Source organism: Methylovorus mays (genome assembly GCF_020531915.1).
GTDB classification, from domain to species: domain Bacteria; phylum Pseudomonadota; class Gammaproteobacteria; order Burkholderiales; family Methylophilaceae; genus Methylovorus; species Methylovorus mays.
This window is the reverse complement of sequence record NZ_JAJAVG010000004.1, coordinates 689,749-802,306: the sequence shown is the minus strand read 5'-3', so window position 1 is coordinate 802,306 and position 112,558 is coordinate 689,749. Positions and strand designations below refer to the sequence as shown.

At 56.7% G+C, this 112,558-nt stretch carries 114 protein-coding genes, 2 tRNA genes and 1 pseudogene (2 of these 117 running past the window's edge); 64 read left to right on the top strand and 53 right to left on the bottom strand.

The annotated features are described in order from the left end of the window. The 6 genes in view from traD to pilL2 are tightly spaced (at most 14 nt apart) and all read right to left on the bottom strand, a layout consistent with a single transcriptional unit that may run on beyond the window. A protein-coding gene (traD, locus tag LG203_RS06035; protein WP_230344932.1) for a type IV conjugative transfer system coupling protein TraD crosses the window boundary here: on the bottom strand, positions 1-1,816 show its 5' portion. 371 nt of this gene lie to the left of the window's left edge; 1,816 of the gene's 2,187 nt are visible here — the first part of the coding sequence; it begins with the start codon at positions 1,814-1,816; the stop codon falls past the left edge of the window. Positions 1,817-1,820: 4 nt separating this feature from the next. Next, entirely contained in the window at positions 1,821-2,369 is a 549-nt protein-coding gene (locus LG203_RS06030; protein WP_230344931.1) for an integrating conjugative element protein, read from the bottom strand. Then, positions 2,366-2,956 (bottom strand): transglycosylase SLT domain-containing protein, encoded by a 591-nt coding sequence (locus LG203_RS06025; protein ID WP_230344930.1) that lies wholly within the window; start codon positions 2,954-2,956, stop codon positions 2,366-2,368. Before LG203_RS06025 ends, LG203_RS06030 begins: the two co-directional genes overlap by 4 nt. Beyond that, positions 2,938-3,663 (bottom strand): TIGR03759 family integrating conjugative element protein, encoded by a 726-nt coding sequence (locus tag LG203_RS06020; RefSeq protein ID WP_230344929.1) that lies wholly within the window; start codon positions 3,661-3,663, stop codon positions 2,938-2,940. Before LG203_RS06020 ends, LG203_RS06025 begins: the two co-directional genes overlap by 19 nt. Before the next feature lie 14 nt (positions 3,664-3,677). Then, positions 3,678-4,328 carry a hypothetical protein gene (locus LG203_RS06015; RefSeq protein ID WP_230344928.1) on the bottom strand — a complete coding sequence of 217 codons (651 nt, stop codon included), beginning with the start codon at positions 4,326-4,328 and terminating at the stop codon, positions 3,678-3,680. Further along, on the bottom strand, positions 4,325-4,903 hold the full coding sequence (pilL2, locus tag LG203_RS06010; RefSeq protein WP_230344927.1) for a PFGI-1 class ICE element type IV pilus protein PilL2: 579 nt from the start codon (positions 4,901-4,903) through the stop codon (positions 4,325-4,327). Before pilL2 ends, LG203_RS06015 begins: the two co-directional genes overlap by 4 nt. Positions 4,904-5,401: 498 nt before the next feature. Here pilL2 and LG203_RS06005 point away from each other — a divergent pair, with 498 nt between their 5' ends. Genes LG203_RS06005 through LG203_RS05995 form a run of 3 tightly spaced genes read left to right on the top strand, consistent with a single transcriptional unit; the run spans position 5,402 to position 8,036 of the window. Then, positions 5,402-6,139, top strand: coding sequence for a hypothetical protein (locus LG203_RS06005; RefSeq protein ID WP_230344926.1), 738 nt, complete (start codon positions 5,402-5,404; stop codon positions 6,137-6,139). Between the two features lie 28 nt (positions 6,140-6,167). Then, positions 6,168-7,133, top strand: coding sequence for a patatin-like phospholipase family protein (locus tag LG203_RS06000; protein ID WP_230344925.1), 966 nt, complete (start codon positions 6,168-6,170; stop codon positions 7,131-7,133). Between the two features lie 9 nt (positions 7,134-7,142). Then, entirely contained in the window at positions 7,143-8,036 is an 894-nt protein-coding gene (locus LG203_RS05995) for a nucleotidyltransferase domain-containing protein (protein WP_230344924.1), read from the top strand. A 52-nt stretch (positions 8,037-8,088) separates the two neighbouring features. On the opposite strand, the gene LG203_RS05990 is transcribed toward LG203_RS05995, so the two are convergent. From LG203_RS05990 to LG203_RS05860, 27 genes are all read right to left on the bottom strand, one after another. Further along, on the bottom strand, positions 8,089-10,368 hold the full coding sequence (locus LG203_RS05990; protein ID WP_230344923.1) for a helicase-related protein: 2,280 nt from the start codon (positions 10,366-10,368) through the stop codon (positions 8,089-8,091). Positions 10,369-10,505: 137 nt separating this feature from the next. Further along, entirely contained in the window at positions 10,506-10,811 is a 306-nt protein-coding gene (locus LG203_RS05985) for a hypothetical protein (protein ID WP_230344922.1), read from the bottom strand. Between the two features lie 89 nt (positions 10,812-10,900). Further along, positions 10,901-11,221, bottom strand: a complete 321-nt coding sequence (locus LG203_RS05980; protein ID WP_100773606.1) for a methyltransferase — start codon at positions 11,219-11,221, stop codon at positions 10,901-10,903. A gap of 50 nt (positions 11,222-11,271) precedes the next feature. After that, on the bottom strand, positions 11,272-12,420 hold the full coding sequence (locus LG203_RS05975; protein WP_456085638.1) for a DUF6094 domain-containing protein: 1,149 nt from the start codon (positions 12,418-12,420) through the stop codon (positions 11,272-11,274). Positions 12,421-12,445: 25 nt separating this feature from the next. Next, on the bottom strand, positions 12,446-13,096 hold the full coding sequence (locus LG203_RS05970; RefSeq protein WP_230344920.1) for a hypothetical protein: 651 nt from the start codon (positions 13,094-13,096) through the stop codon (positions 12,446-12,448). A gap of 76 nt (positions 13,097-13,172) precedes the next feature. Further along, a complete protein-coding gene (locus LG203_RS05965) occupies positions 13,173-13,433 on the bottom strand; it encodes a hypothetical protein (RefSeq protein ID WP_230344919.1) in 261 nt (86 codons plus the stop codon). A 16-nt stretch (positions 13,434-13,449) separates the two neighbouring features. Next, positions 13,450-13,857, bottom strand: a complete 408-nt coding sequence (locus LG203_RS05960) for a hypothetical protein (protein WP_230344918.1) — start codon at positions 13,855-13,857, stop codon at positions 13,450-13,452. A 102-nt stretch (positions 13,858-13,959) separates the two neighbouring features. Beyond that, complete coding sequence (locus tag LG203_RS05955) at positions 13,960-14,283, bottom strand: hypothetical protein (protein WP_230344917.1); 324 nt, start codon at positions 14,281-14,283, stop codon at positions 13,960-13,962. Positions 14,284-14,377: 94 nt separating this feature from the next. After that, positions 14,378-15,067: a DUF3275 family protein gene (locus LG203_RS05950; protein ID WP_230344916.1), complete on the bottom strand. Its 690-nt coding sequence runs from the start codon at positions 15,065-15,067 to the stop codon at positions 14,378-14,380. Between the two features lie 96 nt (positions 15,068-15,163). Further along, a complete protein-coding gene (locus tag LG203_RS05945; RefSeq protein ID WP_230344915.1) occupies positions 15,164-15,991 on the bottom strand; it encodes a DUF932 domain-containing protein in 828 nt (275 codons plus the stop codon). 152 nt (positions 15,992-16,143) lie between these two features. After that, on the bottom strand, positions 16,144-17,073 hold the full coding sequence (locus tag LG203_RS05940; protein WP_230344914.1) for a DUF3577 domain-containing protein: 930 nt from the start codon (positions 17,071-17,073) through the stop codon (positions 16,144-16,146). Positions 17,074-17,418: 345 nt separating this feature from the next. Continuing rightward, a complete protein-coding gene (locus tag LG203_RS05935) occupies positions 17,419-17,697 on the bottom strand; it encodes a hypothetical protein (protein ID WP_011871439.1) in 279 nt (92 codons plus the stop codon). Positions 17,698-17,793: 96 nt separating this feature from the next. Continuing rightward, complete coding sequence (locus LG203_RS05930; RefSeq protein ID WP_230344913.1) at positions 17,794-18,531, bottom strand: DUF5983 family protein; 738 nt, start codon at positions 18,529-18,531, stop codon at positions 17,794-17,796. A gap of 214 nt (positions 18,532-18,745) precedes the next feature. Further along, positions 18,746-19,138 carry a hypothetical protein gene (locus LG203_RS05925; RefSeq protein WP_009876579.1) on the bottom strand — a complete coding sequence of 131 codons (393 nt, stop codon included), beginning with the start codon at positions 19,136-19,138 and terminating at the stop codon, positions 18,746-18,748. A gap of 21 nt (positions 19,139-19,159) precedes the next feature. Next, positions 19,160-19,372: a hypothetical protein gene (locus tag LG203_RS05920; RefSeq protein ID WP_009876578.1), complete on the bottom strand. Its 213-nt coding sequence runs from the start codon at positions 19,370-19,372 to the stop codon at positions 19,160-19,162. A 922-nt stretch (positions 19,373-20,294) separates the two neighbouring features. Further along, positions 20,295-22,322: a DNA topoisomerase III gene (locus tag LG203_RS05915; protein ID WP_230344912.1), complete on the bottom strand. Its 2,028-nt coding sequence runs from the start codon at positions 22,320-22,322 to the stop codon at positions 20,295-20,297. A gap of 279 nt (positions 22,323-22,601) precedes the next feature. Next, positions 22,602-23,042, bottom strand: a complete 441-nt coding sequence (locus LG203_RS05910) for a single-stranded DNA-binding protein (protein WP_009876576.1) — start codon at positions 23,040-23,042, stop codon at positions 22,602-22,604. Between the two features lie 73 nt (positions 23,043-23,115). Further along, entirely contained in the window at positions 23,116-23,643 is a 528-nt protein-coding gene (locus LG203_RS05905) for a DUF3158 family protein (protein ID WP_230344911.1), read from the bottom strand. Then, positions 23,640-24,419: a PFL_4669 family integrating conjugative element protein gene (locus tag LG203_RS05900; RefSeq protein ID WP_230344910.1), complete on the bottom strand. Its 780-nt coding sequence runs from the start codon at positions 24,417-24,419 to the stop codon at positions 23,640-23,642. The genes LG203_RS05905 and LG203_RS05900 overlap by 4 nt, the downstream gene beginning before the upstream one ends. A gap of 331 nt (positions 24,420-24,750) precedes the next feature. Next, on the bottom strand, positions 24,751-26,001 hold the full coding sequence (locus LG203_RS05895) for an STY4528 family pathogenicity island replication protein (RefSeq protein WP_011871435.1): 1,251 nt from the start codon (positions 25,999-26,001) through the stop codon (positions 24,751-24,753). A 3-nt stretch (positions 26,002-26,004) separates the two neighbouring features. Beyond that, positions 26,005-26,565: a DUF2857 domain-containing protein gene (locus tag LG203_RS05890; protein WP_073664028.1), complete on the bottom strand. Its 561-nt coding sequence runs from the start codon at positions 26,563-26,565 to the stop codon at positions 26,005-26,007. A 15-nt stretch (positions 26,566-26,580) separates the two neighbouring features. Next, positions 26,581-28,245 (bottom strand): ParB family protein, encoded by a 1,665-nt coding sequence (locus LG203_RS05885; RefSeq protein ID WP_230344909.1) that lies wholly within the window; start codon positions 28,243-28,245, stop codon positions 26,581-26,583. Further along, complete coding sequence (locus LG203_RS05880; RefSeq protein ID WP_169884181.1) at positions 28,238-28,489, bottom strand: hypothetical protein; 252 nt, start codon at positions 28,487-28,489, stop codon at positions 28,238-28,240. Before LG203_RS05880 ends, LG203_RS05885 begins: the two co-directional genes overlap by 8 nt. After that, positions 28,473-29,348, bottom strand: coding sequence for a ParA family protein (locus LG203_RS05875; RefSeq protein ID WP_169884182.1), 876 nt, complete (start codon positions 29,346-29,348; stop codon positions 28,473-28,475). Before LG203_RS05875 ends, LG203_RS05880 begins: the two co-directional genes overlap by 17 nt. A 43-nt stretch (positions 29,349-29,391) precedes the next feature. After that, positions 29,392-29,604 (bottom strand): AlpA family transcriptional regulator, encoded by a 213-nt coding sequence (locus LG203_RS05870; protein WP_012112310.1) that lies wholly within the window; start codon positions 29,602-29,604, stop codon positions 29,392-29,394. Positions 29,605-29,722: 118 nt separating this feature from the next. Then, a complete protein-coding gene (locus tag LG203_RS05865) occupies positions 29,723-30,340 on the bottom strand; it encodes a hypothetical protein (RefSeq protein WP_456085637.1) in 618 nt (205 codons plus the stop codon). Positions 30,341-30,695: 355 nt separating this feature from the next. Then, on the bottom strand, positions 30,696-30,833 hold the full coding sequence (locus LG203_RS05860) for a hypothetical protein (protein WP_230344907.1): 138 nt from the start codon (positions 30,831-30,833) through the stop codon (positions 30,696-30,698). A 716-nt stretch (positions 30,834-31,549) separates the two neighbouring features. Between LG203_RS05860 and LG203_RS14470 the strand changes: the two genes are divergently transcribed. The 6 genes from LG203_RS14470 (at position 31,550) to LG203_RS05825 (ending at position 40,679) form a co-directional block, all read left to right on the top strand. Beyond that, the gene (locus tag LG203_RS14470; protein ID WP_407665358.1) at positions 31,550-31,948 is read left to right on the top strand and encodes a PsiF family protein; all 399 of its coding nucleotides are present in this window, start codon (positions 31,550-31,552) and stop codon (positions 31,946-31,948) included. A 170-nt stretch (positions 31,949-32,118) separates the two neighbouring features. Next, a complete protein-coding gene (locus tag LG203_RS05845; RefSeq protein WP_230344906.1) occupies positions 32,119-34,272 on the top strand; it encodes a type I secretion system permease/ATPase in 2,154 nt (717 codons plus the stop codon). Continuing rightward, on the top strand, positions 34,269-35,681 hold the full coding sequence (locus tag LG203_RS05840; RefSeq protein ID WP_230344905.1) for an HlyD family type I secretion periplasmic adaptor subunit: 1,413 nt from the start codon (positions 34,269-34,271) through the stop codon (positions 35,679-35,681). Before LG203_RS05845 ends, LG203_RS05840 begins: the two co-directional genes overlap by 4 nt. A gap of 7 nt (positions 35,682-35,688) precedes the next feature. Next, the gene (locus LG203_RS05835) at positions 35,689-36,306 is read left to right on the top strand and encodes a LuxR family transcriptional regulator (RefSeq protein ID WP_230344904.1); all 618 of its coding nucleotides are present in this window, start codon (positions 35,689-35,691) and stop codon (positions 36,304-36,306) included. A 98-nt stretch (positions 36,307-36,404) separates the two neighbouring features. Beyond that, positions 36,405-40,328: a retention module-containing protein gene (locus LG203_RS05830; protein ID WP_230344903.1), complete on the top strand. Its 3,924-nt coding sequence runs from the start codon at positions 36,405-36,407 to the stop codon at positions 40,326-40,328. A gap of 18 nt (positions 40,329-40,346) precedes the next feature. Continuing rightward, positions 40,347-40,679, top strand: coding sequence for a hypothetical protein (locus LG203_RS05825; RefSeq protein ID WP_230344902.1), 333 nt, complete (start codon positions 40,347-40,349; stop codon positions 40,677-40,679). Between the two features lie 166 nt (positions 40,680-40,845). Here LG203_RS05825 and LG203_RS05820 read toward each other — a convergent pair whose 3' ends face one another. Beyond that, positions 40,846-42,780, bottom strand: coding sequence for a bifunctional diguanylate cyclase/phosphodiesterase (locus tag LG203_RS05820; RefSeq protein ID WP_230344901.1), 1,935 nt, complete (start codon positions 42,778-42,780; stop codon positions 40,846-40,848). Between the two features lie 24 nt (positions 42,781-42,804). Continuing rightward, positions 42,805-43,437 (bottom strand): transglutaminase-like cysteine peptidase, encoded by a 633-nt coding sequence (locus LG203_RS05815; protein ID WP_328486580.1) that lies wholly within the window; start codon positions 43,435-43,437, stop codon positions 42,805-42,807. A 316-nt stretch (positions 43,438-43,753) separates the two neighbouring features. Between LG203_RS05815 and LG203_RS05810 the strand changes: the two genes are divergently transcribed. The 15 genes from LG203_RS05810 (at position 43,754) to mauJ (ending at position 53,112) form a co-directional block, all read left to right on the top strand. Beyond that, positions 43,754-45,472 (top strand): TolC family outer membrane protein, encoded by a 1,719-nt coding sequence (locus tag LG203_RS05810; protein WP_230344900.1) that lies wholly within the window; start codon positions 43,754-43,756, stop codon positions 45,470-45,472. 239 nt (positions 45,473-45,711) lie between these two features. Beyond that, positions 45,712-45,798, top strand: a tRNA-Leu gene (locus LG203_RS05805). A gap of 171 nt (positions 45,799-45,969) precedes the next feature. Continuing rightward, positions 45,970-46,464, top strand: a complete 495-nt coding sequence (locus tag LG203_RS05800) for a hypothetical protein (protein ID WP_230344899.1) — start codon at positions 45,970-45,972, stop codon at positions 46,462-46,464. A gap of 67 nt (positions 46,465-46,531) precedes the next feature. Next, the gene (locus LG203_RS05795) at positions 46,532-46,849 is read left to right on the top strand and encodes a hypothetical protein (RefSeq protein ID WP_230344898.1); all 318 of its coding nucleotides are present in this window, start codon (positions 46,532-46,534) and stop codon (positions 46,847-46,849) included. Beyond that, positions 46,846-47,700: a hypothetical protein gene (locus LG203_RS05790; protein WP_230344897.1), complete on the top strand. Its 855-nt coding sequence runs from the start codon at positions 46,846-46,848 to the stop codon at positions 47,698-47,700. Before LG203_RS05795 ends, LG203_RS05790 begins: the two co-directional genes overlap by 4 nt. After that, entirely contained in the window at positions 47,697-48,230 is a 534-nt protein-coding gene (gene mobC / locus LG203_RS05785; protein WP_230344896.1) for a plasmid mobilization relaxosome protein MobC, read from the top strand. The genes LG203_RS05790 and mobC overlap by 4 nt, the downstream gene beginning before the upstream one ends. Position 48,231: 1 nt before the next feature. Further along, the gene (locus tag LG203_RS05780; protein WP_230344895.1) at positions 48,232-49,266 is read left to right on the top strand and encodes a relaxase/mobilization nuclease domain-containing protein; all 1,035 of its coding nucleotides are present in this window, start codon (positions 48,232-48,234) and stop codon (positions 49,264-49,266) included. Then, on the top strand, positions 49,263-49,517 hold the full coding sequence (locus LG203_RS05775; protein ID WP_230344894.1) for a hypothetical protein: 255 nt from the start codon (positions 49,263-49,265) through the stop codon (positions 49,515-49,517). The genes LG203_RS05780 and LG203_RS05775 overlap by 4 nt, the downstream gene beginning before the upstream one ends. Then, on the top strand, positions 49,514-49,834 hold the full coding sequence (locus tag LG203_RS05770; RefSeq protein WP_230344893.1) for a hypothetical protein: 321 nt from the start codon (positions 49,514-49,516) through the stop codon (positions 49,832-49,834). Before LG203_RS05775 ends, LG203_RS05770 begins: the two co-directional genes overlap by 4 nt. A gap of 27 nt (positions 49,835-49,861) precedes the next feature. After that, a complete protein-coding gene (locus LG203_RS05765; RefSeq protein ID WP_230344892.1) occupies positions 49,862-50,980 on the top strand; it encodes a type IV secretion system protein in 1,119 nt (372 codons plus the stop codon). Positions 50,981-50,990: 10 nt separating this feature from the next. Further along, positions 50,991-51,383 (top strand): hypothetical protein, encoded by a 393-nt coding sequence (locus tag LG203_RS05760; RefSeq protein ID WP_230344891.1) that lies wholly within the window; start codon positions 50,991-50,993, stop codon positions 51,381-51,383. Positions 51,384-51,446: 63 nt separating this feature from the next. After that, positions 51,447-51,725 carry a helix-turn-helix domain-containing protein gene (locus LG203_RS05755; RefSeq protein WP_230344890.1) on the top strand — a complete coding sequence of 93 codons (279 nt, stop codon included), beginning with the start codon at positions 51,447-51,449 and terminating at the stop codon, positions 51,723-51,725. A gap of 6 nt (positions 51,726-51,731) precedes the next feature. Then, complete coding sequence (locus LG203_RS05750) at positions 51,732-51,911, top strand: hypothetical protein (protein WP_230344889.1); 180 nt, start codon at positions 51,732-51,734, stop codon at positions 51,909-51,911. Next, entirely contained in the window at positions 51,880-52,080 is a 201-nt protein-coding gene (locus LG203_RS05745) for a hypothetical protein (RefSeq protein ID WP_230344888.1), read from the top strand. The genes LG203_RS05750 and LG203_RS05745 overlap by 32 nt, the downstream gene beginning before the upstream one ends. A gap of 192 nt (positions 52,081-52,272) precedes the next feature. Continuing rightward, the gene (gene mauJ, locus LG203_RS05740) at positions 52,273-53,112 is read left to right on the top strand and encodes a methylamine utilization protein MauJ (protein ID WP_230344887.1); all 840 of its coding nucleotides are present in this window, start codon (positions 52,273-52,275) and stop codon (positions 53,110-53,112) included. A 71-nt stretch (positions 53,113-53,183) separates the two neighbouring features. Here the strand turns inward: mauJ and LG203_RS14520 are convergent. Beyond that, a pseudogene (locus tag LG203_RS14520) lies at positions 53,184-53,335 on the bottom strand (IS481 family transposase); the annotation flags it as partial. Between the two features lie 139 nt (positions 53,336-53,474). Here LG203_RS14520 and LG203_RS05730 point away from each other — a divergent pair. Continuing rightward, on the top strand, positions 53,475-54,968 hold the full coding sequence (locus LG203_RS05730) for a catalase (protein ID WP_328486572.1): 1,494 nt from the start codon (positions 53,475-53,477) through the stop codon (positions 54,966-54,968). A gap of 126 nt (positions 54,969-55,094) precedes the next feature. Here LG203_RS05730 and LG203_RS05725 read toward each other — a convergent pair whose 3' ends face one another. Continuing rightward, positions 55,095-55,994, bottom strand: coding sequence for a LysR family transcriptional regulator (locus LG203_RS05725; RefSeq protein WP_060784212.1), 900 nt, complete (start codon positions 55,992-55,994; stop codon positions 55,095-55,097). A 96-nt stretch (positions 55,995-56,090) separates the two neighbouring features. On the opposite strand from LG203_RS05725, the gene LG203_RS05720 reads away from it, so the two are divergent. From LG203_RS05720 to LG203_RS05685, 8 genes are all read left to right on the top strand, one after another. After that, positions 56,091-57,074: an NAD-dependent epimerase/dehydratase family protein gene (locus LG203_RS05720; RefSeq protein WP_055396456.1), complete on the top strand. Its 984-nt coding sequence runs from the start codon at positions 56,091-56,093 to the stop codon at positions 57,072-57,074. 256 nt (positions 57,075-57,330) lie between these two features. Beyond that, complete coding sequence (locus tag LG203_RS05715; protein ID WP_089140477.1) at positions 57,331-57,891, top strand: recombinase family protein; 561 nt, start codon at positions 57,331-57,333, stop codon at positions 57,889-57,891. Between the two features lie 2 nt (positions 57,892-57,893). Then, positions 57,894-60,860, top strand: coding sequence for a Tn3 family transposase (locus tag LG203_RS05710; RefSeq protein WP_060784211.1), 2,967 nt, complete (start codon positions 57,894-57,896; stop codon positions 60,858-60,860). Between the two features lie 246 nt (positions 60,861-61,106). Beyond that, positions 61,107-61,454, top strand: coding sequence for a hypothetical protein (locus LG203_RS05705; RefSeq protein WP_230344886.1), 348 nt, complete (start codon positions 61,107-61,109; stop codon positions 61,452-61,454). Between the two features lie 380 nt (positions 61,455-61,834). Continuing rightward, on the top strand, positions 61,835-63,250 hold the full coding sequence (locus LG203_RS05700) for a class I SAM-dependent methyltransferase (RefSeq protein WP_230344885.1): 1,416 nt from the start codon (positions 61,835-61,837) through the stop codon (positions 63,248-63,250). After that, on the top strand, positions 63,247-64,200 hold the full coding sequence (locus LG203_RS05695) for a phosphoribosyltransferase-like protein (protein WP_230344884.1): 954 nt from the start codon (positions 63,247-63,249) through the stop codon (positions 64,198-64,200). Before LG203_RS05700 ends, LG203_RS05695 begins: the two co-directional genes overlap by 4 nt. A 4-nt stretch (positions 64,201-64,204) precedes the next feature. Beyond that, positions 64,205-66,205: an ORC-CDC6 family AAA ATPase gene (locus LG203_RS05690; protein WP_230344883.1), complete on the top strand. Its 2,001-nt coding sequence runs from the start codon at positions 64,205-64,207 to the stop codon at positions 66,203-66,205. Next, a complete protein-coding gene (locus LG203_RS05685) occupies positions 66,202-67,149 on the top strand; it encodes a hypothetical protein (RefSeq protein WP_230344882.1) in 948 nt (315 codons plus the stop codon). Before LG203_RS05690 ends, LG203_RS05685 begins: the two co-directional genes overlap by 4 nt. Before the next feature lie 74 nt (positions 67,150-67,223). On the opposite strand, the gene LG203_RS05680 is transcribed toward LG203_RS05685, so the two are convergent. Together LG203_RS05680 and LG203_RS05675 are read right to left on the bottom strand one after the other, a co-directional pair. Next, a complete protein-coding gene (locus LG203_RS05680; RefSeq protein ID WP_230344881.1) occupies positions 67,224-68,273 on the bottom strand; it encodes a site-specific integrase in 1,050 nt (349 codons plus the stop codon). A 273-nt stretch (positions 68,274-68,546) separates the two neighbouring features. After that, entirely contained in the window at positions 68,547-69,080 is a 534-nt protein-coding gene (locus tag LG203_RS05675; protein ID WP_230344880.1) for a hypothetical protein, read from the bottom strand. A 302-nt stretch (positions 69,081-69,382) separates the two neighbouring features. Here LG203_RS05675 and LG203_RS05670 point away from each other — a divergent pair, with 302 nt between their 5' ends. The 4 genes from LG203_RS05670 (at position 69,383) to LG203_RS05655 (ending at position 73,046) form a co-directional block, all read left to right on the top strand. Next, on the top strand, positions 69,383-70,732 hold the full coding sequence (locus LG203_RS05670; RefSeq protein ID WP_230344879.1) for a DASH family cryptochrome: 1,350 nt from the start codon (positions 69,383-69,385) through the stop codon (positions 70,730-70,732). Further along, a complete protein-coding gene (locus LG203_RS05665; protein WP_230344878.1) occupies positions 70,729-72,300 on the top strand; it encodes a cryptochrome/photolyase family protein in 1,572 nt (523 codons plus the stop codon). The genes LG203_RS05670 and LG203_RS05665 overlap by 4 nt, the downstream gene beginning before the upstream one ends. A 106-nt stretch (positions 72,301-72,406) precedes the next feature. Beyond that, the gene (locus LG203_RS05660) at positions 72,407-72,670 is read left to right on the top strand and encodes a GIY-YIG nuclease family protein (protein ID WP_230344877.1); all 264 of its coding nucleotides are present in this window, start codon (positions 72,407-72,409) and stop codon (positions 72,668-72,670) included. A 154-nt stretch (positions 72,671-72,824) separates the two neighbouring features. Then, complete coding sequence (locus LG203_RS05655) at positions 72,825-73,046, top strand: hypothetical protein (RefSeq protein ID WP_230344876.1); 222 nt, start codon at positions 72,825-72,827, stop codon at positions 73,044-73,046. A gap of 178 nt (positions 73,047-73,224) precedes the next feature. Here LG203_RS05655 and LG203_RS05650 read toward each other — a convergent pair whose 3' ends face one another. The 3 genes from LG203_RS05650 to LG203_RS05640 form a co-directional block, all read right to left on the bottom strand. Continuing rightward, the gene (locus LG203_RS05650; protein WP_230344875.1) at positions 73,225-73,905 is read right to left on the bottom strand and encodes an FxDxF family PEP-CTERM protein; all 681 of its coding nucleotides are present in this window, start codon (positions 73,903-73,905) and stop codon (positions 73,225-73,227) included. Between the two features lie 69 nt (positions 73,906-73,974). Next, on the bottom strand, positions 73,975-75,969 hold the full coding sequence (locus LG203_RS05645) for an alkaline phosphatase (RefSeq protein ID WP_230344874.1): 1,995 nt from the start codon (positions 75,967-75,969) through the stop codon (positions 73,975-73,977). A 96-nt stretch (positions 75,970-76,065) separates the two neighbouring features. Next, positions 76,066-76,653: a hypothetical protein gene (locus LG203_RS05640; RefSeq protein ID WP_230344873.1), complete on the bottom strand. Its 588-nt coding sequence runs from the start codon at positions 76,651-76,653 to the stop codon at positions 76,066-76,068. Positions 76,654-76,841: 188 nt separating this feature from the next. Here LG203_RS05640 and gspG point away from each other — a divergent pair, with 188 nt between their 5' ends. The 11 genes from gspG to LG203_RS05585 all read left to right on the top strand — a co-directional run bounded on the left by gspG (position 76,842) and on the right by LG203_RS05585 (position 86,239). Beyond that, on the top strand, positions 76,842-77,327 hold the full coding sequence (gspG, locus tag LG203_RS05635; RefSeq protein ID WP_230344872.1) for a type II secretion system major pseudopilin GspG: 486 nt from the start codon (positions 76,842-76,844) through the stop codon (positions 77,325-77,327). A gap of 2 nt (positions 77,328-77,329) precedes the next feature. Then, entirely contained in the window at positions 77,330-78,517 is a 1,188-nt protein-coding gene (locus LG203_RS05630) for a type II secretion system F family protein (protein ID WP_230344871.1), read from the top strand. Continuing rightward, positions 78,514-80,211 carry a GspE/PulE family protein gene (locus tag LG203_RS05625; protein WP_230344870.1) on the top strand — a complete coding sequence of 566 codons (1,698 nt, stop codon included), beginning with the start codon at positions 78,514-78,516 and terminating at the stop codon, positions 80,209-80,211. The genes LG203_RS05630 and LG203_RS05625 overlap by 4 nt, the downstream gene beginning before the upstream one ends. Beyond that, a complete protein-coding gene (locus LG203_RS05620) occupies positions 80,189-81,106 on the top strand; it encodes a hypothetical protein (protein ID WP_230344869.1) in 918 nt (305 codons plus the stop codon). Before LG203_RS05625 ends, LG203_RS05620 begins: the two co-directional genes overlap by 23 nt. Before the next feature lie 3 nt (positions 81,107-81,109). Next, positions 81,110-81,655, top strand: a complete 546-nt coding sequence (locus tag LG203_RS05615; RefSeq protein ID WP_230344868.1) for a PilN domain-containing protein — start codon at positions 81,110-81,112, stop codon at positions 81,653-81,655. Then, positions 81,652-82,203 carry a type 4a pilus biogenesis protein PilO gene (gene pilO / locus LG203_RS05610; RefSeq protein WP_230344867.1) on the top strand — a complete coding sequence of 184 codons (552 nt, stop codon included), beginning with the start codon at positions 81,652-81,654 and terminating at the stop codon, positions 82,201-82,203. Before LG203_RS05615 ends, pilO begins: the two co-directional genes overlap by 4 nt. Continuing rightward, on the top strand, positions 82,200-82,817 hold the full coding sequence (locus LG203_RS05605; protein WP_230344866.1) for a hypothetical protein: 618 nt from the start codon (positions 82,200-82,202) through the stop codon (positions 82,815-82,817). The genes pilO and LG203_RS05605 overlap by 4 nt, the downstream gene beginning before the upstream one ends. A gap of 67 nt (positions 82,818-82,884) precedes the next feature. Beyond that, positions 82,885-84,861 (top strand): secretin N-terminal domain-containing protein, encoded by a 1,977-nt coding sequence (locus tag LG203_RS05600; protein WP_230344865.1) that lies wholly within the window; start codon positions 82,885-82,887, stop codon positions 84,859-84,861. Further along, entirely contained in the window at positions 84,858-85,331 is a 474-nt protein-coding gene (locus tag LG203_RS05595) for a type II secretion system protein (protein ID WP_230344864.1), read from the top strand. Before LG203_RS05600 ends, LG203_RS05595 begins: the two co-directional genes overlap by 4 nt. Then, positions 85,273-85,740 carry a type II secretion system protein gene (locus LG203_RS05590; protein ID WP_407665368.1) on the top strand — a complete coding sequence of 156 codons (468 nt, stop codon included), beginning with the start codon at positions 85,273-85,275 and terminating at the stop codon, positions 85,738-85,740. Before LG203_RS05595 ends, LG203_RS05590 begins: the two co-directional genes overlap by 59 nt. Next, positions 85,727-86,239 carry a type II secretion system protein gene (locus LG203_RS05585; RefSeq protein ID WP_230344863.1) on the top strand — a complete coding sequence of 171 codons (513 nt, stop codon included), beginning with the start codon at positions 85,727-85,729 and terminating at the stop codon, positions 86,237-86,239. The genes LG203_RS05590 and LG203_RS05585 overlap by 14 nt, the downstream gene beginning before the upstream one ends. A gap of 52 nt (positions 86,240-86,291) precedes the next feature. Here LG203_RS05585 and LG203_RS05580 read toward each other — a convergent pair whose 3' ends face one another. After that, entirely contained in the window at positions 86,292-86,939 is a 648-nt protein-coding gene (locus LG203_RS05580; RefSeq protein WP_230344862.1) for a transglycosylase SLT domain-containing protein, read from the bottom strand. A gap of 384 nt (positions 86,940-87,323) precedes the next feature. Between LG203_RS05580 and LG203_RS05575 the strand changes: the two genes are divergently transcribed. Then, a complete protein-coding gene (locus LG203_RS05575; protein WP_230344861.1) occupies positions 87,324-87,614 on the top strand; it encodes a hypothetical protein in 291 nt (96 codons plus the stop codon). A 66-nt stretch (positions 87,615-87,680) separates the two neighbouring features. On the opposite strand, the gene LG203_RS05570 is transcribed toward LG203_RS05575, so the two are convergent. Beyond that, a complete protein-coding gene (locus LG203_RS05570; RefSeq protein ID WP_230344860.1) occupies positions 87,681-87,908 on the bottom strand; it encodes a hypothetical protein in 228 nt (75 codons plus the stop codon). 35 nt (positions 87,909-87,943) lie between these two features. Then, the gene (locus LG203_RS05565) at positions 87,944-88,510 is read right to left on the bottom strand and encodes a peroxiredoxin (protein WP_230344859.1); all 567 of its coding nucleotides are present in this window, start codon (positions 88,508-88,510) and stop codon (positions 87,944-87,946) included. A 69-nt stretch (positions 88,511-88,579) separates the two neighbouring features. On the opposite strand from LG203_RS05565, the gene LG203_RS05560 reads away from it, so the two are divergent. From LG203_RS05560 to LG203_RS05535, 6 genes are all read left to right on the top strand, one after another. Further along, positions 88,580-88,655, top strand: a tRNA-Arg gene (locus LG203_RS05560). Between the two features lie 267 nt (positions 88,656-88,922). Continuing rightward, positions 88,923-89,495, top strand: a complete 573-nt coding sequence (locus LG203_RS05555; RefSeq protein WP_230345039.1) for a DNA-3-methyladenine glycosylase I — start codon at positions 88,923-88,925, stop codon at positions 89,493-89,495. A 24-nt stretch (positions 89,496-89,519) separates the two neighbouring features. Beyond that, positions 89,520-89,888 (top strand): VOC family protein, encoded by a 369-nt coding sequence (locus LG203_RS05550; protein WP_230344858.1) that lies wholly within the window; start codon positions 89,520-89,522, stop codon positions 89,886-89,888. Between the two features lie 92 nt (positions 89,889-89,980). Next, positions 89,981-91,342, top strand: a complete 1,362-nt coding sequence (gene chrA / locus LG203_RS05545; protein ID WP_230344857.1) for a chromate efflux transporter — start codon at positions 89,981-89,983, stop codon at positions 91,340-91,342. 127 nt (positions 91,343-91,469) lie between these two features. Continuing rightward, positions 91,470-91,997: a DUF2380 domain-containing protein gene (locus LG203_RS05540; RefSeq protein ID WP_230344856.1), complete on the top strand. Its 528-nt coding sequence runs from the start codon at positions 91,470-91,472 to the stop codon at positions 91,995-91,997. Between the two features lie 151 nt (positions 91,998-92,148). Beyond that, positions 92,149-92,931 carry a PEP-CTERM sorting domain-containing protein gene (locus LG203_RS05535; protein ID WP_230344855.1) on the top strand — a complete coding sequence of 261 codons (783 nt, stop codon included), beginning with the start codon at positions 92,149-92,151 and terminating at the stop codon, positions 92,929-92,931. A 110-nt stretch (positions 92,932-93,041) separates the two neighbouring features. Here the strand turns inward: LG203_RS05535 and LG203_RS05530 are convergent, their stop codons facing one another. Then, positions 93,042-93,320 carry a hypothetical protein gene (locus tag LG203_RS05530; RefSeq protein ID WP_230344854.1) on the bottom strand — a complete coding sequence of 93 codons (279 nt, stop codon included), beginning with the start codon at positions 93,318-93,320 and terminating at the stop codon, positions 93,042-93,044. Between the two features lie 276 nt (positions 93,321-93,596). On the opposite strand from LG203_RS05530, the gene LG203_RS05525 reads away from it, so the two are divergent. The 3 genes from LG203_RS05525 to LG203_RS05515 all read left to right on the top strand — a co-directional run bounded on the left by LG203_RS05525 (position 93,597) and on the right by LG203_RS05515 (position 96,303). Beyond that, complete coding sequence (locus tag LG203_RS05525; protein WP_230344853.1) at positions 93,597-93,998, top strand: hypothetical protein; 402 nt, start codon at positions 93,597-93,599, stop codon at positions 93,996-93,998. Positions 93,999-94,097: 99 nt separating this feature from the next. After that, positions 94,098-94,400, top strand: coding sequence for a DUF1840 domain-containing protein (locus LG203_RS05520; RefSeq protein ID WP_230344852.1), 303 nt, complete (start codon positions 94,098-94,100; stop codon positions 94,398-94,400). A 202-nt stretch (positions 94,401-94,602) separates the two neighbouring features. Continuing rightward, the gene (locus LG203_RS05515) at positions 94,603-96,303 is read left to right on the top strand and encodes a tetratricopeptide repeat protein (RefSeq protein WP_230344851.1); all 1,701 of its coding nucleotides are present in this window, start codon (positions 94,603-94,605) and stop codon (positions 96,301-96,303) included. A gap of 85 nt (positions 96,304-96,388) precedes the next feature. On the opposite strand, the gene LG203_RS05510 is transcribed toward LG203_RS05515, so the two are convergent. Then, positions 96,389-96,565, bottom strand: coding sequence for a PLD nuclease N-terminal domain-containing protein (locus LG203_RS05510; RefSeq protein ID WP_230337510.1), 177 nt, complete (start codon positions 96,563-96,565; stop codon positions 96,389-96,391). A 380-nt stretch (positions 96,566-96,945) separates the two neighbouring features. Between LG203_RS05510 and LG203_RS05505 the strand changes: the two genes are divergently transcribed. The 6 genes from LG203_RS05505 to LG203_RS05480 all read left to right on the top strand — a co-directional run bounded on the left by LG203_RS05505 (position 96,946) and on the right by LG203_RS05480 (position 103,847). After that, complete coding sequence (locus LG203_RS05505) at positions 96,946-99,201, top strand: TonB-dependent receptor (protein ID WP_407665356.1); 2,256 nt, start codon at positions 96,946-96,948, stop codon at positions 99,199-99,201. Positions 99,202-99,271: 70 nt separating this feature from the next. After that, complete coding sequence (locus LG203_RS05500) at positions 99,272-99,952, top strand: Fe2+-dependent dioxygenase (RefSeq protein ID WP_230344849.1); 681 nt, start codon at positions 99,272-99,274, stop codon at positions 99,950-99,952. 12 nt (positions 99,953-99,964) lie between these two features. Then, positions 99,965-100,237 carry a PepSY domain-containing protein gene (locus LG203_RS05495; protein WP_230344848.1) on the top strand — a complete coding sequence of 91 codons (273 nt, stop codon included), beginning with the start codon at positions 99,965-99,967 and terminating at the stop codon, positions 100,235-100,237. Positions 100,238-100,253: 16 nt separating this feature from the next. Then, positions 100,254-100,736: a cytochrome b/b6 domain-containing protein gene (locus tag LG203_RS05490; RefSeq protein WP_230344847.1), complete on the top strand. Its 483-nt coding sequence runs from the start codon at positions 100,254-100,256 to the stop codon at positions 100,734-100,736. A gap of 90 nt (positions 100,737-100,826) precedes the next feature. After that, positions 100,827-101,519 carry a PepSY-associated TM helix domain-containing protein gene (locus LG203_RS05485; protein ID WP_230344846.1) on the top strand — a complete coding sequence of 231 codons (693 nt, stop codon included), beginning with the start codon at positions 100,827-100,829 and terminating at the stop codon, positions 101,517-101,519. 225 nt (positions 101,520-101,744) lie between these two features. Then, entirely contained in the window at positions 101,745-103,847 is a 2,103-nt protein-coding gene (locus LG203_RS05480) for a TonB-dependent receptor (protein WP_230344845.1), read from the top strand. A gap of 97 nt (positions 103,848-103,944) precedes the next feature. Here the strand turns inward: LG203_RS05480 and LG203_RS05475 are convergent, their stop codons facing one another. The 6 genes from LG203_RS05475 to kdpB all read right to left on the bottom strand — a co-directional run. Then, a complete protein-coding gene (locus tag LG203_RS05475) occupies positions 103,945-105,852 on the bottom strand; it encodes an ATP-binding cassette domain-containing protein (RefSeq protein WP_230344844.1) in 1,908 nt (635 codons plus the stop codon). 33 nt (positions 105,853-105,885) lie between these two features. After that, positions 105,886-107,949: an AsmA family protein gene (locus LG203_RS05470; protein ID WP_230344843.1), complete on the bottom strand. Its 2,064-nt coding sequence runs from the start codon at positions 107,947-107,949 to the stop codon at positions 105,886-105,888. Positions 107,950-108,156: 207 nt separating this feature from the next. Continuing rightward, a complete protein-coding gene (locus tag LG203_RS05465) occupies positions 108,157-108,858 on the bottom strand; it encodes a response regulator (protein ID WP_230344842.1) in 702 nt (233 codons plus the stop codon). Then, positions 108,855-111,575 (bottom strand): sensor histidine kinase, encoded by a 2,721-nt coding sequence (locus LG203_RS05460; RefSeq protein ID WP_230344841.1) that lies wholly within the window; start codon positions 111,573-111,575, stop codon positions 108,855-108,857. Before LG203_RS05460 ends, LG203_RS05465 begins: the two co-directional genes overlap by 4 nt. A gap of 99 nt (positions 111,576-111,674) precedes the next feature. Next, positions 111,675-112,262, bottom strand: a complete 588-nt coding sequence (kdpC, locus tag LG203_RS05455) for a potassium-transporting ATPase subunit KdpC (protein ID WP_230344840.1) — start codon at positions 112,260-112,262, stop codon at positions 111,675-111,677. Positions 112,263-112,308: 46 nt separating this feature from the next. Next, positions 112,309-112,558 carry the final stretch of a potassium-transporting ATPase subunit KdpB gene (kdpB, locus tag LG203_RS05450; RefSeq protein ID WP_230344839.1) on the bottom strand. It continues 1,826 nt past the right edge of the window, so the window shows 250 of its 2,076 coding nt (coding positions 1,827-2,076); its start codon lies off the right edge, out of view; the stop codon is at positions 112,309-112,311.

Below are 112,558 nucleotides of genomic sequence, written 5' to 3'. Positions count from 1 at the left end.
GGATGTCGGAGCTGTCGGTCGCGCCGGAGACGATGGTGGTCGTATAGACCTCGACCTTCGGCAATTGCCGGGTCAGCAGTTCGGCGGTGGCCGTCTCGCGCACGCGCAGCATGAACAGGTTGTTGAAGTTGCCAATGACTTGCCCCGCCTTGGCCCTGTTGCCAATGCGGGCCTCGATGTCCGAAAGCGTCTGCGTGTACGCGGTGACCTGCAGACCGGCGCCGCCGCCTTTGTTGATCAGCGGCACGAACTCGTCACCCATCAGTTCATTGAATTCATCCGCGTGGACGTTGATCGGCACGCGCGTGCCAGCCGATGCGCCCGGCAGGCCGTCATCGATCCCGTGCTTGTAGATATGGCCTGCCACCGAAACGAGATCGCTGAACATCGAGTTGCCGACCGCTGCGGCGACCTCGGCATCGGATAGCGCGTCCAGGCCCACATAGACGACTGCGCGCTTTCGGATGACCTGCATCCAATCGAAGATCGGGCGCGGGTCGGCCAGGTCGGAATAGTTCGGGGCCAGGAGCTGCGCGATCTTGCCGCTCGTGAGCTTTTCCAGCAGAGGCAAGAGGCTGGCGACGATCTTGTCGAAATACGTCTTGTCGTACCGCACGGCAGAGCGCAAACCGTCCAGCACAGGGTCGTAGTTGCGGGCTTGTGACAGGTACTGCTCCAGCGCCACCACGCGCTTCTCGCGCCCAATCATGTTGCGCGGGATGTTCTTCTCGTTGAGCTTGGCCTCGATCTGGACGATCACCTCCCAGGCTTTGGGCTCGGTCTTGGCGAAGTAGTGCTGGGCGTACTCGATGAACAGCGCGTCGATGTTGATGACGTGCCGCTGGATCAGCATGTAGTCCGGGCGCTGCCCCAGTTCCACCAAGGCGCGGGCAATGATGTTGACGAAGCGCCACGCGAATTCCCTGAAGGCTGCGCTGTTGCCTTCGCCGGAGAGCTGCCCCGCGATGCGGGTGGCGACTTCCGAGATGCGACCGAATCGGCCTACGGCGTTGTAGCGTGCCGAAATGTCCGGCCAGCCCAAATGGAAGACATAGAACTCGCCTTCGCGGCCCGCGCGCTTGGCCTCGACATACATCCGCTTCAGGAGGTCGGCATCTCCTTTGGGGTCGATGACGATCACGACCTCGTGCTCGCCCGCGGCGTTCCTCCGGCGGATGTCTTGAGTGACGAAGAGTTCGGCCAAACGTGTTTTGCCCACCCTTGTCGTTCCCAAAACCAAGGAGTGGCCCACGCGCTCACCCAGCGGCAGGCTGACGTCCACCTCGTCGGGTTCGATGCCGTGCAGGCGCGGCAGGCCGCCCACTGGCGGCAGCGGCCGCACCGGATTGAAAGGCACGTCCCAGCCGGTGAGTTTCGACAGCCGTGACAGTGGGAACGGCGCGAACTCCAGCCGTTCCTCCAGGCGCCGCGCCAGTCGGTAGGCCGGCGTCGGCTCGACGTAGCGCCGAAACTCTGGCCGGTACGTCTGCATGAGCCTATGGGTGTGTTTCTGCTCCCACAAAAAGCCGCGCCCCACAAACAGACGCTGCTGGCTGACCGGCACGTCCTTGCTGGTCATCACATATCGCGGCAGGCGGCGGATGTTGCGTCGGTAGCGAAGGATGACGCGGGCATCGCGGTAGCGGATCGCGCCGTAGGCGCCGAACGCCAGTGCGCTGCCGACGCCCATGGCAGGGCTCAGCGCGAGCGACCACGGGGCCACCAGGGACAGAAACGCGGCGCCTGCACACGCCGCGACGGTATATAGCTCCACCGCTGGGCGAAGCAGAACCTCGACCGGCTGTTTCCCCGACATGGCGTCATTGCTCGATGCCGGTGGCCGTGATCAGCGCCGGGTAGTGCCGCAGGCCCAAGCGCTCGGCTAGGTCGTCGCCGGACACGGGCGCAAGCGGCACGCCGGACGCCAGTGCGCGCAGCCGCGCCAGGCCTTGCACGGTCTCGACGTTGACCACCAGACCGACCGCGCCGCGCTCGCGCAATGAGGCTGCATGGCGGCGCAACCAGGCCTGGGAAGCCTCGTCGTCGCCCACGACCACGAAGGGACGCAGGCCCGGGGCCTCGATCACCCGCCGCGCGACGGTGCCGGGCGTGAGCTTGGCGCTGCGCACCGGCAACATCGCGGCCTCATCCGCCGGCGTGGCCGGGATCTGAGTCGCAGGGATGGGCGATCGGGCCGGAGTGTTGGCGCGCGGCTGGAGGCTCAGGGCTTCGTAGTACGGCAGCGCCGACGTGCCGCCACGGTCTTCGACCACGATCAGCGGCTCGCCGGCACGCGAGGCCAGCGGCAGACCCGCCAGCAGCACGAGCAGGCCTTTCGCCGCGAGATGGGCCAGATGGGATTTCGTCATGGGGTGGTCTCCTGGCGCGCGGCGAGGACCGCGGCGGTTGGGCGCGTGCCCTGCACGCGGGCGAGGTGGCGGGAAACGCTCCGCCGGTAGCGGGCTGCGGGCTCGCCCCCCGCGGGGCGGTGGTAGCGGCCGATCGCCAGCAGCCAGTTCTCCCCCGGGATGTGCTGCTCCTTCAGGATCTCGGAGGCGATGGCGAGGTTGCGGTACGGATCGAGCAAGTCGCACGCGCTGGCGTAGCGCTGCTTGTGGTAGCCGAGGTTGATCTGACCCAGGCCTGCGTCGATGCGCGTGTGCGGCGTGGAGCGCATCGCCTGCTGCAAACCGGCGCAGGCGTCGGCGCGGGTCGCATAGCGGCGCGATTGGCCGGCGACGTTGAGCGACCACGGCCACGGGACGATGCGTCCGTTGCGCCGGATGCCGCTCTCCTGCAAGGCCACGGCGTAGAGCACCGTGGAGGGAATGCCCGCGCGCTGGGCGGCAAACTGGTAGGCCGGTGGCGGAAGCTCCTGGGCCTGGGCGGCGCAGGCGTACAGGCCGGCAGCGAGCACCAGTGCGCGCAACGGCGCCGTCAGGGTTGGCGTTGCCATTGGCCGTTCACTTCGCGCACGACGGCAGGCAAATCGCCGGGCAGGCCCAGCGACAGCCAGCGGCCGCCGTCGTGGTTGAGCGTGATGCTGCCGCCGCGCACCCGTGTCGGGTCGATCTGTGCGCGCTTGGCCCAGTCGCGGATGCGCGCGTCGTCCTGGCGGCTGCCGACCATGTACAGGTCGAACTCGGTACCTGAGGATTGCAGGCGTTGCACGAGCTGTCCGCAGGCCGCGCAGCCGTCCTTGACGAACACCGCCGTGCGGCCGCCGCCGCGCACTTCGCCGCCGCTGGGTTTGTCGTCAGGCAGGTTCACCCGTTGCATGCCGGGGTTCAGGCGCTGCCAGGCTTCGTCGTAGGCACGTTGATAGGCAAGCAGCTTCTCGACGCGGCGCGCTTCGATTTGCACCTGCAGTTCTGCGTAGCGCCGCCGTTCCTCGTCGGTGCGGGCCTCGATGCCCAGGGCAGACAGAGGGTCCAGGTTGGGCGAATAGATGCCCAGAGGCCCGTCCATCAGCTCGCGGTATCGCGCCCATTCCTGCGGTTGGAGGCCCCAGTCGCTTGCTACCTGGTCGTCCGGGGTTCGGGCGACCAGCGGACGCTCCTGGGTCTGCGCATTGCGGGCCGGGGCGGTGACCGGCTGCTGCGCCCAGGCGGGCAATTGGGCGGATGCCAGCAGGAGCGCGGAAAGGATGATCGACGGCTTCATGTGGTGTGCTCCGGTCAGGGAATCGCCACGCGACGGGTCTGGTCGCCGGCCTGGAACACGGCGGTGTTGCCCTCAATCGCCTGTAAGCGCCACGGGCCGAGCGCATCACCTGGCAGCAGCACCTGAAGCTGGTCGGGCGTGAAGTCCGCACTGCTCGGCGCAACGGACACGCTGCGCTGGCCAGCGCGCAATTCGGCGCCGACGACGCGGAACGGCAGCGGCGGCGGTTCGGGCTTGGCGGCGGCCTTGCCCGATGCGCGCGGCTGGGCGGGTGCTGCGGCGCGTGGAACGGGCGCAGCGGTCTGGCGCGCCTTGATCTGCTCGACCTCCGCGCGCAGCGCCTGAAAGTCGTCGGCAGCGGCATAGCCGCTCAGCGTTTTCTCAACCTGGGCAGCGCGTGCTTCCAAGACTTGGCGGGTGTCTTTGAGGTCTGCCGCCGTTGCGACGGCCGGACGCTGCTGGATGGCCTCGATCGACTCGACCAGGCCCGCCGCCCGGGCTTCCAGGCGTTGCAGGCGGGAATCCAGCCGTTCCTGATCGGCCTGGTCGTTCATGGTCTGGTAGCCCAAGGCTACGAAGACGCTGAGGCCGATCAGCCAGAGCCACAGAAGGCTCTGCACCACCACGACGGCGGCCGGGCGCCGGGCAGACTGTGGGGCGCTCATGGCCGGCCTCCCGAAACCGAAGGTTCCAGCGGGAACGTCTGCACCGCCTCGGCGGCGGGTGGCTCGGATGCGGGTTCGATGACCGCGCTGTCGGCGGGCCGTTCGAAGCAAATCTGCCGTGCGCGATCATCCGCGTGCAGTTCCCAGGCCGGGCCAGCCAGTGTGAGCAGGCCATCGCGCAAGGTCATGGGGCCGAGGTGCAGGTGCGCCGCCGGCAGCGGCAGCGCGTACAGCTGGATTACCGCGTGCGCCGTCTGGCACAGGCTGTAACCGCTACGCTTGAGCACATGCCGCAGCCCATCGCCGACGGTGGCGCGGGCATCTTCGGGCATGGACACGTCAATGGTCTGCAACAGCAGGTCCCGCTGCGCCGCCGTGGGTGCTAGCTCGACCAGCGTGTAGCGACCGTAGCGCACAACGGGGATGTACTCGGGCGTCTCGGGTTCGGGCGCGGCCGAGACTTCCTCGATGGCATCGGGCGCGAGCGGCGTAGCGGTGGTCGCACAGCCGCTGGCTAGGACTGCGGCCAGTAGGCCGGCGCCGACCAGACGCAGGTATGGGTGGTTTTCGGGCATGGCTCGGCTCTATGGTTGCGATGAGCCGATACCTTGACCACGGGCTGCCGCGGAGTCAGCCGGGAATACGAACTGCGGGTTGCCGGATTTCGTAAGGATGTCGCGACTGCACGCGCATGTCCCGCGCGCACTTAAAACTGAGCTGTGTCTACTCTCGCTGCTTCCTCGTCCCTCATTGGCAAGCCATGGAAGATGCCGGAACATCCACTTGGCGTCCTGTTCGCGGCGAGATTTGCAGTTACGTCGGCTTGCCGTAGAGATTGATCGTGGGGTATTGGTCAGTGTGGCCTGTTGAAAGACCGCTCCCAGAGATCCCGTAGACAGACGCCGCCGGGCATAATTGACGGTAACTGCGCCCCCTAGCGCTTCGCTGTCCCGTTCGCCTCATTAGATGCACGAATGCCATTTGCCAGGGAGATCGTATATATGGAGTGCCCTCACACACTTGTGGAGCCAGCCTTAGATAGGTGGATGGAATGCCACTGGCATTTGCACCAAATGGAGGCAAGCTACCATGAGCCTGACGCATTCCGATACGCGCTCAATAGCTTCATTCGTGCTTTCAAAGAGGTGCCTCAACTCCTGACAATGCAAATTCAGAATCACTCCGATCTGAAGAGTGCAATTGAACCCGTCTTTAAGGCCCTTCGCGATAGTGACCTGTATAGGGTGCTGACTACCAAGCGAAACTTCTTGGTGCATCGAGGCATGCTGGACCTTGAAAGCCGCGGGAGCGCGGGCACCACGGAGGGACACAAAGTTAAGATATCTTTTCCTTTCCGGGTCCACCCTTGGGAAAGCAGCAATGAAGCCTACATGCGCTACAAGGAGGTCTGTCGTACCGACAAGATGATGCGAAGCTTGATCGGCCCAGATTGTGACTCGGCGCCAGCGATATGGCGCACTTGGCTCATAAGGGAATTTCCGGGGCGGGATCTCTTGGACGTCGCATTCGAAGCCTGGACCAAGTTGGGAGAGGTGCTCTCTGCAACGGTAGAGGCGCGGGGGGCTGAGCCTTTGGATCTCAGCATGCCATGTCGCCACGATCCTGAGCATGTCAAGGTAAGGCGCTTCAGCCAGCGCGAATTCTTTCTCGATGTCGATGGGATCGACCTAGCGGAAGAAGAAAGAAAATGGCGAGAGGAAAATATGCGCCGCACATCCGAGCGGGGCGCCACCCCCACGACGCCCAGTGATTCAATCTCCCCGCCGCAAAATCCATCTCCAGCCGACTGATACACTCAAAAAATAATTGGAGGCAAGCATGGCCGATGCACCTAACCCTCAGAAAATTCCGGCAAGTGAACAACCGAAAGAGGTTTGTAGGGTTCTGTCGTTAGACGGAGGTGGAGCTAAAGGATTTTATACGCTCGGCGTGCTTCGCGAAATCGAAGCGATGGTTGCCCGCCCCCTTTCCGAGTGCTTCGATTTGATATTCGGCACCAGTACCGGTGCGATCATTGCCTCTCTGCTAGCTTTGGGCTATCGAGTCGAGCAGATCCACGATTTGTACAAAACGCATGTGCCGACGGTCATGGCGCAGCGCTCACCCGCGGCCAGGACCGCAGCGCTTGAAAAACTGGCTGCGGAGGTATTCGGAGAGAGAACCTTCGATGAGGTCAAAACCGGCATTGGCATCGTGGCGACACGATGGATGACAGAAAAACCGATGATCTTCAAGTCGAATGATGCCCAGGCCCATGGTCGAAAGGGGACATTTGTCCCAGGGTTCGGGGTAAGGATCGCGGATGCCGTCCAAGCCTCTTGCTCTGCATATCCGTTCTTTGAGCGAAAGTTCGTAGTCACCTCGGCAGGTGACCAGATAGAACTGATTGATGGTGGCTATTGCGCTAACAACCCCACTCTTTATGCCATCGCAGACGCAGTGCTGGCATTGAGAGCTGCACATAGTGATCTGAGGGTCGTCAGCATAGGTGTCGGTGTCTATCCTGAGCCCAAGCCCAGTTTGAAGATGTGGTTCGCGAAGAAGTACCTCGTGAGCGTTCAGCTACTGCAGAAAACACTTGAAATCAATACGCAGTCGATGGATCAACTCCGAGAGGTGCTGTTCCGTGAAGTGCCCACAATCAGGATAAGCGACACCTTCGAACGGCCCGAAATGGCCACGGATTTGATGGAACACAACTTGGCAAAGCTCAATTTGCTGCGTCAGCGAGGAAGCGAATCGTTCGCATCGAGAGAGGCCAGGTTGAGAGAATTCCTACTATAAGGCGTCGATATGCCCATTCCCGAAGCACAGTTGGAAACATGGTCCCATCAAGGAGCCATTAAGGGTTCGAGTTCTACTTATCAGTGGATAAAGGCAAAGTTGGAGAGTAAGGATGCCGCATATGCCGGAAAGAATGTGGAGGTCTTCCTTCAGGGGTCGTATGGAAATGATACGAATATCTATTCCGAAAGTGACGTAGACATTGTCATCGTCCTGAAGGACTGCTTTCAAAGCGACCGGAAGAGCCTCAGTGAGGTGGAGCAGGCAGCGTGGAGAAGCGCTCATCACGACGCGACCTATACCCATGCGGACTTCAAGAGGGACGTTCTTGCCCTCTTGGTGGATGCCTACGGCAACGAGGTAAATGTCGGCGATAAGGCAATTTCTATCGACGCGAGCGGCACGCGAAGGAAGGCCGATGTTATCCCTGCGATACAGTATCGAAGATATTACAAGTTCAATGGCCTGCACGATCAGCGATACGACGAGGGAATATGTTTCTACAATGCAGCGGGCGAGTGTATTGCTAACTATCCTGAGCAACACTCCGCGAACCTGACGACTCGCCATCAAGCTACAAATCAATGGCTCAAGCCAATGGTGCGGATCTGGAAGAATTTGCGCACCAAGCTCGTCGAAGATGGAAAAATTGAAGCCGGCGTGGCGCCTTCTTATTACATCGAAGGGTTGTTATATAACGTGCCGGTTGAGAAGTTCGGGAGCAGTTATGAAGCGTCTTTTGTTAACGCCTTCAACTGGCTAGTAACCGATGCAGACAAGACTAAGCTCGTCTGCGCGAACGAGCAATATTATCTCCTCCGAGACAGCGCCCATACTTGCTGGGAACCTGCCAAGTGCGACGCTTTTCTCGATGCAGCGGCTAAGCTCTGGAAAGATTGGTGATGCCAAAAAAAGGCCGGTGACCTGTTGGTCACCGGCGTTGGATGGTTTTGTCTTATGCAGCGACCAGTTGCCTGGCTAGTGCCACTTCGACCGAGTCGCCGTCCTGGTTCAGGACATCGAGCCCCGATTCGGGTACATCGCCCGAAGTGGACTGCGAGACCAGGATCTTCTTGGCCATCAGCTCAAGGCAGGTCATCTGCGAGGAGCTGGCGTAGCCGAGGTAGATCACGCGCACGGACAGCTTCTGCCCGATACGCCAGGAGCGGCGTGCCGCCTGTTGGAGCGAATACACGTTGTAGCCCGACTGCATGAACACGATCGTCGGAAACTCCAACAGGTCCAGTCCCGTCTTCACAAGCTCGGGGTTGGTGATGAGCACGTCGATGCCACGGTCCAACTGCTCGGCGATCCAGTCCTCGCGGCGGCTGGCATCCACGCTTACGCGCAGTACCGCCACTTTGAAGCCTTCCTGCTCCAGCAAAACCTTCAACCGACTAGTCGTGTCGCGCGTGCCGGTATAGACCGTGTAGGCCAGAACCTTGCGGCCCTGTGCTTTCTCTTCCCTGCAGATGTCGATCAGCTCACGCTCCTTGGGGCTGATCTCGAACTCGTTGAACTGAGCAGGGACGAACGCCAAGGTATTGCGTGTGCGCGGATGCACCACGGTCTCCGACCTGAAGCAGCAGTCCGGCCAGGCCAGCAGCACGTTGAGGACCACACCCAGCAAGGTCGTATCGCGTCGCGCCAGAGCCTGTTTCAGCTCCGCGGTCAGCCGACCCGCCAGATCGCGGTAGGCCGCGGCTTGCGCCGTGTCCATCGCGACTTCACGGAACTCCTCGTCATACGGCGGCAGAACGTTGCCGCCGATGTCTCTGAGCTTGAGGAAGATCGTGAACGGCAGGATGCAGCGCAGCACGCCCTTGGGGCCGAAGCCCGGAGCTTTGACCGTTCTGACACTGACTTTCGTGCCTTTCGCGGTCTTGTGCGCCGTGCCGGTGCTCTCGGAATAAATGTCCTTCAGGACCCCGTGATCGCGCATGAACGCCATCGCGGCCGAAGTCATGCTGCCGCTCGTGGTCGGGCGGTAGCCGTCTTCGATCATCCGCCCAGGCAGGGCTCGGAACAGCAGGTAGAACAGATCGTCCCCATAGCCGCCCATCAGCGTGCCGGTCAGCAACAAGGTCTTGCGCGCCTTTGCCGCCAATACACCCATGGCCTGGCCCTGGGCGCTGCCACCGTTCTTGTACTCGTGCGCCTCGTCGGCGATGAGCAGGTCGAACGTGCCTTGCGGCAGGTAGCGCTTGATGAACTCGGACGGCTGATAGCCGCCCTCGCCAAAGCCGAACTCCATGTTGGCCATCGCACGTTCCATGCGCGTGGCCTGACGGTCGGAAAACACCAGCTCGCCGTTGCCATCCATGAGGTTGATGAACTCGTGGATGTTGTCGCCCAGCATCGAGGCCAAGAAGCCATCGCCGAACTTCTGCATCAGCTTCTGCGCGGTGACTTCCCCAATAGTGGGAATGCGCTTCAAGGCTTTCAGCACGGCCGAGGACTGGTCGCTGCCGGACAGGCTGCGCGGGCGGATCAGCGTCCACAGGGGCGCAGCGCAGTGGCTGCACTTTCTGCGGTACTCCTCGGCTTCGAGCGCGACCGGGTTGACCGGCTCGCCGTCGAGGTCGGTGATGACCGTGCCGCAGTCAGGGCACGCTGCCACGTCGCCATGGCGGGTGCGCCGCGTGGTGAAGACGGGCTTCCAGTGGAATCCCATCCGCATCCTGACGCGCCCCAGGACAAAGAACTCCTGGCCCGTGGCCTGCAGACCCAACTGCTTGCGCAGCTTGATGAGCTTGACCAGCGTGTCCGGGCCGTTGAGAACCCAGACCTTGGCGCCTGCCACCGTCTCCTGGATCTCGCGCCGCCACTTGTAGACCAGGTGCGGTGGAGAAAGAACCAGGGTACGGCGATAGCCTTCGGCGTTGAGCACGGCGGCGGTGGCGATACCAACGGTCGTTTTGCCGCAACCCATCTCGCCGTTGACGATCGCGGCGTGTTCGCCACGGTCGATCAGCAGCTCGGCGGCGGCATGGACGACTTCGGCTTGGGCTTGGAATAGCTTGCGTTTGAGGCTGGCGACGACGAGTTGACGATGCGCCTGCGGCTGGCCGGTATAGACCGGCGGATTGGCGCTGTTGAGGGCGTCGAGCAGTTCGTCGCCGAACTCGCCGACAAAATCCTGAAGGCTCAGGGTCAGAGGATTGGATTCCGCGTCGAGCAGTTCGCCCTGTACGGGCGTGGCTTCGGCGGTAGTGTTTTCGAGATCTAGGGACATGGTGATGCTCCAAAGAAAATGGGGCATGCACCACCCCCAACGGGGCAATGGCATGCCCCAGGGTGGGAAGATCAATCGGCATACGGCCGACGGTGGATGGAAAACGCAGGCGCTGGCGGCCTACTGGTGAAATGTGCTTAGTCTTCGGACGGCAGCACGATGGATGTGAGATGGCGTTCCGCATCGGTGACGATGCGAATGCACAGCGCACGATGAATCACGTAGTGCGATTCCAGCAAAGCACCCGATTGAAGTGCGATGCCGTTGGCTCGCCATTGCCCGTCGCTGACGTCACCCCAGTCGCCACGGACATGGCGACGGAAGTACGGAATCGGGTCAAGACGACCGGCGCGGACCAGGCGGTCGATACCTTCGCTGAGGATGAGTGCACCTACCGGAAACAGCAGGTCCTGGCAGTAGGTTTCGATGTGTCGGGATGCCATGGATTCCTCCTTGATGGATTCATTGAGCCACGACACCCCTGGCGGAGTGAAGTGGCTCCGTCAGGTGACTGGGATGACGATGGGTGACTTCAGATCATGTCGCGCTCTTCGGGAAGCTGGACCACCGTGGTCTGGTGGTCTTCGCTGGTCTTGACGATCAGAACCAGCTCCGGCGTGATCCGGTAGTAGGAGATCATCAGGTTGTCCTGTTGGAGTGCGACGTCGTTGGCCTGGCGGGTGGCCTTGTCGATCTCGCCCCAGTCACCGCGCACATGGCGCTGGACATAGGTCAAAGGGTCGATCAGGCCTTTGCGGGCCAGCCAATGCACCTTCTCGCTCAACTTCAGCGAGCCCGGTGCGAACAACGGTTGCTTCTGCGGCGCGGGCCGCTTGAACAGATTTGGGAACATGGTGTTTCTCCTTCGATGTGGTACAGCAGGACAGCAGCGCGTCCGGTGGATTAACGAATGGTCAAGACGTCGCCCCGTGTCTGGGAGCCAGGCGTCATGTCCCACGCGCGGATGACAGGTACGAACTTGTCGGTGAGGATGCGGGTCTCGGCGATGGAGCCGTCTTCGCGTTCGGTGAATTCCCGCTGGAGCGTCTTGTCCTTGTGGGTGTCACCTTTGACGACGAGCACGCGCCCGGTCTTGGAGCGCACAACCCCCGAGATCGCGCCTGCGGCCAGAGCCAGGGCGAGATGCCAGTGGGACAAGGCCCGCGCCGGTGGACGCAGCGACTGCTGCGCGGCCCCCAGGTGCGTGTCCTGCGACGGCCAGAGGCCTTGCAGCCTGCCAACCTCTTCGGCGAACTGCTCCGGCTCCATCGTCACGCGGAAAAAATGCTCCGGCTCGGCCGGACTGGCGGGGACGATGTACGGCAAGAACGGCCATTCGCTCGGCAGTTCGTCGGCTTCGATCTCGCCTTGCCCAACCTGCAGCAGCAGATTGCGCACGGCCTTGACGCCATCCGAGGCCTGCTCGCGCTGGCGCACCCGCCGGCCGAAGATCACCACTTGCTTGAACTGCGTCTCCACCGCTCGGTAGATGCGCAGGTCGGTGTAGTGGCGCGTCAGCCAGCCGACCAGCTCCGCGTCGAGCACGTAGCCGGGGACGATGAAGACCAGCACGCCGCCGTATTGCAGCAACGACAAACTGCGCTGGTAGAACAGTTTTTCGAGGCGGGCACGACCCTGGCCCTGATAGCCGATGTTGCCGTTGACGTCCTTGGACAGGTCGCCATACGGCGGGTTGAGCCAGAGCAGTCCGAACGACTGCTTGGAGACCATCGTGTCCATCAGGTCCGCGTGCAGGCAGTGATCGACCAGGCCACGGGCATGGCGTGCCCGCTCCGCGTCGAACTCAACGGCGAACGCCTTGGCCTGCTCGCGCCCGAGGGCGTGGGCGGCTTCGGCGATCGCCACGCCTTCGCCGGCGCAGGGATCGAGGATGCACATCGGCCCGTCGCTGGGCATCAGTGCGTTGAGGGCTCTTTCGAGCGTGGGTTCATCAGTCGGGAAATACCCGTTCTTCACGAAATTGCGGGCAAGCCGCGGGAACATGAGGGCCATGGAAGTCTCCTGGTTGGCGGGGATGAAAGACGGAAGCACGCCAAGGCGTGCCTCCGAGGGTGGGTCAGGCCGCTACCACTTCCGGCGTCCAGATCTTGGCCGGGTATGGATAGGCGGTGAGCACGTCACTGCGGATCAGGGAGCCCAGCGCCAGGGTCAGCGTCGGCACGTCGATGGCGAGCCGATGGCCTTCCAGCGGCCCGAGGGCGAACGGAAGGCGGCCCAGCATCTCGCGGCTTTGCAGCAGTTCCAGCACGGTCTCGCGCCAGTGGTCGAGCAGCGGCAACGGGCACGTGTCCCGCACCAGCGTCCATAGGCGGTCGAGCCGGTGGGCGCTGTCGCGTGGCAGCAATGCCAGCGCGCTGGCGTTGGCCTTGTCGGGCTTGACGCAGCGCCGGTCGAACAGCCACACGTTGGACAGCGAACCGAACAGCGTTCGCCGGTAGGCGCGCGTGATGCGCTTTTCCAAGCGATCGACGTTGCCGATGAACACCGGGACGCTGCCGCCTTGGTCGGTGATGACGTGAAACTGGTCCAGTCCCTGCTCGTCGCGCCCGAGGGTCAGGCGAGCGAGGAACTGCTGGACGGCGGTGTCCCGCGCCCAGATCGACAGGAAGATCAGGTTGCCTTGGTCGTCGCCGACGCAGGCGTCGGCCATCACATCCGGGCATTCGTCGATGCGGTACAGCGTGGTGGAAGAAGTGTGTGCGAGCATGGTGGTGTCCTCGGATGAACGGGAACAGCACCGCCCGCTGGGGCAAGTGCTGCCCCTGGGGGTGGAAGAAAACCGCTCAGTCCGGCTCGAACTGCCGGGTGTGCGGGTTGAAGTGAAGCGCCTCGTCCACCGCGGTGATCGGCGTGAAGCCGTCCAGGTAGATGTTGTTGAGGTACTGGTCGCGGCAGGTCAGTGCCTGCCGCGCCTGTTCCTCGGTGAGGCCGTTGCTGATGAAGTACTCCAGCATCTCCTCGTCGGAGGACACTTCGTCGTTGGACAAACTTCCTTCAACGAGTGCCAGCAGCGAGGGTGAGAGCGCAGCCAGGATCAGGTCCATGTCGGTTCCTCCTGGCTCAGGCCAACAGCGTCGCGGCGGGTGCCGTGACAGCCGTGGGTGTGCGCCGCCGTGCGTGGTAAGCGCGAACGCCTGCACGCCAGTCGGCGGACTGCTCCGGTGCGAGGTCCAGATAGGACAGTGGGCACGAGTAATAGTACGGGTGCATGGACTCTTCCAGCGGCTTGTAGCCCCACTGGATGCCGCTGCGTTCCAGCAGATCGCAGCGGATGTAGCGCAGGGACTGGCCCGGTGCGAGATCACGATGCACGCCTTCGACTTTGGCGGTCATTTCGACCACGGACCACAGCACGTTGCCGCGCAGTGTGTGGGCGATGACTTTCGCGCTTGCGCGCTCGGTCTCTTGCGGTGCGATCAGTTCCGCGATCAGCTCGGACCGCGATTGGTGAGAGAAATACCAGCCCATGAGAGGCCTCCTGAAAAAGTAGAGCCGGAGGCCTCCCCCGCGGGGAAGAACCCCCAGCGGGTGGTGGAATGCCGCGTGTGCGGCGATCAATCCCAGTGCGGCCTATGAACCGCATCCGGCCGGGCAGCAGCCCAGTTCGATGCCATGCGAGCAATAGCCGTTTGCGGCATTCCAGTCCTGGGTTTCCTGCCGTTCGGCAGGCGTTGCGTAATCCCATTCCTGGGCTGCGATTTCTAGCGCTTGAACGCGCTGGTCATCCGGCAATCGGCTGGCGTGCGTGTCGATCTCCGAACTGAAGAGCGTCACGTAGTGGTCGTAGGACAGGCCGCAGCCATGCTGGGCGTGTTCAGCAGCCGTCCTGCAAAGAGCCCGCCACGCGGTTTCATCCAGCGTTGAACGGGGGGTATCGCAAGCGATGGTGGACATGATGAAGACCTCCAGAAGAAAGCCGGGGCCTCCCCCGCATGGGGAAGGAACCCCGGCGGGTGGATGAAGAACACCGCGGATGCGGCGTCTGCGATCACGCAGGTTGCAGTTCGGCCTGGCGGCTCCATTCCTGCGTCTTGAAGTCCAGCGCGTAGCCCAGTTCGCCCAGGCGGGCGATCTGTGTGCGCAGGGCGCGGCGGTCGATGGTTGAATCCAATTTCACGGACTCGCCCAGCGGCCACAGCAGGCCGAACAGCGCGGCGTCGCCGTCTTCGATGCTGCCAGGGGCAGCGGTCGCGGCGGGCGGTGGCGCATCCACGCCGAAGGGCGTGGTATCGACCAGCGGGTCAGCGGACGCCTGCAAGGGTGCAGGTTTGGCGGGCCTGGACGTTCTGGCGGGCTTGGCCGGCGTTGCCGCAGGCTGCGTCCCCAGCTCTTCATCGAGTGGATCGACGTCCTGGGTGGCGAAGCTGCGGGCTTCGTCGCGGCTCAGTTTGTCGATGCCGTTGAGCGTCATTCCGTCCAAGTTGGCACGGATCTCGAACCGCATGCCGTCGCCGACCGGATAGGACTTCGGAAAGATGTAGCGGATGATGAATTCCCCGTCGTATTTTCCTTCGGGGTACTGCTCCAGCTCCGCATCCTTGACCGCGAACTTGCCGATGGGGGTGACAAGGCGGCCGACGGTGAACGGGCCGTTCTTGCCGCGTATGGTGCGCAGCGTGAGCTGGCCCGGAACAATGATGGGCGACACCGATTGCTCGGGCGCCGATGTGGTTGCCATGTTGGTTCTCCTGATGATGAATAGCGGGGCCGCCGACGGCACCCGGTGGATGAGAGGAAATGGACCTCGCCCGAGCTGGGCGAGGTCCGCTTGGCATCACGCCTTGAGCTGGCGCATGCCTTCGGCCAGCAGCCACAACGCTCGGTTCAGGCGCAGGTTCTGGTCGATTCCTTGCACCGGGCGGGTGCGTTGATTGCGGCCGTTGGCCGAGCGCCCATGCAGTCCCCCTTTGACGAGGTTCTCCTGGACGCGGTTGAAGACGGCCCACAGGTCGTTCTTGCGGTCGTCCCAGCGCCTAGGCGCCAGAAGTTGACTCTCCGTGACAGGCGTGGACTTGGCCGGGTCGTCGTACTTGAGTGCGAGCGCGGAGTTCGCAAAGATTTCCGCTTCGCCCTCATCGAGGGTGATGGTGCGCATCGCATCGCGCGCGTCCTGCACGCGCTCGAAGCCTTCGAGAACCTCGTAGGCACCTTCGATCACCTGGCTTGCCACGTCGCCCTTGTGAGGAACGCGGATGTCAGCGGTGGTGTCACCGCAGACGAGGCCGTTGTGGCAGACGAACCGGAACATGCCGGCAAGCATCTGGTAGCTGCTCGTGCCGTCGTGGCTGTTGAGCAGGATGATCTCGTTCGCCTCGTCGCCGTTGATCTGGCTTGCATGGCGAAGTCGGATGAGATGCTTGGTGTACTCGCGCCGATCCTCGTTGCGCACGCGCGTCTGGCACACCATGAAGGGCTCGAAACCCTCCTGGCGCAACCTGGTCAGCACGACCGAGGTCGGTATGTAGGCATACCGATCGGACCGGCTCCCATGTGGAGCGTCGGCAAAGATCGAGGGAACAACGGCACGAATACGGTCGTCCGAGAGTGGGCGATCGGAGCGCAGGATCGGGGATTGCGGAGCAAAACGGGATGCCAGAGACATGGCTGATCTCCTTTGAGAAATGCGGTAACCGCGCGGTCGTGTGACCACGCGGGACTCGGGGGATGAAAAGACGCAAGCACCTTTGGCGTCTTGGGGACGCGGCGGATGCGGGGGAGGAGAAGCGACAAGGCCCCATGAGGGGCCATGCCGGATCAAAACGAAGCGACCAAGGCCGGCTCCTGCTCCTCGACTTCACCCTCGGGCTCGCGCTCGGCGGACTCGACGGGTAGGTCGGAAACGGCGTCGGCGGCAGTGTCGATGGCGTTGTCGGCTTCGGGCGCGGGTGCGTCCTCTACCGTTGGCGCCTCGGCTTGCCCCTGGCTCGTCGGATAGACCTGGGTGCCATCGATTTTGATCAGACCGATGTGGATCAGCGTCGATTCCAGGCTTGCGGCCGGTTCCCCAGCGTGCTCGCCCTTGGTACGGATGTACGGATCGATCTTCATGTCGTTGAGACGGAAGGCGATCAGCACCTTGCGATCCCCTTCGATGGCCTGCACGCATCGGCGAACCAGATGCTCGGCTTCAGGGGTGACGACGATCGTGTCGAAGTACCGATATTCCGGTTCATCGACAGGTCCGGCCAGCGCGGCGACGGTGCAAGAGAGGAACGCGTCACCGGCTTTCGGGGTGACGTCCTTGACACGGTTGAGGTAGCCGATGCCACGGGTAATCAGTTCGTGCTGCTCGATCGAAGCCAGTTCGGCCCGCTCGATCAGCTCGGCTTTGAGCAGTCGCGCCTTGAGGGACGCGGCGGCCTTGCCCTGGTTTTCACCCTTGTCGCGTATGTACGCATCGCCCCAAAGGTCGCCGAGGCGGAAGCGCACCAGCGGGCGCTGCTTGGAATCGTCAACGCCGATGTAGCGCTGAACGAGCTTCTTGGCCTCGGCACCCGAGACCTTGACGTCGAAGTAGCGGTAGCTGGGGTCCCTGGCGGGGCCGACCAGCGCGGCGATGGTGCATGCCAGGAAGGGCTGCGCACGGCGGCCGCCCCTGACGGGCACTTCACGGACACGCTGGATGTAGCCGATGCCCGATGTGTGGAGGTCGAAATACGATTTCTGGTTGGACGTGGTGTTCATGGTGAATCTCCATTGGGAAAAGCGGAGACACACCGAGCCCACACATGCGGGGAAAGGTGCGTAACCCCGCGGTGGGTTGATAAGGCGAAAGCATCCACCACCAGAGACTGGTGGCCGCTCGCGTATGGATGCGGTGCGAGCTGGCTCGGTCACGCAGTGGAAACTGCGCCGCAACCTCGAAGACCGATGATTGCCTGGCATGTCGCTGACAACGTCAGCAGGCATGGGGTCAGCATGGGCGGCCCTTGCGCGCGCGGCAGCAATCAATTGGCATCCGGGTGTTTCCCTTTGTCCACGCAGCCCGGTTCAGCGCAAGAAAAAGCCCCTCGAAAGGGGCTGGAGATGTCAGGCTTCGTACACGAAATAGTGTTCGCGCTGACGTGGGAAGAACACGTGTTTCCACGTGTCGCCGGTTGTATTGCCACCGTCAAACACGACCATTTCGTAGTCGTCAATGTCGGTGTCCATCAGATCGGCGCTGTCGATATGGCGCATGTGCAGCGTGCCGCTCATGCGCTCGAACACCAGAATCTGGCCGATGGCGTCGTTCTGGCTCATGGCGTTAACGCAGGCTCCAAGCTGATTCTCGAAGTCAGGCGTAGGCGAGATGAGATCGGGGAACATGAGATTGCTCCTATGGAATTGAACCGGCCCAGCTCCTGGTGGGAGGCGGGCTGGCATGTGGGGGATAAAGGGGAAGGCTTGCGCGTCGCGCGTCTGCTAGATCTCGGCCAGTGGCAGGCCCAGTAGCGCGGGTGCGTCAGCATCTAGGATGAGGATGCGCACATCGGCCTGGCCGGCCAATTCAAGAATGTTCGCCAGGTCGTCAGGCATGCCCTTGTCCCGGTGTTCCTGCCGAAGCTGCTCCGCACTGATGCCCTCGGCATACTCCAGGTTCTTGTCTGTCCAGGGCGTGGAAATCAGCTTGACGCCGATCGCTGGGCTGTATGGAACCCGGAAGGCGATGAACAGAAAGGCCTCCGGTGTCGCAAGGTCCGCTAGGCTGGCCAGGTACTGGCCGGTTTCCTGGCTGATGTGCGCGCTGCTGATTTCCCAGCATCGGCTGTAATAGCCGGTCTCGAAACTCAACCGCTGCACCACGTCTCGCGCGGCCTCGGCCGAATAGGTATCACCGACGTGGACCGGGCGACCGTCCAGGTCGTCGCCATGGATGGCATAAACCACCGCACCCACCACGCCTTCGCCGCTGACGCCTTCAATGGCATCGCATTCGGCCATCAGTTCGGCACTGACAGGCACAGTGCCATTCCTGACCACCGCGAAGTCGCTGGTGACGATGCAGGGGGAAGAAACCAGCTCCTCGTCGGAGAGGTGCTGTTGGCTCGCGTGGATGTTTCGCCACACATGCGGGCTTCCGTCTTCGTAGCTGATGCACAGCGTTCGGACGATTTTCAGATTCCAGTAGCCGCGTACAAAGGGGTTGGGATTCTGGGTCATAGGATTTCTCCAGATTGAATAATGGAGCCAATCCCCGCCACCGGGAACTGGACCCCGGTGGGTTGAAAGTCGAAAAAGCGTCAGGCGGCACTGATCGATGGCTTTGGGCCAATCGGCGCTGGCTGACGGAGGGAAAATTGAGGGACATGGCCTGGTGGGCGCATGTCCCTCATGGGGTGGCGAACGACAAGGTGGTGATATTCCGGAAGCCGGCTCACCAACCGCTGTAGTTCACCAGCAGGTCGGCGATGACCTTGCGGCGTTGCAGATCGAGACCGTCGAAGTCCGACAGTCCTTGGAAGTGGCAGCGCTTGAGCATGGCACCGCCCTCGCGCGCGTTGTAGAAGCTGAACATGGCGGACAGGAACATGCGTTCTCCGCTGCTCAGGACGCCGAGAGCGTCGTTGGCACGCAGCATGTCGGGACGCAGATCCCACTTGCTCTTGGCCTGGTTCAGGCCTTCGCGTGTGCCGTCGCCAAACCATTGCGGGCCAGCGATCTCGACACCGCGCTTCCAGGCCTCGAAGAAGGCTTGGGGCGCGGCGGCGAAATGCTGCTCTTCCCGCATGATCTGATCGACGACTTCCTGTGGCAAAAGCTGGTTCATGACGTGATTCCTCCAGTTGGATCAGGGCGTGGCGAGCTGGGACCAGCCGCCTCTTTCTAGGGCACGTTGAGCCGCGACATAGCTGCGGAAGTACTCGCTGGATTCCCGCGAAACGGGACCTTCGGTATCGCGCGTGCCGATGTAGTGGCCGGCGGCGCTATGCAGGACTTCGAGCGGCAGGAACTTGCCGCAATGGATCAAGGCCAACTGGCCGAAAGAGGCTTGCTGGGACATGGATGGGCTCCTTGGAGAAGCGAGGGCCTTGTCCCTCACGGGATGGCAGCTCCCGCATGCGGTTGAGAAAAAGCATCGGCGTCACGAGGACGCGCGTCCGCAGACTCGATGCGATGGCGGACTGGCGGGTGGCGCGGAGAGAATCCGCGGCAGCCTGGAAACCCTGGCTGCTGGCATGGTGCTGACGGATCAGCGACACATGCAGGCAGCTTCGTGCGCGAGTCGAGCCACGTCAGCCGGAAATCGGCACCTGCTACAGCCCCGATTGGCGAACGTGGAAAAAGAAAGCCCCGCAGCAAGTGCGGGGCTGTCAGGACGGGTAGGAGAAGCTGGATCGATGCCGCTGCACACACTGCCGTACAGCAGTTGCGCGCAATATTGAGGGTGCATGTCATCTCTCCTGTTCGTGTGGCCCAGGCCAATGGCCGGACCGGGACGTTGATGGGCAGGAAAAAGGCGCCGAAGGCCCTGCGGCCTTCGGCTCGGGAGGAAAGAGGAGCCACCCGTGGGCTGATTGGCAGGCCCGGTCGTCGCTAGAACCGTCTGCTCTCAGCAATCACACCCGGCCCATGTCGTGGCTGGGGCCGGCATCGTCTGGCGCACATCCGCGCACAAAGGGAGCCCGTTTTTGCACCGGCGGGCACCGGCACCGATTACCGCTGACCACGAAGGGTCTCCCGGTGGCTCGTGCACGCTGGCAAGCCACCGGGAGACCCTTCGCAGAGGGCGGAAGAAACGCAGATCAACAGAACGCGCGTGGTGCGGCTCGCAGAGAAGCTACCTTCAGGTCCCGCGGCCGGGGACGGCTGGGCGGGACGCGCACACAAATCAAGAAGGCGTTGCGCGCTGGGCGTCCCGCAGGGCATGCGGGACACGGGCCACGCCGCCGAAGGCGGGCACGGCTCACGGGGAACGGGATCGGTCAGGAGCCTTTGCGGCCGGTACGGCGCGGGCGCGAGGCGGCGCGCTTGGAGCTGCCGGATTCGACCGGCAGCGTGCCTTTGCAGTCCGGGTAGCGACTGCACGACCAAAACGGGCCGCTCTTGCTGCTGCGCTGGCGCGTGGGTGCGCCGCACTGCGGGCATGTCGGCCCTTGGGGAGCCTTGATAGACAGGGACGCGTTGCCGTACTGCGCGATCAACTGCGAAATCCATGCGGCCTGCTTGCCGATGAACACATCCAGCGTGAGCTGCCCGGCTTCGATCATGTCGAGCGCTTGTTCCCAGACGGCGGTGGTGCCGGGGTCGGCAATCGCCGCAGGCACGGCATCGATCAAGGTGAAAGCCGCATCCGAGGCGCGGATGGCACGCCCTTTCTTTACGAGGTAGCCGCGGGCGATCAGGCCGCCGATGATGTTGGCCCGGGTCGCTTCGGTGCCGATGCCGACCGTATCCTTGAGCTTCTGCTTCAGGCGGGGATCGGACACCAGCTTGGCGACGCCTTTCATAGACTTGACCAACTCGCCTTGCGTGTACGGTTTGGGCGGCAGCGTCTTGAGTGCCTTCAGATCGATATCGGCCACCTGACATGCCAGACCTTCGTGCAGCGCCGGTAGCACCTGGGCGCGGGCCGCGGTGTCGCCGTCGCCATCGCCATCGCCGTCCTCGGACTGCGGCTCGGCCAGCACCTGGCGCCAGCCCGGCGTGACAACCTGCTTGCCCGTGGCCGCAAGGTTCTGCCCACCGCACGAAAGCTTGGCCACAGTACGGTCGAACTCGTGGTGAGGGAGGAACTGCGCTAGGTAATGCGCCCGGATGAGCCTGTACACGGCCAGTTCCTTCTCGCTCATGGCGGAGAGGTTCGCCGGTTCGAGCGTCGGGATGATGCCGTGGTGGGCCGTGACCTTGCCATCGTTCCAGGCGCGCGAGCGCTGCAAACGGTCGAGCTGGCCTATGATCGAGCGCAGCGAGGGATCGGTCTTGAGCAGGCTGTCGAGAACGGTGGTCACTTCGGCAAACATGCTCTCGGGCAGGTAGCCGGAATCCGAGCGGGGGTATGTCGTGGCCTTGTGCGTCTCGTACAGGGCCTGGGCGATCTCCAAGGTTTCCTGCACGTCCAGCCCGAGCTGCTTTGAACACACCTCCTGCAAGGTGCCCAGGTCGAACGGCAGCGGCGGGCCTTCGCGCACGCGCTCGGTCTCAACCGACACTACGTGGGCGCTGCCCGCAGCGCGGATCTGCTGCATGGCCTGCTGTGCGACCGGCTGCTGCAGGCAGCGGCCTGCGTCGTCGGTGCAGGCATTGGGTGGAACCCAGTGCGCGGTGAAAGCCTGGACACCTGCGGACAGGGACACGACGATGGCCCAGTACGGCACGGACACGAAGGCTGCGATCTCGCGGTCGCGGTCCACGACGAGCTTGAGCGTCGGGGTCTGGACGCGGCCGACCGACAGCACGCCGTCGTAGCCGGCCTGCCGCCCCAGCACCGTGAACAACCTACTGAGGTTCATGCCCACCAGCCAATCCGCACGGGATCGCGCCAGCGCCGAGTGGTACATCGGCAGCGTCTCGGCTGAGGGCCGTAGCTTGCCGAGGGCGGCGCGGATGGACGCATCGTTGAGTGCCGACAACCACAGCCGCTCGATGGGGCCGCGGTAGCCGCACAGTTCGATGATCTCGCGGGCGATCAACTCGCCTTCGCGGTCGGCATCGGTGGCGATGACAAGCTGGGTCGCCTTCGCCAGAAGCGCCTTGACGACCTTGAATTGCGTGGCGGTCTTCGGTTTGACCTCGACCCGCCAATGCTGGGGAATGATGGGCAACTGCTCGATGGACCAGCGCTTCAACTGCTCGTCGTAGGCTTCGGGCGCAGCGGCTTCTACGAGATGGCCGATGCACCAGGTGACGGTGACGCCGGAACCGTTGAGACAGCCTTCACCGCGCTGTGTGGCGCCGAGAATCCGGCCAATGTCTTTGCCCTGGGAGGGCTTCTCGCACAAGAACAGCCGCATATCCGTTCATCCGATTCCCATGGTTCATGGAGTTGCTGGGATCGAGGATGCCGAGCACCACCGGGGGCAGCAGCAAACAAGCGGCACGCGGCGGCGACCGCTTTCACGGGATGGAAGGGCTTGTGCGGGAATGGCGAGTGGCCGGAGGTATGCGGTTCGGGAGCGGCGATTCGCGGGAACGCGTGGAAGTCGGTGGACGTTGATGGAGCTATCCCCTGGGGATAGCTCGCGGCGCATGGAGGGCGGCGAAGCGCTGCGGCAGCCGCCCTCCATGCCGGGTCACTTCCGGCGCTTCGTCTCTTTCGGCGCGGTCGATTCCTGGTCGGCCTGCGGCTTCGGTTCTGCCTCCTGTGGCTTCGGGCTGAGGACCACAGACTCGATGCGGTACGGCAAGATGCCTACGCTGCGCGCATTGACTTGCCAGGTCTCGCGTGGCTGATCTTCGTTGTCCGTCCAGGGCTCGCGCTCCATGCGGCCGATGACCAGCACCCGCATACCCTTCTGGTAGAGGCGCTGCCAGTGCTCGGCGTCGCGGTGCCAGATTTCCACCGGCGCCCAGAAGCCGCCACGGTCCTCAAAGGTGCCATCCTTCTTGGGAACGGGGTTGTCGAAATAGACGTTCAGGCGCAGCAGGCGGTTGGGCTCGTCGTTGCCATTGGGGAATTCGCGGTACTCCGGTGGCGAGCCGATATTGCCTTCGCCAGAAAAATGCGTGCTCATGATGTGATCTCCGTGGTGGTTGAAATACCCGTGCCTCATCGGCGCCGGGTGCGTGCTGGGATGTCTGGCGCAATCACCGATCGCGCATTGCGGGTGGGGTGGACTTGAGCCGGCGCAGGTAGGCGTTGTCCGCCTCGGCCGCTTTGCTGGCGCATTCCTGCGCCTGCCTGCCCAAGGTGTGCAGCAGGCTGATCTGCATGTTCAACGTGATGCGCTGTAACTCGATCGCGTGCAGGTCGGCCAGCAGGTTGACCGGCGTGCTGGTGCTCGCCACCAGTTCCTGCCACAGCGCCACGCCCATGGCCGAGCGGTCGTGCTTGCGCCAGCGAAGGAACGTCGTTCCCGCGCCAGTTATCTGCTGGGCCAGCTCGACGGGAAGTAGGTGGAAGGGATGCCCGCACGCCTGTGGCAGCACCTGTCGCTGCGCCAGGGCAATCAACTCGTCGCGCATGGCGAAGCACTGGCTGGCCCAGGCCTCGAAGTCCCCTTTACCTTTAAAAGGCTTTAAAAGGCCTTTTAGAGAGGCCGCGTGTTCCAGCCGCATGAAGGCTGGCTGTTCCAGACCACGGAAGTAGCGAGGTTCGCGGTTCGGGTCGCTCATGCCTGTTCGTCCTCGCCGGTGCTGGCCTCGGCCGGATCGGCGGCAGGGCCTTCGTCGCTGGGAGGTGCGGCTGCGGCAGCGCTATCACTGCGCTGTTGCAGGCCGCGGCGCACGACGGGCGGCGCAAACTTCGAGCGGCGAGCGCCTTCGAGCACGTCCTGCGGCAAGTCGCCGAACTTCTCCAGCGCCGCCCGCGCTGCGGCGTTCTTGGCCGCGAAGTCGTCGCGGGTGCATCCCGAGTAGCGGTACTGCTGGGCCAGGCTGAACAGGCTGCGCAGCGTGTGAGCGCCTTCGTTGAGCCAGCGCTCCAATGTCGAGCGATCGATCAGCGCGGTGTGATGGGCGAGGATCAGCTTGCGGGCGATGTCGTCATAGTCGGCCAGGAGATAGACCGCGGCAAAGCCGAGCTGCGCGTTCACGAACAAGGGGAGCTTCACCGGTTGCACGTTGAGGTTCTCGCCCAGGCTCAACGCCGCTGGCACGCCGGCCAATGCCTGGTCCACCTGCTCGCGCAGCGATTGCAACGTGGTCTTGGCCTGGTCGAGCTTTTCCTCGATGCGCAACATCCACCAGTCGCTGTACGGGTCATCCTGTTCCGAGCCGCGCTTCATCTTGTTCATCACGGCGATGTAGCCGTTCAGGCCGACGATGCCGGGTCGCCCCTCGGCGGCGGCGCGGCCATGCCAGATGCGCGATGCGTGGTGGGTGTGAAGCGTCAGCGACATCGCGCTGCGCAAAGAGCCGAGATTGAGTTGCAGAGGTTCGTTGGTTGCCATGGTGTCCGCTCGCTTGGGAAAAGGAGCGGTCAGGATCGGCATGCAGCGGAAGGCAGTCAGTCAACAAACCGAAATGAACTGGTCCCCGGTTGTCGTGGTGGTGGCGGCCCGCAATGCGAGCTATCCCCAGGGGATAGCTCCATCAAACGCCACAGAGCGCTGCTCGCGCAGATGGTGGGTGCGCTCAGGAACCGGACGCTACTGCAGCACCGTGGACAGAAGCACCCAGCCTGTGTCTTTCGGTGTTACGCCTTGCATCACATCTATCCCCAGGGGATAGCTCTACTGACGGCCACGGGCGTCTGCTTCACGCCCTTGTCGCTCGTCGCGCTCAGCTACTGCGCAGAAGGTCGCGCAGCCGGTCGATGTGCTGCCGGGCTACCTCGGGCGGAACTACATTGCGCGGTGGCTCAGGCGGTGCATCTCGTGCAGGGGCAGGTGGCGGTGCTGACCCAGCTTGCCTGGCCCATGCGTTGAACTCGCCACGGATGGCACGTTGGATGATGCCGAACAGGTAGCCTGCCGGGTTGCGGATGGTGCTGCCACGACAGCGATCCGCCCATTCGTCCAGCACGGCCTGGCGTAGCGGGGCATCGACCTGCTGCAATGCCACCATGGCGCCGGCCTGCTGTTCATCTTTCAAGCCGAGAAAGCGATCAGGCAGACGAACTCCCGGCATCGCGCGCGCCTGCCCACGCTCACGCGCGGTAGTACGTACTTCATTAATACGACTACTACGTACAGTACGGTCCTGCTTCGGATTCCGAAGAGCGCCGTCTGCTGCGTGTTTTGGCCCTGCTTCGGAATCCGAAGAGGGCCGATCAGAATTCCGAAGAAGGCTCGGCGCCCCTTCTTCGGAATCGTGAACCGTGTCCTCCTGTGGATAACTCTCCTGCGACCCAATGCCTTGGCTTGCGAGGCGTTCGGCAAGGACCTGCAGCCGCGAGGGCAGCATGCGGCCAGACAGCAGCGGGTCTTCGGCGATCTCATTGAGCGTGTGCAAGCCCACGACCTGAACGGCCCTGGCCGAATGGCCCAGGGCTTGGCTGACGAGCTGCAGGTAGTCCGGGTCGAGCTGCATCGCCTCGAACGGGGTCAGGGGCTCATCGTGCAGGACGTAGAGGTTGCCGAGGATGCGCCCGGTCTTGGGGTCGCGCCTGCGGCGCACGAGACTCAACCAGCGCGTCAGGCGCAACAGCGTCAGCGCCCGTGCCACGGTCTCGTGGGAGGCCTGTCCGGCGCAGGGCATTGACGCGAGCCACGGGCGAAGTTGCTCATACGTCGGAAACGCCGTGACGCCATCCTCGTTGAGCATCATCCGGAAGACTTGCCAGGCATTGCGTTCCAGCGGCGTCAGGCGTCGGTCGAGGAACAGCCGTCGCGGCACGCTCTCGTGCCGATTTCCACTGAACAGGAAACCGTCGCCGGTTGCAGACACAGGAGACGTCGCGGATGCGAAGGCGGGAGCCGGTGCGAGTGGGCGAGGTTTCGGTGCAAGGTCTTTCAGCGCGCTGTCGAACAGATCAGCGAGGGCGACCGGACCTTGGCGTGGTGCTCGTGGTGCAGCGTCGTCCACGGCCATGATTCAACCCAATCCCTGATCGATCCAGTTCTTGATCGCAGCCCAGACCACCGACAGCGGCAGTTCCATGCCTTCGGCGAGGTCCATTGCCGCATCAAGAACCGAGGTCTCATCCTCCAGCTCGACATTCCTGCTGCTGGTCACGGCCTTCCAGCGCCGCCACAGCTCGGTGTCCTGCTCCTCGTCCAGAACCGGATGGCGCCCCTTGCGTTTGGGCAGGCCGAGAACTTCGCGCCGTAGCGCGACTTCCTGATGCGTCAACCCATAGAAACGGCTCACCATTTCCGTGCTGGCGCCCAGGCGCAGCATGCGATCGACGGTGGCGATCTCCTTCTCCACGTCCTGCGCCTGTTTGAGCAATCGCCGGAGCACCTCCCGGTTCACGGAGACAGAGCACCAGGAGACGTTGGCATTGGCCAGTACGCTGATCAGCGCCGGATGCTTGAGCGCATCCAACTCTTCCTCGCCGAACCCCATCGCCTTGCAGCGACGCAGTTGCCCGTTTCGCAGGTCGTAGAGCGCCTGCGCGATGACGGCCTGGTTGAGTGGGTTCGGTGCGGACATGCTGGTCTCCCTCGCTCAGGTCCCAGGACCGACAGCGCCGGGCTCCAGATCCAACAAGCGCCGGGCCAGTCGCAGCAGCCGGAACAACTTGACCAGCGCGGTGTCGCTCAATCGCTGCGCCCGGTCGTCATGACGATGGCTGTGGCCGTGCAACAGCGTTGGCAGATCGGTGGCGACTTGCCCGCTGTCCAAGCCGACGCCGGCTGGCTGCTGACCGGCCAGGGAAACCAGCAGCGCGAGCACAGCGCGGCCCAGTGGCGACGAAGCTTGAGTCGGGGTACGACACGCGAACCCGATGCCGTCAGGTCGATCCTCGACGCACTCGTCCAGGTCGGCCTCGCCCGCGATCTCGCGCGCGAACTGCGCGATGTGGATGCGCAACCGGTCAGGCGTGTCGAGGCCAGGGTCGATATGCCAGATGTCCGAGATGGGATAGAGGCCACCAGCCTGCACGGGTATCGACTGCAATACGTTGGCCGAGAAGTCGGGTGGCAGCGCATCGCCCAACTGGTCGGCGACCATGCGCTGGATGGACTGGAGCCGCTCCGTCGTGGGTGCCGGGGAGATGATGTGCTCGGCAAGCAGATCGCCAGCCGCTGCTGCAGGGCTCGCCGTGGATGCCTCGCTCGGGGCCGCATCGTTTTCACGCCTTGTACGTACGGCCTCGGAATGGCCTGCGGGAGGTGCTGGTGTAGCGGGGGACGGTGCCGGTTCGATCGGCGGCCGTGCGATGCGCCCAGGCTCAGGCAATGTCGGCGGCGCCGAAGGCGGGGTTGGGTCGCTGACCAGGGCGCGATGACGGCTCTCGGATTCGGTCAGGTCCAGGGCGAGCAGATCGTAGTCAATGCCCAGCAGCTCGGACATCTGACCGATCAACTCGTCCTGTACACGCTGCGGCGAGAACTCGTCCGCCTGGACGTCGAACTGCGACAGCACCTCCTGAAAGAAGCTGTCGAAGTCCAGCGACAGGGAGTGGCCCTTGGCATAGTGCTCCCACGTGCGCTCGCTGGCCTTGCGCATGACTGACAGCCGCTCGACCTGGTGGCGGCCGAGGCCCCCATATAGGACGGTCGGGATCGCGGGCAGCAGGTAGCGCACTGCGTCAGCCATGCGGCTGATGTGCGACTGCTGGACCGGGAAGCCGTCGGCGGCCAGGCGGCGGGCCAACTCGGACTGGCTCAGGGTGGTGCTGCTTTCTTCTTCATAGAACTCGCGCGCCTTCTCGACGCCCAAGGCGCGCTCGATGAACGTGAGGCCGCCGCGCAGTTCGTTCTCGGCGAGGTGCCCGGTCAGGGCGACGATCTCTCCGCGCGCAGGCCACGGCCGGAACAGGCACGATATGCGGAAAAAGCGTTCGTCCTTCGTCTCCGCCCAGAGTTCACGCAGGATCGCCAGCCTGGTGTTGCCACCGTTGCGGATGATGTAGTGCGCGTCGCCTGGACGGCGTGTGATGGCTGGCGCCGCATCCAGGCCGCGCTCTCGAATGGAAGCCTTGATTTCATCGTAGGCCGAGTTGCGCTTTTTGCGGGGGTCGTGGTCGTAGGGTCGCAACTGGTCCAGTGTCACGACCATCGGCGTGTCGGCGATGGGGTCGCTCAGGGCCGTGGCCGATGGGCCGCTGCGCTCGAACCCGGCGGCAAGCAGCTTGCCGGCCATGTCCTGGGAGGTCATCTCAGCCATGGCCGCATCCCTCGGCGTTGGAGGCCCGGGCCATGCGCTCGGCTCGACGGATCTGCGCACGGGCGTTGAGGTCCGCACGGTGGTCGCTCGCTGTCGAGCTGGTGTAGATGGTGGCGCAGCCGGCCTTGGTGAACTTGAGGTGTCCGCCACGTGTGCGCTTGACGTGCCAACCTTCGCTCACAGCAAACTCGATCAGGGCGCGCAGCCGCTTGTGGCCGCGGGCCAATTCATGTGCGTTCGCCATGCGACCTCCCGGTTTCAATAGAACGTGGAGGACGGCCAGAAACGTGGGCAAATCTGTCTTGCCATTGAGGGAACAATTCGCCAGCGAGCGCGCGCACGGTGTCGAGCGCGGCGGGCGCAACTCTGCCCGGTGGCTGGCGATGCTCGACTCGATGCACCGGCAGGCCACGGGTCGCGGCGCGCGGATATGCCTCGATCGCCGGCACGTCAGTGTCGAGCACGCGGATGCCGGCATGATCCTGGAACAGGTCCCGCAGGGCCTTCTGGATCAGCCGCGCATTGGCGGATACGGGATGGACACGATTGATGAGCAGGTGCAGCGGCGGCGGCTCGATGCCGAGGTGTCGGTATGGCGCGATGTCTTCCAGCAACTGCATGGTGCCGCGCCGCAGTTCGCGAGCCGCGAGGATTTCCGGGGTCACGGGCGACAGCGCCAAGTCAGAGGCGAGCACCGCCATCTCCAACAGCACCGAGCGTGCACCCTGGGTGTCGATCAGCACCAGGTCATAAAGCGGCGCCAGCGCCGGCAGCAGGTGCCGCAGTCTCAGGCGTCCGTCTGGCGCGTGCAGTAGCAACGTGTTCAGTTCACCCCGGTGGTCGTTCGAGAGCACCAGGTCCAGGCCCGCGATGATGGTGCGGGACACCAACTGATCGAGGGCGCGTTCGTTGAACGCCAGCAGCTCATAGATACCGCCGGGAGCGCGGTGTGCCAGTTCGTAATAGGAGGACAAGGTCGGCTGCACGTCGAGATCGAGCAGCAGCACACGCAGCCCTGCGTCCGCGGCGAGGCCGCCGAGGTTGGCGGCCGTGGTCGTCTTGCCGACGCCACCTTTCGTTGAAATGATGGATACGACCTGCATGGCGCTCTCCGTTTGGCGATGGGAAAATCGAGGGGGGAGCGGGTCAGGTCCGGTTGTTGAGGCGTTCGGCGATCCACTGGTCGATCTCGACCGAATCCCAGCCCACGGCGCGCACGCCGAGGCGCAGCGCCTGTGGAAACTGGCGCTTTTTCATCAGGTTGTAGATGTGGGCGCGTTTGAAGCCGGACTTCGCTTCAACTTCATCGAGCCGCAGGATGCGGCGCTCGTGCGGTGGCAGTACAGGTACTTGCGACATGGCGGTCACTCCTGAACGCTTAGTGGCGTTTGTTGGCGTGACCTCTATTCAATAGACATGGCTGCGGAAAAACATTGCAAATGCAATCTCCGCGACTGCACATACAAGATGGAAGAATTCACGCGGCTGCGCTACGGACATTCTTCCTGGCATTGGCGAACTTGCCGTTCAAGGTTCGCTCCGTGATGCCCATGGTGCCGCCATAGTGGGCGAGCAATGCGGTGACGATGGCCTCCTGTGTCTTGAAGCTGGAGTACGGCACGCCGGATGGGGATTGGCTCAGCATCAGCGTCAGCATGCCGCCGATGATGTTGAGGTATGTGGTTTCCGCTCGATCACTGATCACGCTCTGCTTGGGAGCCAGCAGTACGGCGGACTGCTTGAGCAAGACTTCGTGTTGCTGTTGCAGTTCGCGCATCTCGCGTCGGCTATGATCCAGCGCGGCCTGCAGAGCCAGCCGTTCCAGCAGGATTGCCTGTCCTGTCTCGATGGTGATGAAGGGATGCACCATGCGCTCGCCGCGACTGAACAGAAATCCCGGCCGATGCTCGGGATAGTGGGTGCGCATCCACCGCTTCAGATCGACATGGCGGACGGTCAGATCGAGTGAACTCACCAGATCTGGGTCATTAAGTGTGATCCCGTTCTTGCCGAAGGGCAGTTCGGCGTTGAGGATACCGTCGTAGATGCGTTCCGAGTACAGCCGACACTCGTTCCATCGCGGGCAGTCCAACATCTGCGGCAGACAACGCGGTGATGCGATCGATGCGACGATCGTCGCTTCGTACCGCAACAACCCAGCCCACCGTATGGCAGCTTCGATGGGACGATAGAACACCTTTGATAGTGGTGGCTCCTTGTGCATGTTTTCGTCTCCTTTCGGAAGCGCTACATCACCGGCTCCTTTCTTGCCCCACCAAGGGGCTGTTTTTTCGTTATGCCTGTGGCTGATGCCTGGGGCGATGCCCTGGAACATGGACGGAAGAGATCATGGCACCCGTCACAGGTGGTTCTCTCTTGCTCGATATGCAAGAATTGACCAGTTGCCGGCCCGTCGAGTAATAAGGAAGAAGCACGCTCGACAATTGCGCTCACGGTGCCAGCGTCATGGGGTGCGTCAAGCACATCAAGACCGATTCGATATGGTCTGATATCCCCACGGTTTCACAAGGCGCAGGGGATTGCATCCGCTGCTCCACGTCCAGAGGGACGTAGAGAAATCCGCGCATGTCATGCTCGTTTCGGCATCCTGATATATCGACATAGCATCGAGCGAAGATGCGCTGTGGCTAGTTTGAGGCTGTTGTGCGTCGCTCCGACTCGGTCGTCAGCCGACCAGGCGATGTGAACATACGCCCCCATCTCTCCTCGCTCGCCGCGTGACCTTCGCCACGAGCAACCTTGAGCTGTGGTCCACACGGCATCCACCCAAGCACGGTCTCAACTCTCGATGCTGTTGCCATTTCTGACGCAAGGAGACCAGGTTGTGCCAACGGCGACGGCGCGGCAGTGGTGGGCCTCTGGTAGCGACGTGTTCTGCGTCCGTGGCGAGAGAATGGAATGGCAGTCCTTGGACGTTGATGGAAGTTGGTGGATGAACTTTGTTGACGAGGAAAAAAAACAAGGCTAGAATTCAGGCCTTCGCTGCTCACCACAGCGGAGAAATTGATTGGGAAACAGAGACTTAGCGCTCTAGTGCATGACTCGTTTCCCGCTCCAGATTAAAGGGGAAAGCAGAGATGCTTTCCCCTTTTTGCATTTACGCCCCGGTTCCCGCACTCCCATTTCCCCATGATCGCCGATTGTGTATTGCCGCATGCTTCGGTTAATATTCAGTCACAGGCGCATGCCGATGGTGATTGCCATCGTAAATGCGGCATACTACTGCACGGGGTGTTGTGATAAACAGCAGCAGTAATGCGCCGAACACAATAACGGGGGAAGCATGAAGAATACACTGGCCGCCATGGCCTTGATCTGCATGGGTATGACAACGGTTTACGCCGGTACCCAGCAAGAAAAAATGAAATCCTGTAACGATGAGGCAAGCAGCCAGTCCCTGGCTGGTGATGCCCGCAAAGCTTTCATGAAAAACTGCCTCAGTGCTGACCCCATGTCAGCGCAGCAGCTCAAGATGAAAACCTGCAACGCCGATGCCAGCGCCAAGTCGCTGACAGGGGATGAACGCAAGGCCTTCATGAAGGGTTGTCTGAGTGCAAAAGCGACTCCTCCCACGCAGCAAGAAAAAATGAAAACCTGTAATGCGGATGCCAGTGCCAAATCCCTGACTGGCGACGCGCGCAAGGCGTTCATGAAAAGCTGTCTCTCAGCTTCTCCCCAATAATAAATTCCGGCCCGATCCTGATCGGGCTTTTTTCATGTGCGGCGCGCAGCCGGGCACAAAGGCGATGCCATGCGCTTGCGTATGCTGGCGCAGGCCTCGTGTTTGCATGATTAACAAAGGTATGTCCGCGGCAAGTGCAGTTGCCGGGTTATTGCAAAGACAGTGTGACTATGAATCGTGATGAGGAATTTTTAGGGGCACAAGCGCAGGTCAAGGATAGTCTGCTGGAAGCCCTGTTGATTGTGTGTCGTTTCCATGGCGTGGCCATCACCCGGGATGCTCTGAGTGCCGGCCTGCCGCTACGCAATGGCAAAATGACGCCAGCCCTGGTGCGCCGTACGGCGGCCCGTGCCAATCTGGTGGCGACGGTCATCAAAAAGCCGCTGGGTGATATACGCCGCGAGTTTCTTCCCGCGATTTTGCTGCTGGAAGACGACGAAGCCTGTGTGCTGGTGGGCTGGGATGAGTCGCGCCAGCATCTGCGCATGATCTTCCCCGAGTTGGGTGATGCCGAAGTCAGCATTTCGGAAGAGGAGCTGCTGTCGCGCTATAGTGGTTACGCCATTGTTGCCAAGCCCAAATTCACCTTCGACAAACGCGCACCCACTGTCGGCAATGTGCGCATGCGCCACTGGTTCTGGGGAACGCTGGCAGAAAACAGCAAGGTATACCGCGACATCATGCTGGCCGCTTTGCTGATCAACCTGTTTGCGCTGGCGATGCCTATTTTCACCATGAATGTGTATGACCGCATTGTGCCTAACCGCTCGGTGGAAACGCTGTGGGTCCTGGCCGCTGGCATAGGCCTGATCATTCTGGCGGATTTTGCCCTGCGTACCATCCGGGGTTATTTCCTGGACTGGGCCAGCCATCGCGTGGATATCAAGCTGTCGGCCCGCATCATGGAACAGGTGCTGGGCGTGCGCATGGAGCAGCGGCCAAATTCGGTGGGCTCGTTTGCTGCCAATTTGCGCGCCTTTGAAACCGTGCGCGACTTCATTACCTCCGCCACCATCACCACGCTGATTGATATTCCGTTTGCCCTGATCTTTATTGGCGTCATGGCCTGGATTTCCTGGCCCATGGTGATTCCGGTGCTGGTGGGCGCGGCGATTCTGCTGGTGTATTCCTTCAGCGCGCAGACCAAGATGCAGGAGCTTTCCGAAACCATGTTCCGCGCCAGCTCCATTCGCAATGCCACGCTGATTGAAAGCCTGGTCGGGCTGGAAACCGTGAAGGCCTTGGGGATTGAAGGCCAGATGCAGCGTCGCTGGGAAAAAACCGCGACTTACCTGACCGAGGTTGGCAGCAAGCTCAAGCTGCTGTCCGCCTCCATCAACAATGGCGCCATGGGCTTGCAGCAACTGGTGACAGTGTCGCTGGTGTTGCTGGGCGTGTATCTGGTGATTAATGGGGACCTCACCATGGGCGGTATGATCGCCTGCACCATGCTGTCTTCGCGTGCGCTGGCGCCGATCTCGCAAGCGGCAGGCATGATGACGCAATACCACAATGCGGCCACCTCACTGACTTCGCTGGAAGAAGTCATGAACAAGCCGGTGGAGCGCCCGGTGGATTTCCGCTTTTTGTCACGCCCCAGTTTTACGGGCGATATCGAGTTTCGCGATGTCAGCTTCAACTATCCGGGCTCCGAGGCCAACGCGTTGCGCAATGTCTCCTTCAAGATCAAAGCGGGTGAGCATGTCGCCATCCTCGGTCGCATGGGCTCCGGCAAGACTACCATCCAGAAACTGATACTCGGGCTCTATCAGCCTACCGGAGGGGCGATATTGATCGACGGCATTGATTCACGCCAGATAGACCCCGCTGAGCTGCGTCGTGCCATTGGCTATGTGCAACAGGATACCCATCTGTTTTTCGGCTCCATGCGCGACAACATTGCGATTGCCGCCCCGCATGCCACGGGTGAGCAGGTGTTGCATGCCGCGCATGTGGGTGGCATAGATGAGTTCATCAATACGCATCCGCAAGGCTTTGACATGCCCGTGGGCGAGCGTGGCGATACGCTGTCTGGCGGGCAGCGCCAGGGCGTGTGCATCGCCCGTGCGGTGATCAACAACCCGGTGATCTACCTGCTGGATGAACCGACCAGCGCCATGGACCACTCGGGTGAAGAGGCGGTGAAAAAACGCCTTTCGGAAGCCTCCAGCGGCAGGACGCTGCTGGTGATTACCCATCGATCATCGCTGTTCGACATGGTGGATAGAATTATTGTGATAGACGGCGGCAAGATCATGGCAGATGGTCAGAAGGATCTGGTCATTGATGCCTTGCGCACCGGTAAAGTGGGGAAAGCCGCATGAGCCAGCTTTTATTCAAGGCACTGGGTGCCATTCATGGGCTTTTCAATCGCATTGGCCTGCTCAGCAAGCCCGTGCGCTGGATGCTGGACAAATGGACGCCAGCCAAGGCCGAGGAAGATGCATCATGGCAGGAAGAAGCCGAGCTCGCCATGCTGGAACAGCAAACCCTGCGGGCCAAAAAAGTGCTGTACTGGGTGGCTGGCGTGATTGTGCTGCTGCTCATCTGGGCGGCGCTGACCAAGGTGGATGAAGTGACACGCGGTGAAGGCCGGGTGATCCCCTCCAAACAGGTGCAGGTGATCCAGTCACTGGACGGCGGGATTGTCACTTCGCTGCTGGTGCATGAAGGGCAGTCAGTCAATGTGGGTACGCCGCTGGTGCGCATCGATGAAACCCGCGCCATTTCCTCGTTGCGTGAAAACCGCTCGCAATATCTGTCGCTGGTGGCCAAGCAGGCACGCTTGCGTGCGCTGGCGGACGATACCGCCTTCCAGCCGCCACCGGAAGTGATGAAGGAAAATCCATCGGTGTATTCGCAGGAGCAGGCACTGTATTTTGCCAGCAAGGACGAAGTGGCCTCGCAAGTGGCGATTGCACGCGAACAGCTTACCCAGCGTCAGCGTGAGTTGATGGAAATACAAGCCAAGCTGGAGCAGGCTGAGCGCGGTCTGGAGCTGAGCAGCCGTGAACTGGCCGTGACCAAGCCCTTGCTGGGCACCGGTGCGGTTTCTGAAGTGGATCTGTTGCGTCTGGAGCGTGATACCGCCCGATTGCGTGGCGACCGCGATCAGGCCCGTGCGCAGATCGGTCGCGTACAGGCGGCGATTTCCGAAGCCTCGCGCAAGGTGAGCGAGGCGCAGCAATCTTTCCGCAGCAAGGTGCGCACCGAGTTGTCGGATACCACCGCCAAGCTGAATAGTCTGGTGGAAACCAGCGTTGCGTTGAATGACAAGGTGGTGCAGTCCACGCTGAAGTCACCGGTCAAGGGCACCGTGAGCCGTCTGTTCATCAATACGGTGGGAGGTGTTATCCAGCCTGGCAAGGAAGTCATGGAGATCGTGCCTACCGACGACGCCCTGATCCTGGAAACCAAAATCCAGCCGCGTGACATTGCCTTCATCAGTTTTGGGCAGCCGGCCACGGTGAAACTGACGGCCTATGACTACACCATCTATGGCACGCTGGATGCCAAGGTGGAAAGCATTTCCGCCGACTCGGTGGTAGACGACAAAGGTAACGCGTTCTATATCGTCCGCGTCAAAACCATACGCTCCAACCTGGGCAAGGGCCTGCCGATTATTCCCGGCATGGTGGCGCAGGTGGATATCATGACCGGCCGAAAGACAGTGCTTTCCTATCTCTTGAAGCCGGTGCTCAAGGCTCGCTCATACGCATTCACGGAACGATAACAATACCATGCGCGATATCTTCATTTCTGCAGGAGGGCGCTTGCTGGCGGATTGGCAGCAGGCTTGCCCCGAGGGGGCGGTATTCAGGGAAAGTGCCGCATTGAATGCCGATATTGGTCAGGCCTTGATCTGGCTGCATGTGAATGCGGACAGCACGGCCAGCATGCTGACGGATGTAACAGGCCTGCTAAGCCGCTTTACGCAGGCGCGCGTGCTGGTGCTGGCCAATGCGCCGGATACCAATGAAGCGGTGGCTGCTTTTCAGCAGGGCGCCGCAGGCTATTGCCACGCTTATAGTTCAGCCGATGTGCTGCGCGAGGTGCGGCGTGTGGTGCAGCTGGGCGGAGTCTGGCTGGGGCCGGAAGTCTTGCAGCGTCTGATCACCGTCGGCCGCACCATGACCGGCACCAGCCAGACCAAGATCAATGCCACGCTGGATCAGCTCACCCCGCGTGAGCGCGAAGTGGCGCTCAAGGCGGCAGAAGGCCTCAGCAACAAACTGATTGCGCGCGAGCTGGATATTACCGAGCGCACGGTCAAGGCTCACCTCACGGCCATCTTTGAGCGGCTGGCGATACGGGATCGCTTGCAGCTTGCCCTGATGTTGAATGATCGACAGGGCTGACGAAAAGTGGGGGTCTAGTACCTTGGTACAATATTTTTTGATGCATGGATGGGGTTTAATCGCTCCATCAGTAATTTTGTAGAAAGGTCAGGTACACCATGGCAGCGATCGGTACCGTAGTAGCAATCAATGGCGGCAGCAATGCATTTGCTGTGAATGAACGTGGCGAACGCCGCATGCTCAAGGTGGGCGACAGCATACAGCCAGGCGAAGTCGTCACGACGGCGCAAGGTGTTGTCGTTGATATTCTCCTGACCACAGGCCAGAAAATCGAGATTTCAGCTGACCAGACGGTGAAATTCACCCCTGAGCTGGCTGAATTCATCGCCCCTGAAGGCACCGAAAGTGCCGTCAGCGAAGCCACCGTGCAAGCTGTTATCCAGGCCATTGAACAAGGCCGCGACATTAACGAGGTGCTGGAAGAAACCGCTGCGGGTCTGATCGGCGCTGCGGGCAATGAGCACGGCTCCACCTTTGTGAACCTGCTGCGCATTGTGGAAGGCGTGACCCCGCTTAGCTATGAATACCCGGTCAGTGCGCCTCCTGTGATCGATTTCGTGCGCGAAGCCTTCATTTATTCTGACCCGGAAGGCGCAACGGCCACACCTGCAGCCCCACCTTCGATTGAGTTGACGGACTACAACGGCGTTGAAGCTGGCGAAATGACCCTGCCAGAAACTGATGGTGCCACTCCTGGTGATTTCACCGTGACGGCGCCTGCCGGTCTTGCCAGCATCACCATCGGCACCACCGTTGTTACCCTGACGCAGCTGACCAACGCCGGTACCACTCCGATTGTCATTACTACGGACAAGGGGACGCTGACTGTTGTGGGCTATAACGCGACCACGGGCGTGGTGAGCTATACCTACGATCCTAATGTACAGACCAGTGCCACGACGGTCACCGACAGCCTGCCAATTACCGTGACTGACTCCAACGGTCAGACCGCCACGGATACGCTGGATGTGAATATTACCGACACCGGCCCTACTGCGGAGAATGACACCAACAGCATTACCGAAAATGACACGCCTGATACTGTTAGCGGCAATGTATTCGGTAACGACTCGATTGGCGCGGATGTCAAGGCAGATCCCGTCACGACCACCGGTACCTTTGTTGGCCAGTACGGCACACTGGTATTGAATGCCGACGGCAGCTATACCTACACGCTGAATAACGCCAATCCGGCCGTCAATGCGCTGAACGACAACCAGTCGCTGCAGGATGTATTCAGCTACACCATTCAGGATGCAGACGGTAGCGAAGCGACAGCTAATCTGACCATCACCATCAATGGTCATACCGACAGCCCGCCAGGGTTGGTGGTTGAAGGTACCACCCTGCCTGAAACGGCTGACGCTACCCCAGGCAGCTTCCTGGTGGAAGCCGAAGCTGGCATCAGCAGCATCACCATCAGTGGTACCACGGATCACGTCGTGACCCTGGAACAACTGAACAATCTGGCAACGGACCCGATTACCATCACCACGGCCCGTGGCACGCTGGTACTGACGGGCTATGACGCCACTACCGGTGTCGTCAGCTACACCTATGACCCTGATGTTCAGAGCAGCAACTCCGATGTGACAGACAGCATTGGCGTAACCCTGACAGATGCCAATGGCGTGTCGACCAGCTCGCCGCTGGATATTGTGATCACCGACAGCGCACCTACTGCGGAGAATGACAGCAACAGCATTACCGAAGATGCATCGCCTGACCATGTCAGCGGTAACGTGTTGGATAACGACACCGTCGGCGCGGACGTCAATGCCACTCCAGTGACGACAACTGGCACGTTTGTTGGCTTGTACGGCACGCTGGTGTTGAATGCCGACGGCAGCTATACCTACACGCTTAACAACGCCAATCCGGCGGTGAATGCGCTGAATGCCAACCAGTCGCTGCAGGATGTGTTCAGCTACACCATCGCCGATGGCGATGGAACCACGGCCTCAGCAAACCTGACCATTACCATTGATGGCGCAAAAGATGACAGCCCGCCAACGGTCGGCTCGTCAACAGCATATGTGTCTGAAGAAGGATTGCCAGGCTGCCTGCCAGACAGTGGCGGCACCGTGGATATGACGAACAGCGCCAGCACGCATGGCACTATCACCATCAGCGATCCGGATGGCGATGCGATTACCTCGGTGGTGCTGACAGCACCTACCGGTGACTATTACTCCGGTGGTGAGCTGATTACCTGGACCGGCAGTGGTACTGGCACCCTGACCGGCTCTGCCGGTGGTGAGCCTGTGCTGACCATCAGCATCAATAACGCTGGCGAGTACGATGTCAATCTGCTGAAGCCGCTGGATCATCCTGACACCACGACAGAAGACGTGCTGACCCTGAATGTGGGCGTCAGTGCGACTGCCAATGGCGTTACTTCGGTAGGTAATCTGACCGTGAATGTGGAAGATGACTCGCCTGTCGCCAATCCGATTTCGGCCGATTTGGCGACGACAGATACCAATCTGATGATCACGCTGGATATCTCCGGCAGCATGCGGGCCCAGGATGGCGTGGACGGTACCACACGCCTGGCAAGTGCCATTGAGTCGATCAAGGTCTTGCTGGATAAATACGATGCGCTGGGCGATACCCGTGTCAGTCTGGTTATATTCTCCACGGCAGCTTCACAATCTGGCGGTGACTGGATGACGATTGATGAAGCCAAGGCGCAGCTGGATCTGATTCTGGCCAACGGCGCCGGCGGCAGTACCAATTACGACAGTGCACTGTCGCACGCGATGGATGCCTTTGATGATCCAGGCAAACTGACTAATGCGCAGAATGTGTCTTACTTTATTTCCGATGGCGAACCCAATACCGGCAGTGGCAACAGTACCAGCTTGGCTGGCAACACCAACACCACCCTCTCGGATGCCGGTATCCAAGCACAAGAGGAAGCTGCCTGGAAGACCTTTCTGGAAGCCAACCAGATCAAGTCGTATGCAATTGGTGTGGGCAGCGACATCAACAGTGTAAACGCCCTGAATCCAGTGGCTTATGACGGTCAGACCAACACCAACATGAATGGCATTCTGGTCACCAGTTTCACCCAGCTGGATGCTGTGCTGGCAGGTACCATCCAGAATCAGGCCGCAGGCGAGCTCATTACCGGTAACATCATCGGCAATGGCGTGGGAGCCGATGGTGGTTTCGTCGGCAGCATTTCGGTGGAAGGTACCGAGTACCGTTTCAATGCCGAGACCGGTCTGATTGAGGTGGTGGGTACCAATAACAGTACCTATAACAGTACAACGCACGAAATCACCGTGACCACGCAGTATGGTGGTCAGTTTGTGGTGGACATGGACAGCGGCAGTTATTCTTACAAGGCGCCAGATGGCTTGACCGCTGCCGTTACCGAAAAGATGGATTACGTCTTGCAGGATAATGATGGCGATACCGCAAGCTCCACGGTGACCATCAACGTCGACAAGACCAATGTACAGGTCGGCACCACAGCCGCTGAAACCATTACCGGCTCGGATCACCCCGATCTCATCATGGGGCGCGATGGCAATGACATGCTGCTGGGCGGTGGCGGTGCGGATCGCTTGTATGGTGACAATGGCAACGATACCATCGTGGGCGGTGCTGGCAACGACACGCTGAGTGGTGGTGCCGGGGTTGATACCTTCAAGTGGAATCTGGCTGATGCGGGTACGCAAGGTACACCTGCGGTGGATACGGTGGCTGACTTCAACAAGGCATCGGTAGCCTCTGGTGGCGATAAACTCGACTTGCGCGATTTGCTGACCGGTGAAAACTCCAGCAACCTGCAAAACTACCTGCACTTTGAAAAATCAGGCAGTGATACCATCGTGCATATCAGCTCCACTGGCGGTTTCTCGGCGGATAGTCACACGGTCGGCGCAAGCTTCAACAGTGCTGCTGAAAACCAGACCATTGTGCTGGCGGGCGTGGATTTGACCACGGCAGGCAATACCGATGCCGCGATCATCGCCAACCTGGTAAACAACAACAAACTGGTTACCGACTAAATTATCCGAAAGGGCGTTATGCCATACGTATTGCGCGATCAGGCTGGCAATATCAAGGCGGTGAGTCGCGAGGCCATGGACTCCCCAGGCTGGGAGCCCATGGATGGCAAATCGCCAGAGTATCTGCAGTATCTGGAAAGCTCGCTCAAGGATCAGAATGCGTTTCGCGAGAGTGACATTCAGCTTGCGCGGGTACTGGAAGATTTGATCCTGCTATTGATCGAGCGCGATGTGATTCACTTCACCGACTTCCCTGATGCTGCCCAGAAACGCTTGGTGCAGCGCCAATCCTGGCGTACTCAGGGCAAAGGGCTGGACTTGCTGGTCGATGATGAAAAGCCGGTGATTTAAGTCGTGCGCCGACCCGATAACCTCAAGCCATGCTGAAGGGATTTAGGTCATCGGCAGCGTAGAAAAAACAAACCCCATCCGTACTGGATGGGGTTTGTTCTTGGACGTTTATTAACCCGGGGTGGGATGGGCCGAGTGAAGTCTGCGCCCACCTTAACCGAAACGCTTACACCGTTGGTGTCTGGATAGCGGGGCCGGTCATGCCGTCGATGCCCAAGGCGGGCAGGGCGGCGATTTCTTCGTTCGTTTGCACGCCCTCGGCAATCGCCATCATGCCCAGAGAATGGACGATCAGGCACAGGCCTTTCAGGAAAGCCTGGTTGCCGGTATTGGTGTCGATATGGCGAATCACGGACGCGTCGATTTTGATGTAGCTGAGACCAAGGTCATGCAGCTCGCCCAGACGCGCCACCTGCGCACCCACGTGTTCCACGCCAATATGGCAGCCCAGCGGTTTCAGTGTGAGGCAGAAGTTGCGGAAAGCTTCCATATGGCGGAACACACCATCTTCCGGCACCTCCAGCCATAGCTTGTCGGCCACTTGCGGATTGGCCTGCAGCAGTGTACGCAGATGTTCCAGATAAGCCGGATTGCTGACTGCGCGTGAGGAGATGTTCAGGCCAATGGCGGGCTTGCCATTCTTGAGATCCTCAATGGCAATCTGCACGAGCAAATCGTCCATTTCCGTAATCAGGTCCAGTTTGATGGCCCAGCCGATAAATTCGGCGGCAGGCAGCCAGGGGCCGTTGGGCTCCAGCTGCAGTCGCATCGGGCCTTCGTTGTGGATCAGGGTGTTGGCCGGGCTGATCACCGGGAAGCTCGCCAGGCGCAGGCGCTTGGACATGATGGCGTTATCCAGGCGCGCGCGCCATTCACTCTCGGTGCGGGTGGTGGTCAGCTGCGTGGTGGCCTGCTGGGCAAGGTCATCGATTTCCAGTTGCAATTGCGCAAGGTCGTTGCGCTCGCGAATCACGGCGATCAGGTCTTTCAGGCTATCCAGCTGCTGCGATCTGCCGATATTGCTGGCGATGGTGCGCGGGGCGAATTCAGGGAAGCTGTCTTCAATGGCGGCAGCGCTGATGATGGCGTCTTTTACCTGCTGGCACAGCAGCTCGCGGTTTTGTTGACTGGCGCTAAAGACTGCAAAGTCAGCGCCGCTCAGGCGTCCGGCAAACATGACATTTTCAGGCTGGCACAGTTCGGTCAAGGCGTGGCCGATGCGTTTGAGTATCTGGTCGGTCCCGGTGCCGCCAAATTTGGCATTGATCTCGGCCAGCTCGGCAATATGCGAGACCACCAGGACGCCTTCTTCAAAGTTGTCTTCATTATCCAGATAGGCCGATACGCGACTGGTGAAATACTTGCGGTTCATGAGTCCGGAGATGGGCTCGTAGTTGGCTTCAAAGCGCAGTTGCTCCAGCAGCTGCGATTGCTCGTTGAGCATTTTCCGGATGCGATTGGACAAACGGTTCATGGCTTGTGCCAGCGATTTGAATTCGGTGACGCGCGGTTCGGCAATGGTGATGAATCGCTGATCACCAATCGCTTCCGCCATGTTGGCCATCTCGCTCAACGGGCGGGTGATGATGCGTAGCAGCCAGGAGCCCAGTACACCTGCCAGCAAGGCAATAGCCACGCTCCATAGCAGCATTTTCTTCGAGCCATCCCACAAGGCCTGATAGGCAAAGGTGGCATCGCTTTCCAGCGAGAGGGTACCGTATTGCGACCAGCCATTTTGCACCTGCGCCACGCCGGGATGCACCTCGATACTGAATGCGCGATTAAACCAGCTGGGGGTATGGGGTTGTATGTCAGCGTTGTAATGTTCGGTGATCAGCTTGCCTTCAGGGTCGACCAGTTTGATGCGCTGGTAATGTCCGTTATCAAACTGGGCGGATAACAGCAGGGCCACGTTTACCGGGTCTTCCTTGTCGATCTGCGACAGCGAAAGCGCCAGTGAGGTCGCATTGTCGATGTTCTTCATCTGCAACTGCTGTTCCAGCGTGTGCTTGCTGGACTCAATGCTGGCAATGACGCAGGCCGCAAATACCAGCAGCATGAGCAGACTGATAGCGATCCATAACTGTTTAATCAACGACATGGTGTTCCCCCTTGACCTAATCTTTTATTCAATACCATCGGCTTGCATTCTTGCGAGGACGTTGCGCCAGCGTGACAAGTGGCTCAACGAGTCGCTACTTGGTGTGGTGGATGTGCCCGTCCACAACCCTTCGCTGTTAAAACTGAAAATTGGTACCAGATCCGGCCGACGCGAGGCCGGGCGGATGGAAATGATGAGGTTATCCAGAATCAGTGGCTCTGCATTTGGCGTGGGGTAGTAGCTCAAAATCATGTGCGCCTGTGAAATGCGGCTGTTGGGGCCGCCTATCTTGGCTCGTACATAGGTGAGCCGCAGTTTTTCGTTGGGGATACCCAGCTCGCGCAAAAACACATATTTGGCAATGCTGTAATCCTCGCAGTCGCCAGCCTCACGGCCGAGGGATTCCAATGGCGTAGCCCAGTAGTCGGATTGCCCCCAGATATTGATGTCGTCATCAAAGCGCCGGATTTTGTCATTGACGAAGAGATTGATCTTCTCCAGCTTTTCCTGATCCGGGGCGTCTCGCAGGCTATTGAGCAAGGCCTCCAGCTCAATGATGGTGTTTTTAGCCCGGTCGCCATAGCGCTGCTCGGCCAGCGTGCGCAGCTTGCTGAAATCCGTGGCCGCCTGAATTCCTTGAATCCATATCCCCAGCAACAAGCCCGCTATCGTGCAGAGCACCCACAGGCATTTGCGATTTGCACGAGATGTTAGCGAATGAGCGATGATGACTCTAACCTACAAGGTTTGGCACGACAATTGCGTACACTTCTTTATTGTAAATTCGGTGCGTGATTTAAATTTTAAATTCATGCACCCGGAAAAACCTCATATCCATAATAACTTATCGATGAAAGATAAGGTATTATTGAGGACATAAAATATAACTAAATTACAAGCCGGGGTGAAGTGAATGAAAGCAATCTATAAAAGTATGGTTGTTGCGGCTGCTATTGCCGCAGCGACTCCAGGGATGGCAGCACCAGCAACTACTCTGCAGGAAATCGTCGAAAGTGCCGTGACGAACAATCCGGAAGTGCAGAGCCGATACCATAACTACAAGGCCGCTGAGCAAGAACAGAACGCAGCGCGCGGTGGTTTCTTTCCCAAGGTAGATTTGATCAGCAGTATCCGCACCCAGGAAAAAGTCTTCTCCAATACCAACAACACCAACATTCCTGATCGTCAGACCCAACTGGTGCTGAAGCAGATGTTGTTTGATGGTTTTGCAACCAGCAATGAAGTCAGCCGCCTGGGCCATGCCGCCCGCGTGCGCTATTACGAGCTTCTGAGCTCCATGCAGAACACCGCGCTGGAAACCGTCAAAGCCTATAACGATGTATTGCGCTATCGCCAGCTGGTTTCCTACGCAGAAGACAACTACATCGTGCACAAGCAGCTGTTCGACAAGATTGAAGAACGCGTGGGCGCTGGTGTTGGTCGCCGCGTGGATCTGGAACAAGCCAACGGCCGTCTGGCGCTGGCGGAAGCCAATCTGCTGACCGAAACCACCAACCTGCACGATGTGACAGCCCGCTTCCAGCGTCTGGTAGGCGATTTGCCTGCCGATACGCTGTCCGATGTGGATTACTTCAAGGCAGGGGTGGAGCAAAGCCCATCTGATGCATTGAAACTGGCTTATAACCAGAACCCCGATTTGCTGGCCTCGATTGAAAACATCATCGCCACCGAAGACGAAGTCAAAACCAAGAAGGCGCGCTACAGCCCACGGCTGGACCTGCAAGGCAAAAAGAGCCTGGATGTGAGCTCCGACGGCCGTAACAGCACCGCCGCTGCCGACTACCTGGAATTGACGCTGACATTCAACCTGTTCAACGGCCTCACTGACAAATCGCTGATTAGCCAATCCGTTGAAAAGCTGAACACCTCGCAAGACCTGCGCGACAAGGCCTGTGTGGATACCCGTCAGCAACTGGTGATTGCCTACAACGATATCAGCCAGCTCAAAGGCCAGCTTGATTTCCGCGACCAGCATCAGCTCTCGATTGAAAAAGCACGTGAAGCCTACCGCCGCCAGTTCGATATCGGTCAACGTACGCTGCTCGACTTGCTGGATACCGAAAACGAATACTTCCAGGCTCGCCGCACCTACACCAATACCGAGCGCGATCTGTATAACGCGTATGCCCGCACATACGCCAGCCAGGGCGAGCTCCTGAAAAAGCTGAACGTGACTCGCGCCGATGTGCCTGAGTTGACCCCCACCGATTACAACACCTATGCGACTTGCCAGGCCGTAGCGCCAGAGGTGCTCAAGATCGACAAGGTGGCTCTGCTCGCCAAGGCGCGTCCGCTCAACACCGAACCTGTCAAACCAGTAGAAGTGAAATTTGGCGAGACTGACCTGGTGAAATCCACGGTTAACGACTGGGCATCTGCCTGGCAAGCCAAGGATTACAACCGCTACATTGGCTTCTATGCCGACAGCTTTGTCCCTGAAAAGGGCACCCGTGCCGCCTGGCTGCAGCAACGCAAGCAACGCCTTGCTGCGCCTACGCCGATTGTGGTGGAACTGAAAGACTTGAAAGTCAGCATGGATGGTACCGCCCAGGCCACTGTTTCTTTCATGCAGCACTATGCATCTGGTAAATACAGCGACGATACGATGAAGTATCTGACACTGGAAAAAACCAATAACCGTTGGTTGATTACCAAAGAAACCAGCAAGTAATTCAGAAGCAAGCCCATGAAAACCCGACAACATTGTCGGGTTTTCAGCATCTGGCGGTTCTCAATCACATCCTGTTCACTACCATCTCGCGCTGAGCTTCTGAACCAGATGCCTGTCCGGCACTCAGCCTGAAGGTGGAGAATGCGCTTAGTTAAAGTGGCAATTCAGTCTCTATGGATGGTAGAATAGCGCCCTTCGCCCGTCGGACCCCTGGTCCGCATCCCTAGCGTCTCGCTTCTGCCCGGATGGTGAAATTGGTAGACACAAGAGACTTAAAATCTCTCGCCAGTAATGGTGTGCCGGTTCGACCCCGGCTCCGGGCACCATATATATCAATAATTTAAGTCCTCATTAGGCTTCTTGAATCTTCACCAGTCTTCATGATTTTTCAATTACTGTGTGGGGTATGTGTGGGATTGCATCGCATCGTCCTTTGATGTATTGTTTCCTCAACAAAAGCTATCAACCATTACGAATCTACAACCTTGAATCCAAGTATGCTGAGATTACCTACAAAAAGAGGCGACCAGGGCAAACGGCTCCTGCCAACCTTTGGGGGCTCTTTGCGTGCAGTGATCTCTAATCATCGCGAGATAATCAAAGAGCGGCTTGAACAGAACAGTTGGATGATGCCTTATCTCGTTGTGTTTATGATCGGCATTTCAATTTTAGGGCTCTCTGCATTCATGCAGCAGAGCAATATTTCTCTTCTTATCCAAGGTCTTGGAATATGTCTGGTGGGCTTTTCCTTAGCTTTTTTAGCTACTGATGTTCGCTTACCAGTTTTTGACCTCGACGCTTTGATTACCGGGCATTATCAACGCATCATCTCAGCTGCAGTAATGCATTTGTCCCAAGTATTTCTTTTTGTGATGAATCTACCCGCCAGGCTATTTGACTTATTTTCAAATAGCACGGTTTTACTTAGATTCTCCATTCCTCTCGGCGTCCTAAAGCCTATCCCCTCACTTCCCTTGTCCTTCCGGTCTTAAGCAGCGCCTCTTTTTTTGGAGCCCGCACGGGCTGAGTTGTCCTAAAACCAAAAATTAGGAGGTCAGTATGACCCTCAAAACAAGCAATACCTCCCTTCTCAGTGAGCTGCTATCTCTGTATGGCCCCGCATTAACCTTTGATGAAGCGGCAAGGCTTCTGAAATTTAATAACATTAGAACTGCATATACCGCCCGTGCGCGGGGCCGATTTCCTGTCCGCACCATCGATTTAGGTGGAAAGCTCGGTTGCTCCATCGTAGATATAGCTCGCTTCATCGAGACAGGAGAGTTTCAAGAGGCTGCTTCCAATTCGTACGTAGCAAAGCGTCCTGGAAGACCAAGTAAAAAAGAAAAAATGCACAGAAGCTTAAGGAGCCAATCATGAGTATCGTGAAATTGGCCAAATTTGACACAGGGTTTGAGTTATTGGCTCGCGAGACATTGCAAGACTCCAGGCTGTCTCTTAGCGCTCTAGGCGGGTTGGTAAGAATGTTATCTCTGCCCAATGATTGGGAAATTCGGATCGGGCCGCTCGAAAGAGAGATTCTTCACGTGGGGCCTGATTTAAGAAAACGCCTTTTCAAAGAGCTAATAGACGCTGGATATATCAAGCGCAGCCAATCTCGAAACTTGAACGGGACATGGGATTGGCATTTCACGGTATTTCCGACTTCCGCTTTAAAAGCTAATGAACCGAATGAGGGTGAAAGCTTCCAGGAAGATCATAAATCCACCGGGGGGGAGGCCATGGATGGAAAAGCCATCGATGGCTCATCCATCGATGAAAAAAGCCCCGATATAGATATAACAAATCCACTCAATACAGAGTTTATTAAACTACCACTACAACAAGCTACCAAACCCACCTCCCTTTCTGAGCTCGAATTTTTTTATAGTTTTCCAGAGGCTATCCGATCGCAAGCTCTACTCATGCTGAATGGTCTTGATTTAGAGCTTGCTCAGCTGTTGCTGGATGAGCTGTCTGGCATAGCGCTTAGAAAACGTATTAAGGTAACGCCGATTTCGGTCTTAAAAGGACTGCTGAATAGTTATCATCAAGGAAAATTTACTCCAAACCTTGCTTTAGAAGTGCAATCAAAGCGTGAGCAGCGGATAGCCGAGCAGGCAAAATCAAAACAAAACCTCAAGAAGAAACCTTCTACCGAAGCGCGGTGTGAGCCGAGGCGTAAGGAGCGGGAAGCCATGAGGGCCGCGCTAAGGAGGGACGCAAAATGACCTCTCCAGTGCTATCGGTTTATTTGGGAAACGCCTTACGCTCGCAGTGGGATGCCCACTGCAAGTCTCAAAATGTACGGTCATCAACGGCATTGAAAGAGGTCGTTGTTTATCTTCTCAGTAAAAATATCCGCCCACAAAATTTTCAAGAAATCGTCAACACTCCGGATACCTCTAAAGTCCGGCTGGAACTAAGGTTGAGTGCCAGCGAATATGAAGCGACCAAGGTATTGGCCGAGGTAACGGGGGCCAATGTTAATCGGTACGTGGCTAATTTATTGCGGAGCCACCTGACGCAAGCCCCACAGTTTCACCAATATGAGCTAGATGCAGTAACGGAATCAACTGCCCAGCTAATGAAAATTGGTTCTAACCTCAATCAAATTGCTCGGGCAATAAATCGCAATCCCTTGGAGACTGACCTTGCTAGGGTTGACCTGATGAGTGATATCAGCAGCCATATCAAGGACCATACACGTTCTGTTGCCATGCTTATCCAGGCTAATTTTCAACGCTGGAAGGTTAAATAACATGGCCAGTATTGATCATCCAGTAGTGATTGATGGCGTGCTTAAAGAAATTGGTGACCGTCTCTTCTATGAGACTGTGAGGCCGATAAAACAAATGCCACGGAGGACCATGACAGGCGTTTTTCGGTTGCCCAAGCATCAGCCCGCCAAGAGGGACGTCCATTACATCCAGAGAAAGCTTGTTTTCACAGTCCGTAGAGCCGTTGAAGTAATGGTCAAAATAAGTGGAGGGCCGAAAGGCATGGCACATATCAAAGCGCATCTTGAGTATATCTCGCGTAATGGGCAACTGACGCTTGAATCGGAAGACGGCGCTATTTGGACCGGGAAAGACGAGCTGAAGGACCTACAGGATCAATGGCGCTACGGCGGCTATCCGATCGTCGAAGATACTTCCAAGCAGGCTTACAGCGTTATTCTCTCCATGCCACCTGGAACGGATCGAGCAGCTGTAACTCTAGCTGCACGAGAATTTGCTCATCAGGAATTTAGGTTAAATTACAGTTATGTATTTGCTACGCATGATGATGAAAAGCACCCTCACGTGCATTTATGCGTTAAAGCAATGGGTAAAGATGGTGTAAGGCTTAATCCTCGCAAAGCTGATCTTCAGCGATGGAGAGAGATATTCGCAGATAGACTTCGCGCAAATGGTATTGAGGCGAATGCAACCAGGCGTCCTGTGAGAGGTGTAACCAAACGCTCCAGAAAACAGGCGGTGGTGCATCTCGAAAAAAGAGGTTTCAAGTCTCACTATCGCGAAGCTTTGACACAGGCTGCCACTGCATTCATCCGGAATGGTAGCCCTATCACTAATCCGCTTCGTCCTCAAATTCTACGCACTCGGCAATTCGTGGTGGCCAGCTGGAACGCTATTGGCCATGCCCTGCAGGGCCAAGGAGAAGGCCAACTGTCTAAAGAGGTAAAGGCATTTGTCGAGGCCCTGCCTCCAGTTGAGAGCGTAGGCGAACGTTTGGAGCAGCAATTGCGAGCGCAGATCAATAACAAGCAAAAAGACAAGGGAGTGGACAGATGAGATTAATAACTATCAATGACTTGATGAGGGATGGCGCGCCTGTCGGGGTGGAATTGATTGGCATACAAACCCAATTGGGAGTGCGGCTTGTCGCAAAAAATAAAAAACGATCCGTTTATGTGATGGATGGTGATTCGGCCCCTGCGTTATTCAAAGGTGAGTCCTTTGTCGAGTTTATGAGGATGGTGCCAGGGGTAGATCAGCTGGTCGTGATGTTGCATCCCAAAATTCGAGCAGGGAGTACGAAATGAAACTGAATTTATATATTGCCATCTTGGCTGCAGTGGTTTTGAGCGCTTGCGGTAAGGAGCCCATAGTCGATCAGGTGGATGTGGACAAGATCGCTACATGTGCATTTGGCAAGGATGGAAATAAACAGATAGCCGCTTGTAGTCAGCTGAATGCTACTGAGAAAAGAATCATGGCATGTGCCTCGCCCAAAGGCGTGTCTCGGCGAGTTGCTTGCAAGGATCTGTCTGCTGAAGAGCTGCACTTTATTCCCCAATTGGATGCATTGAAGCCTGTGGGGACGCACTTTGATTTCACCATTCGGCAACCAGGCAAGTAAATACCATTTTTGGTATAGGAGCAGATCATGACCAATATTTTTGAAGTGCTTGGGGCAACACTTGAAAGTGCAACCCAGCATTATGCAAGTCAGCATTCGGCCGCATTAGCGCTGGCCATTTTTCCATATGTTTCAAGTGGCATCCTAGTCTGGCTCACCATCATGGGCTTCCAGACCATCTCTGGAAGGCTGCAGGCGCCATTTATTAATGTTGTCGAGCGATGTGGCGCAATCACTTTTCTTGCAGCCATTGCTTTTGGCTCATCGATATACCAGGTCGAAATCCTGAACGATTTTGACGCGCTTCAAAATGCACTTTTAAGTGCGGTCTCCGGGCTTGAAACCACCCCATACAAAGCGGCTGATGCTGCATTGCAAAGAGGGTTAGATTTGGCAACGGAGTTTTCCCATGAGACCTCCATTACGGGGTTAGAGACCTTTTATGGCTGGGCAGTGGGTTCGCTGATTATCTATGGCGGAACCGTCATCCTAACTACTATGGCGGCTGGATCAATCATGATTGCAAAAGCAAATCTTGCTATTGCACTGGCCTTTGGCCAGATCGCCATTGCTTGCGCCATGTTCCCAGCTACCCGCAAAATTTTCGATGCATTTATAACGACGGTTCTCAACCGAATTGTCTACATCCTTGTTATCTCCATGGTGCTGGGCTTTGCTTTAGATATCTTCAGTGGGGTCGCGGCAGGTTATACCGACGCAGCCCAACCACTGGCCTTTGCCTGGGAGTTGCTCATTGCTGTTGTTGTATGTGGATTGTTAATCTGGAGCGCAGGATCACTTGCCTCCGAGTTGGCCGGTGGCGTGGCGCTAGCCGTAAGCAATCCCATCATGGCTGCAGCCCGCATGGCAGGCTACCCAGCCACTTCAGCAATGAGATACCTCAACGGTCAGTCTTCTCGAACAAATGCCGTCACCGGTCAGCAAGAGTATGCGAGTCGTGCATCTCATATTGCGAGGGGTAATACAGCCCTCAATCCAGCATATAGGCAGAAGGCAGCCATGAATATGCAAAATGGATGGGGGCCATCCTCTGGAGGGGAAGCCAAACCTATGACGTCGAGTCAATCCAATGTTGAACGCATTAAAGCGATGGCTAAAAAACGTGATGACATCATGAAAAAGTGAGGAGTACGACATGTTGCAAGCGATACAAGAATTTGGAATTTTTCTCGACAGCTGTTTGAACTATGTGGTCTCTGCTGTGGTTTTTTCATGTGCCTTATGGATAATCGTGAGCCATTTCTGGGTATATCGAAGGGGAGGTCTTGCGGGAGTATTCCGCTGGTATAGGCATACGAAACACATCTGCGGGTTCAACGATGCTGCTTATTCTTCGGCTATTTTAGGCTTGTCTGCAGTTGTCTTAACCGTGAACATTTATACGCCATCATTCTTCGCGGTAACAACGGGCCTTTTGCTGAACGTCATGCTTTTTTTTGCATTAAGCATATTGGTTGGTGAAAGACGTAAGCATTGGAAAGTCTTGAAATCCAGTGCGTGCGAGGTCATCCTGCGGCCATACCAATAATCTCTCTCAAGGCGCGTTGATAATATCAACGCTTTTCACAAAGCATTTAATAAGGATGGGCTTATGACCGAAAAAATCAATGTGGCATCTCTTAGAGATTTTAACCCTGCAGAATATATCACTGACAAAGAGGACTTTAAGGGATACCTTGATGCATTAGAAGAGGAGGGTGAGCTTGGAGCGCTTACCGAAGGGTTATTGACACTGTTCCAAGCTAAAGGCGCACTAATGGTTGCAGAGGCTTTAGGCGTAGATGTCCGTGAAGTCTGGGATGCTCAGCAACAGCCCGTAGAGCATCAGAAATTATTGCTTCGCATTATAGAAATGCTGAAGAAGGGGTGACTATCAATGGCCGGCACAAAGAACCCCCATCAGGGCAGTGATTTTGATGCTTTCCTGAAAAAGGAGGGCATATATGAAGAAGTTACTAAACGAGCTTTAACTAGAGTTGCAGATATGCAGCGAGCTATTATTGCCCAATCGACGCAGATCCATCATGCCCAAGAAAACAAGAAATCAAAAACGTGACGCTAAGAAATTGATTGATGCTTTGCCAGTAGTTGTTACGCAGGCAAAGCTTAAAAAACGTTCTACGTTAGGAGATTTGCTGGCTCGCTGTGATCCCCAGTCTCCTGGGCCGGTTTTATCTGGCTGGGATGGACTAGATAGCCCACTAGTCGGAGAGGAGCTGATTTGAGTAGTTTAAAACGCAGCAATATTTTCATTGTGACGACGCGCAGCAGGCAATATCAGCTTGCTGGTGTCACAGCTAAAAATAAACACTCTTCTATCGATTTGGGTAAATCTGTTCGCACAGAGACTCATCTTCTCCGGCTAGCCCCGCCATTTTTGGCATTTCACTATCTCTTTGAAAGATTGGCATGCTGATATGAAGACCCCTTATGTTCCACATTTTTTTGGGGCCGACGTCCGGGAGAAAACCGGCAACCGCATAGGCTGGGCTACTGTTAGTGTGGCTTCTTCTATTGCATGGCCTCAGGAAGATGTGTTGGTCGAGTACGACGGTATGGAGTACATACTTCATGGAACACGGCAGGAAGGGGGGCATATGATTGCTCCGGCAATTAGTACACCAGCTGCAAACCAACAGCAGTTCGATGAAGCACTCTCCCGCTTGTATCGCTTTACATCCATCTTGGGATTTTTCAAGAGAGGCTATGTAGATATTACGGGACGGATGTGGGGCACGCATATGAATCGCTTTGGCGCTGGTCCTGATACCGTCGCGACGCTCTTGCAAGCCGGGAACAAGGCATTCAGTTGTAATCACATGCCCATTATTGAGGATGAGAGGATACGCAAGGCGCTTGCCTTCTTTCGTGAGGGAAGACGGCTCGAAAGAGTGCATGAGCCTTATTCATTTCTGTCTTTCTTTAAAGTACTGGAAAGCCAGTTCGATACCTCTCAGCAACGAGTTGCCTGGATCAACCAAAATCTGGATGAGATCAATGAAGGGCGTGCTCTGGCGCGCATCAATGAACTGCAGGCACAGAACGTAAATGTTAGCCAGCATCTATACGATTCAGGGCGCTGTGCCGTTGCACATGCCAGCATAGATGGAAACATCATAGATCCGGATATACCGGCAGATCGCAAGCGAATCACCGCTGACCTGGACATTATGGACGCCTTGGCATATCGCTATCTAGGGGTCGTCTCAGAAAACGGGAAAAATAGCACGCTAAGGCGCGCGACGGCTTTTACCTAGCAGCAGTGCAAGTCTGCACCTGCGAGGCATGACATGCAGGAGGGCGCTATCGACCCTAAGCAGTCATGCGACCCTATAGGCCGACCTGTGATCGGGGTCCGTTTCTTCCACCTCACTATCGTTTTCAGGTTGATTTCATGGCGCGCAGAAAGCGTTGACTATTTTGTATTGATCGACGGACAACCTTTGTCGTTGTGGCACTTCCGTGCAGAATCTGGCCCATAGTGCTTCCTTCTATTCAAGGTAAAATATTGCACCATCAAAACTTGCGATCAAACACCTAGTCTATAGTTGTTGATGGCCCCACAACCAATTAGGAGAAATTCATGAGCGACGACACCAAAAAGTGCCCCGTAACCCACATGACTACTGACTTCGGCGCCCCCGTGGTCACTAACCGCGACAGCCTCACTGCAGGTCCTCGCGGCCCCTTATTGGCTCAGGATGTCTGGCTGAATGAAAAGCTGGCCGGTTTTGTGCGCGAGGTCATCCCAGAGCGCCGCATGCACGCCAAGGGATCGGGTGCCTTCGGCACATTCACGGTCACGCACGACATCACCAAGTACACCCGCGCTAAGATTTTCAGCGAGGTAGGAAAGAAGACGGAGATGTTTGCCCGCTTCACTACGGTAGCTGGGGAGCGCGGTGCGGCCGATGCCGAGCGCGATATCCGTGGTTTTGCTCTGAAGTTCTATACCGAAGAGGGAAACTGGGACATGGTGGGCAATAACACTCCGGTGTTCTTCATCCGCGATCCTCGCCAGTTCCCTGATCTGAATAAGGCCGTCAAACGCGACCCTCGCACAAACTTGCGCAGCGCCACCAACAATTGGGATTACTGGACGCTTCTGCCCGAAGCTCTGCACCAAGTCACTGTCGTCATGAGCGATCGCGGCATCCCTGCCAGCTACCGTCATATGCACGGTTTCAGCTCGCACACCTACAGCCTCTGGAACCAGGCCGGCGAGCGTTTCTGGGTCAAGATGCATTTCCGGACCCAGCAGGGCATCAAGAACCTTACCGATGCAGAGGCCGGCGAATTGGTCGCCCAGGATCGTGAAAGCCATCAGCGCGATCTGTATGAAGCCATCGAACGTGGCGAATATCCCAAGTGGACGATGTTTATTCAGGTCATGCCAGAGGCTGATGCGGAGAAGTACGCCTTGCATCCGTTCGATCTGACCAAGGTCTGGTACAAGGGCGACTATCCGCTCATCGAAGTTGGTGAGTTCGAGCTGAACAAAAACTCCGAGAACTTTTTCGCCGACGTTGAACAGGTGGCCTTTTCCCCTAGCAATCTGGTACCTGGTATCGGTGTCAGTCCGGACCGTATGCTGCAAGCACGCCTTTTCAACTACGCCGATGCTCAGCGCTATCGACTGGGCGTAAATTACCACCAGATCCCTGTCAATCAGGCTCGCTGCCCAGTGCACAGCAACCACCGCGATGGTCAGGGGCGGGTCGATGGCAACTATGGTGCTTTGCCGCACTACGAACCCAACAGCTTTGGCCAATGGCAGGGCCAGCCGCAGTTCTCGGAGCCGCCGCTCAAGCTCACCGGCAATGCAGCCCACTGGAGCTACGACAAAGATGACCACAACTACTTCGAGCAACCTGGCAAGTTGTTCCGTCTAATGAACGACGGTCAGAAGGAAGCGCTTTTTGGCAACACCGGCAGAGCCATGGGCGACGCTCCAGAGTTCATCAAGTTCCGTCACATCCGCAATTGCCACGCCGCAGACCCTGCATACGGTGCAGGCGTAGCCAAGGCCCTGGGCATCAACCTTGAAAAGGCACTGGCCTCAAAAAAGGATGACCCTATGTACGGAAACCCACTGGTCGCCCTGCCTGCGTAGTAAAAGCGCCGGAAGTATGAAAAAGAGCCTTGGTAGACGCCAAGGCTCTTTTCTCACACCGTCAACTAAGTCAGGTTCTTCAGTCATTGGCAAGCAACCTCATCTGGTCAGATCGATGTCGACTTGCTAGGGAGTCACGTAGTCTTGTAGCCCCTTCAACAGTGCATCAAATGTCACCTTGCAGCTCGGGTTATTGCGCAGATCTTCGTGCATGGTGAGCCAGGTCTCCAGGCTCAGCGGAATGCTGCCAGGCAATATGTTCACCAGATTCAGGTCGCGCGCCGCTATATGCATTTGGCACACGCCAATACCGCAGCCAGCTCGGATCAGCGCAATCTGTGCCATGTCGTTGTCGGTACGCACCGCAAAGTTTTCGCGGTTCCAGATTGGGAATGCCTTGCGTGCGGCACGCACGAACGGCGTCTCTTCATCAAAGCCAATCAGCGCGTGCTGAGCCAGATCAGCCAGAGAGCTGGGAGTCCCGTGCTTGTCCAGATAGCGTTTGTGCGCATGAAAGCCAAGTGGCATCACTCCAACGCATCGGGCAATTAGTTGCTCCTGTCTGGGCTGTGTCATGCGCACGGCGATGTCGGCTTCGCGCTGCAGGAGGTCCTGCACCCTGTTGGTCAGCACCAGTTCTACCGTCAGGTCCGGGTGTGTGTCCTGCAGTTTCGCCAGGATAGGTGGTAATACCTCTTGCCCTATCACCTCGCTGGCCGTAACTCGCACTGTGCCTTGGATACCTGAGCCTTGGCTTTCGGCCGCGCGCTTCAGCGCAGCGGCAGCGCTGTACATGGTCAGGGCAAACGGCTGCAGCGCTAGCGCCGCCTCGGTGGGTAGTAGCCCCGTTTGCGAACGGGTAAACAGCGTCACGCCCAATGCTGTTTCCAGTGCGTCGACATGCCGCCCCACGGTGGGCTGGGCAATTCCCATGGAGCGCGCTGCACCGGACAGCGAGCCCTCTTCCAGTACGCCCAAAAAGGTGCGATACAGCTCCCAGCCAATATCGGTGTTGTTGATGGTCATACGAAAATGTATGGCGACTATCACATCTTGGTCAATTGCTTAATAGCAGTGCCCGCTAGAAACTCCTTGCCATCGCAACACATCCGGGGGTAATGAATGGAAAGCAACACGGCCTTGGTTCTAGGAGCCACCGGCGGCATTGGTGGCGAAATGGCTCGGCAATTACGCGATGCTGGCTGGACAGTGCGTGCATTGCGCCGAAGCGGTGAGCAGCAAATTGAGCGGCGCGACGCCATGAACCGCGAGGACGTGCTGGCAGCAGCAGAAGGCTGTTCCGTCATAGTGCACGCAGTCAACCCACCCGGTTATCGTCGTTGGGGTGAGCTGGTACTGCCCATGCTGGACAACACCATCGCCGCCGCGCATGCTAACGGAGCTACTATCGTGCTGCCTGGCACAGTCTACAACTACGGTCCCAGCTCCTTTCCCACGTTACATGAGGATTCACCGCAGCAGCCCATCACCCGGAAGGGAAGCATACGTGTGGAGATGGAGCAGCGTCTGAAGCAGGCCAGCAGCCAGAACTGCAGAGTGCTCCTGGTGCGTGCGGGGGACTTCTTCGGACCCAAGCTGGGCAGTAGCTGGTTCTCGCAGGGCATGCTAAAGCCCGGTCAGCCGGTTAAGTCTATTAGTGTGCCCAACGCACCCGGCATGGGCCACCAGTGGTCTTACCTACCCGACGTAGCCCGCACTATGGTGGAGCTGTTGCAGCTGCGTAGCACGTTGGATCCCTTTGCCGCCTTCCACACGGCCGGTCATTGGGACGCAGACGGCACCCAGTTGGCGGAAGCGATCTGCCGCGTGGTAGTCAAGCGCGGAGGAGTCAAGCCCAAAGTGAGAGCCTTCCCCTGGTGGCTTACCGTGCTTGCTGCGCCCTTTGTACCGACCCTGCGAGAGCTATGTCAGATGCGCTATTTGTGGAGCACGCGGGTAAAGATGAGCAACGCCAAGCTGGTCTCGACGCTTGGGCATGAGCCGCATACGCCGCTGGATGAGGCGGTGGAGGCCGCCTTGGAAGGTATGGGGTGCTTGCAGACGACGCCTGTGCGCAAGTTAAGCACCGTCAACAGTGATGGCTAACGACATCTGTCGCAAATTTCACAGTGCTTGATTGACTGTGATCAACCTAGACCTGCCTTTCACAGCTACCTACCGGACGACAGCTTCTGGCCGGGAGCCGAAACCCAGAGTTGGGGCGTCAACCTGATCTATACCCTAACCTGATGTCAGGGCGGCCCGCCTTGAAACGTCAGTATAGAGTCCAGTGTGTTATTTATTGACACATGCCGCAAAAGGTCATAGATTTCTTCCTGACATTCTCGTCTTGGGAGGCATCTTGCAAGGTCAACGCATTGGCTATGTCCGGGTCAGCAGCTTTGACCAGAACCCGGAAAGGCAACTCGAACACGTCGAAGTCGGCAAGGTGTTTTCCGACAAGGCGTCGGGCAAGGACACCCAGCGTCCGGAGCTGGAAAGACTGCTCGCCTTCGTGCGCGAAGGCGACACCGTGGTGGTTCACAGCATGGATCGCTTGGCGCGCAACCTCGATGACTTGCGCCGCCTGGTGCAAAAGCTGACCAAGCGCGGCGTGCGCATTGAGTTCGTCAAGGAGAGCCTGGCCTTCACTGGCGAGGATTCGCCGATGGCGAACCTGATGCTGTCCGTCATGGGCGCGTTCGCCGAGTTCGAGCGGGCTTTGATCCGCGAGCGTCAGAGGGAAGGCATCGCGCTCGCCAAGCAGCGTGGAGCCTATCGGGGCCGCAAGAAAGCGCTGTCGCCCGAACAGGTAGCCGATCTGCGGCAGCGTGTCGCCGGCGGCGAACAAAAAGCGAAGTTGGCCCGCGAGTTTGGTGTCAGCCGGGAGACCCTGTATCAGTACTTGAGATTGGATCAATAGAGATGCCGCGTCGTTCCATCCTGTCCGCCGCCGAGCGGGAAAGCCTGTTGGCGTTGCCGGATACCAAGGATGACTTGATCCGTCACTACGCGTTCAGCGAAAGCGACCTGTCCATCATCCGGCAGCGGCGCGGCCCGGCCAACCGGCTGGGCTTCGCCGTGCAGCTCTGCTACCTGCGTTTTCCTGGTGTCATCCTTGGCGTCGATGAGCCACCGTTTCCGCCCTTGTTGAAGCTGGTCGCCGACCAAATCAAGGTCAATATCGAAAGTTGGGGCGAGTACGGACAGCGGGAGCAGACCCGGCGCGAGCACCTGGTCGAACTGCAAACGGTGTTCAGCTTCCAGCCCTTCACCATGAGCCACTACCGGCAGGCCGTCCACACGCTGACCGAGCTGGCCATGCAGACCGACAAGGGCATTGTGCTCGCAAGCGCCTTGATCGAGCATCTGCGGCGGCTGTCGATCATTCTGCCCGCGCTCAACGCCATCGAGCGGGTCTGTGCCGAGGCGATCACCCGCGCCAACCGACGCATTTACGAAGCCATGTCCGGGCCGTTGTCGAACGTGCACCGGCATCGCCTCGACGATTTGCTTAAGCGCCGCGACAACGGCAAGACGACTTGGCTGGCCTGGCTGCGCCAGTCGCCCGTCAAACCGAACTCGCGGCACATGCTGGAACACATCGAACGCCTCAAGGCGTGGCAGGCGCTCGACCTGCCTTCCGGCATCGAGCGGTCGGTACACCAGAACCGGCTGCTCAAGATCGCCCGCGAGGGCGGCCAGATGACGCCCGCCGACCTGGCCAAGTTCGAGGCCCAGCGACGCTATGCCACCCTGGTGGCGCTGGCCATCGAAGGCATGGCCACCGTCACCGACGAAATCATCGACCTGCACGACCGCATCCTGGGCAAGTTGTTCAACGCCGCGAAGAACAAGCATCAGCAGCAATTCCAGGCGTCCGGCAAGGCGATCAACGCCAAGGTGCGCCTGTTCGGGCGCATCGGCCAGGTGCTGATCGAGGCCAAGCAGGCGGGGCGCGATCCGTTCGCCGCCATTGAGGCCGTCATGTCCTGGGATGCCTTCGCCGAGAGCGTCACCGAAGCCCAGAAGCTCGCGCAACCTGAGGACTTCGATTTCCTGCACCGCATCGGCGAAAGCTACGCCACGCTGCACCGTTACGCGCCGGAATTCCTCGCTGTACTCAAGCTACGGGCCGCGCCTGCCGCCAAGAACGTGCTCGATGCCATCGAGGTGCTGCGCAACATGAACAGCGACAACGCCCGCAAGGTGCCTGCCGACGCGCCGACCGACTTCATCAAGCCACGTTGGCAGAAGCTGGTGATGACCGACGCCGGCATCGACCGGCGCTACTACGAGCTGTGCGCGCTGTCGGAGATGAAGAATGCGCTGCGCTCCGGTGACATCTGGGTGCAAGGCTCGCGCCAGTTCAAGGACTTCGAGGACTACCTGATGCCGACCGCGAAATTCGCCAGCCTCAAGCAGGCCAGCGAATTGCCGCTGGCCGTGGCCACCGACTGCGACCGGTACCTGCATGACCGGCTGATGCTGCTGGAAACGCAGCTCGCCACCGTCAACCGCATGGCGACGGCCAACGAGCTGCCCGACGCCATCATCACGGAGTCGGGCTTGAAGATCACGCCGCTGGATGCAGCGGTGCCCGACACCGCGCAGGCGTTGATCGACCAAACGGCCATGATCCTGCCGCACGTCAAGATCACCGAACTGCTGCTCGAAGTCGATGAGTGGACGGGCTTCACCCGCCACTTCACACACTTGAAATCGGCCGATCTGGCCAAGGACAAGAATCTGTTGCTGACCACGATCCTGGCCGACGCGATCAACCTCGGCCTGACCAAGATGGCCGAGTCCTGCCCCGGAACGACCTACGCCAAACTCGCTTGGCTGCAAGCCTGGCATACCCGCGACGAAACCTATTCGACGGCGCTGGCCGAACTGGTCAACGCCCAGTTCCGGCATCCCTTCGCCGAGCACTGGGGCGACGGCACCACGTCATCGTCGGACGGCCAGAACTTCCGAACCGGCAGCAAGGCCGAAAGCACCGGCCACATCAACCCGAAATACGGCAGCAGCCCAGGGCGGACGTTCTACACCCACATCTCCGACCAGTACGCGCCGTTCCACACCAAGGTGGTCAACGTCGGCGTGCGCGATTCGACCTACGTGCTCGACGGGTTGCTGTACCACGAATCCGACCTGCGGATCGAGGAACACTACACCGACACGGCGGGCTTCACCGATCACGTCTTCGCACTGATGCACCTCTTGGGCTTCCGCTTCGCGCCGCGCATCCGCGACCTGGGCGACACCAAGCTCTACATCCCGAAGGGCAATGCCGCCTATGACGCGCTCAAACCGATGATCGGCGGCACGCTCAACATCAAGCACGTCCGCGCCCATTGGGACGAGATTCTGCGGCTGGCCACCTCGATCAAGCAAGGCACGGTTACGGCCTCGCTGATGCTGCGCAAACTCGGCAGCTACCCGCGACAGAACGGCCTGGCCGTGGCCCTGCGCGAGCTGGGGCGTATCGAGCGCACGCTGTTCATCCTGGACTGGCTGCAAAGCGTCGAGCTGCGCCGCCGTGTGCATGCCGGGCTGAACAAGGGCGAGGCCCGCAACGCGCTGGCCCGCGCCGTGTTCTTCAACCGCCTGGGTGAAATCCGCGACCGCAGCTTCGAGCAGCAGCGCTACCGAGCCAGCGGCCTCAACCTGGTGACGGCCGCCATCGTGCTGTGGAACACGGTCTATCTGGAACGGGCAGCGAACGCACTACGCGGCCACGGTCAAGCGGTCGATGACGGCCTGTTGAAATACCTGTCGCCGCTCGGCTGGGAGCACATCAACCTGACCGGCGATTACCTCTGGCGCAGCAGCGCCAAGATCGGCGCAGGCAAGTTCCGGCCGCTGCGACCACTGCATCCGGCTTAGCGTGCTTTATTTTCCGTTTTCTGAGACGACCCCTATCTAAAAGTCGTTGCGGGCGTTCCTGATGAACGTGATCTCTACAAAATACGGGATCGGACGGAACCTTGGCATGCATTAATAACAGCAGAAGCGTTAGCCACACTCAAAAGCGGGCGGGTTGTCGAGGATGTTGATAGTTTGGGTGCCCTAAATGGCGCCAACGTTTCTGTTCGTCTATGGCCGGATCAGTCACCTAAGCAATTCAAAAATATGAAATTGCTACCTGTGGGAGGCGGTAATGGAGTAGTGAAACTGTTTGCAGTAAACGAGAGAGAAACGATTGTGTTGGGATTCGCCATGGATGTCGCGGCAGGACGTATGCATACTCAGCTCGATGAAAGTGGTATGCGAGCCGACTTAGATATTACCGAGGAGGACGTTGAAGACTTCACGCGTTATTTCCATAGTGTCATAGGCAATCGCACTGTAGAGCTTGTTATCGACGGTGTTGAGCCGGTTAACTGTGAAGTAGTTATTCCCGTGAACATCCTTCCACAGGCTCCGGAGGAGGCCGTAGCGCAAGCCCTGGAGCGATTTAGGCAATCCAAGGCAGTATGATTACTAGAACCACGTAGATCTTCACACGTAAGACCAAAATTTCTACGCACTTGTCGTGCTCAAGGTGAAGGTGCTGGGCTGCATCAGCAACGATATAGCAGCGATGGTGAATCTGCATGCTTAGCATCTCCTGTGCTCATCCTCCCCGCCAAATGCTTTACTCACCAATTTCATTGCAGGGCAATGCAGGTTTTTTTTGCTGCTTACAAATATCTGCGCCAGAGGCTGGCGCAGGACCTCAGAGGTGTTGATATTATCAACGCATTTAAAATATTCCTTCCTAGTGCAGGATAGGCTCTCGCCGGTATTTATAATACAGGGGTGAAAAAAATCGATTTATTGGGCGTAGAATAATTACTAAATATTATTAAAAAACTGTAATGAAAAAATTAAAAATAGTATCAGCTAGTGGCAGTCCTTTGGGCGGACATAATAGCGGGAGAGTTGACACCTCATTACTGTATGAGGAATTGAAGAGGGAGTATGCAAAGACCGGCCAGGAGCTCAACGTTAGTTTTAGAGCTCTGGCAAGCTGGGTTAAGCCAGGTGATCAGTTAACGCATCAGATACATCCTTACCCTGCCAAACTTTTACCCCATATAGTACATTTTTTCGCGAATGCGTCATGTTTGTCTAAGCCAGGAGAGATCATTCTCGATCCTTTTTGCGGATCCGGTACGGTTGCTCTTGAGGCTTCGTTGGCTGGAAAAATTCCATGCGTGGCTGACGCAAATCCTCTTGCACGATTAATTACTAAGGTCAAAACATATCCATATGATCCTACTCATTTGCGTGCCGTAACTATAAAGATTATTAATAAGGCAAAAAGATATAGGGTTGCTCCTAAAATAGATATTGTTAATTCTGAATTATGGTACTCCCCGCAAAGAAAGAAGCGGCTGGAGTTAATATTTAGAGCTATTCAGGAGTTGGATTCGATTGAGGATAAGGATTTCTTCAATGTATGCTTCTCAATTTTAGCTAGAAAATTTAGTAATGCGGATCCTGCAATCTCAGTCCCGGTAAGGTTGAAGGAAAAGAGCGCATTTTCTGTAGATGTAAACAATAAAATAAAAGAACGGATTAAATGGATAGAAATAGCAAATGTGACGGATGAGTTTTATAAAATATGTGAGCAAAATATATATAGAGTAGAAATTACTAATCATTTGTTTCCCGACAGAGTTGAAGTGAGGAATGTTGGAGAGGACGCGAGGAATTTGAAAGGATTTGGGAAGGAAATTGAGAATACATCTCTTGCGGATAATTCGATCTTTTTAACTATTACATCCCCGCCATATGGGAGTGCTCAAAAATACATTCGTTCTACTAGTCTATCTCTAAATTGGTTAGGTCTGGCGTCAGTCAGTGATCTGGCTATTCTAGATAGAAAGTCGATAGGAAGAGAGCATATTTATACTAAATGGAATGAAATTAACCGAATAATTCCGGTGAAATATCAAAGATTAGTAGAAGAAATATCTGAAGTGAATTCAGAGAGAGCCGCTATTACAAAAACTTACTTTTGTGAGATGAGTGATGCACTTTATGAAATAGCAAGAGTGACCGCACCTGGTGGTCATATTGTGCTAGTTCTAGGAAATAATAGTGTGAGTGGGCGAGTCGTAAGAAATGATCATTTTGTTATTGATGTGTTAAATGAAATTGGGTTTAGGTTGGAGCTTTCACTTGTTGACGGAATCCATTCGAGAGGCCTCATGACAAAAAGGAATAAGACTGCGTCAATAATTTCCAAGGAAACTATTCTTGTATTCTCTAAAGTAGAAACAAGATGAATAGAAGTGATATAGAAAATAAACTACTGGTCTTAGCAACCCATGCATGGGATGAGGAGATCCGGTGGCATGATATGAATGCTTGGGCTAACAATTTCACTGGCGATGTTTTTGCACAGGATGAGGAGCAGCTGTATGCCTTATTTATGCTGACTCGATTTATGTACTTCAGTAAACGCCTTATTAGAGAAATGTTACGCGTTTTATATGAAGACCACTTTCGCTCCCCTTTGATTCAGCGGATTCGAAGAAATAACAAAGATACAAAAGATATTCAACTACTAAATGGATTATTTGAAAAAGAATTGGCAACAACAAGATTTGTTGGAGTGGGTAACCCCGCAGAAAGTGGAGCCCATCTTCTCTATTTTTTTCGACAAGTAAATTATTTATCAAAGAGTTTGTTTGTAGATATTGGCGCAGCATTTACTCCTGTTCTTAATCCGATTAGTAACGAAATAGAAATGGTGGCAAGGGATCAAAGCATAACGCGGTATGTTTTTTTTGATGACCTAGTAGGTTCAGGAGATCAGGTTGAACTTTACCTAAAAACGACACTCGCACAAATTCGTAAATCGAATAAAAAATTAGAATTAAGATTTATGTCATTATTCTCTACTAGTAAAGGGTTTAGCAAACTTTCGGATACCGATATGTTTGGAGAAAGAGTCTCTTGCCTTTTTGAATTAGACTCAACATATAAAGCTTTTGGGAATGACTCAAGGTATTTTAAACACTCGCCATCCTGGTTCAACCAAAATGAACTTGAACAAATATGTTCTTCCTATGGAAGGAAAATTTATCCAAGATCACCCCTTGGGCATAGAAGTAATCAATTGTTATTAGGGTTCTCTCACAATACTCCGGATAATACTCTTCCAGTTCTATGGGCAGAGGGGCATGTGACTCCTTGGAACCCAGTATGCGTCAGATTCGAAAAGAAATATTGATAATATGGAATATACAAACCCATTTGCTCTAGTTAAAGCTTCCGACTACACGGATGAGCAGATTAATTCGCTCTGGGTTGAGATAGGCTTATCAACTATAAACGCAATAATTGAGCCACAGGCCAAGTCATCAAAGTTTATATTGGGCGGGAAAGGAACTGGAAAGACGCATCTTTTACGTTATTTTTCCTATCCAGTGATAAGGTTAAGAAAGCCAAATTCAACAGGACTTAGTATATTAAGTGAGGAAAAATTCCTAGCAGTATTTCTGCGAGCAACTGGTGTAGATGCATCCCGATTTGTAATGGCGGGTGATTTCTTGAAGGGAAGTCAGCAGTTGTTTGGGATTTACTTTGAATTAAAACTCATAGAAGCATTATTACATAGCCTGTGCGATATTAAGCGTACTAGTTCTTCAGTTGGTTTTGATGATTTGGCCTTCATCAGAGTAATTAATGAATCGATAACTGATCAGTCATTTAATGATGTAGTTTCGGTAGAGGGATTTCACGACTGGGTTTTGAATGAAAGAAAAAAAATTGATGAGGCGGTTAATAATGCAGCGTTTTCGGGAAAGGTTGATGTCCATATACCATTCTCAATCGGATCAATATGTATTCCAGTCAGTAGAGCTCTTCATGCATGGCACCCAATTTTTAAAGATGTGCCACTTATATATTTAATTGACGAAATAGAAAATCTTAATGAACAACAGCAAGAGGTTCTTAATACACTGATAAGGTATGGAGAGAGTAATGCCACTTTTCGTGTTACAGGGCGGCTCTATGGTTTAAAGACGACAAAAACTATGGGCGCCGGGGAAGAAAACAGAGAGGGGTCGGAGTACAAAACTATTGTTCTAGACGATATTCTAAGAAATCTTGATAAATTTCCTGAGTTTGCTAAAAATTTTATACGGAAGAGGTTGCACTCAATTGGAATCGTTGACTCTGAGTTCGAGAGAAAGCTAGCTAATCCGAGTTTATTTTTTGAGGAAATCGATAATACTAATAATTATGTCAATGCTATAACAGATTTAAGATTTGAAGATAAGATTCCTACAACATTTAAATACTTTAAAGACTCGTTAAGATCTGTGGAGGCGCAGGAAGACGTTGATTTTATATATGGAAAATTAACATCAGGTTTTTCATTGCTTATCCAAAAATTAAATATTTTGATTTTTTGCAAAAAATACAAGAAAAAAAACTCATCTATTGATCTGGCAAATGAAATCAATAAATCTTCTTTAGATTTTATAAAAGGTGAGGATGTGAGTAGTTATAGTACCGCATATAACCATTACTCATCTGATCTTTATGCGCAGCTTTGCAGAGAGTCTCCTAAAGAAATTAATTGCCCATATGCTGGCTTAGATACATATATAAAAATGTCATCTGGGAATCCAAGAAATTTATTATTAATTCTTGGTAAGGCATATTCTATAGCCTCATTCAGGGACATCGATTTTCTGCGCGGACCAAAATTGTCAATAGAGCTTCAGACTGAGGCGGCTTTCGAGGCGGCAAAGTTTATGTTTGAAATTGATACCAATTTAGGTATTGACTCTGATATGGCAAGGATTGCAATAGATCGCTTGGCAAGCTTATTAAGAACTGCCCGATATGCACTAAATATTCCAGAGGTTTCTCCTTTAGCTGTTTCATTCTCTGAAAATGATCTATCTCCAGTTTCTCGAACTACACTTAAGATTTGTTTAAATTATTCACTATTGTTTGAGATTCACGGTGGAAGGCCAGATAGAAACAGCCAACAAGTTAATCGTAAATTTCAACTTAATCCTATGCTTTCTCCTAGATGGAGGCTTCCGATAAGTCGTAGAGGTGACTTAGGTTTAAGTTCAATATTGGTGAATGCCATTTTTGATCCTAATGAGAAAGAGGCATTCGACCATTCGCTTAAGCAACTTCATTCGAAATGGAATAACCCGTTTAGGAAAAAATTCGGCCAAGTTGAGCATCAGGATGAGCTGTTTGATCTATGATTGACTATTCAATTTATTATCGGCGCCCTATCAATACAGATAGGATTAATAAAGAGCTTGAGGAATGCGATATTTTTATTTCAGCGTTTAACTCAAGTGATCGGGTGCAGAAGATATTTGAGGAAGTTCAAGCAAAACAGAAGTTCTGGTTTATACAACCAGAATATGCATACAAACCGTTGGAGTATCCTACTGGATATCCCATTGTCGCTCCTAATGAACTCGATGAGGCGCTTCAGCTTAGAGCTCTATTAGACGAGGTTGGGATGTTGCATAATAAAAAAGTTTACATTGATATTACTGGATTCATGCGACATACCTTATGTTTCATGATACCAATGTTGGCATACGCTGGGTTGAAGGAGTTTACTGCACTCTATTCAGAACCTTTATTTTATAAGAAGCAAGAAAATACAACATTCACTAACTCAACTTCTGGTAATGTGCGTCCAGTGAGAGGTATGGCCGGAAGTAATCATTCTCAAAGCCGCGACTTTTTGATTATCGGCGTTGGGTACGATAGCAAGTTGATAAATGAGGTTACTACTCATAAAGATAATTCGGTTGTCTATCCTTTATTTGCTTTTCCCTCATTGAGCCCTGATATGTATCAGCAAAGTGCAATCGCTGCATCTTTAGGTGGGGACGCTGCTATCTCGGGTGAATGGATCACTAATCGAAAATTTGCGCCAGCCAACGATCCTTTTTCCACTGCTCAAGCGTTGAAGAGTGTTGTATCCGAAATCGATCGTAAATTTTCTAATGCGAATATTTACATATCACCTTTATCAACAAAAGTGCAAGCAATGGGTTTCGCTCTATATTGGTTTTTAGAGGGAAAGCAACGTGGCGCTGTGAGCTTAATATTGCCTGAGTGTACAGGTTATACGCGTGAAACGAGTGAAGGAATAAAAAGGCTGTGGACATATACAATTGAATTATAAAATTTAACGTATTCAATCAATCTTCTGTAAAGTTGATCGATATATTTATATACAGCTTGCATACGATAAGAGTTTTAGGCTAATTTCTTGGCAATATTCTCTGCTTTTAGATGAGTATACCTTTTAAGCATCTGCAGTGCTTTATGGCCTGTAATCGATGCTACTTCCATTACATCTAGTGTTCCAAGCTCGAATAGTCGACTAGTCGCTTCGTGCCTAAGATCATGAAAGCGAAGATTCTTTAAAAATTCATTTGTGGGGAGGTTTGGATGATCTTGAATATAAAGATGTGCTCCTTTTTCACAGCCTCGTTGAAACGCCCTTATTAAGGCGTCTTGGCTGACGTTGAATATCTTCCCTCCATATATGCTTCTTGGCTGCTCTGCTAAGAGTGCAATAGCTTTTGAAGACAGAGGTATAAAGCGATCATCCCCATTCTTCGTATCTCGAGCCCTCGCCGTGCTTTTTTGGATATTAATATCACTCCACTCAAGTCTTAAAATTTCTGATTGACGCATCGCCGTTTCCAACGCAAATCTAACGACAGATTTTATTTGTTTGTTTCTGCAATGAGCATCGAGACCTTTTAGCAGATATATTTCTTCTTTGGGTTCTAGACGACGCTCACGCGTATTTGAGCTGCTAGGAAGTTTTATAAGTTGACATGGGTTGATTAGACTTTCGATACCCCATTCTTTTCGAGCGGTTTCAAAGACTACTGAAAGCAAGGCAATATCAAGGCGAATTGTATTTTCAGCTAGAAGTTTTTGTCTTTGGCTGTCACGAAACTCAGCAATATCTTTACCTTTAATTGTGGAAAGCATCCTTTTCGCGAGTGGATCCTGCAGCCATTTTTTGATCCTGGACGCTTCTCTTGTGGCACTCTTCTTGGATGGAGTAACTTCTCGAAGATAGCGATTTAATGCATCAGCTAAGGTAGTGCTTTCTGCCTCGCTACGGTCAACAAACACGCCTCGATCCATTTCAGCTTCAATCATCCGCCCCCATTTCTCAGCATCGGCACGATTTCTGAATGTCTTTGTTTGCCTTGGTTGGCCTCTTTTTCTTACTTGGACTTCGTAGCTAACAAAATTTTCATTAACACGTTTTCGGATCGTGGCCATGAGTGTGGTGTGGTGTAAGTGTGGGATATATATTAATATATTGATGTAAATATTGCTATTACTGGGTTTAACAAGAGACTTAAAATCTCTCGCCAGTAATGGTGTGCCGGTTCGACCCCGGCTCCGGGCACCATGATTCTAATCAAGTATTTCCTGATCTAAACAGCTCCCTTTAGAACTCTTCTTATGTCTCAGTCCGTCATTTGTCTTCCATGTCTTGGACATGTCCATCATTCCTCAAAAATAAAATTTGAGGAATGATGGAGACGACGGTTAGTGAATCAATGCAACAAATTCAGGATTTGTGACCGCTTTTTTGATCAGGTCTTGTACAGCAGGTCCCAGTGCCTGAGCTGTTTGATTGCAGGCGGTTATGGCATCGAACCCACTCTTGAAGTCATAACGATTGTCGACAATCAAGCTTTTTCCGTTACTGGATTTGAGTTCCATTCCTATAAGCCAGTACCCATTCGTCAGTCCTGAGGTGGAGGAGAATTCAATACGATTAAGTGCACCGCTGAGTTTGATGCCCTCGTCAGAATATAAACCGGCAAACTTGAGTTCATCATTGAACGCCTTTTCAACGAACTGCGGAATCGTCATGCCATCCGATGCCTGAATAGGCCCCATCAATCTGCAATTGGCGTCAAAATTCACTGGCGCATTCAATGCGATCAATTTGACTTTGCTTCCTTGGAATTGCTTCAGTGCCTGATTGTTGTCCACGGACATGGAGTACCGTGCGGGCGTCATCGTAGAGCATGCGGACAGCAGCAGGCTTAAGCTAAGTAATGCTATTTTTTTCATTGTTACTCCCTAAGTATTTTGATGTGCTCTTTGGCACGGCAAAAGTATAACCCAAGCCCTGATCTGCTTGGCGTTAGGAACGGCGCGAGTGATGGTGTGCACACATTAACTATGCATGCTGCGGAAATGCCTGCAGTCATGGAGAAAATGCGGGCATTTTTTTAAGATACGCGCTTGAACCAAAGTTAACCTATGCCAAAGTCCGCTATTCTTCATTGCCCAAGCCCATTTATCTTTCACTTCTCCTTTAGCGGCAACCTTCATGGCATGCCTTGTGGCATGGTCAGCGTAGGAGAGATGTGATGCATGTAACGGCAGCGACCGGGATTATTTTCTGGTTTCGCCGCGATCTGCGACTGCATGATCAAGTCGCCTTGGTAGCGGCGGCTCAGCGTGCAGAGCAGCAGGGGCGCTGGTTGCTGCCAGTATTCATTCATGATCGTGCCGAATCAGCCCCGACGCGCTGGGGCTTTACCAGAATGGCGCCGCACCGGCGTACATGGCTGACGAGCGCGGTGGATGCGCTGGCGGCACAATTGCGCGTGCTTGGCAGTGACCTGGTGCAATTGCGCGGGAATAGCGTCGATACCTTGGTGCAGTTGGTGCGCACCCTTGGCCACCCATGGCTGGTGTGCGAGGAGATTGCGGCGCCTGAGGAGCAGGCAGTGGTGGCTGCACTACTGGCGTCGGGGGTGAACGTGCAGACCATCTGGCAATCGAGTCTGGTGGCGTTGGAGGAGCTTCCATTTGATCCTCAGGCGGTGCCAGATACCTTTACGACATTTCGCCATGCGCTGGAGCGTGAGCATGTGCAGGCGACGCGGCCTTTGCCTCCCATCAAGCGGCTGGCGCCGTTGCCATCTCATGCCTTGCTGAATGCGATAACGGTTGGTCACGAGGAGAGGGGGGGCGCTGATCATGTCCTAGCCAGCGAGCCATGGCCGGATGACGCCCGGTCTGCTTTTCCGCTTGGCTCTTCGGGGTTTGATGGCGGTGAGCAGGGTGCCCTGCAGCATCTGCAGCAGTATTGCCAACGGCGATTGCCAGATAGTTACAAGTCCACCCGCAATGGGCTCATCGGGGTCGATTACTCCAGCAAATGGTCGCCCTGGCTGGCGACGGGTGCCTTGTCGGCACGGCAGGCATGGGCGGCGATTCAGGCATTTGAAGCGGAGCACGGTGCCAATGAGAGCACCTATTGGCTGTGGTTTGAATTGCTGTGGCGCGATCACTTTCGCTGGCTGCATTTCAAACACGGCAAAAAGCTGTATCGCGCTCGGGGCCTGGGCGAGGCGCCTGTGCCATCGCATGATCCAGACCATTTTGCCCGCTGGTGCCGTGGCGAAACCGGGCAGCCGTTTATTGATGCCGGCATGCGCGAGCTGGCGGCGACCGGGTATCTTTCCAATCGCATGCGGCAGAATGTCGCGAGTTATCTGATACATGACCTGGGCTGCGACTGGCGTGCCGGCGCGGCCTGGTTTGAATCACAGCTGCTGGATTACGATGTGTACAGCAATCAGGGCAACTGGCTCTATCTGAGTGGGCGCGGCACCGATCCGCGGCAGGGCAGGCGCTTTAATCCGGACAAGCAGGCGCAGGATTACGATGCGGATGGCAGCTACCGCGCATTATGGGCGAGGGCAACATGAGCTCCGCGGCATCAACCTTGCCGGGGCAGGCCAATTCAAAGGTGACCTTGCGCCTGATTCTGGGCGATCAGCTCAATCCCCAGCATTCCTGGTTTGCCCATGTCAGCCCCGATGTGGTGTACGTCATGATGGAGATCCGCCAGGAGACGGATTATGTGCTGCACCATGCGCAAAAGATGCTGGCGATATTTGCCGCCATGCGCCATTTTGCCCAGCAACTCAAAAGCGCTGGACATCGCGTGCGCTACATCGCCATTGATGACGCCTCCAATCGCCAACAGCTCACGACCAATCTCGATGCGCTGATCGCCCATTATCAGGCAAGTGCGATGCAGTATCAGGCGCCGGATGAATGGCGGCTGGATGATCAGCTCGCCACTTGGGCCGAGGCCAGCCCGGTGCCAGTGAACATGGTGGATAGCGAGCATTTCTACACCACGCGCCAAACCGTCGCTGCGCAATTCAAAGGCCGCAAGCAATGGCTGATGGAGCATTTTTACCGGGCCCAGCGCCGTCAGCACCGGGTATTGATGACAGCAGACGATCAGCCCGAGGGCGGCCAGTGGAATTTTGATCACGACAATCGCAAGGCGCTGCCTGCTGCGCAGCCATTGCCGGCCGATATGCGTCCACAACATGATCATCAGACCCTGTGGCAAACCATCGTCGCCAGTGGCGCGGCGCATTTTGGCGATCCACAGGCCGAGGCTTTGCGTTGGCCGCTCTCCCGCGAGGAGGCCCTGACGCAGCTCGAGGTCTTTATCAGCCAGGGCTTGCCTTTGTTTGGGGATTATCAGGATGCCTTATCCACGCGTGGCTGGCGCCTGTTTCACTCCCTGCTGTCGTTTGCGCTCAATGTGAAAATGCTCAACCCGCGTGAAGTGGTGGCCGCCGCAGAAGCCGCCTGGTGCCAGGGAAACGTGCCGCTGGCCGCTGCTGAAGGCTTTATCCGGCAGATACTGGGCTGGCGTGAATATGTGCGGGGCGTGTATTGGGCGCAAATGCCCGGGTACACCGAGGCCAACGCCCTTGGGCACAGCAGGCCGCTGCCGGAATGGTTCTGGACCGGAAAGACCCGCATGGCATGTGTGGCAAGCGCCATAACGCAATCATTGCAGCATGCCTACGCCCACCATATCCAGCGGCTCATGGTCATCGGCAACTTTGCCTTGCTGGCAGGGCTTGATCCGCAAGCTCTGCATCGCTGGTACCTGGGCATCTATATCGATGCCTTTGAATGGGTGGAGGCACCCAACACCCTGGGCATGAGCCAGTTTGCCGATGGCGGCCTGCTTGCCACCAAGCCCTATGTCTCCAGTGCCGCTTACATTGATCGCATGGGCGACCATTGCAAGGGTTGCCACTACAGCAAGTCCACCAAAACAGGCGAGCGTGCCTGCCCATTCAATGCGCTTTACTGGGATTTTTTTGCCAGGCACGAGACCCGTTTGCGTGGCAACCATCGCCTGAGCATGGTGTATCGCAATTGGGACAAGATGTCTGCCGAGGCCCAGCAGGCCTTGCGCCAGCAGGCGGAACAAACGCTTGCACAAATCGCGTCCCTGTAAAGCATTCACTGCGGGTTTCCTATACCATGCGGGCTTGAATTCACGGCTTGCCCCCACATTAAAAATGACGACCATCATGGGCAACGCAAAGGGTTAAGGATCATCAGTGAGCGAAGAAAACGGGACATCGCATTGGCATCTCTATTTGCTGGAGTGCAAAGGCGGCAGCTATTACGCCGGCATCACCAACAATCTTGAAGCACGCTATAAAGCGCATGTCGAAGGCAAGGGCGCGCGCTATACCCGGGCAAACCCGCCGCTGAGAATACTGGCCAGCAAGCCATACGCTGACCGGTCAGCGGCCTCCATCGCCGAAGCCAGGCTCAAGAGGCTGGCAAAGGCAGACAAACTGGCTTTCTTTGCCGATTAGAAGTGCGCTTCATCAGCCATCGCCAGCCTGGCGTCTAACACAATCTCCTACATATTTTTCAGACCCCGCCGGCTCGCGAGACCTGCCTATGGCTTGCACAATGAAGCCGTTACCTTGCGTAACGCTAACATTCAATCCATACAAGGAGATTATGATGGCTACACAACAAGGAAGCACGCGTGGTGGTACCTCTCAGCAACACGCTCAGGCTGGTTCGCAAAGTCACAAGCATCAGCAGCAGGGCGGGGCGCAAAGCGGCGCCAACAAGCAACAGGAGCAGGCTGGCAGTCCTAACAAGAGCCAGCAAGGCGGCACCCGTGGTGGCTCGCATGAGCAGCATGTGAAAGCGGGTAGCCAAAGTCACAAAAAGAGCTAATGCCTTGAAACCCAGGGCCCCCTAACCATAAGGCGATAGCCGTGTGGGTTTTGCCCGGGTTTTTTGGCAAGCTGTTTCGATGGCTTGTTGAAGACGCAAAAAAAGCACATGAAGATGTGCTTTTTTTGTGGGAGACACTTGCGGCGGGCGTGCCCGCAAGTATGAAGCGAGGAGTAGATTAGCGACGGCGACGCGAGGCAACAAAGCCCATCATGCCCAGGCCCGCCAGCATCATGGCGTAGGTTTCGGCTTCAGGAACGGCGCTGACCGTGGTGATACTGAGGTTGTCATACAGCTTGCCTGCATTCAGCACGATGCCGTATACACCCGAGACCGCGCCGCCCGTGATGATGGCACCGGGGTTGGCGTATTGGTCGAACGACAGGGTAGAGATGGTTTTGCCAGCCGCATCCAGGAACAGGATGGAGGAATTGAAGTCGCCAAACATGCTGTTATCCAGCTGCACCGAGAACGACGACAGGTTTTGGGCGCTGCTGAAGCTGATCAGCACCTGGTCAAACATGGCGTCCAGTGCATTGGAGACGGATGGAGCATCGCCATGACCATACTCTTGTGGGTCGCGCACGCGGATATCGCTATCTGAGTAGGCTTCCCAGTGGGTATAGCCGGGGATGGTCTGGCCGTTGGGATCAAGAATTTCAAAGCCATCGGCATCCAGATCGGCGGTGACAAAGCCGCTCAGGAACTGCACATTGCTGTAAGGGTTGACGGCGGCATCATTGGCAGAGGTGCCGCTGGCGGCGTTGTCAAAGTTGAAGTTGTAGCCGGCGTGGGCATTGGCAGCAAAGCTTGCCAGGCCAATCACGGCGGCATTCATCAGAAGTTTTACGGTGTTCATGGTATCTCGCTTTCGTCATCAAACCGGGCGCCACGGCAGCTGCCGCAGCGCCGGTGTTGTGGGCTATCTTTACTTCACGCCGCCGATGGCAGCCTGACCAAACTTGAAGAACACATCGGTGTTATCCATCACGCCAGTGAACAGGGCAGCGCCACGGCCGAAGGCGGACAATGGAATATCAGTCGCGGTGTGCACAGCCTGATCGCCGGATACCTGACCAGTCACGAGGTAACCGGTGCTGGCATTGCGCACGCCTGGGTTGGCTGGATATGTGTTGAGTGGGGCAGTGCCCGCGAATGGCTGCTGGCTATCCTGCGTAGGTTGCGCATTGGCAATCCAGGCTTCGTAGCGGTCAGCATTGGCGCCGTAACCGATCAGCATCTTGTTGTCGATATCGGTAGTCGCAGGGTAGCCATCAGCGGCAATGGTGTACTTGGGGAATTTCGCATCCTGATAAGTACCCACCACTTCATTACGCATGCTGGCCACAGTGTTGGCCTTGCCTTGCAACTCGGCATTGGTCACCTTGGAAGCACCCAGGATGGAAGCACCGCCGGTTTCATGGTCGGCCGTCACAATCACCAGCGTGTCCGGATTGGCCGTGGCGAAATTTTTGGCGACTTGCACAGCACGGTCAAACTCGATGACTTCTTCAATCCAGCGATCGCTATCCATCAAGTGGGCCTGCTTGTCGATGGAAGCACCTTCCACGGTCAGCACAAAGCCAGCCGGGTTCTTGGCGAGCACCTTGATGGCCTTGTCGGTCATCTCTTCCAGCATGGGCTGGTCAGGGAAGCCGTAGTCATTCACCACACTGGAAACACCACGACGGCCGTTGATCTTGTCAAACGCTACGTTCATGTTGGAGTAGGCAAACAGGCCCAGCAGCTTGTCTGGCACACCTGCACTTTGCAGGGCAGATTTGTCAGAAACATAGGTGTAACCGGCAGCGCTGAAGTCGCTGATCAGGTCACGCGCTGGATCCTTGGCACCGACGGCAGCACCCCAGCCGCTGACGATGTCGCTGCTCAGCACGTAATCATTGGCAGCGCGACGTTGCGAACCATTGGCCGGTTGCGGGCTGACGCTATTGGATGCATTGGGCAGGAACCACTTGCGGCCGCCACCCATCAGCACGGTCAGGCCGGTCAGCTTGCGGTCATCCAGGTATTGGTCGGCAATGCCGGTACCGTTGCCACGGTTGGAGGTGTGCACGGCGTTGGCAGCAGGTGTGGCGTCAAATACATCGGCGGTGGTGACGATACCCAGCGATTTGCCCTTGGTGCGGTGCAAGTATTCCGACAGGTATTCCATGCGTGGATTGTCGAATGCGTCGCTGGTGTCATCTGGCCATACGCCTTCCTGACCGGAAGCCTGCTTGTTGCCGTTCACATAGTTGGCCATGCCAGGCGCGGAGTCAGTGACGATGGTATCCAGTGAGGATGTCATCACCATGCCGGTATAGGGGAATGTATCCATGGCGAGATGACCCTTGGCCTTGCCCTGGGCATAGCCTTTGGCCATGATGCGGGCCGCAGTGCGGTGCGCGGCACCCATGCCATCGCCCAGCATGATGATGATGTTCTTGGCAGGGCGGCCCTGGTTGGTAATGCCAACCACTTCAAAGCTGCCAGTGGCGGTCACGGTCTGGCCATCGCTTTGCGTGGCTTTCACTGTCAGGGTGTGGACGCCAGGTACATTGTTGGAGTAAGCGCGCTTGGAAACCACGGCGGTATTTGCTGGCAGGCCGGCATTCAGGCCAGTGGTGACGATGCCGGAAGTGCTGGCGGTAACAGGCACAGTCACGCCATCCACGGCAAACTGGAAGCCAGTGATGGTGGCGCCAGCATCAGGACGGATAGTCGCTTGCAGGTCAAAGCGCTGACCTGGCAGGAAGCGGGCGATCATGGGGGCGCTTGGGTCATTCACGCCGGTAGCGAAACGTTCGCTCGGTGGTGTCAGGCGTGTAACGGTAGGGGCGGCAACACTGACGCTGGCAACGACGCCCAGCGTCGCTGCCACAACAGCGCGTACACAGTTAAGTGCAAAACGGGGTGACTTCATTTGAAAAAGCTCCTAATTAATCAATACAAAGGGTTGGCTATCATCAAAAACAGAAAATGACAGGTACAGCGATTACGGGTGACGCAAAAACATGAACTACTTGATTGTTGAATGCAGGGCGGCGGTCGTCTCCGGCCGCACCAGCTGGGCGCTTTGCACGGCATCCAGTTGCAGGCGCACATAAGAAATGCGGCCATCGACCTCGTGCCACTCGCCCACACTCAGTACACCGCTGAGATTGATCAGGCCCGGCACGTAGCCATTGATCTGCTGGGCATCATGCAAATGCACGAACACGGAGTTCGCTGGCATGTCGTCGGCAAAGCTCTCATCTTCATGCCCCATCAGGACCGGCAATGGCGAGAGGATGAAAACCCCTGGCGTGGCTTCGTCCTGCTTTGCCATATAGCCCACCAGTCGCACCTGCTTGCCATTCAGGCTCAGGAGTTTGGCTGACGGCTCCATGCCGCGCGGGCCAACAGGCAGCTTGTAGATTTCGCTGAACTTGAGCTCGGTAACGCCTGCGGGCAGAGCGGGCAGTGGCCCATTGACCTGCAGGGCGGAACTCATGGGGGGCTGGGCATGTTCGTGCCCGGCTTCGTGGGCAGAGGCTGTCTGTACCAGTTGTGGCAAGGCCAGTTGGGCCAATAAAAGACTGGTGATGATGGCGCGGGAGTAGTGCATTTTTGTCTTCCTCTTTGTCGGGATTGCAGCAAGTGCGTGCACTATAGGGAGCAAAAATTTCAGATTGATGAACGTTAAAAGATGTTAATGCGGCGGAATGATGAAACCCGCGCCGGACATGCAAGTGTCGTTGTCACAAAAGTATGGTGTGTCTTGAGAATGCAACATTACTGTAAAAAACAGCGCCTATGATCTGGGCTGTGAATACATCCTCTTATGCCTCTTATATCCCGCGTCCGGCCTCGATTCATCATTCTGGCAGGAGGCGAGTCCGTCATTCCGGCTTTACCTTGCTGGAGCTGCTGGTGGTCATGGTCATCATCGGTCTGCTCGCAGGCTATGTCGGTCCCAAGTATTTTGCCCAGATTGGCAAATCCGAGATCAAGGCCACCCGCGCCCAGCTCGACTCCCTGGAAAAAGCGCTGGATCAATATCGCCTGGACACTGGGCACTATCCCTCTACCGAACAAGGCCTGGCCGCGCTGACCGTCAAGCCGGACAACGATGCCCGCTGGGATGGGCCCTATCTCAAGAAGAACGTGCCTGACGATCCGTGGGGCCATCCTTATCAATACAAAGCGCCCGGCGAACACGGGGAATATGATCTTTATTCGCTCGGGAAAGATGGCCAGCCAGGTGGTAGCAACGAGATGGCTGACATCGTCAGCTGGTAGGCATGCTTTATAAACTCAGCGTACTGCGCGACAAACAATACAGCTCATTGCGCCTGGAAGCGGCCAATGAAAAGGCGGCAGCGTTAGCCGCCAAGGCCCAGGGCTACACCGTGTTTTCGGTGGCGACAGCCGCCCGTGACTGGCAGCTGCAATGGACGCGAGGTGAGCGATTTCCGCTGATGCTGTTCAGTCAGGAGATGCTGGCGCTGCTGGAGGCAGGGCTTAACCTGATCGAAGCCATTGAGGCGCTTTCCGAAAAAGAGCAGCGCCCGCCGGTGCGCGAAACCCTCAAAGGAACCTTGCGTCTGCTCAATGAAGGCCAGCCACTCTCGCTGGCCATGGAAGCTTATCCTCGGGCGTTCCCGCCGCTGTATGTGGCGGCCCTGCGCGCCAGCGAAAAAACCGGCGGCATGCCGGAGGCGTTACGGCGCTATATCGACTACCAATCCCAGGTGGAAGAAGTCAAAAAAAAGGTCATCTCAGCCTCGATTTACCCGGCCATGCTGATCATCGTCGGCGGACTGGTGGTGATGTTCCTGATGGGGTTTGTAGTGCCCAAGTTTGCGCACATTTATGAAGACATGAATGGCGACATGCCCTTGATGTCGCAACTGTTACTGGCGCTGGGCGGCTTTATCGAAACCCATGGCGCGCACTTGCTACTGGCGAGCCTCGGCCTCACGGCCGCGCTGGGCTATCTGTTCAGCCTGCGCCGGGTGCGGGCGGCGATGATGCAGTGGCTGTGGCGCCTGCCGACCATAGGCGAACGCATGCGCATTTACCAGCTATCGCGTTTTTATCGTTCGCTGGGCATGTTGCTGATTGCCGGTATTCCCATTCTGAACGCGCTGTCCATGGTGTCGGGGCTGCTGGCCCCAGCCTTGCGTTCGCGCATGCAGCTGGCTAGCGAGCAGATACGCCAGGGGCAGGCCATCTCGACCGCCATGGAAGCTAACGAACTGTCGACACCGGTGGCGTTGCGCATGCTGCGCGTGGGTGAGCGCAGCGGCATGATGGGCGAGATGATGGGCCGCATTGCCGCTTTTTACGACGAGGAAACCGCGCGCTGGGTCGACTGGTTCACCAAACTGTTTGAGCCTTTGCTCATGCTGGTCATCGGCTTTGTCATCGGCTTTGTGGTACTGATGTTGTACATGCCGATTTTTGATCTGGCAGGCAGCATCCAATGAGCCTGATCAACGCCCAGCGCATCAGCAGTGCCCGGCAACTGGCGGCGCAGTCCAGCCGCCGCCTGATTGAGGTGCTGCAAGACCAGAGCGCCATGCCGCATGAGGCGTTTGTGGCCGAGCTGTCCCGTGCATGTCATTTCCCGGTGATGGATAACCGCGCCATGCACGAGCTCATCCCCGATTTTGAGGTGATGCCGTTTGCCCAGGCTTACCGTCGTGAATGCATTCCGCTACGCCGAGACGATGGTCAGCTGCTGATCGTCATTGCCGATCCGTTTGCGGCCGATGTGCAGGCGTGGTTGCTGGAAGTGATGCCGGAGCCGTTTGAGCTGTATCTCGCGCATTATGCCGATGTCAGTGCTTTTCTCTCGCGTCATGAAGAAACGCTTAAAGCCATGGACAGGGTGCTGGGCAGCCACTCATCCGCCGAAGCGCATGATGAGCATGTGCCCGGGAGTGGATCTGGAAATGGAATAGAACAGCTTTCGCTCAGCCGTATTTCGGAAGACAGCAGCCCTGTGATCCGCCTGGTGAATTCCACGCTGTATGACGCCATGAAGATAGGCGCCAGCGATATTCATCTGGAAACCACGCTGAACGGGCTGGCACTCAAATACCGCATTGATGGCGTGCTGGATGCGGTGGGCCAGATTCAGGGCGTGGACATGGCGGAGCAGATCGTGTCGCGCATCAAGGTCATGGCCGAGCTGGATATTGCCGAGCGCCGTATCCCGCAGGATGGCCGTTTCAAGGTGCATATCCAGCAGCGCGAGGTGGATATCCGCGTGTCCATCATGCCCAGCGTCTATGGCGAAGATGCGGTGCTGCGCATATTGGATCGCAAATCGCTTACCGAGCAGTCGCGTGGTCTCACGCTGGAAAATGTCGGCCTCGATGCGCTGACGCGCCAGCAATTTCGTGCCCTGGCCCGTGAGCCCTACGGCATGGTGCTGGTCACCGGGCCTACTGGTAGCGGCAAGACCACCACGCTATATGCGGCCATTTCCGAAGTGAATACCGGCCGCGACAAGATCATCACCATCGAAGACCCGGTGGAGTACAACCTGCCCGGTGTGCTGCAGATACCGGTCAATGAAAAAAAGGGCCTGACCTTTGCCCGTGGCCTGCGCTCCATCCTGCGGCACGACCCGGACAAGATCATGGTGGGCGAAATCCGCGATTCGGAAACCGCGCAGATTGCCGTGCAGTCCGCCTTGACCGGCCATCTGGTATTCACCACCGTGCATGCCAATAACGTGTTTGATGTCATCGGCCGCTTTATCAATATGGACGTCGATACCTACAGTTTTGTCTCTGCGCTGAATGGCATTCTGGCGCAGCGGCTGGTGCGCCTGAATTGCACGCATTGCCTGGTCGATGACCAGCCCGATGCCGAGCTGCTGCAGGCTTCCATGATCAGCGAGACCGAGGCCGCCAGCATGCAGTTTCGCAAAGGGCAGGGCTGCGGCCATTGCCGTGGCAGCGGTTACAAGGGCCGCATGGCAGTGGCGGAGCTCTTGATCCTGGACGATGAAATCCGCGAGATGATCGTCTCGCGCCAGCCCATACGTCAGCTCAAGGACACCGCGCGTCGCAAGGGCCTGCGCCTCTTGCGCCAGGCCGCCGTCGAAGCGGTGGCGCAGGGCAAAACCACACTGGAAGAAATCAATCGTGTTACCTTCGTCACGGCCTAGTTACAGCCTGAGCCTGTTTCCGGCCAGCGTTACGCTCTGCCAGCCGCATTCTGCATGGGCCTTGGCACGCTGGAAGCGGCGGTTTGCGCCTTCCACATCCACTCTCGTTGGCCCGGCTCAGTGCCTGACGATGCGCGAGGTGGAGCAGGGGGACATGGCGGAGGGCGCCGAGCGTGCCCATGGACATTCCTGGCAGGCGGTCATGCCAGTCTGCCAGCCTTTGCTGGCCGAGCTGCCGGCAGGCAGCAATCTCAGCGTGGTGGTCAGCAATCAATGGCTGCGATACAAACTGCTGCCCGCCATGCCACCCATGCAGTCGCAGGCGGCCAGCCTGGCGATTGCCCGAGAAATGTTCATGGAAACCTATGGCGATGCCGCCGGAACCTGGCGTATTCAGCTTGAACCGCTGCCAAGGGGCGATAGCCAGTTTGCCTGCGCCATGGATCAGGCCTTGCTGGAGGCGATTGCCTCCATGGCGGAGCAGTCGGGTTGCCGACTGGTATCGGTACAGCCTGCCATGATGCAGGCGTATAACCTGATCTATCGTCAGCAGCGCGGCTTGAGCTGTCTGGTACAGGTCGAGCCCGGCCGCATTCATCTGGCCGTGCTGCGCGATGGACACTGGCTGGCGCTCAGTGCCTGCGCCAGTCACGCGCAGGATTGGCCGCGCCATCTCGTGGCATTGCTGCAGCGCGAAACCTTGCGTTTAGGCGATGCGCCCCAGCTGCCCGGCAGCCTGTTCCTGCATGCAGCCTCGCCCATTTCCTTATCCTCTGCCTGGCCTGCGTTGCAGGGCACACTGGCCGAGATGGGCTGGCAGGCGGTACCCATCTTCACCCATGCGCCAGCGTCATCTGCGGCAACATCGCTTACCACTCCTGCCTGGAGTCGCTGAGTCATGCCTATGCTCCGGGTCGATTTTATTGCCGCCAACCAGCCTGCCTGGCCTGGCCGTCTGCTATTGGCGGGCGCCATGGTGCTGACGATGGTGGCATGGCAGTGGCAGTCCGCCATGCAAGCGCAGACGCAAGCCGTGCAAGCGCAACTGCAGGAGGCCAGAAAGCAGGCCGGGCTGGATCAGCCGCGGCAAGCACGCGTGCTTGCAAGCCCGGCGACGCAGGAGGCCATGCAACATGCACGCAGCACGGCTGCGTTTCTGCAGATTCCATGGAGCTCGCTATTCGCCGCGCTGGAAGCCGCTACCGGCCCCGGACTTGCCCTGCTGGACATAGAGCCGGATGCACGCAAACGCCAACTCAAGCTCACCGCGGAAGCCAGCAGTCGCGATGCCGTGTTTGATTACATGCAACGCCTCGAAGCCACGCCCCAGATCAGCCAAGTCGTGCTGCTCAAACACGAAAAACAGCAGGATGCCCCTGAGCAGCCCTGGCGCGTGGTGCTCACCGCGACCTGGCAAGAGCCTTTGCCGGAGTCGACTCCATGATGCGCCTGTTGCGAGTGCTGGAAATGGCACGCCACTGGCTGGGCATGGCCGGTCAGGCGGGTGTATTGCTGATGCTGGCGATTGCGCTGTTCAGCCTGGCGATCATTCTGCCTGAGCAACACCGCCTGTACGCCCAGCGCGATCAATTGGCGTGGCTGCAAGCGCAGCCCAAAGCGGCAGCCAAGCCAGCGCCAGTATTGGCCGAGGCCCAGCAGTTGCAACAGTTTTATGCGCAGTTTCCATCACAGATGGAGCTATCCGAATTGCTGCGGGCCTTGCACCAGCTGGCGCAGGAGTGCGGAGTGGAGCTGGTGCTGGGCGAATACAAGCTGTCGCATGAGCGCAATGCCTTAGCCTTGCAGCGCTACGAGATCATCTTGCCGGTCAGGGCACGCTATAGGGAGTTACGCCGCTTTCTTGATCAGGCAGCCTTGCGTTTTCCCACGCTGGGCTTGGGCGAGATCAGCATCAAGCGCGATGCCGTGAATGAAGGTGAGGCCGAGGTCAGGCTGATGTATGTCTGGCTGCTGAAGGGGGAGGGCGCATGAACGGGATGCAACCGCGCAGGCTGTTGCTCGGTGGCGCCTTGCTGCTGACGCTGGCGGCGATGTATCTGGTGGATACGCCTGATGGCGATGAAGACCTGACCATGCCACGCGCCACCCCACGCAAAGCCAGCTTGCGTTTGCCGTCTGTCAGGCCGGATACGGCACAAGCTGCACTGGCCGGGGACGACGCCTTGCCAGATCTGGCGCGCAGTCGCGCCCGGCAAATCGCCTTTGCCAACCAGGGGGATGCCCATGGTGTGGGCGTCGATTTATGGCAGGCCAGGCTTGAGCCTGTCGCCCCGTCTTCCAATGTTGCCAGCGGTGCCGAGTCAACAGAACCCGCGCTGCCGGTGGTGCCGCCCTTGCCTTATCAGTACATGGGACAAATGGATGATGCACCCGGCGGCAATCTGGTGTTTCTGACATCGCGCAACCGGGTATTCAGCGTCAGCCCCGGTCAGACCATAGAGCAAGTATGGCGGCTGGATAATGTGGACCAGCGGGCCTTGTACCTGACCTATCTGCCACTGAACAGCACCGTGGTGCTGAGCAAGACAGCCAAACCGGTGGTGGCACTTGCCCCATCGCCTGACGATCAACCGACCGACCGCTAGCCACGCGATCCCATCCATGAAACCCACAATGAAGCCTATTCGCCTTTCAACGCTCTGCAGCCTGTTAATGCTGACGATGCTCAATGCCTGCGCCTTTGCGCCCTGGCCCAAGTCCGAGGTCAAGGGGGATACTCCCGAAACGCGGGTACACAGCGCAGAGGAAAACCTGCAGGCCAAACCCGAAGCCGCCGTACCACGCAAGGATATATTGATCACCCAGGAGCAGGCGGTGCAGGAGTTGCTGACTGAGGCGGAAAAGCAGCGCAGTGCCGGGCATTTTGTCGAAGCCAATGCGCTGTATGACCGCGTGATCACACTGGCACCCAACAATGTAAGGGCCATTGCTGGCAAGGCCAGCATCACCCGCGAATATGCCCACAGCAAACGGCTGGATCAGGCGCGGGCGATGCTCGATAACCAGAATAGCGATGGTGCCTGGTCGATATTGCGCACTATCCTGATGGAAAACCCCGATAACAAGGAAGCGCAGCAGTTGCAGGCCAGCATACGCGCCAGCCGCGATGTGGCGCAGGCGGAGCCGCCGCGCCTCAAGCCGCCATTTCAGAAGCCGGTGAGTCTGGAGTTTCGCGATGCCAATATCAAAATGGTTTTCGAGGCGCTGTCGCGTGCGACCGGCATCAACTTCATCCTGGACAAGGATATTCGCGCCGATGCCAAGGCCACGGTGTATATCCGCAAGGCCTCGATTGAGGATGCCATTGAGATGGTGCTGGCGACCAATGGCTTGCAGAAGAAAGCGCTCACCGAAACCAGCGCGTTGATTTTCCCCAACACGCCGCAGAAGGTAAAAGACTACAAGGAGCTGATGATACGCAGCTTTTACCTGACCAATGCCTCGGCCAAGCAGGTGGCGTCCACCCTGAAAACCGTGCTCAAGACCAAGGATGTGGTGGTGGACGAGCGGCTTAACATGCTCGTCATGCGCGATACGCCGGAGGTGATCCATATTGCCGAGAAACTGGTGGCGGCCAATGACCTGGCGGACCCCGAAGTCATGCTGGAAATCGAGGTGCTGGAAATCAGCCGCAGCCGCTTGCAGGAACTGGGCATTGCTTACCCCAACCAGATTTCGGTGAACAGTCGCATTCCGGTGACGACTTCCACGACGGGCTCGGGGATTGCCGTCAGCTCAACGGTCGCCACTGATTCGCCACTGACGCTGGAAGGCTTGCTCAATCTCAATTCCAGCCGCTTTGATGTCTCGCCCAATCCCTCAGTCAACTTCCGCAAAACCACGGGCGACGTCAATCTCATTTCCAACCCGCGCATACGCGTGCGCAATAACGAGAAGGCCAAGATACTGGTGGGCGACAAGGTGCCGATTATCACCACCACCTCCACCGCCAATGTCGGCATTTCGGAAAACGTGACCTATATCGATGTCGGCCTCAAGCTGGATGTGGAGCCGCGCATCACGCTGGATGACTTCGTCAACATCAAGATCGGCCTGGAGGTGAGCTCGCTGGGTGACCGCACCACCACGCGCAATGGCGCCACGGTGTATACCATAGGTACGCGCAATGCCAGCACCCTGTTGCGGCTCAAGGATGGCGAGATGCAGATACTGGCCGGGCTGATACAGGATGAAGAGCGCAAGAATGCCAGCAAACTGCCTGCGCTCGGCGATATTCCCATCCTCGGGCGGCTGTTTTCCAATCAGGAAGACCGCAAGAACAAGACCGAGATCGTACTGGCGATCACGCCACACATCCTGGGTAACATCCGGCGCCCCGACGCGGAAATATCTGAATACTGGTCAGGCACCGAGAATGGCATTTCGGACAAGCCACAGCTGGCGGCCCCCGCCGGGAGTGGCAGCTCGTCTACCAGTGGCCCTGCCGTAGAATCCACTTCTGGAGCTGCCGCAGCGGATGCTAGTGCTGTCTCTTCTGAAGATGCCATGATTGCCCAGCCTGATCCCGCAGCAGCCAATGCCAGCCAGACGGTGCCTGCGGCTCCAGTCAATGCTGCCCCGGCGCCTGCGCCACAACCGGCAGTGGAAGGTGTGGACCTGTCGCGATGAAGTCTCGCGCCGGATTCACACTGATCGAAATGGTGGTCACGGTGGTGATTGTGTCCATCCTCGCCGCGGCGGCCATGCCGGTGATGCAGCTGACGCTCAAGCGTAACAAGGAAGCCGAGTTGCGCACCTGCCTGCGCCAGATTCGCGAGGCTCTTGATGCCTACAAGCAAGCCTATGACGAAGGCAAGATCAAGCCCGGGCTTGATCAGTCCGGCTATCCGCCCAGCCTGGACGTGCTGGAGCGCGGCGTGCAGGACCAGACCCGGCCAGACAAGAAGATCATTCGCTTCATACGCAAGATTCCACGCGATCCGCTTAATCATGATCTGACGCTTGCCCCGGCCGAGACCTGGGGCAAGCGCAGCTACCAGAGCGAGGCCGATGCGCCCAGCGAAGGCGAGGATGTCTACGATGTCTATTCCAAAAGCCCGGAGCAGGCCATCAACGGAAGCTGGTACCGTGACTGGTAAATGCCTTGGTGGCCGCAAGCCTGGCAAGGGTTTTACCCTGATCGAACTGATGGTGGTGATGACCATCGTCGCCTTGCTGATCGCGATTGCCGTACCGCGCTATTTTCATAGTGTGGACAAGGCCCGGGAATCCACGCTGCGACAGGACCTCAACATCATGCGCGAGGCGATCGACAAGTTTTACGGAGACCACGAGCGGTATCCTCGTTCGCTGGAAGAGCTGGTCAGCAAGCATTACATTCGCGCCGTGCCACCAGATCCGATCACCGGTTCCCGCGAGACCTGGGTGCTGATCGCGCCCGAGCTGAATGTGAATGGCGTGGAGGCGAACAGTGACAGCGCCGTGTATGACATCAGGAGTGGCGCGCCGGGCACCGCGCGCGACGGAACGGCCTATGCCGACTGGTAGAGGCATGGGGATGGTTGATCAGCGCGGATTCAGCTATATCGGCTTGCTGCTCATGATCGCGATTGCGGGGGTGGGCCTGGCGGCAGTCGGCATGCGCTGGCATCAGCAGCTACGCGCAGAAAAAGAAAAACAGCTGTTGTTTGTCGGGCATCAGTACCGCGCGGCGATTGCCAGCTACCAGGCGGCCAATCCGACTGGCCCGCCAGTCTATCCGGCCAGTCTGGATGATCTTTTGCTGGATAAACGCTACCCCAACATCAAGCGTCATTTGCGCAAGCGGTACGATGATCCCATCACGGGCAGTGCGGAGTGGGGGCTGATCCGGCAGCAGGGCCGCATTATCGGCATTTACAGCCTGTCGCGCGATAAACCTGTCAAGCAGGCCGGGTTTGCGCCGGATGATCGTGGGTTCAAAGGCGCCAGCAGCTATCGCAAGTGGGTATTCGGTCAGGAGCTGCTGGAACCGGAGACGCCGCAAATCGGATTTTCCAAGCCGTAATCCCGCGATCATGGCGCGGGTGAATGTCTCCTGGCAGCGCAGTGTGCGATGTTCAATTGCCCAGGCTATCCTGCAACTGGCGATATTTGCGCAATACCCTGGGAACATAGCGCTGGGTTTCGGCATAAGGCGGCACGCGGTAGCCATGGCGGATGACGGCTTGCGGCCCCGCATTGTAGGCGGCCAGCATCAGAGAGGTATCGCCATGAAATTGCTGCTTAAGCCATTGCAGGTATTGGGCGGCTGCCAGCACATTCTGCGCCGGGTCCAGACTGTTGGTGACGCCGTAACGTCTGGCGGTCGCAGGCATCAGCTGCATCAAGCCTCTGGCGCCTTTGGGCGATACCGCGAGGCGGTTGCCGTTTGATTCCACATGCATGACCGCATGCAGCAGGGCAGGCTCCAGCGAGGTAAGCCTTGCGGCATGGCTGACGCTCGCGGCAAAGGGCAGGTTTGCTGTCGGCGCAGTTGCTGCAGGGCTTGCCGTGTTCTTTGCCTGGCCGGACTCTGCATCGGCGACCAGTACCACATACGTGTTCGCGGGGTCTGATGCTTGCGCTTCCAGATTGGTGAGGTGAATTTCCTCAGTGTCATTTTTTTGCATGTAGATATCGGCCTGCGCATAGGCAGGTATCAACAACCAGAGCAGGCAAATGCAAGTGGGGACGTGGACCATGGCACCAGCATACAAACCTGGCATGAAAGCTTGATGACATGGAGGCAGCAAATTTGGCAACCAACAGGAACAAAGCGATGGGGAGGGCCGGTCTCAGCGGGCGCATGCCCAGCCGACAATTCTTGTCACCCTTGATTGTTCGGCGTGTTTTTCGTCCCTATGATGAGTCAGCTTTCTCACAAAAGCGGCGGCCGGCAGACAGTTTGTTGCTGGCCGCAATCTCGTTGTTTCCATGCTTTTCATCCTCCAATCCCCGTTCGCGTGCCATTTTGTTGGCTTGTAAGCCCGGGGTGCAACTGGCAATATGGCAGACTTTGGTTTTAACGTGCTGGTGGGGTTATGAATAATCTGAATTACAAGTCTTTAGCGGTTGCTGCGGTTGTTTTGATGCTGAACGGATGTGGCGGCATGAAGGTCTGGCCATTTGGTGCCGATGAAGTGGCCAGCGTGCCCGGCGCGCCCGCCAACTCAACGGCCTATTTCTGCGAAAAGAACAAGAAATTCTTTGTGCGCATGCTGGATAACGGCGCCACGGCCTGGGTGATCTTGCCTGAGCGCGAATTTGCCCTGGCAAAATCAGGCAGCACGTTCACCAACGGCGTTTCCACCCTGACCATTCAAGGGCAGGAGGCAAGCTTGATGGTGACGCCGGAAAATACCTATAGCGCTTGCAGCGTACCGGCACCCGTCAAAAAGTAAAACGACAGCGCAAGGCATAAAAAAAGAGCCATCATCGATGGCTCTTTTGCGTTTCAGGCCGGCCCGTTAAGGCTTGCAGGCAAACTGCATGATGCGTTTCTGCTCGATCAGGCTTTCTTCCTTGCTGCCAATATCAAAGCCGTTGGGGCAATAAGCTTTGGCTTTTTCATTGCATTTGTCCCAGGACGAGAAGCCGTTGCAGTTCACACTGATCCATTCGCGGCTGGGTTTCGCGTTCGGTGTGCTGCATGCCGAAAGCGATGCCAGCATGGCGACTAATAGTAATTTTTTCATGAAGTGGTTCCTTTTAGCTTGAGTGGGCAAATCTGTTACCGCGCGCTGAGTTGGCGCAAGTCATCGATAATTTCCTGCGAGTGGCGCGAAGTATCCACGCTTTGATAGACCTTGGCAATCTGGCCCTCAGGGTTAATCAAGAAGGTATAACGCTTGGCGATTTTGATGATGCCCAGATTGGTCAGCGCGCCATAACTCGCGGCGACTTTGCCATCAGTATCTGACAGCAGTGGAAACGGCAGGTTGTACTTTTTTGCAAACTTGGCGTGCGACTCGGTGTCGTCCACGCTGATCCCCACAATCTTCGCCCCCAGCTTTTCCAGCTGCACCATGTCATCGCGAAAGCTGCAAGCCTCCTTGGTGCAGCCCGGTGTGTCATCCTTGGGGTAGAAGTACAGCACCAGCCAGCTCCCCTGATAATCCTGCAAGCGATGCGCATCGCCCTTGATGCCCGTCAGCGAAAAAGGCGGCGCGGCCTGACCCACCTGTGGCAAAGGGCTCGCCATGGCAAACGAGCGGTAAAGCAAAAAGCCGAAAAACACAAAAGCAGACGCAAGAAGGATTTTCATTGGTAAAGCCCGCGAAACAAAGATCTTCATCATAACAAGCCTGACCGGGATTTTGTATTTGCAAATTTCCTGCAACGTTTTTTGTGCGAAAATAACGCCCTTGCCCTCGTAGCTCAGTGGATAGAGCATTCGCCTCCTAAGCGAAGGGTCACAGGTTCAACTCCTGTCGAGGGCACCATCTGATCATCTCCTGACATCCAATATGGTCCAGTAACACCAATAAAAAATAATAAGTTACTGATGTTGATGTCTCATGTAGTCCAATTATCTTGATTGACATGCAAGCAAAGGATCGCGGCCATGTTGAAGACGATGCTCTAAGGACTATCCTCTTCGAATCATCTCCTTAAATTTTGGATATGCTTCTTTGAAATGCTAATGTCTTTTTAATATTTTCAAATGAAACATGATCTGGCAAAAGGATAGCAAACTGGATGCTGCAAATATGACCGATAGTGGACTAATTACCAGATGCTCGTGGGCTGAAGGCGACCCTCTGATGCAAACCTACCACGATACAGAGTGGGCTATCCCGATCCGGGACTCGCGCCTGTTGTGGGAAACGCTGATGCTCGAGGGTTTTCAGGCAGGCTTGGCCTGGATCATTGTGCTCCGCAAGCGTGAGGCCTTCCGCAAGGCGTTTGATCACTTTGATCCGGCGAAGGTCGCGCACTACGGGGAAAGTGATATTTTGCGGTTGATGGCAGACGCCGGAATCATCCGCGCCAGGGCCAAGATCGAGGCGACGATTCGAGGCGCGCAGATTTACTGCGAAATGGAAAGCCGTGGGGAAAGTTTCAGTGAGTTTTGCTGGTCGTTTACTGACGGCAAGGTGATAGAGGGCGATGGCCAAAGCTGGATCGCGAGTTCGCCGCTCTCCGAAAGAATCTCAAAAGAGTTGAAGAAAAAAGGCTTCAAGTTCGTGGGCCCAACCATTGTGTATGCCTGGATGCAGGCCGTGGGGATCGTCAACGATCACGCGGCGACGTGCTTTTGCCGCAAATCAGACCTTTCTTAATCCTGTAGACATTCATTTTTTATCATGTCCAATCTGCACATTACCGAAATCAAAGCCTTCGTTCCTTCCAAAGACTTTGCCTTGTCGAAGCAGTTTTATACCGATATGGGGTTCACCATGGCCTCCGAGGGTGGTGGTGTTGCCTACTTTCATTTTGAAGGGGTGAGCTTTCTGCTGCAGGATTATTGTGCGGAAGGATTTGCTGAAAATTTCATGATGCATATTCTGGTGGAGGATGTGGAGGCCTGGTGGCGCCATATTGAGGATAGCGGTGTCGTGGAAAAATACGCGGTCAAGATCTGGCCGATGGAGACGCAATCATGGGGCATGCGGGATTTTTGCCTGACTGACCCCGCGGGTGTTCTCTGGCGTATTGGGCAGAATGTGGATTGATGGTTGTCGCCAGATTTCTCACTGACCAGGCACGAAATGGCTCCCGCATGTGGGCTTGCATTCAAACACGCTCGACTCTGGCTTGAGGTGGCATGAGCACTAAAACCACTCCGGTATACCCCACAACTCCCGCGCCTCAGCCGGTCTCTCTGGCGCAGGCGTTCTGGTATTGGCTCAAGTTGGGGTTTATCAGTTTTGGCGGGCCCGCAGGTCAGATTGCCATCATGCATCACGATCTGGTGGAGAAAAAACGCTGGATTTCTGATCAGCGTTTTTTGCATGCCTTGAATTACTGCATGGTGCTGCCCGGCCCGGAGGCGCAGCAGCTGGCGACCTATCTCGGCTGGCTGATGCATCGTAGCTGGGGCGGAATTGTCGCCGGTGGTTTGTTTGTGCTGCCATCGTTTTTCATTTTGACGGGTCTGGCCTGGATTTACATGGCGTATGGGTCTGTTCCTGCTGTGGCGGGGGTGTTGTACGGGATCAAGCCTGCGGTGGTGGCGATTGTGATGTTTGCGGCATATCGCATAGGGCTGCGCACCCTTAAAAACCGGGTGCTATGGAGCATTGCTGTGCTGGCGTTTCTGGCGATATTTGTGCTCAAACTGTCGTTCCCCTGGATTATTGTTTCTGCCGGGCTGATCGGCTATCTGGGCGGCAACTATTTTCCGACATATTTTAAGGTGGGGGGCAGCCATGGCTCTGGCGGGGGAAATTTGGGGCCCGCACTGATTGATGACCATACGCCTGCCCCCACACATGCGATATTCAGCTGGGCCAGATTCTGGAAGGTGGCGCTGACTGGTTTGGCCATCTGGCTGCTTGCCATGGGTGGGCTCATTGCCGCGTATGGCTGGCATGGGGCGTATACGCAGATGGGGTGGTTCTTTACCAAAGCTGCACTGCTGACCTTTGGTGGTGCGTATGCGGCCTTGCCTTATGTCTATCAGGGGGCAGTGGAGCATTATCACTGGCTTACCGTCCCGCAGATGATGGATGGCCTGGCATTGGGCGAGACCACGCCAGGGCCGCTCATCATGGTGGTGACCTTTGTCGGCTTTGTGGGGGGATGGGTAAGCGAGGTGTTCGGGGCTGGCGCCACCGTGGCTTCTGCGTTTGTGGCGGCAGGCATAGTGACCTTTTTTACCTTTCTGCCCAGCTTTGTGTTCATTCTGCTGGGTGGGCCGTTTATCGAGACTACCCATGGCAAGCTGAAATTTACCGCGCCGCTCTCGGCAATTACGGCAGCGGTGGTCGGCGTGATTGTCAATCTGGCGGTGTTCTTTGCGTATCACGTGATGTGGCCACAAGGGCTGGATGCAACGGTAGACTGGATTGCCGTGATGCTGGCACTGGCAGCTGTTATCGCCATTTTTCGTTTCAAGGTCGGCGTCATACCGGTCATCCTGACATCAGGCCTGCTGGGCATGTGCCTGAAGCTCGCGTCGTCCTGATCCGCTGGGGACTGTCAGCGGGGTTTGTTGCGGTGAGGCGCAACCTATATCCTTCAGCGCAGTCCTAGCAAGGTAAGCACCTGTCTCCTCGTTTTTCCATCGCAGTTACTTCTTAAGGTATTCCCACATGAAGCGTTTTTTGACTGTCCTCGGCTTGTGCTGTTGTATCAGCCTTTCCGTTAGCAGCGCCCAGGCAGAGCCTCGCCCCAAGGTCATGGCGCTGGATTTTCAGCTGAATGATATGACGGATATTCCGAATGCTCCGGAAGAACTGGAGCGCATTGCGCTTTTATCGTCGGCATTTCATGAGAAGCTTGCCGAGAAGGGTATTGACCTTGTCCCGCCAAATGCAGCGATCACGGCGGCCATGGCGAGCCAGTCCGCCACCTATCTTTACAACAATGTCGAGAATGCAGCGCGGCTGGCGGAGGGGAGCGGAGCAGACTATCTGCTGATTGGCGTGGCGTTGAAGCCTACTTATCTCTTTGTTTACCCGCGGGTGCTGCTGGTGGATATCAAAACCCATCAGGTGCTCATGTCCAAATCCTCGCAACTGGAAAGCTCCTGGACGGATCGCAACACGACCATACGCACAGCGGCCAATCTGGCTCAGGTAGTAAAGGATCGTCTCTTGAAAATTGAAGGTGCTAACTAAGCTGCACTGCGCCTTGGCGCGTGGCAGTAAATAATTCGCCAGGTGTCGTATTGTACTGAAGTACAGGTGTACCACGGTACAATGGTCGCCTTATCGCTCGTTCCCTAGAATGGCTTCCAACAATCATTCAACAACACGGGGAACGAAAATCATGAATAAATTCAAAATCGGCGTGATGGTCGCTCTGGCTGTATTCAGCCTGAACGCCTCTGCTACCAGCTTCAAGTATGGCAAGGGCGACAACCATGACCGCGACGGCAAGTACAGCACTTCGCATGATGGTTGTTCTGTTTGCGATCCTGACAACAGTATTTTCGGTTCGGATTTCAAGGATGGCAAAACTACACAAACCTTCAAGAACTTCATTCCGGATACTGATGCGACTTTCACGGCTGTCGGCGGTACATTCCAGAAAAAGACTCAAGATGGCTATACCGGGGTAGGTATTTCCGGCAAGACGTCTGGTGAAATTGATATCGGCGAAAGAATTGATGTTTCCTTCACCAATGACATCATCATCACCAACATCACGCTGGGTCTGCTGTTTGATGGTCCTGAGTACGGCGATGTAAACGAAACCGCCAAGATCACGGCCACCTTCATGGATGGTTCAACAGCCGATTACTTCCTGACGGCTACTGGTCTGACGACGGCTACCTGGTCTGGTCCTGGCACCGTGAGCAACATCAGCGAAGCCAGCTACGGCGAAGGCGCGTTGTGGGCGATTGCCAATCCTTTCGGCAACAAGCAAGTGAGTGGATTGTCGTTCACCGCTGTGACGGGTCTTTGTGGTAGCGGTAGCTGCAACAACCAATCCGACTACGTGCTGCATTGCATTTCGGCAGTACCCGAGCCATCGACCTACGCCATGATGATGGCAGGCATTGCCGCTGTTGGCTTCAGTGCTCGTCGCAAGGCTAAAAAGCAAGCTTGATCGGCATCATGCATCAATAAAAAAGGCTCCTTGCAGGAGCCTTTTTTGTTTTGCCACCCTCCCATTGTGATGAGAGCTGGCGGTGGTGGCCTTCCGTTTTTCAGCCTGCCTTAATAGCTGCCACCGCTACTTTCCTTTTGCATGTCACGTGACTTGTTGGCTTTGCTTTCCGTTTCGGATTTCTTTTTCAGCTTTTGAATATCATTTTCGCTGCCCGTTGTTGCGCCATCCGGGGAATGTTGTTTGGAGTTCTGGTGCGTGGCATGTGGCTTTTCCATTTGCTCCGGCGGTGTTGTGGTGGCGGAATTGCCGGAACTGGTTTCTGCGAATGAAAATGGGCTGCCGAGTAGCAGCATCAGGCTGCATAGCGTGCTCACAATAAGTTTCATGACGATCTCCTTCGATTGTTTGTAATTGGATATTTGTAATTATTGCTTGGTGCATCTTCACGTTAAGACATCAACGCGAATGTCCGCATCCGGTAATGGCTTAATTCCATGTAGGAATTATTGTCCAGGCGCTTTTTTGTCAGTGCTTTCTGACATCAGAATCAGGACTTAACCGATCAGCCCCATCGCTTGCATAAGTAATAATCTGTGCAACCAGTCCAGATAATGGCTCGCGCCAGCTGTCTGCTGATTCATCCACATTTATTAGGGGTTAGCATGTCAAAGTCCGGAGTTTCGCGCGAGGATGTCATTGATTTTGTAATGAGTTGCGAACATGTTTTTCGGCTGGGGATTTACGAGAAAAAAAGACTTGATGAGCTCGATGCATTCGCCATGCAAAGGAAGATGGCACATTATCTGCGCGTGGCAACAGATCCACGGTTGTTGCGAATTTATCCCGAAGCTGCCGCCAAGCAGAAATGCATATTGATCGATCTGGACGTGGCACCTTGCGCGTACGTCATGGAGGTTCTCGGGCAATGGAGTTCGCGCGCCCTGGCATCCAGGGTGGCTGTTGAGGTGACAGTGGCGGGTACCATGATATTGAATACCCGATCGAACCTAATGAAGCCATTAAAGCAGCGTAAGCGTGCTACTGTGGCTTCCGTATCGCTTTAAGCATTCGGGCCAGTTTCCCAGAAAAATAATGCTACTCGCCACATGGGGTGCTGGTTCATGGTAGGCATAAACAAAAAATAGTTAAAAAGGTGAAGCCGAATGATAACTTTTTCGACAGATCGTTATAGTGATATCAGCATGTTTAACGATGTGGCCCAACAACTGTTAAGCATGATTGGGCATAGTGGCTCGGTACCCGGCGCCATATTGGCGGAAGATGTGCCAGCAGCTTTGCAACGGCTGAAGCAGGCCAGTGAGTCCGATACCGAAGTGATTGCAGGGGACGATGATGGCGATGACAGTGGCGAAAGCGCCGGAGTTAGTCTGAAGATGCGTGCATTGCCTTTGATTGCGCTATTCGAATCGGCGCAACAGAACAACAGCAATGTGATGTGGCGTTAGCTTTGGGTGGCTTTTTCACTCGTGGTTGATCTGGAAAATGCATGTCTTCACGTAAGCTTTTATAAGCTGTCTGCCGTAGCTCGATTCCCTTTATAACGACGTATAGCGACTAGACTATACTGTCTAGACTAAATGACAGCATTGCGCTAATCTTTGGACGGTTTACCCAGTGCCTGACGTGGCAAGTACAAGGGAATGAGATATGAAAACCGGATTTCAACAGGCGAGACAGCCTGGCCAGAGTGAGATGCATGCATTAATCGGGCTTTTAAATGCGGGACACATGCCGCAGGCGGAGGCGACAGCAAGAGCCATGCTACGGCAGTATCCGCAGACGCTCATGTTGCACAATGTACTGGGCATCGCATTAGAGTCGCAACAAAAGTATGCTGATGCGGCGGTAAGCTATCGAAACGCGATTGCGCTTGAGCCCAAAATCGCTGAAATACACTTCAACCTGGGCGTGGTGCTGGGGCATCTTGGCCGTATGGAAGAAGCCATCGCCTCTTATCGCAAAGCCATCTCGCTCAAACCTGACCTCGCGGTGGCGTATTTCAACCTTGGATTTGCCTTGCAAACCCTGGGCCGTTATGAAGAGGCCATTCCCAGCTATCGCAAAGCGGCAGCCATGCAGCCTACGTTTTACGAAGCGCATGGCAACCTTGGCACCGTATTGCAGAAGCAAGGCAAGACGGAAGACGCCATCGCCAGCTACCGCAAAGCGCTCGACATCCATGCCGATGCGCGCGGTTATTTTAACCTGGCGACCGCATTGCGCGACCATGGACAGCTGGAGGATGCGGTGACCGCATATCGTGCTGCGCTACGCATGCAGCCGGACTATGCAGATGCATGGAACAACCTGGGTGAGGCATTGCGGGATCAGGGCAATATGGATGAGGCGGTCAAAGCCTATCAACAAGCCTTGCAACTTGCTGTCGCACATCCTGCCGCCAACTACAATCTGGCCGAATTCCTTTATCTTGCGGCTGAATACGCGCAGGCGATTCCGTATTTTGAGCGTTCTCAATTGGGCGATTGGCAAGAGCGTATTCTGTACTGTCTTTATAAATCCGGGCAGTTTGATGCCTTCAAGGCCCGCTTGCCTCACGCCATGGGCGATACCCATGCGTCGCCATTCCTGGCGACCTTATCTACGCATTATTCAACCAACTTTGGTGTGCCTGATTCCTATCGATTTTGCCCGCAACCCATGGATTATGTATTTCATAGCCGCATTGCACCTTTGGCCGAGCAAGACAGCACTTTGCTGCATGCGCTGCTGAAAGACATTACCCTCACCGAAATTGCCGAGCGTAAGCAGGGCCGGCTGCATCATGGCATACAGTCTGCGGGCAATCTGTTCAAACGCTCCGAGGCATCTTTCAAAACGCTTGCGCAGCTAATCAAGCAGCAGGTGCAGGCATTTCGCGAGCACTACGCCGGACAGGATTGCGAACTGATCGAAGGATTCCCCGACGACATTGAGTTCACCAGCTCCTGGTACGTGAAAATGCAAAAAGGCGGTCATCTGACTTCGCATATACACGAGATCGGCTGGCTAAGCGGCTGTGTTTACCTGGCGATTCCCAAAGACAAGCAGGGCGAGCATGACGGCAGCATTGAGTTCAGTACCGATGGTGACGAATACCCGCGGCAACATGATGATTTCCCAGTGAAAGTGATTGCGCCACAGGTGGGCGACATCGTGCTGTTCCCGTCGTCACTCTTTCATCGCACCATTCCATTCAACTCCAATGAAGAGCGCATTTGCGTGGCATTTGATATTAAACCCCGCGTGGCCAAGGTCGGCGCTGCGGTCACCATGACCGTAGCCTGGATGGCAATGACCTTGGCTGACATCCTTGAAATTGGGGTGGTTTCACTCAGGTACGCGGTATAAGTCATCGCTGCCACCCATAATCGTTGTGCTCATAAAAAAACCTGAGATGTGTCTCAGGTTTTTTTATGGCGCATGGCGCTGAGGATTAAACTTTTTTGCCACCAGGACCAGCCAGGTACCAGACGATCAGGCCCAATACCGGGAATACCAGCACTCCCAGTATCCATAATATTTTAGCGACCGTATCAGCCGAGCTTTGCGCAATTTTGATGATGGCAAAAATGTCGGCGATCAAAATCAGTAATCCGATGATGCTGCTCATTTATTTCCCCTTTTTTCTATGTATTGGTGTCAGTCATCATAGGCGCAAGCCAGGGTTGCGCCTATAGGCTTCTATCCTATGTCCATGTAGGACAGAAAAGGACATTTGAAAGTGTGGTATTTAGGCAACGACGGCCTTGGCATCCCCGAACATACACGTCGTGACGCACCTTCCGCAGTTTTCTTTTTTGTTGCATCTGCGCAACATCGCAAAAATCTTTACTTTATTTAACAAATGCTAATCGTTATCATTAGCGTCAAATTGCAAGCCATGATGACAATTCAAGCCAGCGATCACCTCCATAAAAATTACTATATTTAGGATTTGACTCTATGCTTTCATTAAAAGAGCCGATTGTGTCGCATTTGGCCGGAACAAAAATGGCTGTCCCGCCGTGTGCCGCATCCCAGATTTTTCCTGTGGGCGCCATCGTTGCTGCCTTGTTTCTTAGTTCTGGTGCTTATGCAGCTGACGCTGCCTCTTCTGATACATCGGTAACAAAAGAGAAGGCTGCTGAAGAGCAGCAAGTATTGCCGGAGGTTGCTGTCAGCGCCTCCAGGGAAAAAGCCAAAGAAGATGGCTATCAGGCTACCAAGACCCGTGTTGGCAAAGTGTTGCAGGATCCCCAGGATGTCCCACAAGCGGTAACGACAGTTACTCGCAGCCTGATGACGGACCAGCAGGTTGGATCCCTGCGTGAAGCATTGCGCAATGTTTCTGGCCTGACCTTTAATGCGGGCGAGGGTGGTCGCGCTGGCGATAACATGATGCTCAGAGGTTTCTATACTTTTGGCGACATTTATCTTGATGGCATCCGTGATACTGCTCAATACAATCGCGAGACATTCAATCTTGAGCAGGTTGATGTGCTGCGCGGATCCGCGGCCATGTTGTTTGGTCGTGGCCAGGCTGGTGGGGTGATTAACCAGGTCAGCAAAATGGCCAAACTGGAAGATGAAAACAAGCTGACAGCTAGCCTGGGTGATTACGGTTATAACCAGACCACGGCTGATATCAACAAGACACTGGGCGAAACGGTGGCATTACGTATCAATGTCATGGATCGCTCCGAGGAGGCAACTCGCAAGAACAAGGCAGCGGACGACCGCCCTGAGCTGGATCGCAAAGGTATCGCATTGAGCCTCGGCCTGGGTATCGGTACCGATAACGAACTTTTCTTGAATCATGTGTATACCCAAACACGTGATACACCTGATTATGGTATTCGTTTTTTCAATACCAAGCCTGTTGACAAGTTCTATGGCACATACTGGGGCAACAAGTCCAACTTTGATGATAGCGATACGCGAGTTTCCACTGCCATCTTTACTCACAAGTTCAATGATAAAACCCAATGGCGTACACAATTGCGACATGGTTCTTATGAGCGCGCCTATTGGGTGAAAACGCCCCCCACTGGTGAAGACCCCGCACTGCCAACGGCATCTGCAGGCACTGGTGGCAATATCGCTCGTAAACTGGATTATCAGACAGTGACACTGCAATCGGATTTGTCGTCCGAGGTTACCATTGGCAAGACTACTCACCAGATCGTCACTGGCGTGGAGTATCTGCACGAAAATTCTTATCGTCAAAGCTTGCGCAATCTCGGAACTACCACCAATCCTGATTACACATCAAGTGCTGTGGTGGAGACTGGGAATACGGGTCTGAACGAATTCAAGAGTGACAGTTATGCGTTTTTTGCACAGGACACCATTGAATTCATTCCCAACTGGAAGCTTTTGCTGGGTATCCGTCGTGACCACATGAGTGCAGATTACCTTCGCAACACACGGGTAAATACAACCAATCCGGCAGAATATGAAGATCTGAAATCGCATATGACCTATAGCGAAAACAGCTACCGGTCTGGCTTGTCCTGGCAACCTAGCCCGACACAGCACTATTATCTGAGCTACAGCGATGCATTCAGCCCAACGGCTGATTTGTATCAGCTTACGGTGGCCCCTGCCCCAGCCGAGAAGAGCCGTACAACGGAGTTGGGTGCTAAGTGGTTGTTTTTTGATGGTGACCTTGCATTCCGCACGGCGCTATACCGCTCTGATAAAAATTGGGAACGCAACACCGATCTTGAGTCAACGGCCTCTATCCTGACGCGCAAGCGTCGTACGGACGGTCTAGAATTCGAATTGGCCGGCCGGGTAACAGATAACTGGGAGGTGTTCGGTGGCGTGGCCTTCATGGATTCCCGCATCCTCAAGGTGGCGGAAAACACGAATGCGATTAGCGGTGTTGTGACAGAAGGTGACCCGCGCTTTGAGGGGCAGCGTTCGCGCAATACACCTCCAATGACGGCTAATTTCTGGACGACATACAGATTGTTCGGTAACTGGCGTCTTGGCGGTGGTTTTGAAGCCAAGGGCGAGCGCTATGGCTATGTGCCTTCCTCTGCCACTGGACCATTTGTCGATGGCGAATTCCGCCCGAATACCATCCCCGGCTACACTCGCTGGGATGCAATGGTGAGCTATGAAGAGAAGCGTTGGGCGGTGCGTCTCAATGTCAAGAACCTGTTCAACAAGGAGTACTACGATGCCTTGTATGACAACGGTGGCTTGGTGGTTCCCGGCAATCGTCGTATCGCGATCCTGACCACGGAAATCAAGTTCTAGGCGTTGTGGTTTGAATGTGGGCCAGGTCATGGGTATCATGGCCTGGCCTTTTGTTTATTAAGCGGAAATCATGCTATTACATATCCCTCAAGTGCTGAATTCTGCTGAGCTGATTGAGTTGCGCAAGCTGCTGGCCTCTGCCAATTGGGCGGACGGCAAAGTGACCGCAGGCACACAGTCTGAGCAGGTCAAGCGCAATATCCAACTGCCGGAAACCTCTGCCGAAGCCGAGCAGGCCAGGCAGATTGTTCTCCGGGCATTAAGTCGCAATGCCCTGTTTTTCTCGGCGGCCTTGCCCAAGAAAATCTACCCTCCATTATTTAACCAATACCGTGAAGGCATGGATTTTGGCGCACATATTGATAACTCTGTGAGAACGCATGCCATGTCTGGCATGCATGTGCGTACCGATATCTCATGCACGCTGTTTCTGGCTGACCCGGACAGTTATGAAGGTGGCGAGCTGGTCGTGGAAGATACCTATGGGCATCAGATGGTAAAACTGCCAGCGGGCGATATGGTGCTCTACCCGGGTACCAGCCTGCATCATGTCCGGCCTGTCACGCAGGGCGCGCGCCTGGCGAGTTTTTTCTGGATACAAAGCATGATCCGCGAGGATGCCCAGCGGACGCTGCTGTTTGACATGGATGCTGCGATTGCGACCTTGCGCGAGCAAGTGGGCGATAATGCCGCGGTCATACGATTAACTGGCAATTACCACAATCTGATCCGGATGTGGGCGGATACTTAGGAGTAAAAGAATATGAAACTACACGCATACAGCTTGGGTGCCCTGTTGTTTGTCTCGTCCTTTAATGCTTATGCCGGGGCCGATTGTCCTGCTTATCCCAAAGAAGAGTGGGCATCGGAAGACACCTTGAAGGAAGCCTTGGCTCAGGAAGGCTATAAAATCAAGAAATTCAAGGTGGATGGTAATTGCTACGAAATCTATGGCTGGAACAAGCAGGGTAAAAAAGTTGAAATCTATTTCGACATGAAGACCTTTGCCATTATCAAAGCGGAAGTTGAGCGATAGTCTGCAGGCGTCGGTCATGTGGCCCTGGTTGGTAAGACTCACTCATTGGTGGTTGGCCACCATTATCATGGTTAACTGGATTAACGACACAGGTGACTGGCACCGGATGCTGGGGTATATGGGAGCAGGGGTTGTGGCGATCAGGGTCGTCTATGGCATGATGTCCACCCTCCCTGCTGTGCAGTTCTACTGGCCACAGCCTCGTCAATTGGTGGCACATCTGAAATCCGTTTTGCACGGCCAACCCGAGTATCATGTCGGCCATAATCCTCTGGGGCAGTTGGCGGTATACCTGATGTGGCTGCTGGTGATATTGCTCGCTTTTACCGGCTGGCTAAGTCGAACAGATGCTTATTGGGGGGAGGATTGGCCGGTGTTTCTGCATACGAGCCTGTCGTCTTTGCTGCAAGCGCTGGTGCTTATTCACCTGGCTGGGGTGATGGTCATGTCCAGAATTCAGGGCAAGAATCTGATCAGAAGCATGATTTTGCGAAAATAATTGTAAAACTATGATATGCCTCAAAGTACTGTCGCTGATGGTCTGTAAGACTGCCGCATAAGCATCTTTTCCTTTACTGATTTGTTCAATATGCAAAAAACACCTGCGCAACAAAATGCTCAACGTGGCCGTACGCTGCGTCTATTAAGAAAAATTCATGGCTGGCTGGGACTGTGGGGTGCCGTGTTGGGATTGTTGTTCGGTGTGACTGGGTTTTTGCTGAACCATCGTGCCGTCATGAAGATCCCGGCTGCCCAGATGGAGGAGAGTGAAATCCAGCTGAGTATGCCGCAACCTTATCCGCAAGACGCCAAGGCATTTGCGGCCTTCGTGCAGCAGGCGCTGGATATCCGCCATGATCCTCTTGAGCGCAAACCGCGCAAAGGCGCCAAAGAAAAAGCGGTGCAGGCCCCGGTGATGAAGGAGACGGGCGAGCACGATGCGCATTTCATGGGCCGTGAAATGATTCAGCCAGCCAAGTGGGAGGTGGAATTTCGCATGCCGCAGGTAAGAATTCGTGCGGAATATACGGCGGGCAACCAGTTTGCGACCATACATCGCGAAGATGCGAATGCCTGGGCTTACATCATGAACATGCACAAAGGTGTGGGGGCCAATACCGCCTGGGTATTGCTGGCCGATACCATCGCCGGGGCCATGATTGTACTGTCAATAACGGGTGTGTTGCTGTGGACCAAAATGCGTCAATCACGCCTGGTCATGACAGGCCTGATCGCTACTTCTATTGTGCTGACTATCTGGGCTGCGCTCGGCATGCTGTAATTCGCAAGCTGATCCAGGCAAACGCAGAGCACATATCGATCGCAGATATGTGCTTTTTTTTGGCCGCAAGCTGAAGGACTTGTTCAGGCATAGCGATGCAAGGGATAACAGAATTGCCAAAGGTAAAATCTTTACTATAATTTACAATTGTAAATTATTCTCACTATCAATTCAGGCCTGATGAAACTCGCAGGACTGGAGCGAAAACATAAAAAGATTTCACGCATGCATTCTTACGCTATTCCTTCATTCCCCGTTAAAACCATTTGCCTGATGCTGGCTGCACTGCCTGCCATGGCGCATGCTGAAGAGGTAACCACCACACTGCCGCAGGTTGAGGTGACCTCCAGCAAGGTCACCGAACCTGCCAAGACCGATGGCTATGTCACCAAGTCCAGCACCACGGCTACTAAAACCGATACCCCACTGAAAGATGTGCCGCAGTCCGTGTCCGTGGTCAGCCAGTCGCAAATCAAGGATCAGGCGGTACGTAGCATGGAAGATGCCATACGATATACGCCAGGGGTTGGCATGGCGCAGGGCGAGGGCAATCGCGATACCGTCGTATTCCGTGGCAATGCCAGCACGGGCGACTTTTTCCTCGATGGCGTCAGGGATGATGTGCAGTACTACCGGGATTTCTACAACATTGAAAGCGTGGAGGTATTGCGCGGCGCCAATGGCATGATCTTCGGTCGTGGCGGCGCCGGTGGCGTGGTCAATCGCGTCAGCAAGGAGGCTGGCTGGGATCCTGTGCGTGAGATTTCGCTGCAAGCGGGTTCGTATGGCCAGCGTCGCGGCAGCATTGATATTGGTCAGGCCATCAATGAAGCAGCCGCATTCCGCCTGAATGCGATGGTGGAAAATGCGGATAGTTATCGCGATGGTGTGTCATTGCGCCGCTATGGCATCAATCCGACCGTGACCTTGTTCCCGACAGAGAAAACCAAAGTCGTGCTGAGCGCGGAGTATTTCACCGACCACCGCACGGCTGACCGGGGTATTCCTTCGCAAAATGGCCGGCCTTTTGCCACCAATGAATCCACTTTCTTCGGCAATGCTGCCAAGAGCCCCACTGAAATTGAAGCCCAGAACTACAGTGCGCTGATCGAGCACAGCTTTGACAATGGTGTGCTGCTGAGGAACCGCACGCGCTACTCCGACTTTGACAAGTATTACCAGAACGTCTTTGCCGGCAGCGCTGTGGATGCCAGCGGCAATTACACTGTCTCCGCCTATCGCGATGATACCCAGCGCGAAAACCTGTTCAACCAGACCGACCTGCTCTATACCCTCAAGCAGGGCGCAGTCAGCCACAAGCTGCTGGTCGGCATGGAGCTTGGTCGGCAGGACACCGATAACGTGCGCTACAGGCCTAACTCCAGCGGCACACTGACCAACACTCAGTCGGCGCAGAATCCTGTATTTACTGGCCCGATCAGCTTTACCAACCTGCAAACCCGTAATCGCAGTCAGGTGGATGTTGCCGCGTTTTACCTGCAAGACCAGATTATTCTGAACCCACAGTGGCAGGTGATCGTAGGGGCGCGTCTGGATAAATTTGATGTGGATTTCAAGAATCAGATATCCGGCCTGAAAATCAAAACAGACGATGACCTTTTCTCGCCACGCGCGGGCCTGATCTACAAGCCGGTAGAGCCTGTGTCGCTATATGCCAGTTACAGCCAGTCGTATGTGCCACGCGCTGGTGATCAACTGACCTCGCTGAACATGGTGACCAGCACCTTTGATCCGGAAAAATTCAAGAACACTGAAGTTGGTGCCAAGTGGGAGGTAAAACGCGGTCTGGAGATCAATGCCGCCTTGTTCAAGCTGGAGCGTACCAATGTCGCGGTTTCGACCAGTGCCACGACATCAGCGCTGGTCGATGGGCAGGACACCAAAGGCTTTGAGCTGAGTGCCCTGGGCCGGATTACCGACAAGTGGAATGTGATTGGCGCCTACACCCTGCAAAAAGCCGAGCTGGTGGACACGACCAGCGTCGGCGCCGATGGTGCCAGCGCCCCCAATACGCCACGCAATACGTTCTCGCTATGGAACCGCTACGACATCAATGATACCTGGGGTGTCGCGCTGGGCGCGATCAGCCGTAGCGAGATGTACACCTCGTTTGACAACACCGTGCTGCTGCCAGGCTACACACGGTTTGACGGCGCGGTTTACGCCAGGCTCGATAAAAACCTGCGCCTGCAGGTCAATATCGAGAATATCCTGAACAAGGAGTATTACCTCTACGCCCACAACAATAACAACATCACGCCGGGTTCACCCACGGCGGCGCGCGCCACTCTGATCTACAATTTCTGATCGGGTGTTCCCTTCTGGCAGGCGTAATGGCCTGCCAATAAAAAAAGCACACGCTTTGCAACGTGTGCTTTTTTGTTGCCTTCACACTGCACTGAGTTTAACGCTTGCTTTCCAGCGCTTCCCAGCGCTGCATGGCGGCATCAATGGCTGAGCTCAGCTCATCCAGCCGCGCTTGCAGGGTTTTGACCTGCTCGGGATTTTCGCGGTAAAGATCCGGGCTGGCGAGCGAAACATTGATCTCGGCCTGTTCTTTTTCCAGCTGCTCAATGCGGCCGGGCAGCTCTTCCAGTTCACGGTTTTCCTTGAAGCTGAGGCGATTGGCAGCCGGTTTGGCCGCGGCCGGTTTTGCTGCGGCAGGCGCGCTGGCGGCCCGGGTTTTCTCGGCAGCCAGATTGGCCGCCTGCTGTTGCTTGTAGCGATACCAGTCGTCATAACCGCCGCCAAACTCATCCAGTACGCCATGGCCTTCAAACGCAATCACCTGGGTGACGGTGTTTTCCAGGAAGGCTCTATCATGGCTGACCAGGAACAGCGTGCCTTCAAACTCCTGCAGCAGGTTTTCCAGCAGCTCCAGCGTGTCGATATCCAAGTCGTTGGTGGGTTCATCCAGCACCAGCACATTGGCCGGGCGCGCAAACAGGCGCGCCAGCAACAGGCGGTTGCGTTCGCCACCGGAGAGCGATTTCACCGGCGAGCGCGAACGCTGCGGCGGGAACAGAAAGTCCTCAAGATAACTGATGACATGCTTGCGCTCATTACCGATCTGCACGAATTCGGAGCCAGGGCTGATGGTGTCGGCCAGCGTGGCTTCTTCATCCAGTTGCTCGCGCATCTGGTCAAAATACGCCACGTTGAGGTTGGTGCCGCGTTGGATGGTGCCGCTATCGGGTTCCAGCTCGCCCAGTATCATCTTGAGCAGGGTGGATTTGCCCGCCCCATTCGGCCCCAGCAGGCCGATGCGGTCGCCCCGCAGAATGCGCGTGCTGAAATCCTTGACCAGCACCTTGTCGCCATAGGCTTTGTTCACATGCTCCAGCTCGGCCACCAGTTTGCCCGAGCGTTCGCCACTATCCAGTGTCAGCTTGACGTTGCCCTGGCGCTCGCGGCGCGCAGCCCGCTCCAGACGCAACTGTTCCAGACGTCGCACGCGACCTTCATTGCGGGTACGGCGTGCCTTGATGCCCTGGCGTATCCAGGCTTCTTCCTGCGCCAGTACCTTGTCGAATTTGGCTGCATGCGTGGCTTCTACCGCCAACAGCTCTTCCTTTTTCACCAGATACTGGGTGTAGTTGCCAATAAAATCAGTGAGATGGCCGCGGTCCAGCTCGACAATGCGGGTCGCCAGACGATCCAGGAAGCGACGATCGTGGGTAATGAACAAGACGCTGCCCTGAAAGCCGAGCAGCAGCTCTTCCAGCCATTCAATCGCAGCAAAATCCAGATGGTTGGTCGGTTCATCCAGCAGCAGCACTTCCGGCTCCGCGACCAAGGCGCGACCCAGTGCCACGCGTTTGCGCCAGCCGCCGGAGAGGGTGGAGATCAAGGCATCGGGGTCTAACTCCAGGCGGCTCAGCGCAGCATCTACCTTGCTCTGCGACTGCCAGCCCTGGCGGGCGTCGAGTTCGTGCTGCAAGACTTGCATGCGGGCCATCAACTGATCGAGGTCAGCATCGGGGTTGCCCATGCTGTGCGATACCTGGTGGTATTCCAGCAGGATTTTCTGCAGGTCGCCCAGGCCTTCGGCCACGGCTTCAAATACGGTGTGGGTCGGCTCCAGTACTGGTTCCTGCGACACATAGGCCACGCGCGCATTGGGGGCGCGCCACAGGGTGCCGTCGTCCAGTTTGCTGTCGCCAGCAATGACTTTCAGCAGGCTGGATTTGCCAGCCCCGTTGCGGCCAATCAGGCCAACACGTTCACCGGGGTCCAGCTGAAAATCGGCGTGATCAAGAAGAGGGTAATGTCCATAAGCCAGGCTGGCTTGGTCGAGCGTGATATAAGGCATGCCGCATTTTAACAGGTTGCAGCGCGCATGCGCCTATCGCGACGATGTTTTGCCTGGCGCGGCTTCCTGCTTGAGCTGCTGCAAGACCTCGGCGCAACTGGCCTGCTTGCCATTGCCAGGGTCGACAAACGGCAGGATGGCTGCCAGTGGATTGATCAGCCCCAAGGCAATGCCACCAATCACGCGCAGGGCAATCGGCGTTTTTTCGATAGAGACCTCGGGCTGCAAAAAGCTGCCTTGCACATGGATGGGGGAGCGCACGGTCAACGGCGATACATTCTTTGGTTTGGCCACCAGGCGCAGGTCCAACAGCTCTTTACCCATGTCGATATGGCCATCGGTCAGCACGCGCGTCACCGGCGTATCCATCAAGCCCACGCGGGGGCTTAGTATGCCGTCTGTTGCCTGCATGTCGATCACGGCGCATTGCAGGGGCACCGGGCTATCGCCCTGGATCATCACGCCCAGCGCCTGGGCAATATCAAGCCCGAGTGCCTCCACGATAAGATGCGAGACCGAGCCATCGCGCACGGTCATGAAGACATTGCCGTCCAGCGAGCCCAGCAGTTCGGCGGTGGTTTGACCTTTGCCATCCAGTTTCGCTTTGCCGTTTAAGCGGCCGGTAAGGTAAGGCTGCGGTTCGGGTTTGTTTTCCTTTTTGGCGTTTTCGCGCTGGGTTTGCGAGATTTTCAGCCATTTGTAGAGATCAATGTTTTTCCAGGCTAGCTCTGCGCGCCAGACCGGAATCGCGTCGGGCGGCAGCTTTTTCACATCGGCTTCCAGGCCATTCAGTTTGCTGGCGTCGACCGAGATCATGCCGGACAGGCTGCCATCTGCCGTGCTGGCGTCTATATCGGCCAGGCCAAGCTTGCCTTTTTCCAGTTGCAGGGTGGCTTTGAGCGGTGCAATCGGCCGCTGGAACGCCGAGCCCAGGTCCACATAATCCATCAGGAGACTGATGCGGGCATCCATCTTGTTCAGCGCGGGCAGATTCAAGGGTGTATCTGGAATGGCGCGCGTGCGGGGCGCATTGTCATCGGCTTCTGTTTCAGTGGCGGTACCAAAGGCCGGCCCGAGGTCAGCGAGTACGAAACGCTTGCCGCGAATATCGCCGGTGAGCAGCGGCGTTGCCGGCCGCAAGTCGTATTTGAATTTGCCTGTGAGGTCACTGCTGCCGATATGGGCCGAGGTGACATTCGCCAGCCACAGGCCACCTTCCTTTTGCAAGGTGGTGGTCAAGGTAAACGGGGCCGTGGTGGGCAATACCGTGCTGACCAGATTGCCAAACAGGCTGAGCGATGGGCCTTTTACCGTCAGGGTGCCCTTGATGGATTGCTCACCCAGCGCATCCGCCACCTGTCCATCAAAGTCAGCACGCAGGCCACCATACTCCACCCAGCCTTTGGATCGCACGGTGTCATTGTTTTCCTTGAGGCTGGCTATCGGCAAAAAGCCGGTGGTGGAAAGATGCCCGCGCAGTGCGTGTTTGCGCAGTTTGCCCTCAATATCCACATTGGATTGCATGGCGGCGCTGGCGGGCTTGCTGGGGGTCTGCTCCGAGCCTTCCTGCGTATTGAAGCGCAGATCCAGATCGGCTTCCGAGAGTGCATCGCGTACCACCGCAGTGCCGTTATGAATCACCAGATTTTCAAAAATGGGGAAGGGCCGTGGCGGTTCCTGGTCATCCTGCTTGAACTGCCAGGTGGATATGCCATCCCGGTTGCGCAATACCCTGGCATCAATTTCCTCCACGCGCAGGCTTTTGATGCGATAGGCATCGCCAGGTTGGAGCTTGAGCAAATCGCGATAGCGCAACCGCAACTCGGCTTCTTTCACATCGACAAAATGCGGCACCTTGAAGGCATCCGGCGCTGAAACATTCAGCCCGCCAGCACGCAGATAAAGCCCGCCGAGGAGATGCAGCTCAAACGGCGCGGTGATGACGATCTTGCGCTCCAGCTTTTCACTCAGAAACTGCTGTGCCGGCGCCCGCAGAAACGGCCAGCCCGCCAGCTCGCATGCGCCCAGTGCAATCAGCAGCAGAAGCAGCGTTATCCAGAAAGTACGAAACAGCGGGCGTGAAAATAGCGGTGGCATGCGGTTCTTATTCAATGGTTGATGTTTAAATGGAAAGCATAAACGCCGACAAGTTCACCGCTCTGTGTTGCAAGGCGAGAGCTCTGGCGATGGAATGCAGGCGCGAGTCTGGGCGCAAATGCCCATGGAAGCAAGGTGAATCCAATGTGAGTATTGAGGCGCAGCCGCAATCTGCCAGCCGCTAGCCCGCGCCAGACCGAATGGCCCTCAGTCTCCGTCTGCCAGCAGGCGATAGCCCACACCGGTCTCCGTCAGCAGGTAGCGCGGTTGGGCCGGGTCAGCCTCCAGCTTGTGCCGCAAGTGACCCATATAGATGCGCACATAATGCCCGCTCTCGATATGGCTGGGGCCCCAGACCTCCTTCAAGAGCTGGCGTTGCGTGACCACGCGCCCGGCATAGCGGATCAGCGCTGCCAATAACCTGAATTCGATGGGCGTGAGACTGACCAGCGCATCGCCGCGATGCACCTGGCGATTCACCAGGTCCACCCGAATATCCCCCATGGTAAAAACGCTCTCCTGTGTCGGATTGCCCGTCTGGGAGTGTCGTCGCAACTGCGCGCGTATGCGTGCCAGCAACTCGGCAGTGCCAAACGGTTTGGTCAGGTAATCATCGGCGCCGGCATCCAGTGCGCTGACTTTCTGCGCCTCCTGCGTGCGGGCCGAGAGCACTATCATTGGCACATTGCTCCAGCTGCGAATCTGGCGAATGACGTCAATGCCATCCATATCCGGCAGCCCGAGGTCAAGAATGATGGCATCCGGTTTGCGTGTACCGGTATCAATCACCCCTTGCCTGCCGCTGGGCGTGCTGTGTACGGTGAACCCGGCATCTTCCAGCGCCGCCTGGACAAAGCGCTGAATCTGGACTTCATCTTCAATCAGGATGATGGTGGCCGTGCTGCTCATGCGGGAGTTTCCTCGGCGAGTGGGGGGGCGGGTGGTTCGCCCAATGGTAAGGAAAAAATGAACCGGGTGCCATGCGGCTGTTGCGCTTCTGCCCATAGCGCGCCGCCATGCGCCTGAATGATGGCCTTGCAGATGGAAAGCCCCAGACCGACACCAGGTTGCGAAGATTCGACTTGGCCCCGGGTGAATTTCTGGAATATCTGGGTTTCCATCCCGGCAGGCAGGCCCCAGCCTTCATCGGCCACGGTGATCCACACCTCGCCTGGATGCTGCTGGGCAGAAATGCGTATGGTGGTATTCGGCGGACTGTATTTGCAGGCGTTATCCAGCAGGTTGCAGAACACGCGTTCCAGTAGTACCGCATCAAACTGCAGCAGAGGCAAGTCGGGCGGCAGCGTGACTTCAATATGGTGCTGCTGGCTGACCGGTTGCATGGCGCGCAGGGCACTGCCCAGCACTTCCTCCAATACCTGCCACTGGCTGTTGAGTTGCACGCTGCCGGCCTGCAGGCGTGCCATGTCCAGCAGATTTACCACTAGTTGCTGCATGCGAAACGCCTGGTCGTACAGGGTTTCCAGCTGGGCATGCCGGTCAGCGGGCATGCCCGGGGCTTGCCGCAGCTGGTCGGCGATGCCGAGCAGCGAGGTCAGCGGGGTGCGCAGGTCGTGGGAAATCGCACTCAGCAGCGAATTGCGCAAGCGCTCTGACTCCATGGAAATCAGCGCATCGCGCGCCACTTCAACGTAATGTTTGCGCTCCAGCGCCAGGGCAATCTGCGCGGCAAAGGTATCCAGCAGCTGGCGTTGTTCCGGCAAAAAGATGGCGGCCCGGTTTTCCGGGACAATGGCCAGCACGCCGCGGGTACGCATGGGCGCCTTGAGGGGCACATACAGCACCGGGCTGGAGGGCAGGGTATTGGTACCCAGGCCAGCGTGTTCCTGATGATCAAAGGTCCATTGCGCGATGCCGAGATCCACATCGGCCAGGGTATGCCCATGCCCGGCATCCGCTTCCGGTGCCCGCAGCTTGTCATCGGCATCCGGCAGCAAAATGGCAGCGCGGCTCTGGAACAGGCTGGCGATATGGTGCACGCTGACCTCAACAATATGCTGCGTGGTCATGGTGGAGGCCAGCTCCTTGCCGATTTCGTACAGGGCCAGGCTGCGGCGTTCGCGGTAATTGGCGATCACAGCCTGATAACGCAGGCTGGAGGTAAGGTTGCTGATGACGAGCGCCACTGACAGCATGATGCCAAAGGTCAGCAGGTATTGCGTATCGGAGACGGTAAACGACAGCTTGGGCGGCACAAAAAAGAAATCAAACGCCGATACGCTGAGGATCGACGCCAGAATGCCTGGGCCACGTCCGTAACGGATGGAAATCAGCATGACGCCTAGCAGATAGAGCATGATGACATTGGATAATTCGAAGTATTGCAGCAGCATGCCCGCGATGACCGAGGTGGCCGCACTGATGGCCAGTGCCCACAGGTAGCCACGTTTTTTCAGGCCGGATAAATGGGCATTGGCCGCCATTTGCAGGCTGTGCTGTGGTGCTGGCTTGTGCCGTGGCTTGGGCTGGCGCACCACCACATGCAAGTCAATATCGGTGGCTTCCTTCGCCAGTTGATCCGTTACGCTGGGGACGAAGAGGCGCATCAGCAAAGGCCGTCTCGGCTTGCCTACCACCAGGCGCGAGACATTGCGGCTGCGGGCATAGTCCAGCAGCACAGTGCTAACCTCATCGCCGCTCAGGGTGGCGGTGGTGGTGGCGCCCAGTGTTTGCGCCAGCCGCAGGTTGTCAAGAATGGCCTGACGCTCGGCGTGCCCCAGCTTTTGCAGGGCGGGCGTTTCCACATAGGCGGCCAGCCATTCAGCTTTCATGCTGATGGCGAGGCGGGCGGCGGTTCTCACCAGTTGCTCGGCCTCCGGGCCTGGGCCCAGGCCCACCAGTATGCGCTCATGGGTTTGCCAGACGTGCTGAATGCTCTGGTCAGTACGATACTCGCGCATCTGCGCATCCACGCGATCTGCGGTGCGGCGCAACGCCATCTCGCGCAAGGCGATCAGGTTGCCCTTGCGGAAAAAATGGCGGCGCGCGCGCTCCGCCTGCTGCGACATGTAGACCTTGCCTTCCTGCAGGCGCTGCAGCAGCTCTTCCGGCGGCAGGTCGACCAGCGTCACCTCATCGGCGAGGTCAAACACCTTGTCCGGCACCGTTTCTGATACCCGGATGCCGGTAATCTGGCCGACTACATCATTCAGGCTTTCCAGGTGCTGCACGTTGAGCGTGGTGTAAACGTCGATGCCCGCCGAGCAGAGTTCTTCCACATCCTGCCAGCGTTTGCGGTGGCGGGAGCCCTCGGCGTTGGAATGCGCCAGCTCATCCACCAGCAGCAGGCCGGGGCGGCGTGCCAGCGCGGCATCCAGATCAAACTCGTGCAGAGTTTTATCCCGGTAGATCAGGCTTTTGAGAGGCAGTTGTGGCAAGCCTTGCAGACGCGATTCGGTGTCGCGGCGGCCATGGGTTTCGATCACGCCGACCAGCACATCCTCGCCTTCCTGCATGCGGGCATGCGCGGCGGTCAGCATGGCGAAGGTCTTGCCTACACCGGCGCAGCTGCCGAAGAAAATCTTGAGCCTGCCGCGTTGTTGGCGGGCATCTTCCTGCTGCAGTTTTTCCAGCAGCGCATCGGGATCAGGGCGCGTATGGCTCATGTGCGCAGTATAGGCGATTTCGTGGTGACGTCCGCAGGGCAGCATGCAAGGCATCGCGGGCATGGGGGGATGTGCATATTCATGTCACGCATTCCCATCTTATTGACCCCGCTGCTGTGGTTGCAGGGCGTCCAGCGCCAGATTGAGTTCTAGTACATTGACACGCGGCTCGCCCAGCACGCCGAACTGGCGCCCTTCAATATGCGCCGTCACCAGCGCATTCAGCTGATCGGCCGTCAGATGCCTGGCATGAGCGATGCGCGCCACCTGAAAATAGGCGCCGGCCGGGCTGATATCCGGGTCCAGCCCACTGGCGGAATTGGTTACCACGTCTACCGGCACCGCAGAAGGCGATGCGGCGCCGGTCTGCAAGGCGGCCACGCGCTGTTTGACGGCATCGCTCAGCGCCGGGTTGAGCGGCCCCAGGTTGGAGCCGGATGAAGCAGCGGCATTATTGGGATAGGGTGCAGTGGCCGAGGGGCGGCTCCAGAAATAGCCCGGGCTGCTGAAGTGCTGGCCGATCAGGCGCGAGCCGACAATCTCGCCATCGCGTGTGAGCAATGAGCCCCCGGCCTGCTTGGCAAAGGCCGTCTGGCCGATGGCGCTGACCAGCAGCGGATAAACGAGTCCGGTCAACAGGCTCAGGCTGACGAACAGGAACAGGGCAGGGCGTAAATGCTGTTTCATGATGATGTTTCCTCAAAAAATGTAATGCCTGGCATGGAGCTAGGGGCTAGAGCATTTGCAGCAACAGGTCGATAAGCTTGATGCCGACAAAAGGCACCACCACCCCGCCCACGCCGTAGATCAGCAGATTGCCACGCAGCAGGCTGGCAGCACTGGCGGCGCGATAGGGCACGCCTTTCAGCGCCAGCGGAATCAGAAACATGATGACCAGTGCATTGAAAATCACCGCCGATAGAATGGCCGACTCCGGGCTGGCGAGGTGCATGACATTCAGCGTATTGAGCTGCGGATAAGTG

What these genes read in the sequence shown, in the direction of transcription:
- LG203_RS06030 (WP_230344931.1), bottom strand. Translation starts at nt 2,369, where the DNA reads ATGACGAAATCCCATCTGGCCCATCTCGCGGCGAAAGGCCTGCTCGTG.
- LG203_RS06025 (WP_230344930.1), bottom strand. Translation starts at nt 2,956, where the DNA reads ATGGCAACGCCAACCCTGACGGCGCCGTTGCGCGCACTGGTGCTCGCT.
- LG203_RS06020 (WP_230344929.1), bottom strand. Translation starts at nt 3,663, where the DNA reads ATGAAGCCGTCGATCATCCTTTCCGCGCTCCTGCTGGCATCCGCCCAA.
- LG203_RS06015 (WP_230344928.1), bottom strand. Translation starts at nt 4,328, where the DNA reads ATGAGCGCCCCACAGTCTGCCCGGCGCCCGGCCGCCGTCGTGGTGGTG.
- pilL2 (WP_230344927.1), bottom strand. Translation starts at nt 4,903, where the DNA reads ATGCCCGAAAACCACCCATACCTGCGTCTGGTCGGCGCCGGCCTACTG.
- LG203_RS06005 (WP_230344926.1), top strand. Translation starts at nt 5,402, where the DNA reads ATGGAGGCAAGCTACCATGAGCCTGACGCATTCCGATACGCGCTCAAT.
- LG203_RS06000 (WP_230344925.1), top strand. Translation starts at nt 6,168, where the DNA reads ATGGCCGATGCACCTAACCCTCAGAAAATTCCGGCAAGTGAACAACCG.
- LG203_RS05995 (WP_230344924.1), top strand. Translation starts at nt 7,143, where the DNA reads ATGCCCATTCCCGAAGCACAGTTGGAAACATGGTCCCATCAAGGAGCC.
- LG203_RS05990 (WP_230344923.1), bottom strand. Translation starts at nt 10,368, where the DNA reads ATGTCCCTAGATCTCGAAAACACTACCGCCGAAGCCACGCCCGTACAG.
- LG203_RS05985 (WP_230344922.1), bottom strand. Translation starts at nt 10,811, where the DNA reads ATGGCATCCCGACACATCGAAACCTACTGCCAGGACCTGCTGTTTCCG.
- LG203_RS05980 (WP_100773606.1), bottom strand. Translation starts at nt 11,221, where the DNA reads ATGTTCCCAAATCTGTTCAAGCGGCCCGCGCCGCAGAAGCAACCGTTG.
- LG203_RS05970 (WP_230344920.1), bottom strand. Translation starts at nt 13,096, where the DNA reads ATGCTCGCACACACTTCTTCCACCACGCTGTACCGCATCGACGAATGC.
- LG203_RS05965 (WP_230344919.1), bottom strand. Translation starts at nt 13,433, where the DNA reads ATGGACCTGATCCTGGCTGCGCTCTCACCCTCGCTGCTGGCACTCGTT.
- LG203_RS05960 (WP_230344918.1), bottom strand. Translation starts at nt 13,857, where the DNA reads ATGGGCTGGTATTTCTCTCACCAATCGCGGTCCGAGCTGATCGCGGAA.
- LG203_RS05955 (WP_230344917.1), bottom strand. Translation starts at nt 14,283, where the DNA reads ATGTCCACCATCGCTTGCGATACCCCCCGTTCAACGCTGGATGAAACC.
- LG203_RS05950 (WP_230344916.1), bottom strand. Translation starts at nt 15,067, where the DNA reads ATGGCAACCACATCGGCGCCCGAGCAATCGGTGTCGCCCATCATTGTT.
- LG203_RS05945 (WP_230344915.1), bottom strand. Translation starts at nt 15,991, where the DNA reads ATGTCTCTGGCATCCCGTTTTGCTCCGCAATCCCCGATCCTGCGCTCC.
- LG203_RS05940 (WP_230344914.1), bottom strand. Translation starts at nt 17,073, where the DNA reads ATGAACACCACGTCCAACCAGAAATCGTATTTCGACCTCCACACATCG.
- LG203_RS05935 (WP_011871439.1), bottom strand. Translation starts at nt 17,697, where the DNA reads ATGTTCCCCGATCTCATCTCGCCTACGCCTGACTTCGAGAATCAGCTT.
- LG203_RS05930 (WP_230344913.1), bottom strand. Translation starts at nt 18,531, where the DNA reads ATGACCCAGAATCCCAACCCCTTTGTACGCGGCTACTGGAATCTGAAA.
- LG203_RS05925 (WP_009876579.1), bottom strand. Translation starts at nt 19,138, where the DNA reads ATGAACCAGCTTTTGCCACAGGAAGTCGTCGATCAGATCATGCGGGAA.
- LG203_RS05920 (WP_009876578.1), bottom strand. Translation starts at nt 19,372, where the DNA reads ATGTCCCAGCAAGCCTCTTTCGGCCAGTTGGCCTTGATCCATTGCGGC.
- LG203_RS05915 (WP_230344912.1), bottom strand. Translation starts at nt 22,322, where the DNA reads ATGCGGCTGTTCTTGTGCGAGAAGCCCTCCCAGGGCAAAGACATTGGC.
- LG203_RS05910 (WP_009876576.1), bottom strand. Translation starts at nt 23,042, where the DNA reads ATGAGCACGCATTTTTCTGGCGAAGGCAATATCGGCTCGCCACCGGAG.
- LG203_RS05905 (WP_230344911.1), bottom strand. Translation starts at nt 23,643, where the DNA reads ATGAGCGACCCGAACCGCGAACCTCGCTACTTCCGTGGTCTGGAACAG.
- LG203_RS05900 (WP_230344910.1), bottom strand. Translation starts at nt 24,419, where the DNA reads ATGGCAACCAACGAACCTCTGCAACTCAATCTCGGCTCTTTGCGCAGC.
- LG203_RS05895 (WP_011871435.1), bottom strand. Translation starts at nt 26,001, where the DNA reads ATGGCCGTGGACGACGCTGCACCACGAGCACCACGCCAAGGTCCGGTC.
- LG203_RS05890 (WP_073664028.1), bottom strand. Translation starts at nt 26,565, where the DNA reads ATGTCCGCACCGAACCCACTCAACCAGGCCGTCATCGCGCAGGCGCTC.
- LG203_RS05885 (WP_230344909.1), bottom strand. Translation starts at nt 28,245, where the DNA reads ATGGCTGAGATGACCTCCCAGGACATGGCCGGCAAGCTGCTTGCCGCC.
- LG203_RS05880 (WP_169884181.1), bottom strand. Translation starts at nt 28,489, where the DNA reads ATGGCGAACGCACATGAATTGGCCCGCGGCCACAAGCGGCTGCGCGCC.
- LG203_RS05875 (WP_169884182.1), bottom strand. Translation starts at nt 29,348, where the DNA reads ATGCAGGTCGTATCCATCATTTCAACGAAAGGTGGCGTCGGCAAGACG.
- LG203_RS05870 (WP_012112310.1), bottom strand. Translation starts at nt 29,604, where the DNA reads ATGTCGCAAGTACCTGTACTGCCACCGCACGAGCGCCGCATCCTGCGG.
- LG203_RS05865 (WP_456085637.1), bottom strand. Translation starts at nt 30,340, where the DNA reads ATGTTGGACTGCCCGCGATGGAACGAGTGTCGGCTGTACTCGGAACGC.
- LG203_RS05860 (WP_230344907.1), bottom strand. Translation starts at nt 30,833, where the DNA reads ATGCGCGGATTTCTCTACGTCCCTCTGGACGTGGAGCAGCGGATGCAA.
- LG203_RS14470 (WP_407665358.1), top strand. Translation starts at nt 31,550, where the DNA reads ATGAAGAATACACTGGCCGCCATGGCCTTGATCTGCATGGGTATGACA.
- LG203_RS05845 (WP_230344906.1), top strand. Translation starts at nt 32,119, where the DNA reads ATGAATCGTGATGAGGAATTTTTAGGGGCACAAGCGCAGGTCAAGGAT.
- LG203_RS05840 (WP_230344905.1), top strand. Translation starts at nt 34,269, where the DNA reads ATGAGCCAGCTTTTATTCAAGGCACTGGGTGCCATTCATGGGCTTTTC.
- LG203_RS05835 (WP_230344904.1), top strand. Translation starts at nt 35,689, where the DNA reads ATGCGCGATATCTTCATTTCTGCAGGAGGGCGCTTGCTGGCGGATTGG.
- LG203_RS05830 (WP_230344903.1), top strand. Translation starts at nt 36,405, where the DNA reads ATGGCAGCGATCGGTACCGTAGTAGCAATCAATGGCGGCAGCAATGCA.
- LG203_RS05825 (WP_230344902.1), top strand. Translation starts at nt 40,347, where the DNA reads ATGCCATACGTATTGCGCGATCAGGCTGGCAATATCAAGGCGGTGAGT.
- LG203_RS05820 (WP_230344901.1), bottom strand. Translation starts at nt 42,780, where the DNA reads ATGTCGTTGATTAAACAGTTATGGATCGCTATCAGTCTGCTCATGCTG.
- LG203_RS05810 (WP_230344900.1), top strand. Translation starts at nt 43,754, where the DNA reads ATGGCAGCACCAGCAACTACTCTGCAGGAAATCGTCGAAAGTGCCGTG.
- LG203_RS05800 (WP_230344899.1), top strand. Translation starts at nt 45,970, where the DNA reads ATGCTGAGATTACCTACAAAAAGAGGCGACCAGGGCAAACGGCTCCTG.
- LG203_RS05795 (WP_230344898.1), top strand. Translation starts at nt 46,532, where the DNA reads ATGACCCTCAAAACAAGCAATACCTCCCTTCTCAGTGAGCTGCTATCT.
- LG203_RS05790 (WP_230344897.1), top strand. Translation starts at nt 46,846, where the DNA reads ATGAGTATCGTGAAATTGGCCAAATTTGACACAGGGTTTGAGTTATTG.
- mobC (WP_230344896.1), top strand. Translation starts at nt 47,697, where the DNA reads ATGACCTCTCCAGTGCTATCGGTTTATTTGGGAAACGCCTTACGCTCG.
- LG203_RS05780 (WP_230344895.1), top strand. Translation starts at nt 48,232, where the DNA reads ATGGCCAGTATTGATCATCCAGTAGTGATTGATGGCGTGCTTAAAGAA.
- LG203_RS05775 (WP_230344894.1), top strand. Translation starts at nt 49,263, where the DNA reads ATGAGATTAATAACTATCAATGACTTGATGAGGGATGGCGCGCCTGTC.
- LG203_RS05770 (WP_230344893.1), top strand. Translation starts at nt 49,514, where the DNA reads ATGAAACTGAATTTATATATTGCCATCTTGGCTGCAGTGGTTTTGAGC.
- LG203_RS05765 (WP_230344892.1), top strand. Translation starts at nt 49,862, where the DNA reads ATGACCAATATTTTTGAAGTGCTTGGGGCAACACTTGAAAGTGCAACC.
- LG203_RS05760 (WP_230344891.1), top strand. Translation starts at nt 50,991, where the DNA reads ATGTTGCAAGCGATACAAGAATTTGGAATTTTTCTCGACAGCTGTTTG.
- LG203_RS05755 (WP_230344890.1), top strand. Translation starts at nt 51,447, where the DNA reads ATGACCGAAAAAATCAATGTGGCATCTCTTAGAGATTTTAACCCTGCA.
- LG203_RS05750 (WP_230344889.1), top strand. Translation starts at nt 51,732, where the DNA reads ATGGCCGGCACAAAGAACCCCCATCAGGGCAGTGATTTTGATGCTTTC.
- LG203_RS05745 (WP_230344888.1), top strand. Translation starts at nt 51,880, where the DNA reads ATGCCCAAGAAAACAAGAAATCAAAAACGTGACGCTAAGAAATTGATT.
- mauJ (WP_230344887.1), top strand. Translation starts at nt 52,273, where the DNA reads ATGAAGACCCCTTATGTTCCACATTTTTTTGGGGCCGACGTCCGGGAG.
- LG203_RS05730 (WP_328486572.1), top strand. Translation starts at nt 53,475, where the DNA reads ATGACTACTGACTTCGGCGCCCCCGTGGTCACTAACCGCGACAGCCTC.
- LG203_RS05725 (WP_060784212.1), bottom strand. Translation starts at nt 55,994, where the DNA reads ATGACCATCAACAACACCGATATTGGCTGGGAGCTGTATCGCACCTTT.
- LG203_RS05720 (WP_055396456.1), top strand. Translation starts at nt 56,091, where the DNA reads ATGGAAAGCAACACGGCCTTGGTTCTAGGAGCCACCGGCGGCATTGGT.
- LG203_RS05710 (WP_060784211.1), top strand. Translation starts at nt 57,894, where the DNA reads ATGCCGCGTCGTTCCATCCTGTCCGCCGCCGAGCGGGAAAGCCTGTTG.
- LG203_RS05705 (WP_230344886.1), top strand. Translation starts at nt 61,107, where the DNA reads ATGAAATTGCTACCTGTGGGAGGCGGTAATGGAGTAGTGAAACTGTTT.
- LG203_RS05700 (WP_230344885.1), top strand. Translation starts at nt 61,835, where the DNA reads ATGAAAAAATTAAAAATAGTATCAGCTAGTGGCAGTCCTTTGGGCGGA.
- LG203_RS05695 (WP_230344884.1), top strand. Translation starts at nt 63,247, where the DNA reads ATGAATAGAAGTGATATAGAAAATAAACTACTGGTCTTAGCAACCCAT.
- LG203_RS05690 (WP_230344883.1), top strand. Translation starts at nt 64,205, where the DNA reads ATGGAATATACAAACCCATTTGCTCTAGTTAAAGCTTCCGACTACACG.
- LG203_RS05685 (WP_230344882.1), top strand. Translation starts at nt 66,202, where the DNA reads ATGATTGACTATTCAATTTATTATCGGCGCCCTATCAATACAGATAGG.
- LG203_RS05680 (WP_230344881.1), bottom strand. Translation starts at nt 68,273, where the DNA reads ATGGCCACGATCCGAAAACGTGTTAATGAAAATTTTGTTAGCTACGAA.
- LG203_RS05675 (WP_230344880.1), bottom strand. Translation starts at nt 69,080, where the DNA reads ATGAAAAAAATAGCATTACTTAGCTTAAGCCTGCTGCTGTCCGCATGC.
- LG203_RS05670 (WP_230344879.1), top strand. Translation starts at nt 69,383, where the DNA reads ATGCATGTAACGGCAGCGACCGGGATTATTTTCTGGTTTCGCCGCGAT.
- LG203_RS05665 (WP_230344878.1), top strand. Translation starts at nt 70,729, where the DNA reads ATGAGCTCCGCGGCATCAACCTTGCCGGGGCAGGCCAATTCAAAGGTG.
- LG203_RS05655 (WP_230344876.1), top strand. Translation starts at nt 72,825, where the DNA reads ATGGCTACACAACAAGGAAGCACGCGTGGTGGTACCTCTCAGCAACAC.
- LG203_RS05650 (WP_230344875.1), bottom strand. Translation starts at nt 73,905, where the DNA reads ATGAACACCGTAAAACTTCTGATGAATGCCGCCGTGATTGGCCTGGCA.
- LG203_RS05645 (WP_230344874.1), bottom strand. Translation starts at nt 75,969, where the DNA reads ATGAAGTCACCCCGTTTTGCACTTAACTGTGTACGCGCTGTTGTGGCA.
- LG203_RS05640 (WP_230344873.1), bottom strand. Translation starts at nt 76,653, where the DNA reads ATGCACTACTCCCGCGCCATCATCACCAGTCTTTTATTGGCCCAACTG.
- gspG (WP_230344872.1), top strand. Translation starts at nt 76,842, where the DNA reads ATGATCTGGGCTGTGAATACATCCTCTTATGCCTCTTATATCCCGCGT.
- LG203_RS05630 (WP_230344871.1), top strand. Translation starts at nt 77,330, where the DNA reads ATGCTTTATAAACTCAGCGTACTGCGCGACAAACAATACAGCTCATTG.
- LG203_RS05625 (WP_230344870.1), top strand. Translation starts at nt 78,514, where the DNA reads ATGAGCCTGATCAACGCCCAGCGCATCAGCAGTGCCCGGCAACTGGCG.
- LG203_RS05615 (WP_230344868.1), top strand. Translation starts at nt 81,110, where the DNA reads ATGCCTATGCTCCGGGTCGATTTTATTGCCGCCAACCAGCCTGCCTGG.
- pilO (WP_230344867.1), top strand. Translation starts at nt 81,652, where the DNA reads ATGATGCGCCTGTTGCGAGTGCTGGAAATGGCACGCCACTGGCTGGGC.
- LG203_RS05605 (WP_230344866.1), top strand. Translation starts at nt 82,200, where the DNA reads ATGAACGGGATGCAACCGCGCAGGCTGTTGCTCGGTGGCGCCTTGCTG.
- LG203_RS05600 (WP_230344865.1), top strand. Translation starts at nt 82,885, where the DNA reads ATGCTGACGATGCTCAATGCCTGCGCCTTTGCGCCCTGGCCCAAGTCC.
- LG203_RS05595 (WP_230344864.1), top strand. Translation starts at nt 84,858, where the DNA reads ATGAAGTCTCGCGCCGGATTCACACTGATCGAAATGGTGGTCACGGTG.
- LG203_RS05590 (WP_407665368.1), top strand. Translation starts at nt 85,273, where the DNA reads ATGTCTATTCCAAAAGCCCGGAGCAGGCCATCAACGGAAGCTGGTACC.
- LG203_RS05585 (WP_230344863.1), top strand. Translation starts at nt 85,727, where the DNA reads ATGCCGACTGGTAGAGGCATGGGGATGGTTGATCAGCGCGGATTCAGC.
- LG203_RS05580 (WP_230344862.1), bottom strand. Translation starts at nt 86,939, where the DNA reads ATGCCAGGTTTGTATGCTGGTGCCATGGTCCACGTCCCCACTTGCATT.
- LG203_RS05575 (WP_230344861.1), top strand. Translation starts at nt 87,324, where the DNA reads ATGAAGGTCTGGCCATTTGGTGCCGATGAAGTGGCCAGCGTGCCCGGC.
- LG203_RS05570 (WP_230344860.1), bottom strand. Translation starts at nt 87,908, where the DNA reads ATGAAAAAATTACTATTAGTCGCCATGCTGGCATCGCTTTCGGCATGC.
- LG203_RS05565 (WP_230344859.1), bottom strand. Translation starts at nt 88,510, where the DNA reads ATGATGAAGATCTTTGTTTCGCGGGCTTTACCAATGAAAATCCTTCTT.
- LG203_RS05555 (WP_230345039.1), top strand. Translation starts at nt 88,923, where the DNA reads ATGACCGATAGTGGACTAATTACCAGATGCTCGTGGGCTGAAGGCGAC.
- LG203_RS05550 (WP_230344858.1), top strand. Translation starts at nt 89,520, where the DNA reads ATGTCCAATCTGCACATTACCGAAATCAAAGCCTTCGTTCCTTCCAAA.
- chrA (WP_230344857.1), top strand. Translation starts at nt 89,981, where the DNA reads ATGAGCACTAAAACCACTCCGGTATACCCCACAACTCCCGCGCCTCAG.
- LG203_RS05540 (WP_230344856.1), top strand. Translation starts at nt 91,470, where the DNA reads ATGAAGCGTTTTTTGACTGTCCTCGGCTTGTGCTGTTGTATCAGCCTT.
- LG203_RS05535 (WP_230344855.1), top strand. Translation starts at nt 92,149, where the DNA reads ATGAATAAATTCAAAATCGGCGTGATGGTCGCTCTGGCTGTATTCAGC.
- LG203_RS05530 (WP_230344854.1), bottom strand. Translation starts at nt 93,320, where the DNA reads ATGAAACTTATTGTGAGCACGCTATGCAGCCTGATGCTGCTACTCGGC.
- LG203_RS05525 (WP_230344853.1), top strand. Translation starts at nt 93,597, where the DNA reads ATGTCAAAGTCCGGAGTTTCGCGCGAGGATGTCATTGATTTTGTAATG.
- LG203_RS05520 (WP_230344852.1), top strand. Translation starts at nt 94,098, where the DNA reads ATGATAACTTTTTCGACAGATCGTTATAGTGATATCAGCATGTTTAAC.
- LG203_RS05515 (WP_230344851.1), top strand. Translation starts at nt 94,603, where the DNA reads ATGAAAACCGGATTTCAACAGGCGAGACAGCCTGGCCAGAGTGAGATG.
- LG203_RS05510 (WP_230337510.1), bottom strand. Translation starts at nt 96,565, where the DNA reads ATGAGCAGCATCATCGGATTACTGATTTTGATCGCCGACATTTTTGCC.
- LG203_RS05505 (WP_407665356.1), top strand. Translation starts at nt 96,946, where the DNA reads ATGGCTGTCCCGCCGTGTGCCGCATCCCAGATTTTTCCTGTGGGCGCC.
- LG203_RS05500 (WP_230344849.1), top strand. Translation starts at nt 99,272, where the DNA reads ATGCTATTACATATCCCTCAAGTGCTGAATTCTGCTGAGCTGATTGAG.
- LG203_RS05495 (WP_230344848.1), top strand. Translation starts at nt 99,965, where the DNA reads ATGAAACTACACGCATACAGCTTGGGTGCCCTGTTGTTTGTCTCGTCC.
- LG203_RS05490 (WP_230344847.1), top strand. Translation starts at nt 100,254, where the DNA reads ATGTGGCCCTGGTTGGTAAGACTCACTCATTGGTGGTTGGCCACCATT.
- LG203_RS05485 (WP_230344846.1), top strand. Translation starts at nt 100,827, where the DNA reads ATGCAAAAAACACCTGCGCAACAAAATGCTCAACGTGGCCGTACGCTG.
- LG203_RS05480 (WP_230344845.1), top strand. Translation starts at nt 101,745, where the DNA reads ATGCATTCTTACGCTATTCCTTCATTCCCCGTTAAAACCATTTGCCTG.
- LG203_RS05475 (WP_230344844.1), bottom strand. Translation starts at nt 105,852, where the DNA reads ATGCCTTATATCACGCTCGACCAAGCCAGCCTGGCTTATGGACATTAC.
- LG203_RS05470 (WP_230344843.1), bottom strand. Translation starts at nt 107,949, where the DNA reads ATGCCACCGCTATTTTCACGCCCGCTGTTTCGTACTTTCTGGATAACG.
- LG203_RS05465 (WP_230344842.1), bottom strand. Translation starts at nt 108,858, where the DNA reads ATGAGCAGCACGGCCACCATCATCCTGATTGAAGATGAAGTCCAGATT.
- LG203_RS05460 (WP_230344841.1), bottom strand. Translation starts at nt 111,575, where the DNA reads ATGAGCCATACGCGCCCTGATCCCGATGCGCTGCTGGAAAAACTGCAG.
- kdpC (WP_230344840.1), bottom strand. Translation starts at nt 112,262, where the DNA reads ATGAAACAGCATTTACGCCCTGCCCTGTTCCTGTTCGTCAGCCTGAGC.